At 68.9% G+C, this 90,986-nt stretch carries 90 protein-coding genes, 1 tRNA gene and 2 riboswitches; of the genes, 61 read left to right on the top strand and 30 right to left on the bottom strand.

Annotated elements, in window-relative coordinates; translation table 11 throughout:
- The 7 genes from U9J39_RS28320 to U9J39_RS28290 form a co-directional block, all read left to right on the top strand.
- The coding region (locus U9J39_RS28320; protein WP_326348695.1) for an acetyl-CoA carboxylase biotin carboxyl carrier protein subunit at window positions 1-670 on the top strand (670 nt) is incomplete at its 5' end.
- A gap of 193 nt (window positions 671-863) precedes the next feature.
- Window positions 864-1,805, top strand: a complete 942-nt coding sequence (locus U9J39_RS28315) for a 2-hydroxyacid dehydrogenase (RefSeq protein WP_326348694.1) — start codon at window positions 864-866, stop codon at window positions 1,803-1,805.
- Between the two features lie 49 nt (window positions 1,806-1,854).
- Window positions 1,855-2,790 carry a hydroxymethylglutaryl-CoA lyase gene (locus U9J39_RS28310; RefSeq protein ID WP_326348693.1) on the top strand — a complete coding sequence of 312 codons (936 nt, stop codon included), beginning with the start codon at window positions 1,855-1,857 and terminating at the stop codon, window positions 2,788-2,790.
- Window positions 2,791-2,815: 25 nt separating this feature from the next.
- Window positions 2,816-3,328, top strand: a complete 513-nt coding sequence (locus U9J39_RS28305; RefSeq protein ID WP_326348692.1) for a YbaK/EbsC family protein — start codon at window positions 2,816-2,818, stop codon at window positions 3,326-3,328.
- Window positions 3,325-3,753, top strand: coding sequence for a thioesterase family protein (locus U9J39_RS28300; RefSeq protein ID WP_115705466.1), 429 nt, complete (start codon window positions 3,325-3,327; stop codon window positions 3,751-3,753). The genes U9J39_RS28305 and U9J39_RS28300 overlap by 4 nt, the downstream gene beginning before the upstream one ends.
- 21 nt (window positions 3,754-3,774) lie before the next feature.
- Window positions 3,775-4,038 (top strand): DUF1289 domain-containing protein, encoded by a 264-nt coding sequence (locus U9J39_RS28295; protein WP_115681362.1) that lies wholly within the window; start codon window positions 3,775-3,777, stop codon window positions 4,036-4,038.
- Window positions 4,008-4,964: an MBL fold metallo-hydrolase gene (locus U9J39_RS28290; protein WP_326348691.1), complete on the top strand. Its 957-nt coding sequence runs from the start codon at window positions 4,008-4,010 to the stop codon at window positions 4,962-4,964. The genes U9J39_RS28295 and U9J39_RS28290 overlap by 31 nt, the downstream gene beginning before the upstream one ends.
- Before the next feature lie 118 nt (window positions 4,965-5,082).
- Here the strand turns inward: U9J39_RS28290 and U9J39_RS28285 are convergent, their stop codons facing one another.
- From U9J39_RS28285 to U9J39_RS28260, 6 genes are all read right to left on the bottom strand, one after another.
- Complete coding sequence (locus U9J39_RS28285; RefSeq protein WP_326348690.1) at window positions 5,083-7,278, bottom strand: TonB-dependent receptor; 2,196 nt, start codon at window positions 7,276-7,278, stop codon at window positions 5,083-5,085.
- 159 nt (window positions 7,279-7,437) lie between these two features.
- Window positions 7,438-7,839, bottom strand: a complete 402-nt coding sequence (locus U9J39_RS28280; protein WP_326348689.1) for a hypothetical protein — start codon at window positions 7,837-7,839, stop codon at window positions 7,438-7,440.
- Window positions 7,829-9,112 (bottom strand): GTP-binding protein, encoded by a 1,284-nt coding sequence (locus tag U9J39_RS28275; protein WP_326348688.1) that lies wholly within the window; start codon window positions 9,110-9,112, stop codon window positions 7,829-7,831. Before U9J39_RS28275 ends, U9J39_RS28280 begins: the two co-directional genes overlap by 11 nt.
- Window positions 9,113-9,346: 234 nt before the next feature.
- Window positions 9,347-9,766: an RNA polymerase-binding protein DksA gene (gene dksA, locus U9J39_RS28270; protein ID WP_010813282.1), complete on the bottom strand. Its 420-nt coding sequence runs from the start codon at window positions 9,764-9,766 to the stop codon at window positions 9,347-9,349.
- A gap of 610 nt (window positions 9,767-10,376) precedes the next feature.
- Window positions 10,377-11,474 carry a CobW family GTP-binding protein gene (locus tag U9J39_RS28265; protein WP_115707800.1) on the bottom strand — a complete coding sequence of 366 codons (1,098 nt, stop codon included), beginning with the start codon at window positions 11,472-11,474 and terminating at the stop codon, window positions 10,377-10,379.
- A gap of 28 nt (window positions 11,475-11,502) precedes the next feature.
- Window positions 11,503-12,024, bottom strand: coding sequence for a Fur family transcriptional regulator (locus tag U9J39_RS28260; protein ID WP_115707802.1), 522 nt, complete (start codon window positions 12,022-12,024; stop codon window positions 11,503-11,505).
- A 105-nt stretch (window positions 12,025-12,129) separates the two neighbouring features.
- On the opposite strand from U9J39_RS28260, the gene U9J39_RS28255 reads away from it, so the two are divergent.
- The 5 genes from U9J39_RS28255 to U9J39_RS28235 all read left to right on the top strand — a co-directional run bounded on the left by U9J39_RS28255 (window position 12,130) and on the right by U9J39_RS28235 (window position 16,998).
- Window positions 12,130-13,029, top strand: coding sequence for an alpha/beta fold hydrolase (locus U9J39_RS28255; RefSeq protein WP_115707804.1), 900 nt, complete (start codon window positions 12,130-12,132; stop codon window positions 13,027-13,029).
- Window positions 13,030-13,308: 279 nt separating this feature from the next.
- Complete coding sequence (locus tag U9J39_RS28250; protein ID WP_115707806.1) at window positions 13,309-14,295, top strand: tripartite tricarboxylate transporter substrate-binding protein; 987 nt, start codon at window positions 13,309-13,311, stop codon at window positions 14,293-14,295.
- Window positions 14,296-14,531: 236 nt separating this feature from the next.
- Window positions 14,532-15,068 (top strand): ATP-dependent protease subunit HslV, encoded by a 537-nt coding sequence (gene hslV / locus U9J39_RS28245; protein WP_115707807.1) that lies wholly within the window; start codon window positions 14,532-14,534, stop codon window positions 15,066-15,068.
- A gap of 65 nt (window positions 15,069-15,133) precedes the next feature.
- The gene (gene hslU, locus U9J39_RS28240) at window positions 15,134-16,465 is read left to right on the top strand and encodes an ATP-dependent protease ATPase subunit HslU (RefSeq protein ID WP_115707809.1); all 1,332 of its coding nucleotides are present in this window, start codon (window positions 15,134-15,136) and stop codon (window positions 16,463-16,465) included.
- 239 nt (window positions 16,466-16,704) lie between these two features.
- The gene (locus U9J39_RS28235) at window positions 16,705-16,998 is read left to right on the top strand and encodes a hypothetical protein (protein ID WP_115679152.1); all 294 of its coding nucleotides are present in this window, start codon (window positions 16,705-16,707) and stop codon (window positions 16,996-16,998) included.
- 77 nt (window positions 16,999-17,075) lie between these two features.
- Here U9J39_RS28235 and U9J39_RS28230 read toward each other — a convergent pair whose 3' ends face one another.
- Together U9J39_RS28230 and U9J39_RS28225 are read right to left on the bottom strand one after the other, a co-directional pair.
- Window positions 17,076-17,687: a response regulator transcription factor gene (locus U9J39_RS28230; protein WP_115679153.1), complete on the bottom strand. Its 612-nt coding sequence runs from the start codon at window positions 17,685-17,687 to the stop codon at window positions 17,076-17,078.
- Window positions 17,684-19,078, bottom strand: coding sequence for an ATP-binding protein (locus U9J39_RS28225; RefSeq protein WP_115707813.1), 1,395 nt, complete (start codon window positions 19,076-19,078; stop codon window positions 17,684-17,686). The genes U9J39_RS28230 and U9J39_RS28225 overlap by 4 nt, the downstream gene beginning before the upstream one ends.
- A gap of 186 nt (window positions 19,079-19,264) precedes the next feature.
- On the opposite strand from U9J39_RS28225, the gene U9J39_RS28220 reads away from it, so the two are divergent.
- Window positions 19,265-19,747, top strand: coding sequence for a copper chaperone PCu(A)C (locus tag U9J39_RS28220; RefSeq protein WP_115707815.1), 483 nt, complete (start codon window positions 19,265-19,267; stop codon window positions 19,745-19,747).
- Between the two features lie 25 nt (window positions 19,748-19,772).
- On the opposite strand, the gene U9J39_RS28215 is transcribed toward U9J39_RS28220, so the two are convergent.
- Window positions 19,773-20,708 carry a LysR family transcriptional regulator gene (locus tag U9J39_RS28215; protein ID WP_115707817.1) on the bottom strand — a complete coding sequence of 312 codons (936 nt, stop codon included), beginning with the start codon at window positions 20,706-20,708 and terminating at the stop codon, window positions 19,773-19,775.
- A 93-nt stretch (window positions 20,709-20,801) separates the two neighbouring features.
- Here U9J39_RS28215 and U9J39_RS28210 point away from each other — a divergent pair, with 93 nt between their 5' ends.
- The gene (locus U9J39_RS28210; RefSeq protein WP_116313215.1) at window positions 20,802-21,356 is read left to right on the top strand and encodes a DMT family transporter; all 555 of its coding nucleotides are present in this window, start codon (window positions 20,802-20,804) and stop codon (window positions 21,354-21,356) included.
- On the opposite strand, the gene U9J39_RS28205 is transcribed toward U9J39_RS28210, so the two are convergent.
- Window positions 21,305-21,556, bottom strand: coding sequence for a cysteine-rich CWC family protein (locus U9J39_RS28205; RefSeq protein ID WP_116312049.1), 252 nt, complete (start codon window positions 21,554-21,556; stop codon window positions 21,305-21,307). The genes U9J39_RS28210 and U9J39_RS28205 overlap by 52 nt on opposite strands.
- A 381-nt stretch (window positions 21,557-21,937) precedes the next feature.
- Between U9J39_RS28205 and argB the strand changes: the two genes are divergently transcribed.
- The 5 genes from argB to metW all read left to right on the top strand — a co-directional run bounded on the left by argB (window position 21,938) and on the right by metW (window position 26,603).
- Window positions 21,938-22,855, top strand: a complete 918-nt coding sequence (argB, locus tag U9J39_RS28200) for an acetylglutamate kinase (protein WP_039008462.1) — start codon at window positions 21,938-21,940, stop codon at window positions 22,853-22,855.
- 72 nt (window positions 22,856-22,927) lie between these two features.
- Entirely contained in the window at window positions 22,928-23,878 is a 951-nt protein-coding gene (locus U9J39_RS28195) for a pyrimidine 5'-nucleotidase (protein WP_116313216.1), read from the top strand.
- Complete coding sequence (slmA, locus tag U9J39_RS28190) at window positions 23,875-24,537, top strand: nucleoid occlusion factor SlmA (protein WP_115707820.1); 663 nt, start codon at window positions 23,875-23,877, stop codon at window positions 24,535-24,537. The genes U9J39_RS28195 and slmA overlap by 4 nt, the downstream gene beginning before the upstream one ends.
- A gap of 276 nt (window positions 24,538-24,813) precedes the next feature.
- On the top strand, window positions 24,814-25,995 hold the full coding sequence (gene metX, locus U9J39_RS28185; protein WP_326348687.1) for a homoserine O-succinyltransferase MetX: 1,182 nt from the start codon (window positions 24,814-24,816) through the stop codon (window positions 25,993-25,995).
- Window positions 25,992-26,603 carry a methionine biosynthesis protein MetW gene (gene metW, locus U9J39_RS28180; RefSeq protein WP_115707824.1) on the top strand — a complete coding sequence of 204 codons (612 nt, stop codon included), beginning with the start codon at window positions 25,992-25,994 and terminating at the stop codon, window positions 26,601-26,603. The genes metX and metW overlap by 4 nt, the downstream gene beginning before the upstream one ends.
- Window positions 26,604-26,634: 31 nt before the next feature.
- Here the strand turns inward: metW and U9J39_RS28175 are convergent, their stop codons facing one another.
- Complete coding sequence (locus U9J39_RS28175) at window positions 26,635-27,063, bottom strand: VOC family protein (protein ID WP_326348686.1); 429 nt, start codon at window positions 27,061-27,063, stop codon at window positions 26,635-26,637.
- A gap of 87 nt (window positions 27,064-27,150) precedes the next feature.
- On the opposite strand from U9J39_RS28175, the gene U9J39_RS28170 reads away from it, so the two are divergent.
- Window positions 27,151-27,717 carry a TetR/AcrR family transcriptional regulator gene (locus U9J39_RS28170; RefSeq protein WP_326348685.1) on the top strand — a complete coding sequence of 189 codons (567 nt, stop codon included), beginning with the start codon at window positions 27,151-27,153 and terminating at the stop codon, window positions 27,715-27,717.
- Window positions 27,718-27,740: 23 nt separating this feature from the next.
- Here the strand turns inward: U9J39_RS28170 and U9J39_RS28165 are convergent, their stop codons facing one another.
- Complete coding sequence (locus U9J39_RS28165) at window positions 27,741-28,655, bottom strand: LysR family transcriptional regulator (protein ID WP_115707830.1); 915 nt, start codon at window positions 28,653-28,655, stop codon at window positions 27,741-27,743.
- Between the two features lie 111 nt (window positions 28,656-28,766).
- On the opposite strand from U9J39_RS28165, the gene U9J39_RS28160 reads away from it, so the two are divergent.
- Together U9J39_RS28160 and U9J39_RS28155 are read left to right on the top strand one after the other, a co-directional pair.
- Window positions 28,767-29,654 (top strand): DMT family transporter, encoded by an 888-nt coding sequence (locus U9J39_RS28160; protein WP_116312053.1) that lies wholly within the window; start codon window positions 28,767-28,769, stop codon window positions 29,652-29,654.
- A 104-nt stretch (window positions 29,655-29,758) separates the two neighbouring features.
- Complete coding sequence (locus tag U9J39_RS28155) at window positions 29,759-30,607, top strand: acyl-CoA thioesterase (protein WP_115707834.1); 849 nt, start codon at window positions 29,759-29,761, stop codon at window positions 30,605-30,607.
- Window positions 30,608-30,618: 11 nt separating this feature from the next.
- On the opposite strand, the gene U9J39_RS28150 is transcribed toward U9J39_RS28155, so the two are convergent.
- The gene (locus U9J39_RS28150; RefSeq protein ID WP_326348684.1) at window positions 30,619-31,878 is read right to left on the bottom strand and encodes a muropeptide transporter; all 1,260 of its coding nucleotides are present in this window, start codon (window positions 31,876-31,878) and stop codon (window positions 30,619-30,621) included.
- Between the two features lie 99 nt (window positions 31,879-31,977).
- On the opposite strand from U9J39_RS28150, the gene U9J39_RS28145 reads away from it, so the two are divergent.
- Window positions 31,978-32,946: a M48 family metallopeptidase gene (locus tag U9J39_RS28145; protein WP_115707836.1), complete on the top strand. Its 969-nt coding sequence runs from the start codon at window positions 31,978-31,980 to the stop codon at window positions 32,944-32,946.
- A 94-nt stretch (window positions 32,947-33,040) separates the two neighbouring features.
- On the top strand, window positions 33,041-35,110 hold the full coding sequence (locus U9J39_RS28140) for a S8 family peptidase (protein WP_326348683.1): 2,070 nt from the start codon (window positions 33,041-33,043) through the stop codon (window positions 35,108-35,110).
- 68 nt (window positions 35,111-35,178) lie between these two features.
- On the opposite strand, the gene argC is transcribed toward U9J39_RS28140, so the two are convergent.
- The gene (gene argC, locus U9J39_RS28135; RefSeq protein ID WP_115679169.1) at window positions 35,179-36,126 is read right to left on the bottom strand and encodes an N-acetyl-gamma-glutamyl-phosphate reductase; all 948 of its coding nucleotides are present in this window, start codon (window positions 36,124-36,126) and stop codon (window positions 35,179-35,181) included.
- A 184-nt stretch (window positions 36,127-36,310) separates the two neighbouring features.
- On the opposite strand from argC, the gene U9J39_RS28130 reads away from it, so the two are divergent.
- Together U9J39_RS28130 and U9J39_RS28125 are read left to right on the top strand one after the other, a co-directional pair.
- Window positions 36,311-36,607 (top strand): type II toxin-antitoxin system MqsR family toxin, encoded by a 297-nt coding sequence (locus U9J39_RS28130; protein ID WP_326348682.1) that lies wholly within the window; start codon window positions 36,311-36,313, stop codon window positions 36,605-36,607.
- A 26-nt stretch (window positions 36,608-36,633) separates the two neighbouring features.
- Window positions 36,634-37,059 carry a type II toxin-antitoxin system MqsA family antitoxin gene (locus tag U9J39_RS28125; protein WP_326348681.1) on the top strand — a complete coding sequence of 142 codons (426 nt, stop codon included), beginning with the start codon at window positions 36,634-36,636 and terminating at the stop codon, window positions 37,057-37,059.
- Here U9J39_RS28125 and U9J39_RS28120 read toward each other — a convergent pair.
- Complete coding sequence (locus U9J39_RS28120) at window positions 37,041-37,817, bottom strand: exodeoxyribonuclease III (protein WP_025586397.1); 777 nt, start codon at window positions 37,815-37,817, stop codon at window positions 37,041-37,043. The genes U9J39_RS28125 and U9J39_RS28120 overlap by 19 nt on opposite strands.
- A 27-nt stretch (window positions 37,818-37,844) precedes the next feature.
- Between U9J39_RS28120 and pyrE the strand changes: the two genes are divergently transcribed.
- The gene (pyrE, locus tag U9J39_RS28115) at window positions 37,845-38,540 is read left to right on the top strand and encodes an orotate phosphoribosyltransferase (protein WP_172582592.1); all 696 of its coding nucleotides are present in this window, start codon (window positions 37,845-37,847) and stop codon (window positions 38,538-38,540) included.
- A 90-nt stretch (window positions 38,541-38,630) separates the two neighbouring features.
- Window positions 38,631-39,938 (top strand): patatin-like phospholipase family protein, encoded by a 1,308-nt coding sequence (locus U9J39_RS28110; RefSeq protein WP_115707842.1) that lies wholly within the window; start codon window positions 38,631-38,633, stop codon window positions 39,936-39,938.
- 20 nt (window positions 39,939-39,958) lie between these two features.
- On the opposite strand, the gene U9J39_RS28105 is transcribed toward U9J39_RS28110, so the two are convergent.
- The 4 genes from U9J39_RS28105 to U9J39_RS28090 all read right to left on the bottom strand — a co-directional run bounded on the left by U9J39_RS28105 (window position 39,959) and on the right by U9J39_RS28090 (window position 43,588).
- Entirely contained in the window at window positions 39,959-40,768 is an 810-nt protein-coding gene (locus tag U9J39_RS28105) for a polyphosphate kinase 2 family protein (RefSeq protein ID WP_115707843.1), read from the bottom strand.
- Window positions 40,769-40,864: 96 nt separating this feature from the next.
- A complete protein-coding gene (dapF, locus tag U9J39_RS28100) occupies window positions 40,865-41,731 on the bottom strand; it encodes a diaminopimelate epimerase (RefSeq protein WP_326348680.1) in 867 nt (288 codons plus the stop codon).
- Window positions 41,732-41,783: 52 nt separating this feature from the next.
- Window positions 41,784-42,677, bottom strand: a complete 894-nt coding sequence (locus U9J39_RS28095; protein ID WP_326348679.1) for a lipid A biosynthesis lauroyl acyltransferase — start codon at window positions 42,675-42,677, stop codon at window positions 41,784-41,786.
- Window positions 42,674-43,588, bottom strand: coding sequence for a lysophospholipid acyltransferase family protein (locus tag U9J39_RS28090; RefSeq protein WP_326348678.1), 915 nt, complete (start codon window positions 43,586-43,588; stop codon window positions 42,674-42,676). The genes U9J39_RS28095 and U9J39_RS28090 overlap by 4 nt, the downstream gene beginning before the upstream one ends.
- A gap of 277 nt (window positions 43,589-43,865) precedes the next feature.
- Here U9J39_RS28090 and metK point away from each other — a divergent pair, with 277 nt between their 5' ends.
- Window positions 43,866-45,029, top strand: a complete 1,164-nt coding sequence (gene metK, locus U9J39_RS28085; RefSeq protein WP_115679177.1) for a methionine adenosyltransferase — start codon at window positions 43,866-43,868, stop codon at window positions 45,027-45,029.
- A gap of 205 nt (window positions 45,030-45,234) precedes the next feature.
- Window positions 45,235-46,176: a Kdo hydroxylase family protein gene (locus U9J39_RS28080; protein ID WP_326348677.1), complete on the top strand. Its 942-nt coding sequence runs from the start codon at window positions 45,235-45,237 to the stop codon at window positions 46,174-46,176.
- Between the two features lie 19 nt (window positions 46,177-46,195).
- Here the strand turns inward: U9J39_RS28080 and U9J39_RS28075 are convergent, their stop codons facing one another.
- Window positions 46,196-47,599, bottom strand: coding sequence for a coniferyl aldehyde dehydrogenase (locus tag U9J39_RS28075; RefSeq protein ID WP_326348676.1), 1,404 nt, complete (start codon window positions 47,597-47,599; stop codon window positions 46,196-46,198).
- Window positions 47,600-47,877: 278 nt separating this feature from the next.
- Here U9J39_RS28075 and U9J39_RS28070 point away from each other — a divergent pair, with 278 nt between their 5' ends.
- Window positions 47,878-49,557, top strand: coding sequence for a GMC family oxidoreductase (locus tag U9J39_RS28070; RefSeq protein WP_115707853.1), 1,680 nt, complete (start codon window positions 47,878-47,880; stop codon window positions 49,555-49,557).
- On the opposite strand, the gene U9J39_RS28065 is transcribed toward U9J39_RS28070, so the two are convergent.
- Window positions 49,554-51,224, bottom strand: a complete 1,671-nt coding sequence (locus U9J39_RS28065; RefSeq protein WP_326348675.1) for an acyl-CoA dehydrogenase family protein — start codon at window positions 51,222-51,224, stop codon at window positions 49,554-49,556. The two genes, U9J39_RS28070 and U9J39_RS28065, sit on opposite strands and share 4 nt — an antisense overlap.
- Window positions 51,225-51,435: 211 nt before the next feature.
- Window positions 51,436-51,537: riboswitch (TPP riboswitch) on the top strand.
- A gap of 104 nt (window positions 51,538-51,641) precedes the next feature.
- Here U9J39_RS28065 and thiC point away from each other — a divergent pair.
- From thiC to U9J39_RS28030, 7 genes are all read left to right on the top strand, one after another.
- A complete protein-coding gene (gene thiC / locus U9J39_RS28060; protein WP_116312059.1) occupies window positions 51,642-53,522 on the top strand; it encodes a phosphomethylpyrimidine synthase ThiC in 1,881 nt (626 codons plus the stop codon).
- 155 nt (window positions 53,523-53,677) lie between these two features.
- Window positions 53,678-54,868, top strand: a complete 1,191-nt coding sequence (locus tag U9J39_RS28055) for an FAD-dependent oxidoreductase (protein WP_115707859.1) — start codon at window positions 53,678-53,680, stop codon at window positions 54,866-54,868.
- 12 nt (window positions 54,869-54,880) lie between these two features.
- On the top strand, window positions 54,881-55,078 hold the full coding sequence (thiS, locus tag U9J39_RS28050) for a sulfur carrier protein ThiS (protein ID WP_012351522.1): 198 nt from the start codon (window positions 54,881-54,883) through the stop codon (window positions 55,076-55,078).
- 3 nt (window positions 55,079-55,081) lie between these two features.
- A complete protein-coding gene (locus U9J39_RS28045; protein WP_115679184.1) occupies window positions 55,082-55,915 on the top strand; it encodes a thiazole synthase in 834 nt (277 codons plus the stop codon).
- Complete coding sequence (locus U9J39_RS28040) at window positions 55,912-57,045, top strand: thiamine phosphate synthase (protein WP_326348674.1); 1,134 nt, start codon at window positions 55,912-55,914, stop codon at window positions 57,043-57,045. The genes U9J39_RS28045 and U9J39_RS28040 overlap by 4 nt, the downstream gene beginning before the upstream one ends.
- Window positions 57,046-57,052: 7 nt before the next feature.
- The gene (locus tag U9J39_RS28035) at window positions 57,053-57,559 is read left to right on the top strand and encodes a GNAT family N-acetyltransferase (protein ID WP_115707863.1); all 507 of its coding nucleotides are present in this window, start codon (window positions 57,053-57,055) and stop codon (window positions 57,557-57,559) included.
- A 174-nt stretch (window positions 57,560-57,733) separates the two neighbouring features.
- Complete coding sequence (locus U9J39_RS28030; RefSeq protein ID WP_115707864.1) at window positions 57,734-58,183, top strand: PaaI family thioesterase; 450 nt, start codon at window positions 57,734-57,736, stop codon at window positions 58,181-58,183.
- A 19-nt stretch (window positions 58,184-58,202) separates the two neighbouring features.
- Here U9J39_RS28030 and thiD read toward each other — a convergent pair whose 3' ends face one another.
- Complete coding sequence (gene thiD, locus U9J39_RS28025; RefSeq protein WP_172581710.1) at window positions 58,203-59,039, bottom strand: bifunctional hydroxymethylpyrimidine kinase/phosphomethylpyrimidine kinase; 837 nt, start codon at window positions 59,037-59,039, stop codon at window positions 58,203-58,205.
- 58 nt (window positions 59,040-59,097) lie between these two features.
- Window positions 59,098-59,212, top strand: a riboswitch (S-adenosyl-L-homocysteine riboswitch).
- A 120-nt stretch (window positions 59,213-59,332) separates the two neighbouring features.
- Here thiD and ahcY point away from each other — a divergent pair.
- The 4 genes from ahcY (at window position 59,333) to U9J39_RS28005 (ending at window position 63,000) form a co-directional block, all read left to right on the top strand.
- On the top strand, window positions 59,333-60,751 hold the full coding sequence (gene ahcY, locus U9J39_RS28020) for an adenosylhomocysteinase (protein WP_018004682.1): 1,419 nt from the start codon (window positions 59,333-59,335) through the stop codon (window positions 60,749-60,751).
- A gap of 80 nt (window positions 60,752-60,831) precedes the next feature.
- Window positions 60,832-61,182 carry a phage holin family protein gene (locus U9J39_RS28015; protein WP_012351530.1) on the top strand — a complete coding sequence of 117 codons (351 nt, stop codon included), beginning with the start codon at window positions 60,832-60,834 and terminating at the stop codon, window positions 61,180-61,182.
- 39 nt (window positions 61,183-61,221) lie between these two features.
- The gene (gene metF / locus U9J39_RS28010) at window positions 61,222-62,052 is read left to right on the top strand and encodes a methylenetetrahydrofolate reductase [NAD(P)H] (protein ID WP_115711511.1); all 831 of its coding nucleotides are present in this window, start codon (window positions 61,222-61,224) and stop codon (window positions 62,050-62,052) included.
- 189 nt (window positions 62,053-62,241) lie between these two features.
- Window positions 62,242-63,000, top strand: coding sequence for a Mut7-C RNAse domain-containing protein (locus tag U9J39_RS28005; RefSeq protein ID WP_115707868.1), 759 nt, complete (start codon window positions 62,242-62,244; stop codon window positions 62,998-63,000).
- Here U9J39_RS28005 and U9J39_RS28000 read toward each other — a convergent pair.
- A complete protein-coding gene (locus tag U9J39_RS28000; RefSeq protein ID WP_115707870.1) occupies window positions 62,997-63,575 on the bottom strand; it encodes a 5-formyltetrahydrofolate cyclo-ligase in 579 nt (192 codons plus the stop codon). The two genes, U9J39_RS28005 and U9J39_RS28000, sit on opposite strands and share 4 nt — an antisense overlap.
- Window positions 63,576-63,678: 103 nt before the next feature.
- On the opposite strand from U9J39_RS28000, the gene U9J39_RS27995 reads away from it, so the two are divergent.
- From U9J39_RS27995 to U9J39_RS27980, 4 genes are all read left to right on the top strand, one after another.
- Window positions 63,679-65,631 carry a lytic transglycosylase domain-containing protein gene (locus tag U9J39_RS27995; RefSeq protein WP_115707872.1) on the top strand — a complete coding sequence of 651 codons (1,953 nt, stop codon included), beginning with the start codon at window positions 63,679-63,681 and terminating at the stop codon, window positions 65,629-65,631.
- 133 nt (window positions 65,632-65,764) lie between these two features.
- Window positions 65,765-66,787 carry a complex I NDUFA9 subunit family protein gene (locus U9J39_RS27990; RefSeq protein ID WP_115707874.1) on the top strand — a complete coding sequence of 341 codons (1,023 nt, stop codon included), beginning with the start codon at window positions 65,765-65,767 and terminating at the stop codon, window positions 66,785-66,787.
- 186 nt (window positions 66,788-66,973) lie between these two features.
- Window positions 66,974-67,672 (top strand): glutathione S-transferase family protein, encoded by a 699-nt coding sequence (locus tag U9J39_RS27985; protein ID WP_115707876.1) that lies wholly within the window; start codon window positions 66,974-66,976, stop codon window positions 67,670-67,672.
- Window positions 67,673-67,734: 62 nt separating this feature from the next.
- Window positions 67,735-68,985 (top strand): multifunctional CCA addition/repair protein, encoded by a 1,251-nt coding sequence (locus U9J39_RS27980; protein WP_115707877.1) that lies wholly within the window; start codon window positions 67,735-67,737, stop codon window positions 68,983-68,985.
- Window positions 68,986-69,012: 27 nt separating this feature from the next.
- Here U9J39_RS27980 and U9J39_RS27975 read toward each other — a convergent pair whose 3' ends face one another.
- Both U9J39_RS27975 and U9J39_RS27970 read right to left on the bottom strand, forming a co-directional pair.
- Window positions 69,013-69,207, bottom strand: a complete 195-nt coding sequence (locus U9J39_RS27975; protein ID WP_012351539.1) for a DUF2905 domain-containing protein — start codon at window positions 69,205-69,207, stop codon at window positions 69,013-69,015.
- Window positions 69,208-69,223: 16 nt separating this feature from the next.
- Window positions 69,224-70,435 carry a class I SAM-dependent methyltransferase gene (locus U9J39_RS27970; RefSeq protein ID WP_326348673.1) on the bottom strand — a complete coding sequence of 404 codons (1,212 nt, stop codon included), beginning with the start codon at window positions 70,433-70,435 and terminating at the stop codon, window positions 69,224-69,226.
- Between the two features lie 15 nt (window positions 70,436-70,450).
- Between U9J39_RS27970 and U9J39_RS27965 the strand changes: the two genes are divergently transcribed.
- From U9J39_RS27965 to ttcA, 3 genes are all read left to right on the top strand, one after another.
- On the top strand, window positions 70,451-71,296 hold the full coding sequence (locus tag U9J39_RS27965) for an SDR family oxidoreductase (protein WP_116312065.1): 846 nt from the start codon (window positions 70,451-70,453) through the stop codon (window positions 71,294-71,296).
- A 69-nt stretch (window positions 71,297-71,365) separates the two neighbouring features.
- Entirely contained in the window at window positions 71,366-71,767 is a 402-nt protein-coding gene (locus U9J39_RS27960) for a dihydroneopterin aldolase (RefSeq protein ID WP_115707883.1), read from the top strand.
- Between the two features lie 109 nt (window positions 71,768-71,876).
- Window positions 71,877-72,815, top strand: a complete 939-nt coding sequence (gene ttcA, locus U9J39_RS27955; protein WP_116312066.1) for a tRNA 2-thiocytidine(32) synthetase TtcA — start codon at window positions 71,877-71,879, stop codon at window positions 72,813-72,815.
- A gap of 69 nt (window positions 72,816-72,884) precedes the next feature.
- Here the strand turns inward: ttcA and U9J39_RS27950 are convergent, their stop codons facing one another.
- Window positions 72,885-73,712 (bottom strand): DUF6279 family lipoprotein, encoded by an 828-nt coding sequence (locus U9J39_RS27950; protein ID WP_172581711.1) that lies wholly within the window; start codon window positions 73,710-73,712, stop codon window positions 72,885-72,887.
- 302 nt (window positions 73,713-74,014) lie between these two features.
- Here U9J39_RS27950 and glmU point away from each other — a divergent pair, with 302 nt between their 5' ends.
- Both glmU and glmS read left to right on the top strand, forming a co-directional pair.
- Window positions 74,015-75,379 (top strand): bifunctional UDP-N-acetylglucosamine diphosphorylase/glucosamine-1-phosphate N-acetyltransferase GlmU, encoded by a 1,365-nt coding sequence (gene glmU / locus U9J39_RS27945; protein ID WP_326348671.1) that lies wholly within the window; start codon window positions 74,015-74,017, stop codon window positions 75,377-75,379.
- 89 nt (window positions 75,380-75,468) lie between these two features.
- Complete coding sequence (gene glmS, locus U9J39_RS27940) at window positions 75,469-77,307, top strand: glutamine--fructose-6-phosphate transaminase (isomerizing) (RefSeq protein WP_115705562.1); 1,839 nt, start codon at window positions 75,469-75,471, stop codon at window positions 77,305-77,307.
- Window positions 77,308-77,392: 85 nt separating this feature from the next.
- Here the strand turns inward: glmS and U9J39_RS27935 are convergent, their stop codons facing one another.
- Window positions 77,393-78,028: a TetR/AcrR family transcriptional regulator gene (locus tag U9J39_RS27935; RefSeq protein WP_115679206.1), complete on the bottom strand. Its 636-nt coding sequence runs from the start codon at window positions 78,026-78,028 to the stop codon at window positions 77,393-77,395.
- A gap of 158 nt (window positions 78,029-78,186) precedes the next feature.
- Between U9J39_RS27935 and U9J39_RS27930 the strand changes: the two genes are divergently transcribed.
- The 4 genes from U9J39_RS27930 to U9J39_RS27915 are packed head-to-tail and all read left to right on the top strand — an operon-like array spanning window position 78,187 to window position 82,292.
- A complete protein-coding gene (locus U9J39_RS27930) occupies window positions 78,187-79,251 on the top strand; it encodes a phosphotransferase family protein (RefSeq protein ID WP_326348669.1) in 1,065 nt (354 codons plus the stop codon).
- A 2-nt stretch (window positions 79,252-79,253) separates the two neighbouring features.
- Window positions 79,254-79,640, top strand: coding sequence for a DUF6285 domain-containing protein (locus U9J39_RS27925; RefSeq protein WP_116312070.1), 387 nt, complete (start codon window positions 79,254-79,256; stop codon window positions 79,638-79,640).
- Window positions 79,637-80,929, top strand: coding sequence for an acyl-CoA dehydrogenase family protein (locus U9J39_RS27920; protein ID WP_115707895.1), 1,293 nt, complete (start codon window positions 79,637-79,639; stop codon window positions 80,927-80,929). The genes U9J39_RS27925 and U9J39_RS27920 overlap by 4 nt, the downstream gene beginning before the upstream one ends.
- Window positions 80,930-80,981: 52 nt before the next feature.
- Window positions 80,982-82,292, top strand: coding sequence for an MFS transporter (locus tag U9J39_RS27915; RefSeq protein WP_116312071.1), 1,311 nt, complete (start codon window positions 80,982-80,984; stop codon window positions 82,290-82,292).
- Window positions 82,293-82,313: 21 nt separating this feature from the next.
- Here U9J39_RS27915 and U9J39_RS27910 read toward each other — a convergent pair whose 3' ends face one another.
- Entirely contained in the window at window positions 82,314-83,261 is a 948-nt protein-coding gene (locus U9J39_RS27910) for a LysR family transcriptional regulator (protein ID WP_115707899.1), read from the bottom strand.
- A gap of 104 nt (window positions 83,262-83,365) precedes the next feature.
- Here U9J39_RS27910 and U9J39_RS27905 point away from each other — a divergent pair, with 104 nt between their 5' ends.
- The 4 genes from U9J39_RS27905 (at window position 83,366) to U9J39_RS27890 (ending at window position 86,074) form a co-directional block, all read left to right on the top strand.
- A complete protein-coding gene (locus U9J39_RS27905; protein WP_115707901.1) occupies window positions 83,366-84,358 on the top strand; it encodes a Bug family tripartite tricarboxylate transporter substrate binding protein in 993 nt (330 codons plus the stop codon).
- 305 nt (window positions 84,359-84,663) lie between these two features.
- Complete coding sequence (bfr, locus tag U9J39_RS27900; RefSeq protein ID WP_115707903.1) at window positions 84,664-85,143, top strand: bacterioferritin; 480 nt, start codon at window positions 84,664-84,666, stop codon at window positions 85,141-85,143.
- Between the two features lie 96 nt (window positions 85,144-85,239).
- A tRNA-Cys gene (locus U9J39_RS27895) sits at window positions 85,240-85,314 on the top strand.
- A gap of 316 nt (window positions 85,315-85,630) precedes the next feature.
- Window positions 85,631-86,074, top strand: coding sequence for a GNAT family N-acetyltransferase (locus U9J39_RS27890; protein WP_115707905.1), 444 nt, complete (start codon window positions 85,631-85,633; stop codon window positions 86,072-86,074).
- Window positions 86,075-86,122: 48 nt separating this feature from the next.
- On the opposite strand, the gene dmeF is transcribed toward U9J39_RS27890, so the two are convergent.
- Together dmeF and U9J39_RS27880 are read right to left on the bottom strand one after the other, a co-directional pair.
- Entirely contained in the window at window positions 86,123-87,082 is a 960-nt protein-coding gene (gene dmeF, locus U9J39_RS27885) for a CDF family Co(II)/Ni(II) efflux transporter DmeF (RefSeq protein ID WP_326348666.1), read from the bottom strand.
- 406 nt (window positions 87,083-87,488) lie between these two features.
- Window positions 87,489-88,949 (bottom strand): aminotransferase-like domain-containing protein, encoded by a 1,461-nt coding sequence (locus U9J39_RS27880; protein ID WP_115707909.1) that lies wholly within the window; start codon window positions 88,947-88,949, stop codon window positions 87,489-87,491.
- Between the two features lie 325 nt (window positions 88,950-89,274).
- Here U9J39_RS27880 and U9J39_RS27875 point away from each other — a divergent pair, with 325 nt between their 5' ends.
- Window positions 89,275-90,606 carry an aspartate aminotransferase family protein gene (locus U9J39_RS27875; protein WP_115707911.1) on the top strand — a complete coding sequence of 444 codons (1,332 nt, stop codon included), beginning with the start codon at window positions 89,275-89,277 and terminating at the stop codon, window positions 90,604-90,606.
- Between the two features lie 120 nt (window positions 90,607-90,726).
- A partial coding sequence (locus U9J39_RS27870) for an aldehyde dehydrogenase family protein (protein ID WP_326348663.1) occupies window positions 90,727-90,986 on the top strand: 260 nt, incomplete at its 3' end.

Genomic DNA, 90,986 nt, shown 5'->3' with positions numbered 1-90,986 from the left:
CGGGCTGATCGCGCGCAACGAGGCGGTCCTGTTCCCGCCGCCCGCGCCGGTCGGCATGGAGCTGATCGCGCTGGCGGTGGCGGCGCTGCTGCATCGCGAGGCGCGCGAATTGCGCATCGATGCCGCCGATCCGCACTCGCCGTGGACCCACGCCGGCGCGTGGCGGCTGAACGGCGGCGTGTCGCGCACGCTGCGTTTCGGCTATGGCGAGCAGGTGCTCGACGTGAAGCTGGACAGCAATGCGCGTGGCAGCACCCTGATCTACGCCGACCAGGCCGCGCCTTTTGCCTATACCTGCCAGGCCGACGATCTTCGCGTCAACCTCGGCACGCGGCGCACGCACGGGCAGGTGCATGCCGATGGCGATACCTTCCACGTCTTCTACGCCGGGCGGCATGTGAGCCTGGCGTGGCTCGACCCGCTCGCCCACGCGGGGGAAGCCGAGAGCGAGGGCGGCAAGCTGACCGCGCCGATGCCGGGCAAGGTCATCGCCGTGCTGGTCGAGGCCGGCAGCATGGTTACGCGCGGCGCGCCGCTGCTGGTGATGGAGGCGATGAAGATGGAGCACACCATCAGCGCGCCGGCCGACGGGGTGGTCAGCGAAATCCTCTACGACGTGGGCGAACAGGTGGCGGAAGGGGCCCAGTTGCTGGCGTTCGAACGGAACTAGGCAGGCAGCCAACGGCATCCGGCGGCGCGCGCCGCGTCACGGCGCGGCACCGCTCATGACTTTGGGTGGTGCGCAGGCAAGGCATCCGCCGGTGCGGTCACGCTCGCGCGAACGCCGTGCTCCGCCATGCGCCCCCGCAGCGCATTCCTCTGCCAAAATAGCCCTTTGCACCACCAGAGTCGCTGGAGACATCATGAAGTTGCAGTTGTACGTTCCCGATGGCCGTTACGATCCCTGGATCGAAGGTTTCGCCGAGGCGCTGCCCGAAGCCACCTGCGTGACCTGGGACGACAGCCGCGGCGAATCCGCCGATTACGCCGTGGTCTGGCGCCCGCCGGTCGAGATGCTGCGCGGCCGCACCGACCTGAAGGCGGTGTTCAACCTGGGTGCCGGGGTCGATGGCATCCTGCGCCTGCGCGACGAAGATCCGCAGGCGCTGCCGGCCGGCGTGCCGATCGTGCGGCTGGACGACGCCGGCATGGCGGCGCAGATGGCCGAATACGTCACCTCGGCCGTGCTGCGCTATTTCCGCCGGCTGGACGACTACGCCGCCCAGGCGCAGGCCGGCAAGTGGAAATTCCTCAAGCCGCACCGCCGCGCGGACTTCACCATCGGCGTGATGGGGGTCGGCACGCTCGGCACGCATATCGCCCGCACGCTGGCCGGCTTCGGCTTCCCGGTGCGCGGCTGGAGCCGCACCGCGCGCGCTATCGAGGGCGTGGTGGGCTTCCACGGCGATGCCGGCCGCGCGCCGTTCCTGGACGGCCTGCGCGTGCTGGTCAATGTGCTGCCGCTGACGCCGCAGACCGAAAACATCCTGAACGGCGAACTGTTCGGCAAGCTGGCGCAGGGCGCCTACGTGATCAACGTCGCGCGCGGCCAGCACCTGGTCGAAGCCGACCTGCTCGCGGCGGTGCAGGCCGGCCAGGTCGCGGGTGCCACGCTGGACGTGTTCCGCACCGAGCCGCTGCCATCCGACCACCCGTTCTGGCAGGAGCCGCGCATCACCATTACGCCACATATCTCGGCGCTGACGCTGCGCGAGGACAGCATCGCGCAGATTGCCGGCAAGATCCGCGCGCTGCGCGCCGGCCAGCCGATCGCGGGCGTGGTCGACCTGCAGCGCGGCTACTGACCCGCCATACCCGCCCCATACCCCACCGGATAAACGACAGGAGACAGCCATGACCATGCCCAACTACGTGAAGATCGTTGAAGTGGGCCCGCGCGACGGCCTGCAGAACGAGAAGGCAATGGTGCCGACGGACGTGAAGGTCGCGCTGATCAACCAGCTGACCGACGCCGGCTTCGTCAATATCGAGGCCGCCTCGTTCGTGTCGCCCAAATGGGTGCCGCAGATGGCCGACGGCGCCGATGTGATGGCGCGCATCCAGCGCCGCGCCGGCACGCTGTATTCGGCGCTGACGCCCAACATGAAGGGCTTCGAGGGCGCGATCGCGGCCGGCGCCGACGAGGTGGTGATCTTCGGCGCGGCCAGCGAGGCGTTCTCGCAGAAGAACATCAATTGCTCCATCGCCGAGTCGATCGCGCGCTTCGCGCCGGTGGCGGCGGCGGCCAAGGAGCAGGGCGTGCGCCTGCGCGGCAGCATCTCGTGCGCGCTCGGCTGCCCCTACCAGGGCGAGGTGCCGGTCAGCTCGGTGGTCGACGTGGTGCGGCGCATGCGCGAACTGGGCTGCGACGAGATCGACATCGCCGACACCATCGGCGTGGGTACGCCGGTGCGCGTGCAGGAAGTGATGCGCGCCGCGGCGGCGGAGTTTGCGCTGGACCGGATCTCCGGCCATTTCCACGACACCTACGGCCAGGCCCTGCCCAACATCCTGGCCAGCCTGGAAGTGGGCGTCGCGATCTTCCATGCCTCGGTGGCGGGCCTGGGCGGCTGCCCCTATGCCAAGGGCGCCACCGGCAATGTCGCCACCGAAGACGTGCTCTACATGCTGCATGGCATGGGCATCCACACCGGCATCGACCTGGAAGCGGTGGTGCGCGCCGGCGACTACATCTCGCAGGCGATCGGCCGCGCCAACAGTTCGCGCGTGGGCCGCGCCCTGCTGACCAAATGGGCCGCCGCCAGCGACGCCGCGCCGGCCTGCGTGTAAAGCGCGGCGGCAAACAGGAGAACGCATGACCATGCCTGATGAAGCGCTGCCCGAGTCCGCGCAGCGCGTGGCCGGGCTGCTGGCCGGACTCGGCCACGACCGGCCCGTGGTGATGCTGCCCGCGACCGGCAAGACCTCGGCCGAGGCTGCCGCCGGGCTGGGCTGCAGCGTGGCCGAAATCGCCAAGTCCATCATCTTCCGCCGCGTTGCCGACGATGCGCCGGTGCTGGTGATCGCCAGCGGCAGCAACCGCGTCGACGAGGCCAAGGTGGCCGCGCGCGTGGGCGCGCTGGGCAAGGCCGACGCGCGCTTCGTGCGCGAGAAGACCGGCTATGCCATCGGCGGCGTCTGCCCGATCGGCCATGCGGTGGCGCCGGTGATGCTGCTGGACCAGGACCTGTTCCGCTATGACAGCCTGTGGGCCGCGGCCGGCCATCCGCACGCGGTGTTCAACCTGACCCCGCACCAGCTGCAACAGATGACCGGGGCCGAAGTGGCCGATGTCGCGCTCGCGGCCATGCCCGGAGCCGCGGCATGAGCCCGGACCTGCGCCCCGGCCTGGCCTTCACCTGGCAATACACGGTGCCGCCCAAGGCCACGGTGCCGCGCCTGTATGACGATATCCCGGGCTGCGCCGAGATGCCCGACGTGCTGGCCACCGGCTACCTGGTCGGCATCATGGAGTGCGCCTGTCTGCAGATGCTGCGCGAGCACCTGGACTGGCCGCGCGAGCAGTCGCTCGGCACGCTGGTCAGTTTCTCGCACCTGGCGCCGACGCCGCCGGGCATGACGGTAACGGTCAGGGGCGAGCTGGTCGAGGTGGACGGGCGCCGCCTGCGTTTCCAGCTGAGCGCGTGGGACGGCGAGGACAAGATCTCCGAGGGCGTGCACGAGCGCCACCTGATCGACGCCGGCCGCTTCAACCAGAAGGTCGCGGCCAAGGCCGCGCGCGCGGCGGCCTGAGTGGCGAGCGCGCGCAACGCCATGGCTACGATGCCCCGCTCGCCCGGTGCGCTCGCCGCGGAATTGGCCAGGCAGGCCGACGCCGCGATGCAAGCCACCCCGGTGCCGTCGCCGTGCCGCAACGTCTGCCGCATGGACCCGTCGAGCGGCTATTGCGAGGGCTGCCTGCGCACCATCGAAGAGATTGCCGGCTGGTCGTCGGCCGGCGACGAGGACAAGCGCCGCATCTGGGCGCAGCTGCCGCGGCGCGCCGCATGGCTGGCGGGCGAGGAGGCATCGTCGTGAGCGAAAGCACCGTGCCGCGCTTGCCGGCCACCATGCGCGTGTTCGAGCGTGGCTGGCTGTCGGCCAACAACATCCTGTTTGCGGACGGCGACGATACCGCGCTGGTCGACACCGGCTACGTCACCCACGCGCCGCAGACGGTGGCGCTGGTGGCCTCGGCGCTGCAGGGCCGGCCGCTGGCGCGCGTGATCAATACCCATCTGCACTCGGACCACTGCGGCGGCAATGCCGCGCTGCAGGCACGCTGGCAGCCGCGCACCGCGATCCCCGCGGCCGAGGCCGGGGCCGTGGCGGCGTGGGATACCGATGCGCTCAGCTACAAGGCCACCGGCCAGCAGTGCGACCGCTTTACCTTCGACAGCGTGCTCAACGACGGCGATACGCTGCGCCTGGGCGGCATCGACTGGCAGGTGGTGGCGGCCCCCGGCCATGACCCGCACGCGGTGATGCTGTTCGCGCCCGCCGAGCGCATCCTGATTTCTGGCGATGCGCTGTGGCAGAACGGTTTCGGCGTGATCTTTCCGGAACTGGAGGGCGAGAGCGGCTTCGCCGAACAGGCGGCCGTGCTGGCGCGCATCGCGCAGCTCGACGTGCGCGTGGTGATTCCCGGCCACGGCAGCGTGTTCACCGACGTCGCCGCGGCGGTCGAACGCGCGCAGGGGCGCCTGGCGTACCTGAGCGCCGACCCTGCGCGCAATGCCGCGCATGCGGTCAAGGTGCTGGTGAAATTCAAGCTGCTCGAGGCGCAGCGGATGACGCTGGCGGCATTGGCCGCGTGGATGGAGGCGGCGCCGCTGATGGCGCACATGCGCGAGCGCTTTATGCCGGGGCAGCAGATGGCGGAGATCTGCGCGCAGACGGTGGGAGCGCTGGCGCGGGTGGGGGCGGCGCAGGTCGAGGGGGAGTGGGTGGTGAATCGGGATTGATTGCCCCCGACGCCGCGCCTAATGGCGAGGAAGCCGTCGCCCATGGTGGTTTGCTCCCCGCTCCCGCAAGCGGGAGAGGGAGCACGCAATCGGGATGCGTCGCCCGGCGGCAGGCCGGTCAGAAGGACGTCCTGAACCCCACCTTCACACTTCTTCCCGCCAGCGGCGCGATATCCCGCAGGATTGACGCCGAGTTGCGCGCGTCCTGGTTGGTCAGGTTGTCGCCGCGCAGGTACACCAGCGTCTGCGTGCCCGCCACCTTGAACTTGTAGGTCAGCGCCAGGCTCAGCAGCGTGTAGGCATCGGTCGGCGTGTCGTTGGACGGCACGCGCGTCTGCTTGGCCGCGTAGGTGACATCGACGCGCGCGCCCCAGGGCCCGGCGCCATACACCAGCGCGCCGCCCAGGCGCAGCGGTGCCAGCCGCGGCAGCGGCTCGCCGGTGTCGCGGTTTTCCCCGCGCACGTAGTCGGCGCGTGCCTCGAAGTCCAGCGTGTCGCTGCTGGTCAGCATCTTCTGCAGCAGGCGCGTCTTGCCTTCGGCCTCGAAGCCGTACAGCGTGGCGGGCACGCCCAGGTACTGGAATTCGGGCAGCGCATCCGGGCTGCCGACCGCGACCACGTCGCCGGCCTCGTCGCGCGCGCGGCCGGTGGCGCTGAGCGCGAGGTAGTTGGCAAAGCGGCTGTAGTAGCCCGACACGCCGGCGCTGTGCGCGCCTGACTTGAAGCGCACGCCCAGGTCGATCGAGGTCGCGCGCTCCTTGTTGGCATTGGGATCGCCCACTTCCCAGGCGCCGGTGGCGACGTGGGGGCCGTTGGCGTACAGCTCGTAGAAGGTCGGCGCGCGTTCTGTGTAGGACAGGTTGCTGGTCAGCGACCACGCCGGGTTCATCTTGTACAGCAGGCCGGCCGAGGCGCTGGTGGCGTTGAAGCTGCGGCTGGCGTCGGCGAAGCGGTCGTTGCCGTTGGCGCTGGCCTTGACGCTGCTGTGGTCGAGCCGGCCGCCGAAGTTCAGCTTCAGGTCGCCGCCGGCGGTCAGGGGCAGTTCCTCGAATACGAACAGCGCCGCATTGTCGGTGTTGGTGCTGGGCACGAAGGCCTCCTCGCCCAGCGCCGAGAAGTTGGTGTGGCCAAACTGCGTGCCGACCACGCCGGTCAGGTTGCCGATCTTGGCGTGCCGGGCCTCGAAGCGCGCATCCCAGCCGCGGTTCTTGAAGATCGTGCCGGTTTCGCCGTCCTCGATTTCGCGGTGCTCGTAGTCGGTGAAGCTGACCTTGCCCTTGACCGACTCGAGCCAGCCGCCGGTGTTGCCGGCCAGGTTGCGTGCCTCGCCTTCCAGCGCGAAGCGGTCCTGCTTCATCTTCAGCCGCACCGCGTCCTCGGCGGGCGTGCCGTAGTCGTTGCGGTAGGCGCTGTAGTTGGCGCCGAGGAAGCCATCGGCCCAGGTGTAGGAGCCGCCCAGCGAGCCGCCCTGCTGGTCGGCGCTGGTGTTGGGGAGGCGGCCGTAGGGCTCAGCCTCGCCTTCGGGCAGCGGCTCGGTGTTGCGCAGCCGTTCGCTGCGCGCGTAACCGGGGATGCGCAGGTCGCTGGTCTTGCGCGCGAAGGCGTCGGCGTGGACGGCAAACTTGCCGTTACCGGCCTCGATCAACGCGCTGGCGTTGCGGGCCTGGTCGCCGCCGGCGGTGGCGCTGGCATCGACCGCGCCACCTACGCCTTCGATGGGCTCCTTGGGGATGCGGTTGTCGATCACGTTGACCACGCCGCCGATGGCATTGCCGCCGTACATCAGCGCCGCCGGGCCGCGCACGACTTCGATGCGCTCGGCCACCAGCGGATCCACCGGCACGGCGTGGTCGTAAGACAGCGTGGACGCGTCGACCGTGGTGCCGCCGTTCTGCAGCACCTTGATGCGGTCGCCGTCGAGGCCACGGATGACCGGCCGGCTGGCGTTGGGGCCGAAGTAGGTCGACGATACCCCGGGCAGCTTGTCGAGGGTCTCGCCCAGCGTGCTGGCCTGGCGCACCGCCAGCGCGTCGCCGCCCAGTGTGGAGACCGGCGCCACCATGTCGTTCAGGTCGCTGCCCAGCGGGTTGGCGGTGACCACGACTTCGCGCAGCGTGGCCCCGGCCGGGGTGGCTGGAGCGCCGGCGGGAGCGGCATCGGCGGCCGGCGCCGCGGCGGTTTGCGCGAGCGCGGCGGGGGCTGCGAAAGCGGCGGCCAGCGTGGCGGTCAGGGAGGCGGCAAGCGCCGCCAGCGGGGTCAGGCGCGGGGCGGCAGGCTGGGTGTAACGGCGGGCGGTGTAACGGTTCTTCGACATGGCGCGCGGAGCAATGCAGTGGCGATCGGCCCGGCTGGCACGGCGGCGTCCGGCCAGGCGCGGCGCGCCCGCGAGGGGCGTGGCGGCGCGGCCGGAAGGGCGCATGTTCAGCTCGGAATGCGTAAGTCGGCGGGTGCGCGGCGCTGGCCGCGTCCCGGATCAGGCGAGGGCGATGGCCGGCGCCGGCGGGGCGCGCGATTGGAACGGATGGGACGAGGGCAGGTCGGGCCAGCGCCAGGCCAGGCTGGCCGGCTTGACCGGCTTGCCGAAGGCAAGCTGCAATGGCGGCAGCTTGCCGCAATGCGTGTCGGCGACGGTGGCGCCATCGAACAGCACGCACGAGTGCCCGCTGAAGGCCTGCGCCAGCGTGTGCGGGTCAGTGTCGGACGCGGCGGTGGTGTCGGCAACCGCCGGGGCGCCAGCCGGTGCCAGCAGGCCGCCGTGGACGATGCGGTGGGTCAGTCCGGCATGCTGCGCCAGCAGCAGGCACAGCGCCAGCCACAGCGCGGACCAGAGGCCTGGGCCGTGCGCGCGCAGGCGGGCGAACCAGTCAGTGCGCATGGGGGTGGCCGCCCGGGTGGCCGTGATCGTCGGCGGGATCGCCGCAACCGCAGTCATCGCCATGGCTGTGATCGTGGCCGTGATCGTGGTCGTCGTCGAAATCATCGACCCAGGCCGGGAACGGATCCGGATAGGCGGCCCAGGCCTCCACCCCTGCGGCGATCTCGGCATCGCTCAGCAGGCAGGCATCGAGACGCGCCTGCAGCGCGGCGTGGTCCAGGTCCAGGCCGATCAGCACCAGTTCCTGGCGGCGGTCGCCGAACGGCGCCGGGGCGCCGCCGTCGTGCATGTCGGCTTCGACTTCCGCGCGCTCGTCGGCGTCGGCCGGCCATTCGGCCGGATCCAGCGCGGCCCACCAGGCGCCGGCGCCGCCATGGCGGCAGACGCCGCCGGACTGGTTCCAGTCGCCCGCGGTCTCCATGCGGCTGGCCAGCCAGAACAGTCCTTTGGAGCGCAGCACGCTGCCGTGCTCGCGCAGCCATTCGGTATGGATCAGGTCGGCGAAACGTTGCGGGTGGAACGGGCGGCGGCGGCGGTAGACCAGCGTGGAAACCCCGCTGGCCGCGTCCGCCGCGGATACTTCGCCACGCAGCGCGGCGAGCCAGCCGGCGCCATCGGCGGTGGCTTCGAAATCAAAGCGGCCGGTGCCCTGCACGCGCCCGGGCGGCACCTTGCCGAAGCTGGCTTCGACGATGTCGGCGCGCGGGTTCAGCGCCTGCAGCGCCGCGCGCAGCCGCGCCAGGTCCGCGGCGCCGACGAGGTCGGCCTTGTTCAGCACGATCACGTCGCAGCCTTCGATCTGCGCCACCAGCACTTCGGCCACGGTGCGGTCGTCGTCCTGGCCCTGCGCCAGGCCACGGTCGGCGAGGAATTCGGCTTCGTTGAGGTCGCGCAGCACGGTGGCGGCATCGACCACGGTCACCAGCGTGTCGGGCTGCACGGCCGCGTCGGGCCCCGCGCCATGCTCGGCCTCGAACAGGAAGCCTTCGGCGATCGCCAGCGGCTCGTCCAGGCCGTCGGCCTCGACCAGCAGCGCGTCGAAACGGCCCGTGGCGGCCAGCCTTGCGGCTTCGGCGAGCAGCGGCTCGCCCGACGGCAGCAGCGTGGCCTCGCAACCGGGCGGCACGGGCGCCAGTGCTTGCCCGTCCTGCGCGCCGCAGACCAGCACGCCGACACGCCCGCCGGCGCCATGCGCGAGCAGGTGGTTCAGCAGTGAGGTCTTGCCGGCGCCGGCAAAACCGGACAGCACGGTGACGGGCAGGCGATCAGCCATGGCAGCAGCAGGGAATGTGGAGGAGGCAACGCAGCGCGCAAAGGTCGCGGGCGCGTTGTTGCAACAAGGTTGCGAATTTACCAGAAAGGCCGCGGCGGCAACAGCCGGATGATTCTCAATGTCAGGCCGTGGCCCTGGCGCGACAAGGGCTGGTGCGCGGCCCAAAGACAAACGGCCCGGATACCCGGGCCGTCATGTTGCGCAGGCTGCGCCGGCTGGCCGGCGCGCCGTGCTTCAGTCGCCGAACAGCTTCTGGCGCAGTTCGCGGCGTTGCTGCGCTTCCAGCGACAGCGTCGCGGTGGGGCGCGCCAGCAGGCGCGGCACGCCGATCGGCTCGCCGGTTTCCTCGCACCAGCCGTAGTCGCCGGACTCGATGCGCTGCAGCGACTGTTCGACCTTCTTCAGCAGCTTGCGCTCGCGGTCGCGCGTGCGCAGTTCCAGCGCGTGTTCTTCCTCGATGGTGGCGCGGTCGGCCGGATCCGGCACGATCACGGTTTCGCGCAGGTGCTCCGTGGTCTGGTCAGCGTTCTTCAGGATTTCGTCGCGCAGCTGTTCAAGGCGGTGCTTGAAGAAGGCGAGCTGCGCTTCGTTCATGTAATCCTTGTCGCTCATCTTCAGGATTTCAGCTTCAGTCAGAAGTTTGTTGCTGCTCATGGTTGCTGCTGATTCTCTTGTTGATGCGGCCGGCGGCGTCTCAGTCCGCGCGGGTGCGCTGTCCGCGCGCTTGCGCGCCACGGTTGTTTCACTCTGGCTGGCTGCAGTCTTGCTGCTTCGCGGGCCTCCCTTCCTTGCGCCCGCTTCGGCGTTCGCCGTACTGCCGCGGGGAGCGGGCGCGGCCTTCACAGGCTGCGCCTTGAGCGTCTCTGCCGCTGCACTACCAGTCTTGCTGCGGCTTTCTTTGGTCTTCGTTGCGGCTGTCATGGGGACACCTCTCTCTCGCGTCAGTCAGTGACGGCGCGCGTCGGGGCACCCCAAGCGGAACAGGCGGTCTCCGCACGAAGCACTGCGACCGCACCTGCTGGCGGCCTGCCTCATGCTGACGACAACCGCCGCCCTGCAAGTCCACCGGCAAGCGGTGGACCGGACACCGGCGGCGGGAAAAAGGTGCGCCACCGGTATCAAATCCGGCCTATTGTACTTGAACAAATTTTTCGGAGATATGGGGAAAACCGGCTGGCGCTTCGGTATTTCCCCGGTACCCCGAACGGGGGGCAGCCGCGCGGCGGTGTCGGAAGGGATGCCGCCCATGGGACGGCAGGCGCACTCAGGCCAGGCAGTTCTCCAGGCCCTTGAGGATGGCGTCGCGGGGCAGGTCCACGCCGATGAACACCATGCGCGTGCCCGGGGTTTCGTCTTCCCACTTGGCACCGATGTCGCTGCCCATCAGCTGGTGAACGCCCTGGAACACCACTTTGCGGTCCACCCCCTCCATATATAGTACGCCCTTGTAGCGCAACAGTTTTTCCCCGTAGACCGCGAGGATTCCGGACAGGAATTCTTCCAGCTTGCCGTAGTGGAACGGCTTGTCGCTGCGGAACACGAACGAGGCGATGCGGTCGGTGTGATGATGGTGGTGATGGTGGTCGTGCGCATGGCCGTGGGCGTGCCCATGGTCGTGGCCGTGATCATGGCCGCAGTCGGCGCCGCAATGCTCGCCGTGTTCGTGGTCATGGTCATGGTCGTGGTCGTGGTCGTGGTCCTCGGCGCGCAGGAATTCGGGGTCGATCTCGAGCTTGGCGTTCAGGTTGAAGCCGCGCAGGTCGAAGATGGTGTCGATCGGGGCCTCGCCGAAATTGACCAGGCGGATCGGCGCGCGCGGGTTCATGTGCAGCAGGCGGTGGCGCAGCTCGGCCACGTCGCCTTCGCTGACCAGGTCGGACTTGGTGATGAAGATGGCGTCGGCAAAGCCGACCTGGCGCTGCGCCTCTTCCTGCTGGTCCAGCTGCAGGTGGGCGTGCTTGGCGTCGACCAGCGTGATCACTGCGTCGAGCAGGTAGCGCGAGGCGATTTCCTCGTCCATGAAAAAGGTCTGCGCCACCGGGCCGGGGTTGGCCACGCCGGTGGTCTCGATCACCACGCGGTCGAAGGCGATCTCGCCGGCGTCGCGGCGCGTCAGCAGCGTCGACAGCGCCTGTACCAGGTCACCGCGGATGGTGCAGCAGATGCAACCGTTGCTCATTTGCACGATCTGCTCGCGGCCGTCCTGCACCAGGATCTCGTTGTCGATGTTCTCTTCGCCGAATTCGTTCTCGATCACGGCGATCTTCATGCCGTGCTGCTCGTTCAGGATGCGCTTGAGCAGGGTGGTCTTGCCGCTGCCGAGGAAGCCGGTCAGGATCGTGACCGGAATCAGTTTGGACATTGTTGTTTCTCCGGGAAATGAGTGCCGGTCAGTGGGCGGTGCGCGAACGCTTGCCGCACTCGGCGCAGACGCCGTTCACGGTCAGCTCGACATGTTCGATGGCAAAGCCGCTGGGCACGCGCGGCGCGGCCGGCTGCGCCGGGGCGGCGGCATCGTCCAGGCAGAAGGTGCGGTCGCAGCGGGTGCAGTGGAAATGGCTGTGCTGGCGATGCTCCTGGGCGCGCGCGGCTTCGTGCTCGACCAGGCTGAAGCGGAACACGCGGTCGTTGCCGGCGCGCTTCTGCGCCACGCCCTGGTCCACCAGCCAGTCCAGCACGCGGTAGACGGTGACGCGGTCGATGGTTTCGCCGGCCTCGGGCAGCCGGTCGATCACGGCCTGGTGGGTCAGCGCCTCGTCGCTGCCGATCAGGCACGCCAGGATGCACAGCCGCGGCTGGGTCACGCGCGCGCCGAGCCGGCGCAGGCGCTCATGGGCGGCCTCCAGGGCCGCCGGGGTCGGGATTGCCGGTTCCGGCGCCAGGGCCGGCCGGTCCGGACTGGGACGGGTCATGGCCGGATTTAACCATAGCCCCACGGTTGTTGCAATTCAGTTGCGTCAGCCGCGACGGCGGATTGCGCCTATGATCGGCACAGGACCACCTGAGCGGAGACCCTCATGCTGAATGACGCGAGCGCGCTGCTGTTCCCGAATTTCGAACCGTTCCGGCAACAGGTCGGCGAGGTCGAGATCGCCGGGGTGCGGGGCGGCTCGGGGCCGCCGCTGCTGCTGTTGCACGGCCACCCGCAAAGCCACCTGATCTGGCACCGGGTGGCGCCCGCACTGGCCGACCACTTTACCGTGATCGCCACCGACCTGCGCGGCTATGGCAGCAGTGCGGCGCCGCCCGGCAATGCCGGCCACGAGCGCTACAGCAAGCGCACCATGGCGCAGGACCAGGTAGCGCTGATGGCGGCCCTCGGATTCCATCGCTTTGCGCTGTGCGGCCATGACCGCGGCGCGCGCGTCTCGCACCGGCTGTGCCTGGACCATCCCGACGCGGTCAGCCGCGCCATGCTGCTCGACATCGCGCCCACGCTGGCCATGTACGAGCGCACCAGCATGGCATTTGCCGCGGCCTACTGGCACTGGTTCTTCCTGATCCAGCCGGCGCCGTTCCCCGAGACCCTGATCAATGCCGAGCCCGATTTCTATATCCAGAAGCTGATGGGCCTGCGCCACGCCGGCCTGGCCGCGTTCGCGCCCGATGCGATGGCCGCCTACACCGCGGCAATGCGCGACCCGGCGCGCGTGCACGCCATGTGCGAGGACTACCGCGCCGCCGCCACCATCGACCTCGAGCACGACCGCGCCGACCGCGAGGCCGGGCGCCGCCTGGCGCTGCCGCTGCGCGTGCTGTGGGGCGAGCACGGCGTGGTGGCGCGCTGCTTCGAGCCGCTGGCATTGTGGCAGGAGGTGGCCGCCGACGTGAGCGGGCGCGCGCTGCCCTGCGGCCATTACATTCCCGAGGAAGCCCCCGAGCCGCTGCTGGAGGAAATGCTCGGTTTCTTCCGCTAGCCGGCGGCGGCTGTCGCGAAACGCGGAGTTTGTGGGCGATTGCTGCCCTATCTTGCGCCATATGCCGTGGATTGCAGGCGGGTTAGCCCCTATACCTGTGCATTGTCTGGTGTTGCTAACATCATCCCCGCCCTTGCGGTTTACGGCAGGGGCAGCGGCGCCAGCCGGCCTTGGTCCAAACGCGGCTAGTGAGACCGCGCCAGAGCGCCCCGCGCGAGCAGGGGCCCTGCCGGCGGCAAGGCATTGCATGACGGGTATCGAAGGAATCAGGAGAAGAGCATGAAACGAGTGGCAAAGACGATCGCGGCCGCGCTGGCAGTCGGCGTGATGGGCGTTGCGGCGGGCGCGTACGCGCAGGAATTCCCGGGCGGCAAGCCCATTTCGGCCGTGGTGCCGTTCTCGGCCGGCGGCCCGACCGACAAGGTGTCGCGCGAGCTGACCGCGATCATGTCCAAGCACCTGGGCTCGACCATCGTGATCGAAAACCTGGGCGGCGCCGGTGGCACCATCGGCGCCAAGAAGGTGGCCCAGGCCAAGAACGACGGCCACACCGTGCTGATCCACCATATCGGCATGGCCACGGCCCCGGCGCTGTACCGCAACCTGGGCTTCGATCCGCTGAAGGACTTCGAGATGGTCGGCGAGATCGCCGACGTGCCGATGATCCTGGTTGGCAACAAGCAGCTGCCTCCGAACACGTTCAAGGAACTGCTGCCGTACATCAAGGCCAACGCCGCCAAGCTGTCGCTGGCCAACGCCGGCATCGGCTCGGCCTCGCACCTGTGCGGCCTGCTGTTCCAGAGCGCGATCCAGACCGAGCTGACCACCGTGCCGTACAAGGGCGCGGCGCCGGCGCTGACGGATATCCTGGGCGGCCAGGTCAACCTGCTGTGCGACCAGACCACCAACCTGGCGGGCCACCTGAAGGCCCACTCGGTCAAGCCGTACGCAGCCATGCAGGCGCGCCGCGTGGAAGCGTTCAAGGACGTCCCGACGGCAGCCGAGCAGGGCATGCCGAACGTGGAAGTGAAGGTCTGGCACGCCATGTACGCGCCCAAGGGCACGCCCAAGCCGGTGATCGACAAGCTGTCGGCCGCCCTGCAGAAGGCCGTGGCCGACCCGGCGTTCCGCGCCAAGATGGCCGAGCTCGGCGCCGAAGCGGTGACGGCACAGCGCGCCACGCCTGAATCGCTGCGCACCTACCTTAGCGCCGAAATCAACAAGTGGACCCCGGTGATCAAGAAGGCCGGCGTCTATGCGGATTGATCGATCGGACTAAGCCGATGGAGTGATTCATGCGGCGCGCTGGCCTGCCGGCCGGTGCGTTGTGCCGAAGGGCCATGCCTTGCGCATGGCCCTTTTTGTTTGCGGGGCGGCGCAACCAGCGGTGGCGGGCATCCTATATTGGTCAGACCTGCCGCCGCCGGCGAGGTGCGCGACAGGCCTTGAAACCGTGCCGGGGCGTCGCCAACTACGGTCCTGACATATTCACGGAAGCCACCATGGAACAGTATCACGGCACTACCATCGTCAGCGTCCGCCGCGGCAATCAGGTCGCGCTGGGCGGTGATGGTCAGGTCACGCTCGGCAATATCGTGATGAAGGGCACCGCGCGCAAGGTGCGCCGCATCTACAACGGCAAGGTGCTGGTCGGGTTTGCCGGCAGCACCGCCGACGCCTTCTCGCTGCTGGACCGCTTCGAGGCCAAGCTGGAGAAATACCAGGGCAACCTGACGCGCGCCGCGGTCGACCTCGCCAAGGACTGGCGCTCGGACCGCGCGCTGCGCCGGCTCGAGGCCATGCTGATCACCGCCGACCGCGATACCACGCTGGTCATCACCGGCAACGGCGACGTGCTGGATCCCGAAGGCGGCATCGCCGCGATCGGCTCGGGCGGCGCGTATGCGCAGTCGGCGGCCAAGGCGCTGATCGAGAACACCGAGATGGCGCCGAAGGACGTGGTCGAGAAGGCGCTGACCATCGCCGGCGAGCTCTGCATCTATACCAACACCAATTTCGTCATCGAGACGCTGGAATAAGCCGCTGGCACCAGCGGGGGCCGGCGTACGCCCCCCGCGCACCGCGCCCCAACTGAACGGATACCATGTCGCACACCATGACCCCGTCGGAAATCGTTTCCGAACTCGACAAGCACATCATCGGCCAGAACAAGGCCAAGAAGGCCGTGGCGGTGGCGCTGCGCAACCGCTGGCGCCGCCAGCAGGTGGCCGAGCCGCTGCGCCAGGAAATCACCCCCAAGAACATCCTGATGATCGGCCCGACCGGCGTCGGCAAGACCGAGATCGCGCGGCGCCTGGCCAAGCTGGCCGATGCGCCGTTCATCAAGATCGAAGCCACCAAGTTCACCGAGGTGGGCTATGTCGGCCGCGACGTCGACACCATCGTGCGCGACCTCGCCGAGATGGCGATCAAGCAGACGCGCGAATCCGAGATGAAGAAGGTGCGCACCAAGGCCGAGGACGCCGCCGAGGACCGCCTGCTCGACGTGCTGCTGCCGCCGCCGCGCGATATCGGCTTCTCGCAGCCGGAAGAGAAGGATTCCAACACGCGCCAGGTGTTCCGCAAGAAGCTGCGCGAAGGCCAGCTCGACGACAAGGACATCGAGCTCGAGGTCTCCGCCGGCATGCCGAGCATGGACATCATGGGCCCGCCGGGCATGGAAGACATGACCGAGCAGATCCGCACCATGTTCGCCGGCCTGGGCCAGGGCAAGAAGGCGCGCCGCAAGATGAAGGTCAAGGAAGCCTTCAAGCTGCTGATCGACGAAGAGGCCGCCAAGCTGGTCAATGACGAGGAACTGAAGCACAAGGCCATCGCCAACGTCGAGCAGAACGGCATCGTGTTCCTGGACGAGATCGACAAGATCGCCAGCCGCAGCGATATCGGCGGCGGCGAGGTGTCGCGCCAGGGCGTGCAGCGCGACCTGCTGCCGCTGGTCGAAGGCACCACGGTGAACACCAAGTACGGCATGATCAAGACCGACCACATCCTGTTCATCGCCTCGGGCGCGTTCCACCTGTCCAAGCCGAGCGACCTGATCCCCGAACTGCAGGGCCGCTTCCCGATCCGCGTGGAACTGGAGTCGTTGTCGGTGCAGGACTTCGAGGCCATCCTGACGCAGACCGATGCCAGCCTGACCAAGCAGTACCAGGCGCTGCTGAACACCGAAGAGGTCAATCTGGTGTTCGCGCCGGACGGCATCCGCCGTCTTGCCGAGATCGCGTTCTCGGTCAACGAGAAGGTCGAGAACATCGGCGCGCGCCGGCTCTATACGGTGATGGAGCGGCTGCTGGAGGACCTGTCGTTCCATGCCAGCAAGTCGTCCGGCGAGACCGTGACCATCGACGCCGCGTACGTCGACCAGCGCCTGGGCGACCTCGCCGGCAACGAGGACCTGTCGCGCTACGTGCTGTAAAGTGCGCGGCATGGCAAAACGAAAGGCGCACTGCGGTGCGCCTTTTTGAAGGGCGCACCGCAGTGCGCCTTTTTTCATGTCCGTGCGTTTCCACCTGCCACATCGCGGTAAGGCTCGTAAGCAATGGTAAGCCCGCTGGCCGGCGTGGCCGGGCGATGCGACCCTTGCGCACCTTGACGGTCGATTGACCGGTGCGGGAGCCACCGCATCCCCCTCAACCCACTGGCAGGAGAAATCACATGGTCCATTACAAGACCCGCCGGGTGGTGCTCGCCACGGGCGGCCTGCTGGCCGCGCTGGCCGCCGCCACGGCCTTCCTTTGCATCCGTCCGGCGATGCCGGCGGCCGAGGCCGCGCAATCGGGCACCCTCGGCGCGGCCGCCGCCGCGGCGGCAACGCTGGCGCTGGATTCGGGCGCGCTGTTCACGCTGGCGGACCGCCATGCCGGCGATGCCATGCGCATCGCCGACAGCGGTGCGCCGCCGGACGGTGCCGACGGCCTGGACTGGGACTACGTCCAGTTGCGCCTGTAACGCGGCGCCATGCCACGCCATGCAAAAGGCCGCGCACGTGCGCGGCCTTTTGCATTGGGGAACCCCGTTCAGCGCCTTCAGCGTGATACCGGCCGCTTGCCCAGCTTGCGCTGCAAGGTGCGCCGGTGCATGTTCAGCGCGCGCGCGGTGGCGGAGATATTGCCGCCATGCTCGGCCAGCACGCGCTGGATATGCTCCCACTCCAGCCGTGCCACCGACAGCGGCACCGGTTCTTCCAGCGCGGCCTGCGCCGCGTCTTCCGACACGCCCGCCATCAGCGCGGTCAGGATCGAATCGACATTGGCCGGCTTGGCCAGGTATTCATCGGCGCCCTGCTTGACCGCCGCCACCGCGGTGGCGATGCTGGCGTAGCCGGTCAGGATCAGGATGCGCGCATCGGGCAGGGCCTGGCGCAGCGGCGCCACCAGCTGCAGCCCGGACTCGGCGGGCGCGGTGCTGCCGGCTTCGGGCGGCGGCTCCAGGTGCAGGTCCAGCGTGACGTAGGCAAAGTCGGTGCGCGCCGCCAGCGCCAGCGCGGTGCGGCCGTCGTGCGCCACCGCCACGGCATAGCCGCGGCGCGTCAGCGCGCGCGCCAGCGTGCCGGCAAAGACTTCGTCGTCGTCGATCACCAGGAAGGGCGTGCCGGCCGGTGCGGTAGCTTCGGGTACCGGGGTAAGGGGTTCGGTCATAACGCAGAAGGCATGGTGGCGGTGGCGGCCGCCGACGTGGAAAGCGTGGAGAGCGCGGGCAGGCGGAGTTCGGCGACGGTGCCGCCGCCAGGGCGGTCATGCCAGGCGAGTTCGCCGCCCATCTGGCGGGCGGCGCTTTGCGCCAGGTACAGGCCGATGCCCTGGCCGCCGTGCTGGCTGGCCACAGGGGTTTCGCCGAGCTGGCCGCGCAGCGCTTCGGGGATGCCGTCGCCGTGGTCGGCAACGCGGAACGACAGCCACGGCGCGGTATTGCCGGGGGCCATGGCGATCTGCAGCTGCAACGGCTGCGCGCCGCGGCTGGCGGCCTGCTGGCTGCGCGCGGCGTTGTCCAGCAGGATGGTCAGGATCTGGCCCACGCGCGCGGCTTCCACTGCCTGCGCGCCGGCGCCCGGCGTGGCCACGGCCTGCAGGCTGGCATTGGGATGGCGCAGCTGCCAGCGCTCGGCAAACGCCGGCAGCCAGCCGTCGATGCGCTGCGGCGCCAGCGTGGCCGGATCTTCGCGCAGCCGCGCCAGGGTGGAGCGGCACAGCGCCAGCTGCTGCTCCATGGTCTGCAGGTCGGGCAGATAGCCGCTGATGGCGGCGGCGCCGCGGCCGGCGTCGGAGGCATCGGCGCGCAGCTCGCCGGCAATCACCGCCAGCGTCGCCAGCGGCGTGCCGATTTCATGCGCCACCGCGGCGGCCTGGCCGTTCAGGTCCTCGACGCGCGCTTCGCGCAGCAGCTGCTCGCGCGCCAGGTTCAGCTGCGCCTCGCGCTGGCGCAGCACGCCCGACAGGCGCGCCACGAACAGCGCGATCATCACCGCGCTGGCGACGAAGTTCAGCCACATGCCGGCCAGGTGGTAGGTCACCGCGTTGTCCGGGTTGTGCAGGTCCAGCGGCACGTATTCGATCAGCAGCACCGTGTAGCAGGCCAGCGCGTACAGCGCCAGCGCAATCACCTGGCGCCACGGCAGGATGGCCGCGGCGATGGCCAGCCCCGGCAGGTAGAACGAGACGAACGGGTTGGTGGCGCCGCCGGTGTAGAACAGGATCGCCGACAGCGCGGTCAGGTCGACCAGCAGCTGGCCCATCAGCTCAGCCTCGCCGGGCGCGCTGTTGCGCCGCGTGTGCTGGCGCAGGCGCAGGCCGGTGAGCAGGTTGAACAGCGCCTGCAGCCCCAGCACCACCAGCAGCGGCGTGTAGGGCAGGCGGATGCCGGCAATCGGCTCGCACACCAGCACGGTCAGCGCCTGTCCGCCCAGCAGCGCCCAGCGCAGCCAGAACAGCCGGCGCAGCGTCACCTGGCCATGGCGTGCCGAACTGCCAGCCGGCAGGGGCGACAGGAACGGGAAGTCAGGCAGGCGGGTCACGGCTGGGGCGGGGCGCATGGCGCGAGTGTATCAATGCCGCCGCGGGGCGCCGGCGCGTGCGACACCTTGCCGCATTGGCGCGTTGCCGCGCCGGCTGCCAGACTGGCTGGTTGCGTTGTCGATCGCGCGTGCCGGGCGGCTACGGCGGGCTCGGGCATGGGCGGTCCCCGCATGGTCTAATGTCTGCTTTCAGGAGAGCCTTTGATGCAAGCCAAATTCCGCCCGGCCACGCTGGCCGCTTCCTTTGCCCTGGCCGCCACGCTGGCATCGGGCGCCGCGCTGGCGCAGGTCGATGTCAGCAGCGCCTGGGTGCGCGGCACGGTGCCGACCCAGACCGCTTCGGGCGCCTTCATGGTGCTGCACGCGCACCAGGACGCAAAGCTGGTCGGCGTCTCGTCGCCGGTGGCGTCGGCCGAGCTGCACGAGATGAAGATGGAAGGCAACGTGATGCGCATGCGCCAGATCAAGTCGCTGGACCTGCCCAGGATGCAGAACGTCGAACTGAAGCCGGGCGGCTACCACGTGATGCTGATGGACCTGAAGGCCCAGCTCAAGCCCGGCGATACCGTGCCCATCACGCTGAAGATCGAGCAGGGCGGCAAGGTGATCGAGCAGAAGGTCACGGCCGAGGTGCGCAGCATGGTGCCGGGCGCCGCCAGCGGCGGCCACGGCGAGCACAAGCACTGACCGGCGGCCGGCCCGCGCCGGGGCGTCAGCCGCGCAGGCTGATCGGCTCGTCCGCTTCCGGGCTCGACGCCGCCGCCAGCACGCGCTCGCGCAGCCAGGCGTGGGCGGGATCGGCCTCGGTGCGCTGGTGCCAGATCATGCTGAAGGTGAAGTCGTCCAGCGCGAACGGCGGCGCAAACACGGCGTAGCGCGGATCGTCTTCCAGGGCGGCCAGGCTGCGCCGCGCGGTGGTCAGCACCAGGTTGGTCCCGGCGATCAGCGCCGGCGCCACGCTCCAGTGCGGCACCACGCAGGCGATCTTGCGCCGTCCCCCCAGTTTGGCCACGGCCGTGTCGATCGCATCCATGCGTTCGCTGTGCGTGGCGACCAGCACGTGCGAGCGCGCCAGGTAGGCCACCTGGTCGAGCCGGCCGGTATCGCGCACGGTGGCGGCATCGACCGCGCAGGCATAGCTTTCGCGGAACAGCTCGGCGGACTGCACGCCTTCGGGCTGGTGGCTGAACACCCCCAGCGCCATGTCGATCTCGCCATCGGCCACCTGCGCGGTCATGCCCTCGCGGCTGGCCTGCGACACCACCAGGTCGATATTGGGCGCGGCCCTGCGCACCGCGCGCAGCAGCCGCGGCAGCACCACCAGCGCGCCGTAGTCGGACATCGCCAGCCGGAAGCTGCGCCGCGCGGTGGCCGGCTGGAAGCCGCTCGGCCCCAGCAGGATGCGCACCTGCGCCAGCGCCTCGGCCAGCGGCCCCGACAGCTCGTGCGCGCGCGCGCTCAGCACCAGCCCGCCCTTGCCGCGCACCAGGATGGGATCGTCGAGCAGCTGCCGCAGCCGCCCGAGCGCATGGCTGACCGCCGGCTGGCTCAAGTGCAGCCGCAGCGCGGCGCGGGAGATATGGCGCTCCGCCAGCAGCGCTTCCAGCACCACCAGCAGGTTGAGGTCGATTCCGCGTAGGCTATTCATTCGGCGAATATTAAACGTACGAAAGCAGAATTGGAAATTCGCAAAGCGATATTTCAAACTGCTGGCATCGCATCTTGCCCTATGGAGCGCGCCATGTCAGGCACCCAGCTGTCGTTTTCGATCCCGTCATCGCTGTGGCTGCCGCTTGGCACCGCCGTGCTGGCCGGTGCCGCGATCCCGTTCCAGGCCGGGGCCAACGCCACGCTCGGGCGCATGCTTGGGCATCCGCTGTCGGCCACGCTGGTGTCGCTGCTGGTCAGCCTGGTGGCGCTGCTGCCGGTGCTGTGGCTGATGCGGGTGCCGCTGCCGTCGCCGGCGGCGCTGGCGCAGGCGCCGGCCTGGTTGTGGAGCGGCGGGGTGCTGGGGGTGTTCTATATCTCGGCCGCGCTGATCATGGCGCCCAGGCTGGGCGCCGCCGGCTTCATTGCCGCGGTGGTGGCCGGGCAGGTGCTGGCCGCGCTGCTGGTCGACCAGTTCGGCCTGGCCGGGTTTGCGGTGCGCGCGCTGACGCCGGCGCGGGTGGCCGGCGCTGCGCTGATCGTGGCCGGGATGCTGGCGATGCAGTGGGACAGCGGTGCGGCCGTTGCGCCGGCGCGTCAGCCGGCCGCTGGACCGGGTACGGAAGCGGGTGCGGATTCCGCCGTCTGACCAGCCCGCCGCGCCGCCAGGCACGCCGGACACAGGCAGTGCTGGCCCGGCACGATGTGCCGTGCCGGCAGCAGCGGCTGGCTGGCGCACCAGCACTCGGGCAACCCCGCCACGTAGCCGCAGACGAAGCCGGCGCCGCAGCGGCTGCAGGATTCGACCGGGCGCAGCTGGCCTGTCAGCACCGCGGCGGGGTTGCTCATCGCTGCCTCCGCGGGGCTGGCGGCATGGACGGGATTCGGTCGGGCGAGCGGCAGATGGCTGCGGACATGAGGGTCAGGATTCGGGAACACTGCGGGGAACACTGCGCCGCGGTGCAGGCCAAATGGCTGAGAAGGCCGGCCGGCAAGGCCGCGCTTGTTGCATCGACGGAACGCGCCGGTGCCCCGCAGGCCGCTTGCAGCCGCTTCGCCGTGCCCGGTTGGGCCGGCGCGCTTTCGCCCCGCGCGGTTTCTTGTAAAATCGGCGCCTGCCGTGGCCGGATGGCGCACTTTCGGGCGATCCCCGGGGGCGATCCGTCGGGCTTCCCCCCGGGGACGCGGCGGCTTAGCCATCATACCTGTTGATTCTCACGGATGTCCCCCATGAACGCCGACAACCCTGGGCCTGCCGCGACCGCGGTGGCCGCCATCGCTCCCGCACTGAAGGCCGAGATCCTCGCCGAGGCCCTGCCGTATATCCGCAAGTTCCACGGCAAGACCATCGTGGTCAAGTACGGCGGCAATGCCATGACCGAAGAGAAGCTCAAGCACGGCTTCGCGCGCGACGTGATCCTGCTCAAGCTGGTCGGCATGAACCCGGTGGTGGTGCACGGCGGCGGCCCGCAGATCGACGAGGCGCTGAAGAAGGTCGGCAAGGTCGGCACCTTCGTGCAGGGCATGCGTGTCACCGACGAAGAGACCATGGAAGTGGTCGAGTGGGTGCTGGGCGGTGAAGTCCAGCAGGACATCGTGATGCTGATCAACCAGTACGGCGGCCAGGCCGTCGGCCTGACCGGCAAGGACGGCGGCCTGATCCGCGCCAAGCGCCTGCAGATGCCCGACCGCGAGAACCCGGGCGCGTTCATCGACATCGGCTACGTCGGCGACATCGAGGCGATCAACCCGGCGGTGGTCAAGGCGCTGCAGGATGACGCCTTCATCCCGGTGATCTCGCCGATCGGCTTCTCCGACGACGGCCAGGCCTACAACATCAACGCCGACGTGGTCGCCGGCAAGATGGCCGAGATCCTCAAGGCCGAGAAGCTGGTGATGATGACCAACATCCCGGGCGTGATGGACAAGAAGGGCAACCTGCTGACCGACCTGTCCGCGCGCGAGATCGAAGAACTGTTCGCCGACGGCACCATCTCGGGCGGCATGCTGCCGAAGATTTCGTCGGCGCTGGACGCGGCCAAGAGCGGCGTGCATTCGGTACACATCATCGACGGCCGCATCGAGCATTCGCTGCTGCTGGAAATCCTGACCGAGCAGGCCTTCGGCACCATGATCCGCTCGCACTGAGCGGAGCCCCGGAGCGGCGCCGGCCACGGCCGGCCGCTCCGGCATATCCCACCACCTTCCGAGTTGCCCGGCGTGCCTTCCAGTCTTTCCTCACCGCGCCGTGTCCGCGCTCGCCTCCGCCGCCGTCCCGCGGGCGATACCTCGGGCGGCACGGTCTGGCTGTTCGATCTCGACAACACGCTGCACGATGCCTCGCACGCGATCTTCCCGGCGATCAACCGACTGATGACCGCGTACGTGGCGCGCGTGCTCGGCTGCGACGAAGCCACCGCCAGCCGCGTGCGCGTGGACTACTGGCAGCGCTACGGCGCCACGCTGCTCGGCATGATCCGCCACCACGGCGTCGACCCGGCGGACTTCCTGCGCGCCGCGCATGAGTTCCCCGCGCTGGCCGAGATGGTACGGGTCCGGCGCGGCCTGGCCGCGCACCTGCGGCGCCTGCCCGGGCGCAAGATCCTGGTCACCAACGCGCCGCAGGACTATGCGCGCGCGGTGCTGGACATCGCCGGCATTCGGCACTGCTTCGAGCGCGTGGTGGCGATCGAGCAGATGTGGGTGCACGGGCATCTGCGGCCCAAGCCGGACCGCCGCATGCTGCGCCGGCTGCTGGCGCAGGCCCGCATCGCGCCGCATCGCGCGGTGCTGGTCGAGGACACGGTGTCGCATCTCAAGCGCTACGCCGGCACCGGCATCCGCACCGCGTGGGTGACGGGCTACCTGCGCACGGTCGCGCCTTCACGACCGCACATGGTGCCCGCCGCGCCCGCCGCCGCGCATGACGACGGCAGCCGCCGCGACGCCGCGGTGCGCTCGACGCTGCAGGCCGAGGACCGCCGCCATGCCGGCCACGCCGTGCAGGAGCGCTCGGTGACGCTGGTGGCCGCCGAGACCCAGGCGCCGCAGGCGCAGCCCGGCAACGTGCCGCGCGTGCGCGCGCGCGTGCCGAACCGGCCGGCCTATGTGGACATAAAAGTACAATCGATGCATCAACTCCAACGACGAATGCGGAGAACCGGGTCATGACGCAAAGCAACGGGCGCGAACCAGAGGCGGTCATCACGGGCAGCGAGCCGGACGCCGACCAGCAGCCGGCGCTGCCGGCGCGCAAGCGTCCGCGCCCCGGCGAGCGCCGCGTGCAGATCCTGCAGACGCTGGCGACCATGCTGGAGCACCCGCGCGGGGAGAAGATCACCACCGCGGCGCTGGCCGCGCGCCTGAGCGTGTCCGAGGCGGCGCTGTACCGGCATTTCGCCAGCAAGGCGCAGATGTACGAGGGGCTGATCGGCTTTATCGAGCAGACCGTGTTCGGCCTGATCAACCAGATCACCGACAAGGAAGAGCACGGCCTGCGCCAGGCGCATGCGATCGTGCGCATGCTGCTGTCGTTCGCGGAAAAGAACCCGGGCATGACGCGCGTGCTGACCGGCGAGGCCTTGGTGGGCGAGCACGAACGGCTGCAGGAGCGCATCAACCAGGTGGTGGACCGCATCGAGGCGTCGCTGCGCCAGTGCCTGAAGGTCGCGGTGACCCAGGCCGCGTTTCCGGCGGATGCCGATATTCCCGCGCGCGCCGCGCTGATCATGGCGGCGGTGCAGGGCCAGTGGCACCGCTATGCCAAGAGCGGTTTCCGCAAGTCGCCGTCCGACCATGCCGAGGCGCATCTGCGCGTGCTGCTGGGCTGAATGCAACCAGCCGGGCCGATTGCTCTATAATTGCCCGGTCGCGCCGATTTGATGACTGGCTTGCGGGCGCGCGGCAGCCACGGACAGGGTCCCGATGGCTCGCCACTATAAATGCGGCTAAAGAGGTTGGGTCGGCGCCCCATGCCACCACGGCAGTGGATGGCGCCGGCACGCGGAATCCCGCAAGGAATCCAGCGAATCCCGACTTGGCTGCGACGCTTGATACGCAAATGCCGGTCGGGTTTTTTTATGCCCGTTCGCCACGGGCCGGATTCCATGACTGATGTCGCCCTGCCGACCGCCGCGCCCGCCGCGTTCGACCTGCCGCCCGATTCGGTCGGCGTGGTTGCGCCGCAGCGCATGCACTTTGCCGAGCCGCTGAAGCTGCGCAACGGCTCGTCCATCGCCGGCTACGACCTGATGGTCGAGACCTACGGCACGCTCAATGCGGACCGCTCCAACGCGGTGCTGGTCTGCCACGCACTGAACGCCTCGCACCATGTCGCGGGCGTCTATGCCGAAGACCGGCGCAACGTGGGCTGGTGGGACAACATGGTCGGTCCCGGCAAGCCGCTCGATACCAACCGCTTCTTCGTCATCGGCGTCAACAACCTGGGCTCGTGCTTCGGCTCGACCGGGCCGATGAGCCTGAACCCGGCCACCGGCGCCCCCTATGGCGCGTCGTTCCCCGTGGTCACGGTGGAAGACTGGGTCAATGCGCAGGCGCGCGTGGCCGACGCGTTCGGCATCACGCAGTTTGCCGCGGTGATGGGCGGCAGCCTGGGCGGCATGCAGGCGGTGGCCTGGAGCCTGATGTACCCGGAGCGCCTGCGCCATTGCATCGTGATCGCGTCCACGCCCAAGCTGTCGGCGCAGAATATCGCCTTCAACGAAGTGGCGCGCAGCGCGATCCTGTCGGACCCCGATTTCCACGGCGGCAACTACTACGCGCATGGCGTCAAGCCCAAGCGCGGGCTGCGCGTGGCGCGCATGATCGGCCATATCACCTACCTGTCGGACGAGGACATGGCCGAGAAATTCGGCCGCGAACTCAAGAGCGAGGACATCCGCTTTTCGTTCGACGTCGAGTTCCAGGTGGAAAGCTATTTGCGCTACCAGGGCGACAAGTTCGCCGAGTACTTCGACGCCAACACCTACCTGCTGATCACGCGCGCGCTCGACTATTTCGACCCGGCGCTGGCTTACGGCGGCGACCTGACACGCGCGATGGCGCAGACCCAGGCCAGCTTCCTGGTGGCCAGCTTCGGCACCGACTGGCGCTTCGCGCCCAGCCGCAGCCGCGAGCTGGTCAAGGCGCTGCTGGACAACAAGCGCCCGGTCTCGTACGCCGAGATCGACGCGCCGCACGGCCACGATGCCTTCCTGCTCGACGACCCGCGCTATCACAACCTGATGCGCGCCTACTACGACCGCATCGCGGAGGAGATCGGCGCATGAACGCCCTGGCCAATCCCAATATCCTGGCCCTGCGCCCCGACTTCCGCGCGATCGCGCGCTGGATCGAACCCAATTCCACCGTGCTCGACCTGGGCTGCGGCGATGGCAGCCTGCTGCGCGTGCTGCAGGACGAGCTCGAGGTGCAGGCCTACGGCATCGAGATCCGCGACGAAGGCGTGCTGGCGTGCGCGCAGAAGGGCGTGCATGTCATCCAGCAGAACCTGGAGGGCGGCCTGGCGCTGTTCGAGGACAAGAGCTTCGACACGGTGATCCTGTCGCAGACGCTGCAGACCATCCACAACACCGCGCAGGTGCTGCGCGACACGCTGCGGGTTGGGCGCGAGTGCATCGTCTCGTTCCCGAACTTCGGCTACTGGCCGCACCGGCTGTCGGTGTTCCGTGGGCGCATGCCGGTGTCGGAATCGCTGCCCTACCAGTGGTACAACACGCCCAACGTGCGCGTGCTGACCATCAGCGACTTCGAGGCGCTGGCGCCCAAGGTCGGCCTGCGCGTGATCGACCGCGTGGTGATGCACGAGGGCGTGACCGTCAACTGGGGCGGCAACTGGCGCGGCAGCCTGGCGGTGTACCGGGTCTGCGCGGCCTGAGCCGGTCGAGCGGGGTGCGCGGGGTGAGCGCCTAGCCCGGCAGCGCGCCGGCCTGGTACTGCGCCGCGAATTCCGCCGACGGCGGGATCGGCTTGATGATGTCGATCAGCACGCCGTTGGGATCGGCGGTAATGAAGTGCCGTTGGCCGAAGGCTTCGTCGCGCAGTGGCTGCAGGATCGGCAGGCCCGCCGCGCGCAGCCGGTCATGGACCGCATCCGCGTCTTCCACCTCGAAGTTCAGCAGCAAGCCCTGCGCGCGCTGGCCGCGAGCCGGCACGGGGATGGTGTCGTGGCTGCCGTCGAGCACGGCGAGGTTGACCGATGGCTCGTCCGCCAGCTGCAAGTGCACGTACCAGTCGCTGGCGAACAACGCCGTGAAGCCGAAATGATCCTGGTAGAACGCGGCCGTCCCGGCCACGTCGGCGGTCATGAGGACCGGGTAATAACTGGTGACTTTCATGATGGCTTCCCCTTGGCTGAAATACATGCAGTCTGTATGTAAATGGATATTAAGATACAGGCTGCATGTTTGCAAGGAAACCGAAGCGTGTCCCGAACCAACCGCGAGCGTACCGAAGCCACCCGCCAGGCGCTGACGGAGGCCGCGCGTGCCCTGTTCGTCAGCCGTGGCTACGGCGACACGTCGACGCCTGACGTCTGTGCCGCCGCCGGCATCACGCGCGGCGCGCTGTACCACCACTTTGCCGACAAGCGCGACCTGTTCCGCCATGTGCTGGCCGAAGAAGCCGCGGCCGTCGCCGCCGACATCGAAGCCGCCACGCCGGCGGGGCAAGACGCGGCCGAGGCCCTGCTCGATGGTGCTCAAGCTTACCTGCAGGCGATGACGGTACCCGGACGCACCCGCCTGCTGCTGGTGGAGGGGCCGGCAGTGCTGGGATTGCGCGAGATGCTGGCCCTCGACGAAGCCAACGCCGCCCGCACCCTGCGCGAGGGGCTGGAGGCAGCGGGCGTCGATGCAGGCGGCGTGGCGCCGCTGCTGTCGGCGGCGTTCGACCGTGCCGCGCTGGAGATCGAAGCCGGCGCCGATGCCGGCCGCGTGCGCGACGCGATGCTGTGGCTGCTGCGCCGGGTGCTGGGGCAGACCGGGGGCTAGCACCCCCGTGCCCCAGCGGAGCGTCAACGCGGCGCGTCGCCGGCGCTGCCTGCCAGGTGGTCGACGAAGGCCCGCACCTTGGGCGGGACATGCCGCGTCGGCGTGTACACCGCGTACGCCGTGCCGATGTAGGGCTCCAGGATGTCCCAGTCGCCCAGCACGGTGACCACGCGCCCCCGCTCCAGCGCATCGCCCAGCGAGAAATCCGGCACCAGACCGATGCCGGCATCGCGCTCCACCATGCTCATGATCGCCAGGCTGTTGTTGAGCGTCAGCCGCGGCGGGATGCGGACCTCCACCTTGTCGCCGCCGGACTGGGGACGCAGGGTCCAGCGCTCGCCGAAATTGCCGTAGCCCAGGTACAGGCAGCGGGCGGCCGGCAGCTCGGCCGGCGTGGCCGGCGCGCCGTGGCGTTCCAGATAAGCGGGGGAGGCCACCAGCCGGTAGCGTACCTCGCGCAGCGGCCGCGCCGCCAGGCCCGGGGCCAGTTCGCGCGCGATGCGCACGGCCACGTCCAGGCCCTCTTCCACCAGATCGACCATGCGGTCGGCCAGGGTCAGTTGCAGGTCCAGTCCCGGATACTTCGCCAGCAACGGCGGCAGCCGCGGCGCCAGCCAGGCTTGCCCGAACGACACCGGCGCGCTCACGCGCAGCACGCCGTGCGGCGCGCCGCCGTGCTCGCCGGCCAGCGCGGTGACCTCGCGCGCGGCCGCGGTCATGCGCGCGCAGGCGGCGTAGACCGACTGGCCCAGCTCGGTCAGCGCGAACGCGCGCGTGGTCCGCTGCAGCAGGCTTGCACCGAGCCTGGCTTCGAGCCGGGAGACATGGCGGCTGACCGCCGACGGCGTCATGCCAAGGTCCTGTGCGGCGGCCGAGAAGCTGCCGCACTCGACCACGCGCGCGAACACCGCCATCGCATTGAGTGGCGCATCAAGCATGCTGAATCCCCTGTCTTTGACCTGTAGTCAAATACTAATTGAGGTCTGGCTGCATTGTTGACTTTGGCGACGAGTGAAACAATGCTGGCATTAGCTAGACCGGAGTTCCTCATGCCTTCGCAACAACCCCAGCCCGGCGGCGCCTGGCGCATGGTGGCAGCCATGATGCTGTCGGGCACCATCGGCTGGTTCGTGGTAACCAGCGGCCAGCCGCCGCTGGATGTGGTGTTCTTCCGCTGCCTGTTCGGTGGCGCCGCGCTGTTGGGCGTGCTGACCTTGCAGCGCGGCTGGGTGCGCATGACCCGCGCCCAGGCCGGCTGGCTGGTGCTGGGCGGGATCACGCTGGTGCTCAACTGGCTGGCGCTGTTCTCGGCGTACGCGTACAGCGGCATCGCCATCGCCACGGTGGTCTACCACACCCAGCCGTTCTTCCTGCTGCTGCTGACGTCGGTGCTGCAGCGCGAGCCGTTCCCGTTCGCGCGGCTGCCATGGCTGCTGCTGGCCTTTGCCGGCGTCATGCTGATCACCGGGCTGGAGCACGGCGCGGGCGGCGCGTCGATGCTGGCCGGCATCGGCCTGGGCCTGCTCGCGGCGCTGCTGTACGCCGTGACCACGCTGGCCACGCGGCGGCTGCAGGCGATCCCGCCGGGCCAGATCGCCGGCCTGCAGATGGTGCTGGGCGTGCTGATGCTGGCACCGCTGGCGCACCCGGCGGCGGGCAGCTATGGCGGCGGCACCTGGGCGGCGCTGCTGGCGCTGGGGCTGGTGCACACCGGCGTGATGTACACGCTGCTGTATGGCGCCTTCCAGCGGCTGTCGGTGGTGTCCATTGCCACGCTGTCGTTCATCTATCCGCTGGTCGCGATCGTCATCGACGTAATGGTGTTCGGCGTGGTGCTGGGGCCGTTGCAGGTGGCCGGCATGGCGCTGGTGCTGCTCGGGGTGGTTGCCAACCAGCTCGGCTGGGCGCTGCCGTTGCGGCGGCGGGCGCAGGGATGAGGCTCAGGACACGGCCAGCGGAAGGCCGCGCTTGACCGTAGCGCTGACTACGGTTAGTGTAGGCAGCTAAGCGAACGATCGTTCTATTCCAACCTGCTTCCGCCATGTCCACTGCGCCCCAGATCCACGCCGACGCTGCCGCCAGCCAGCTCCATCCCTTCGACGACGCGCTGGCGCTGGCGCCGGCCGGCGAACACCGCTTCCAGGGCCGCACCACGCCGGCGTACTGGAACATGATCGGGCCGTTCGGCGGCATCACGGCCGCCACGCTGCTGCAGGCGGCGCTGGACCATCCGCAGCGCCTGGGCGAGCCAGTTTCACTGACCGTCAACTTTGCCGGCCCGATCGCCGAGGGCCCGTTCGAGATCGAGGCGCGCCCGGTCCGCACCAATCGCTCGACCCAGCACTGGACCCTGGAACTGCGCCAGGGCGATGCCGTGGCCACCACCGCCACCGCGATGTTCGCGGTGCGGCGCGACACCTGGGCCTGCGGCGAAGCGGTGATGCCGGACGTGCCGGCCGCCGACGTGCTGCCGACCATGGGCGGGTTTGCGCCGGTGCGCTGGCTCAAGGCTTACGACATGCGGCCGGTGCGCGGCGCCAAGCCAACCGCGGAGGCCGGGACCGAGCACCCGGACAGCCTGACCCAGTTCTGGCTGCGCGACGCGCCGGCGCGCACGCCGGATTTCGCCGCGGTGGCGGCCTGGGCCGACAGCTTCTACCCGCGCATCTTCCTCAAGCGCGCGGGCTTCGTGCCGGCCGGCACGGTGTCGATGACCACGTATTTCCATGCCGACGCGGCCACGCTGGCCGCGCTGGGCGACAGCCATGTGCTCGCCAGCGCGCAGGCGCAGGTGTTCCGGCAAGGCTTCTTCGACCAGCGCGCGCAGCTGTGGAGCGCCGCGGGCGAGCTGATCGCCACGTCGCACCAGATCGTCTACTACAAGGAATAGGCCCGGCCCGCTCAGGCCACCGCTTCGCGCGCCTGAGCCTCGTAGCGGTGCACGGTGTGGCGCATCGCCCAGAGCAGCATCACGCCGGGCAGCGCCACCGCCACGGTGCCCAGATAGAACGGCGCCCAGCCCCAGGCCTCGACCAAATAGCCCGACGTCGGCCCCACGTAGACCCGGCCCACCGACGCCAGCGCCGACAGCAGCGCATACTGCGTGGCCGAGAACGAGCGGTTGCACAGCGTCATCAGCAGCGCGACGAAGGCCGCCGTGCCCATGCCGCCGCACAGGTTCTCGACCGCGATGGTGGCGCCCATGGTCCACAGGTGCGGCGGGGTCACCGCCAGGATCCAGTAACCGAGGTTCGACACCGCCTGCAGCACGCCGAACAGCATCAGCGAGCGGTACAGGCCCAGGCGCACCATCAGCGTGCCGCCGAACAGCGCGCCGAGGATGGTCGCGGCCAGCCCCAGGGTCTTGTTGACGATGCCGACCTCACCGGCGGAGAAGCCCGCGCCGCGGATCAGGAAGGTGGTCGACAGGCTGCCGGCGAAGGCGTCGCCCAGCTTGTACAGCACGATCAGCAGCAGCAGCCACCAGGCCCCGGGGCGCGCGAAGAAGTCGCGCAGCGGGCCCACCACCGCCTCTTCCAGCGAGCGCGGCGCGCGCGCGGGCACGTCGGGCTCCGGCGCCCACAGCAAGGTCAGGATGCCCACGCCCATCAGCGCCGCCATCAGCAGGTAGGTCTGCTGCCAGCCCAGCACGCGGTCGGCCAGCCATAGCGCGAGACCACCCGAGACCAGCATCGCCAGCCGGTAGCCCAGCACCTTGACTGCCGCGCCGGCGCCGCGCTCCGCCGGGCGCAGCACGTCGGTGCTGTAGGCGTCGAAGACGATGTCCTGCGAGGCCGACAGGAACGCCACCAGCGTGGCCAGTGCCGCCAGCATCCACAGCGCCTGCTGCGGCGGGCAGAACGCCATGCCGGCGATGCCCAGCACCAGCCCGACCTGGGTCAGCAGCAGCCAGCCGCGCCGGCGCCCCATCAGCGGCGGGGTGTAGCGGTCCATCAGCGGCGCCCACAGGAACTTGAAGATATAGGCCTGGCCCACCAGCGAGAAAAAGCCGATGGTCTTGATGTCCAGCCCTTCGACCGTCATCCACGCCTGCAGGGTGCCGGAGGTCAGCGCCAGCGGCAGGCCGGAGGCGAAGCCCAGCATCAGCATGGCGCCGATGCGGCGGTTGCGGAAGATGTCGAGATAGGTCTGGAAATTCATGGGTGGGGCAGCCGTGTGCCGCCCGTGCGGCTGCGCGGGCGCCGTGTATTATTGCACCACCTGTTTGCCCACTCTCCGATTGCGCCCAAGGAATCGCCCATGCATCGCCGCCTGCAAGGTGTTCAGCGTCCCTTCCGACTGCGGCTGGCCCGTGCGCTGGCGCTGGCCGCGGCCGTGCTGCCGCTCGGCTGGAGCGTGCCGGCGCCGGCGCAGCCGCAGGACGGCAGTGCCGGCGGCATCCGGCTCAACCCGGGCGGCTCCGCGGTGCGCAACATCGTGCCGGCCGAGGTGATCGAGCAGCAGGCCGTGCAGGAGTACGAGCAGCTCAAGCAGGAGGCCATCGCCAAGCGCGCCCTGGCGCCCGACAACCATCCGCAGCTGGTGCGCCTGCGCGCCATCGGCAAGCGGCTGCTGCCGCAGACCGCGCGCTGGAACGAGCGCGCGCGGCAATGGCAGTGGGAGATCAACCTGATCGGCTCGAAGCAGGTCAATGCGTTCTGCATGCCGGGCGGCAAGATCGCGGTCTATACCGGGCTGCTCGACCAGCTCAAGCTGACCGATGACGAAGTCGCCATGGTGATGGGGCACGAGATCGCGCACGCGCTGCAGGAGCATGCGCGCGAGCGCGCCGCCAAGTCCGAGATCACCAACCTCGGCGCCAACGTGATCTCGCAGCTGTTCGGCTTCGGCAACCTCGGCAATATGGCGCTGGGCACGGGCGCGCACCTGCTGACGCTGCGCTTTTCCCGCTCCGACGAGTCCGAGGCCGACCTGATCGGCATGGATGTGGCCGCGCGCGCCGGCTACGATCCGCGCGCGGCGGTGTCGCTGTGGCAGAAGATGGGCAAGGTCTCGCAGTCCGGCGCCGAATTCCTGTCGACCCATCCGTCCGGGCGCAGCCGCATCGCCGACCTGGAAAAGCACTTGCCCGAGGTGCTGCCGCTGTACGCGCGCGCGATCCACACCACGGTGGACAAGCTGCCGCCCTACCGCCCCAATATGACGGGGCTGGGCGATGCGCCGGTGGATGCCGGCGACGAGGACCGGCAAAAGCCGCTGAAGCGCTGAACGGCGCCGCGGCCCGCCGCGCCACATTCCGCACAGCGCCTTGATGGCCTGAAGCCGGCGCCGGGAACAATGCGTCAACCGCAGGGGGACCCGCATGAGCCTGAACCGCATGAGCCCGTCGGAACGGCGGGCCGCGTATCTGCTGATCTTCGCCGGCTGCGAGGCCGAGCCCGACCGCTTCACCAGCGACCTGCCGGTCAGCTCCGAAGTCTGGTTGCTGTATGCGTCCGGCGAATCGTTCGAGGTGCCGCGCGGCCTGCTGCTGACCCCGCACCACGGCGCCGGCATCGCCGCGCTGCGTGCCGCGGTGCTGCGGCGCCTGCCCGCGCTGGCCGGGCCGGCAGCGGACCAAGCCGGCCCGCGCTTCCTTGCCGCCAATGAATCCCATCTGCTGGCGCAGATCGATTTCTTCGACATGCTGCGCCTGCTGCCGCTCACCGCCTGGTGGCAGCGCGAAGTGCGCGCGCCGATGGCCGGCATCAGGTGGACGCCCGCCGCGCGCCGCGCGCTGGCGCTGAGCCTGACCGGCGATGCGCTGGTGCGCTGGCTGGGCGAATCGGTGCTGGCCCATGTCGGCAGCGAGGCGGCGCTGGCGCGCTTCAAGGACATCGGCTACACCGCGGCGCGTACCCGCTTCGGCGGTCTCGCCGCGCCGGCCGGGCAAGCGCTGGGGCGGCTGGTCAATGTGGCCGCGCAGTACGTCGCGCTGACGCTGCTGGGGCTGCGCGACGACAGCTTCCCGCCCGGGGGCCTGACGCGGCGAGTCACGCAGGCCAGCCGACAGGTGCTGGAGACGCTGTGGGAGTGCCTGCGTGAGGACCATGTGGAGGGGCCAGCCACGCCGACAGCCGGCATGGCCGCCGGAGACGTCGCCGCTGCCGCCGCCATCTCGCCGCTATGGCGCATCTCGGTCAACCGGCCGGCCGAGCACGCCGTGTTCGCCTCGCGCAAGACCGTCAAGGCCGATGCGGCCATCCGCGTGTTCGATACCGGCGGGCAGGGCGTGCGCTGGGCCGTAATCGATTCCGGCATCGACGCGCGCCATCCGGCCTTCTTCGATCCGCTCAAGCTCGACGGGCCGCTGTCGGTGCGCGACGGGCTGATCGCGCCGCGCCTGTCGCGCGTGGTCAGGACGCTGGATTTCACGCGCCTGTCGGCCATCACCAGCGGCCGCCTGCCGCCCATGCCCAAGGGCAAGCGCGGACCCGGCGAGGCGGAACTGCGGCAGCGCATCGCCGCGATTGCCGAGGACCTGGCGCATGGCCGCATCATCGACTGGTCGGTGATCGAGCCCCTGCTTGAAATCAGCCACGATGACCCGGCGCAGTACGTGGCGCCGGGCGGCAGCCACGGCACGCATGTGGCGGGCATCATCGGCGCCGGCTGGCCGTCGTCGGCCTACCTGGCGCGGCCAGACCCCATGCCGCTGCCGCCCGAGCTGATGGAGGCCGGCGATGTCAGCGGCATCTGCCCGCGCATCGAACTGCTCGACCTGCGCATTTTCGATGCGCAGGGCAGGGGCGACGAGTTCGGCATCCTGGGCGCGCTGCAGTATGTGCGCTGGCTCAACCAGAGCCGCGACCGGCAGTCTGTGCATGGCATCAACCTGAGCGTGGCGTTGCGCCACGACGTGCGCAGCTACGCCTGCGGCAGCACCCCGGTGTGCGTCGAGTGCGACCGCCTGGTGGCCAGTGGCGTGATCGTGGTGGCCGCGGCCGGCAACTATGGCTACGACGAGGCCTTCGCCGCCGAGCACATGGGCGCCGGCTTCCGCGGCCAGACCATTACCGATCCCGGCAACGCACGGGCCGTGATCACGGTGGGCGCGACCCACCGCACCGATCCTTACCGCTTCGGCATCTCCTACTTTTCCAGCCATGGCCCCACCGGCGATGGCCGCATCAAGCCCGACCTGGTCGCGCCGGGGGAAAAGATCACCTCGACCGTGCCCGGCGGCACGCTGGCGTCGATGGATGGCACCAGCATGGCGGCACCCCATGTGTCCGGGGTCGCGGCGCTGCTGCTGTCGCGCAACAATGAACTGATGGGCCAGCCCGAGACCGTCAAGAGCATCCTGTGCGCCGCCGCCACGGACCTGGGGCGCGAGCGCGCCTTCCAGGGCGCCGGGCTGGTCGACGCGCTGCGCGCGCTGCAGCGGGTGTAGCCCGACGCCGCAGCGAGCAACAAAAAAGCCGGCAGTGCCGGCTTTTTGATGTGCGGGAGCGGCTGGCCTCAGGCGCGCAGTCCGCTGGCCTCGTCGGCGCCCACATGCACGTTCATGCATTGCACCGCGGCGCCGGCCGCGCCCTTGCCCAGGTTGTCCAGGCGCGCCACCAGGTTCAGGCGCTCGGCATTGCCGAACACGAACAGGTCGACGCGGTTGGTGTCGTTGTTGGCCTGCACGTCGAAGAAACCGCCGTCGAGGTTGTCGGCGCTGTTGTACGGCATCACGCGCACGAACTGCTCGCCTTCATAGTGCTGGCGATAGATCTCGACGATCTGCTCGGGGCTGACCTTGCGCGCCAGCCGCTCGGCAAACACCGGCACCGTCACCGCCAGGCCCTTCAGGAAGTTGCCGACGATGGGGTTGAAGATCGGCGCCTGGGCCAGGCCGGCCTGCACGCGCATTTCCGGCAGGTGCTTGTGCTCCAGGCCGAGCGCGTAGGGACGCGGGCTGTTCAGCTTCGGGTTACCGCCGGCTTCGAACTCGGCAATCATCGACTTGCCGCCGCCGCTGTAGCCGGTCAGCGAGAACGCCGACAGCGGGTAGTCGGCCGGCAGCACGCCGGCATCCACCAGCGGGCGCACCGCCAGCACGAAGGCGCTGGCGTGGCAGCCCGGCACCGCGATGCGCTTGCTCGCGCGGATCTTGTCGCGCTGGCCGCGCGCCAGTTCGGGCAGGCCGTAGGCCCAGTTGTCGGCGGTGCGGAACGCGGTGCTGGCGTCGATCACGCAGGTGTTGGGGTTGGTCACCAGCGACACTGCCTCGCGCGAGGCCACGTCGGGCAGGCACAGGAAGGCGACGTCGGCGGCGTTCAGGAAGCGTGCTCGTTCGGCCGGGTCCTTGCGCTTGTCTTCGGCAATGCGCAGCAGTTCCACGTCGGCACGACCGGAAAGATAGTCAAGCAGCCGGAGACCGGTGGTGCCTTCCTGACCATCGACGAACACTTTGAAAACCATGGCTGACTCACTCAATGAAGTGCGGGGGAATGCTTTGGATATGAGAAATCTCCCCTGCCGGGCGCTGTGGGGAACCTGCATTGTAGCGGGGATGGGGGCCGGTCGCAGGGGTTTGTACGGATTGGATTATTGCGATTTGGCACAGTTCAGAACTTGCGGGCATTAACCAAATGGGTTAATTTGCATGGAGAAGGGAACAGCGCATTACAGCCTGGCGGAAGTGCGTGCACTTCTCGAGGCGGGACGAATGAGGCTGACTCGTACTGCTTACGACGGAGCGAACCAGATGGGGCTGAATAAGCGAAGTGTGCGTGACATACTTCTGCAACTTGCCCCCCGGGACTTTTACAAGAGCATGACAGCCTATGAGGATCACACGGTGTGGCAGGATGTCTATCGGCCTATCACACCGAATAGCGCCTTGTATGTGAAGCTCATAGTCACCGATGGCGTGTTGGTCGTTTCATTCAAATTCAGGTAGTTCGCAGAGCAAGGAGGAGCGGTCAGATGAAGTGCCCGGAATGTGGCGGCGCCGAACTCGTGGATGGACTCCGAGACGTGCCCTATACATATCGTGGCGAGACCACGGTAATTCGCGATGTCAGGGGGGATTGGTGCCCGAGGTGCGGAGAAGGAGTCATGCCCATGCATGACGATTCACTGGGCGAAGCGATGCTCGCCTTTAACAAGCAAGTCAACGCCAAATACCTGGACCCCACCTTCATCACTGAGGTTCGCAAAAAGCTCCGCCTTGATCAGCGCGAAGCAGCCGAAATATTTGGCGGGGGCGTCAATGCATTTTCTCGGTATGAGACGGGGCGAACCATGCCGCCGCTGGCGCTGATCAAGCTGCTGAAAGTGCTGGACCGCCACCCCGAACTACTAGCGGAAGTCCGGGCGGCCTGGAGCTATGGTCATAGCGGAAAGTTATAGTCGATCGACAGCGGCGCGTGGTCGCTGAACTTCTCGTCCTTGTAGATCGAGCACAGCTGCGCGGTGTCGGCGATCTTCGGCGTGGCGAGGTGGTAGTCGATGCGCCAACCGACGTTCTTGGCATAGGCCTGGCCACGGTTGCTCCACCAGGTGTACTGGTCCGGGCGCGGGTCCAGCTTGCGGAACACGTCGACATAGCCGTGCACGTCGAACAGCTCGCCGATCCAGGCTCGTTCCTCCGGCAGGAACCCTGAATTCTTCAGGTTGCCCTTCCAGTTCTTGATGTCGATTTCCTTGTGCGCGATGTTGACGTCGCCGCACAGCACGATTTCGCGGCCGCTCGCCTTCAGTTGCAGCAGGTGCGGCAGGAACGCTTCCATGAAGCGGAACTTGGCCAGCTGGCGTTCCTCGCCGCTCGAGCCGGACGGCACGTACACCGAAATCACCGCCAGATGCGGATACTGCACTTCCACATAGCGGCCCTCGCTGTCGAACTCGGTGTTGCCGAAGCCGGTGATGACCCGCTCGGGCTTGTGGCGCGTATAGAGGCCGACGCCGCTATAGCCCTTCTTCTCGGCGTAATGGAAAAAGCCGTGGTAACCGTGTGGCGCCAGGAACGCTTCCGTCATGTCGGCGGCCTGCGCCTTCAGTTCCTGCACACAGACCATGTCTGCGTCCTGCTTGCCCATCCAGTCGAAAAAGCCCTTCTTCGACGCGGAGCGGATGCCGTTGAGGTTGGCGCTGATAATCCGTAACATTCGGGGAAATTTTGAATTCAGAGAGAAATGATGACGCAGCAGAATCCGCCCGCGGCGACAGCCGGTACTGACCTCAGCCAGACCTTTATCCGCTTTGCGCTCGACGCGGGCGTGCTGTCGTTCGGCGAGTTCGTCACCAAGGCCGGCCGCAAGTCGCCTTACTTCTTCAATGCCGGCCTGTTCAACCAGGGCGGCATGCTGGGCCAGGTGGCGCAATTCTATGCGAAAACCCTGCTGGCCTCGGGCGTGCAGTTCGACGTGCTGTTCGGGCCGGCGTACAAGGGCATCACCCTGGCGTCGGCGACGGCGGTGGCGCTGGCCGGCATGGGACGTGATGTCGGCTTCGCCTACAACCGCAAGGAAGCCAAGGACCACGGCGAAGGCGGCACGCTGGTCGGAGCCAAGCTGCAGGGCAAGGTGGTGATCGTCGACGACGTGATTTCCGCCGGCACCTCGGTGCGCGAATCGGTCAACCTGATCCGCGCGGCCGGCGCCGAGCCCGCCGCGGTGCTGATCGCGCTGGACCGCATGGAAAAAAGCGGCACCGCCGAGCAGGTTGGCACGCATTCGGCGGTGCAGGACGTGCAGCGCGAATTCGGCATCCCGGTGATCGCCATCGCCAGCCTGAAGGACCTGCTGGCCTATCTCGATGCCTCGCAGGATCCCGCGCTGGGCGCCTCGCGCGAGGCCGTGGCGGCCTATCGTCAGCGCTACGGCGTCTGACACCGTTGGAGCGGACGGGCGCTGCCAGGCAACGCCCAACGCGTGGCCGGTAGGCACACGGCTGACTTGCAGACTGGGAGGGAGCGCGGCGTGGCGGCAAAGGAGCGGCAGGAACGGGCAGTGCGGCAGGCGGCAAGGCCGTCCCCGACGGCGGAGTCCGCCGGCAACGGCGAGTCGCTGGCCGAGCGCGGCGCCCAGGTGCGGCCGCGCAAGCCGGTGCGCCAGGCGGCCAAGGCGCCCGACCGGCCCGCGCACGAGTCCTACGCCGTGCGCGCATTGGTGCTGCAGGGCGGCGGCGCGCTGGGTGCCTACCAGGCCGGCGTGTACCAGGGCCTGGCCGACGGAGGCATCTTTCCCAACTGGGTCGCCGGCATTTCGATCGGTGCCTTGAACGCGGCCATCATCGCCGGCAATCCGCCGCAGCGCCGGGTCGAGCAGCTGCGTGCGTTCTGGGAGCACATCTGCGCGCAGCCGTGGCTGCCCAGCCTGTCGTACACCTGGTTTGCCGATGAAGCGGCAAGCTGGCCCGAGCCCATGCGGATCTGGTTCGACGGCCTGCATGCGGCGCGCGCCATGCTGGAGGGCCAGCGCGGCTTCTTCCAGCCGCGCAGCTGGGCGGCGCTGATGTCGCGCTACTCGGACCCGACCCATGCCAGCTTCTACGACACCAAGCCGCTGAAGGCCACGCTGGAGCGCTTTGCCGACTTCGACCTGATCAACCATCGCCCCGACCTGATGCGGGTCTCGGTGGGCGCGGTCAATGTGCGCACCGGCAACTTCGCCTACTTCGACAATACCCGCGACAAGCTCTGCGCCGAGCATTTCATGGCCTCGGGCGCGCTGCCGCCGGGGTTCCCGGCGGTGGAGATCGATGGCGAATACTACTGGGACGGCGGGCTGGTCTCGAACACGCCGCTGGCCGAGGTGCTGACCGCGCAGCCGCGGCGCGATGCGCTGATCTTCCAGGTCGACCTGTGGAGCGCGCGCGGCAAGCTGCCGCACGACCTGATCGACGTGGCCGAGCGCCAGAAGGACATCCAGTATTCCAGCCGCACCCGGGCCATCACCGACTATATGCGCGAGCAGCAGAACCTGCGCCGCATGCTCAACGAGGTGATGGCGCTGGTGCCGCAGTCAAAGCGCGACAACGACTGGTACCGCCGTGCCGCGGAGCAGTCGTGCGATGCGCGCCGCAACGTGATCCAGCTGATCTACCGCGACAAGTCGTTCGAGAACCTGGCCAAGGACTACCAGTTCGGCCCGCTGACCATGCATGAGCACTGGACCAGCGGGTTGGAGGATATCCGCCAGACGCTGCGCCATCCGCAATGGCTGGCCATGCCCAGCCGCGAGCAGCCCTTCGTCACGCACGACGTGCATCGCGGCAACGGCGGCTGAGCACGCCGGCGCGCGCCGGCTCAGTCGACCTTGATCTTGGCCAGTTCCGGACGCGCCGGCGGATAAGCCGGCTTCAGGTCCTCGAAGACCTTGGTGATGATCTCGGCCACCATCAGGTTGCGGTGCGTCTTGGAATCGGCCGGCACCACGTACCAGGGGCAGTCGGGCGTGCTGGTCGCCATGATGGCCGCCTCGTAGGCATCCATGTAGGCCTTCCAGTGCTTGCGCTCGACAAGGTCCTGGGTGTCGAACTTCCAGTGCTTCTCGGGATCCGCCAGGCGCGCCTCGAGCCGCGACTTCTGCTCGTCGCGCGAAATATGCAGGAAGCACTTGACGATGGTGGTGCCGGTTTCGGTCAGCATCGACTCGAATTCGCGGATCTGGCGGTAGCGCCGTTCGCATTCGGCGGCGTCGATCCAGTCGTGCACGCGCGTGATCAGCACGTCTTCGTAGTGGCTGCGATTGAACACCACGATCTCGCCCGACTTCGGCACCTGCAGGTGGATGCGCCACAGGAAATCGCGCGCCAGCTCCTCGGGCGATGGCGCCTTGAAGCCCACCACGCGGATGCCCAGCGGATCGAAGCTGCGGAACACGCCGCGCACGGTGCCGTCCTTGCCGCTGGTATCCATGCCCTGGAGCACCACCAGCAGCTTGCGGCGGTGCTCGGCATAGAAGATGTCCTGCTGCGCGTCGAGGGCGTTGCTCAACTCGATGATGCGGGCCAGGTCTTCCTCTTTCTTGCCGCATGACAGCGGCTTGCTGCCCGGGTCGAAGTCGGCAAGGCGGAATCGCTTGCCCGAGGTGATGCGGAAATCGTCCAGCGGCATGGGCGCTCCATTCGCGATGATCTGCGGGATCAGGGAATCGGGCGCCCCGGGGACTGCGCTGCAGGGGAGGGAAAAAGGGGCGCGCAGCCCCTATGGTCAGGCCGGCAGGGCCGCCAGGTCAATGCTGCCTTCGAACACAGTGGTGGCCGGGCCGGTCATGCGCACCGGTTCGGCGTCGCCGTCCCAGGCAATGGTCAGCTCGCCGCCATGGGTGTGGACCCGCACCGGCGAATCCAGCAGGCCGCGCCGGATGCCGGCCACCGCCGCCGCGCAGGCGCCGGTGCCGCAGGCCAGGGTTTCGCCGGCACCGCGCTCGAAGACGCGCAGGCGGATGGCGTGGCGGTCCTCGACCTGCATGAAGCCGGCGTTGACGCGGTTGGGGAAGGCCGGGTGGTGCTCGATCACCGGGCCGTCCTGCAGCACCGGAAAGTTCTCGACATCGTCCACCACCTGCACCGCGTGCGGGTTGCCCATCGACACCGCCGAGATCCATTCGGTGCGGCCGTTGACCTCGAGGCCGTACAGCGTGTCGACGCCCTCGGCACGCGTCGGCAGGCCCTGGGCGAGGAACGGCACGCGCGCCGGTTCCAGCTCGGGCGCGCCCATGTCGACCGTGACCTGGCCATCGTCCTGCAGCGTCAGCGTGATCACGCCGTTCATCACCTCGACGCGCACCGAACGCTTGTCGGTCATGCCCTGCTCGGTGACAAAGCGCACGAAGCAGCGCGCGCCATTGCCGCAGTGCTCGACCTCGCTGCCATCGGCATTGACGATGCGGTAGCGGAAATCGACGTCCGGGCGCGTCGGCTTCTCGACGATCAGGATCTGGTCCGCGCCCACGCCGAAATGCCGGCTGGCCAGCGCGCGCCACTGGGCCGGGGTCAGGTCGATCTGCTGGTGGATGCCATCGAGCACGACAAAGTCGTTGCCCGCGCCATGCATCTTGGTGAACTTGAGTTTCATGGTGGGGATTGTAGCGGCGCGGCGCCGGACGTGCCGGCGCGCTCAGTAGCGCTCAGTAAATCTCGGGCTCGCCCGGCAGGCGGTGCTTGAAGCGCTTGTGGACCCAATAGTACTCAGGCACGCGCGGGCGGATGCAGTCCTCGAAGAAGGCATTCATGCGACGCGTGTCGTCGGTCACGCTGGCGCCCGGGTAGTGCCCCCACGCCGGCAGCACGCGCAGCACATAGCCCTGGTAGTCGGGCAGCATCTCGGTGTAGATCGGCACCACGCTGGCGCCGGTCAGGCGCGCCAGCCGCGAGACCGAGGTCAGCGTCAGCGCCTGCACGCCGAAGAACGGCACGAATTCCGAGTCGCGCTCGCCGAAGTCCATGTCGGCGATCAGCTGCAGTGCCTCGCCCTTCTTCAGGCAGCGCAGGATGTCGCGCGCGCTGTCGTTGCGCGAGATCATGTTGGCGCCGAAGCGCCCGCGCGCCTGCTTGAGAAAGCCGTCGAACAGCGCGTTCTTCTGCTTCGTGTAGAGCGATGCGCCGGAGCGGCCGACATGCTCGCGCAGGTGGATGGTGAGCCGGATCGCGCCGGCTTCGACGCCCGCCAGGTGCAGCGTCACCAGGATGTGCGGCGTGCCGTCGAGTGCGACCAGGCCGGCCTGATCGTCGATCTGCACCCAGCGGCGCATCTGCGCCTCGCTGCCGGTCCAGAAGATGCCGCGCTCGGCAAAGCTGCGGAACAGCAGGCGGAAGCTCTGGCGCGACAGCGCGTCGATCTCGGCCTCGGTGCGGTCCGGGAAGCACAGGCGAAGGTTGGCCTGCACCACCTTGCGCCGCTCGCTGGGGATCCGGTACAGCAGGCTGCCCAGCGCCTCGCCGAAGCGCGCGACGAAGGGGTAGGGCAGTTTGCCCAGCACGGTCAGCAGGCCAATGCCGAGCCACGTGAACACACGGCTCATGAAATCGATCGATCCGTCGCCGGCTCGGAATCCGTGCCCTCGGTAGCCGGCGTGTCCGGGGTGCCGGGAGTGCCCGCGCCGGCGGGTTGCTTGTAGCGGTTGTAGCCCCACAGGTATTGCGTCGGGCACAGGCGCACCAGTTCCTCGATGGTGCGGTTGATGACCGCGGCGGCGTCGGCCGGATCGTCCGGCAGCATGCCGCCTTCCTCGATCACGCGCAGATGGCCGCGGTAGCCGGCGCCGCGCGGCAGCCGCTCGGCGAAGATCGCCACCACCGGCGCGCCGGTCAGCTGCTGCAGCCGGTGCACCAGCGCCATGGTGTAGGCGGGCTTGCCGAAGAACGGCGCCCAGTTGCCTTCGCCGCCGCTGGGCACCTGGTCGGGCAGGATGCCCACCGCCTGGCCGCGCTTGAGCGCCTTCACCAGCATGCGCACGCCGCGCGGCGTGGCTGGCGCCATGTGCATGTTGGGCCGGGTGCGCATCTTCTCGATCCAGTCGCGCAGCCACGGCTGGTGCGGCGGCTTGAACAGCGCGGTCACCGGGCGGTGCAGGGCGTGGGATTGCGGCAGCACCTCGAAGCAGCCCAGGTGCGGGGTCAGGATGATGATGCCCTTGCCGCGTGCCTGCAGGGCAGCCAGCTCAGGCCACAGGTGGTCGTCGAAGCCGAACAGCTTCGCGCCGATCCTGCGGCGGCTCCAGAAGTAGGGCATCTCGATGATCATGCGCCCGGCCGAGCGGGCGGCCTCGTCGATCATCGCCTCGGTGGCGTCGGGGAAGGCGAGCCTGAAGTTTTCCCGCAGGCGCTGGCCATAGCGGCCCGGCAGACGGGCGATCAGCAGGCCCAGCGCGCCGCCGGCGGCCTGCAGCAGCCGCAGCGGAAAACGGGAGATCAGCCAGAATAAAAAAGTCATCAGGCGTGGAAGAAGGGTCCAGGCAAGTCCGCCGCCGGGTCTGTGCCGGGATAGACGGGCAGGCAGGCGTTGGTCCGGCATGCCGGCAAGGTGTCGTACCGCACGCCTGTGGCGCTGCAACGACGCCTGCAGGCGCGTATAATAGCGTGTATCGCCGAGTTAACTGACAACTTGCGGGGCGATGCGGCTCTAACCGGGCTGCCTGAAATACCGCTAAAGCGTCGCCGCCATGAACCGAACAGGCTGGCACGCAATAGCCAACCTGGAGAATAAGTTCGTGGCAAACGACTTCCTTTTTACTTCGGAATCCGTCTCCGAAGGCCATCCCGACAAGGTCGCCGACCAGATTTCCGACGCCGTCCTGGACGCCATCCTGGCGCAGGACAAGTATGCGCGTGTGGCAGCTGAGACGCTTTGCAACACCGGTCTGGTGGTGCTCGCCGGGGAAATCACCACGACCGCCAACGTCGACTATATCCAGATCGCGCGCGACACCATCAAGCGCATCGGGTACGACAACACCGATTACGGCATCGACTACAAGGGCTGCGCCGTGCTGGTGGCCTATGACAAGCAGTCGCCGGATATCGCCCAGGGCGTCGACCGGGCCTCGGACGATTACCTGAACCAGGGTGCCGGCGACCAGGGCCTGATGTTCGGCTACGCCTGCGACGAAACCCCGGAACTGATGCCGTTCCCGATCTACTACGCGCACCGCCTGGTCGAGCGCCAGTCGCTGCTGCGCCGCGACGGCCGCCTGCCCTGGCTGCGCCCGGACGCCAAGTCGCAGGTCACGGTGCGCTATGTCGACGGCAAGCCGCACAGCGTGGACACCGTGGTGCTGTCGACCCAGCATTCGCCCGACATCACCCAGGCGCAGATCCGCGAGGCCGTGATCGAGGAGATCATCAAGCCGGTGCTGCCGGCCGAGATGCTCAAGGAAACCAAGTACCTGGTGAACCCGACCGGGCGCTTCGTGATCGGCGGGCCGCAGGGCGACTGCGGCCTGACCGGGCGCAAGATCATCGTCGACACCTACGGCGGCGCCTCGCCGCACGGCGGCGGCGCGTTCTCGGGCAAGGACCCGTCCAAGGTCGACCGCTCGGCCGCCTACGCGGCGCGCTACGTGGCCAAGAACGTGGTGGCCGCGGGCCTGGCGCGGCAGTGCCAGGTGCAGGTCAGCTACGCCATCGGCGTGGCGCGGCCGATCAACGTGACGGTCTACACCGAAGGCACCGGCAAGATTCCGGACGCCAAGATCGCGGAGCTGGTGCAGGAGCATTTCGACCTGCGCCCGAAGGGCATCGTGCAGATGCTGGACCTGCTGCGTCCGATCTACGAGAAGACTGCGGCCTATGGCCACTTCGGCCGCGAAGAGCCGGAATTCTCGTGGGAAGCCACCGACAAGGCGGCTGCGCTGCGCGCCGCGGCCGGCCTGTAAGCGCCGCCGCCCGCGTCAGCCGTCCTGACGGCAAGCCCCGCCGGTCCGCAAGGGCCCGCGGGGTTTTTTTAACGCGGGTTTGATGCTGGTCCGGCTGCCGCGTGCCGCCGGCGCCACGCCCGGCGCACGGAGTAAAATCCCGCCATCCCCAGCCGCCGTCGCGGCGGCCACCCCCGAACAAGGGTAACCGTTCCCAGAGGATGCCATGTCCGAAGCGCCTGTCCTTGCCCCGTCGCCCGCCGCCCGGCCGTCTGCCGCCGGCCAGCTCGACCTGATCCGTCCGCAGCCCTATACGGAGTGGGCGCCCGAGGTCAGCACCGAAGATCGCGCCACGCTGCGCCGCGAACTGGAGCAGGGCGCGGTGCTCTACTTCCCCAACCTGAAGTTCCAGTTCCAGCCGGGCGAAGAGCGCTTCCTCGACGCCCGCTATTCCGACGGCAAGTCCAAGAACATCAACCTGCGCGCCGGCGACACCGCGGTGCGCGGCGCGCAGGGCACCGAGCAGGACCTGGCCGACCTCTACACGCTGATCCGCCGCTACGCCGACAGCAGCGAGTCGCTGATCCGCACGCTGTTCCCGGAATACAGCCCCCACATGACGCGCGCCGGCACCTCGCTGCGGCCCAGCGAGATCGCCGGGCGCCCGGTCAGCTGGCGCAAGGACGACACCCGCCTGCACGTCGATTCGTTCCCGTCCAACCCGATGCTGGGCAAGCGCCTGTTGCGCGTGTTCCACAACATCGACCCGGCCGCGCCGCGCGTGTGGCGCGTGGGCGAGCCGTTCGGCGACTTTGCGCAGAAGTTCGTGCCCAGGACCCACGGCATGTGGCCGGGGCAGGCGGCACTGATGAAGCTGCTGCATATCACCAAGCGCCGCCGCTCCGAATACGACCACCGCATGCTGCAGCTGCATGACCTGGCCAAGGCCGACCTGGACTACCAGGCCAACGTGCCCCAGCAGGAATTCCACTTCCCGCCGGGTGCCACCTGGATCGTCTTCAGCGACCAGCTGCTGCACGCCGCCATGCGCGGGCGCGCGATGATGGAGCAGACCATCTACCTGGCGCCGCAGGCGATTTCGGACCACACCCATTCGCCGGAGGCAGTGCTGTCGCGCATGCTCGGACGGCCGATGCTGGTGTCGTGAGCGCGGCGCCGGCCAAAGCCTAACGCAGCAGCAGGCGCAGCATGGTGTCGAAGGTCTTGCCGTAAGGCGGCTTGAGCAGGCCGGCGCCATTCAGGCTGGCCTGGTGGAACACCGGCTTCACCTTCGAGAAGGTGTCGAAGCCCGCCTGCCCGTGATACGCGCCCATGCCGCTGGCGCCGACGCCGCCGAACGGCAGGCCGTCCTGGGCGATATGGAACAGGGTGTCGTTCACGGTAACGCCGCCGGCGACGGTCTGCTTCATCACATGGCCGATGGCGCCGCGGTCGCGCTCGAACACGTATAGCGCCAGCGGGCGCGGACGCGCGTTGATATAGTCCACCGCCTCGTCGAGGGTGCGGTAGGTGACCACCGGCAGCACCGGCCCGAAGATCTCCTCGCGCAGGGCGGTCACGCCCTCGGGCACGTCCAGCAGCAGCACCGGCGGCAAGCGCCGCCCCTGCGCATCCGGCTGCGCGTCGGACAGCGGCACCACGGTTGCGCCCTGGGCCGCGGCCTCGTCGACCAGCCCTGCCAGCCGCGCGAAATGCCGCGGGCTGATGATGCTGGTGTAGTCGGGGTTGCGCGCGAGGTCGGGATAGAGCCGGCCGACGCAGCGGCGCGCCGCCTCCACCAGTGGCCCGCGCAGGTCTTCCGGCACCAGCACGTAATCCGGCGCGATGCAGGTCTGCCCCGCGTTCATCAGCTTGCCCACCAGGATGCGCTCCACCGCGCGCTCCAGGTCTGCCCCGGCGCCGATGATGGCGGGGGACTTGCCACCCAGCTCCAGCGTCACCGGCGTCAGGTTCGCGGCCGCCGCGCGCATCACATGGTGGCCCACCGCGGTCGAGCCCGTGAACAGCAGATGGTCGAACGGCAGCGCGGTGAAGGCGCTGGCCACTTCGGCATCGCCGTTGATCACCACGATCTCGTCCGGTGCGAAGTGCTGCGGCACCAGTTGCGCGAACAGCGCCGCGAAACGCGGCGTGTATTCCGACAGCTTGACCATGGCGCGATTGCCTGCCGCCAGTGCGCCGGCGAGCGGGCCTACGGTCAGGTACAGCGGATAGTTCCAGGGCACCACGATGCCCACCACGCCGAGCGGCTGCGGCACCAGGCGTGAGCGTCCGGGACGGAACCAGAACCCGGTGGGCGCGCGCCGCACGCGCATCCAGCGCTTGCCGTGGCGCAGGGCATCGTCGATGCCGGCCAAGCTGGGGAAAACCTCCAGCAGCGCGGTTTCCTGGCGGGGACGATTGGTGAAGTCGGCGTGGATTGCCGCGGCAATTTCGGCCTGGTTTTCGGTCACCAGGCGCCGCAGGCGCTGCAGGCGATCGGCGCGCACGGTCCAGGCGGGCAGCTGGTCGCGCCGCGAGGCGGCATGCATCGCGCCGAAGACGGACGACAGGTCGGGGATTTCTCGCATGGCTGCGCTCCTGGATTTGCGCACATTGGCGCACCATCGCGCAAGATAAGGCAGCGCGCCGGCCAAGACAATGGAAGCGTGCCACCAGAATGCCGATTCAAACGCCCGTCCGTCGCGCCCGTGCCTTTGGTTGCCGCAGCCCCGCTCCGGCCTTGAGCCAGCGCAGCCAGCGCCTACACTGAATCTCACGGCTTGCCATCCGCTGGACGGACAGGGCGCGCGCGCCGGCGCAGCCCGGCTCATGCATGCGCGCCGCCTGCGGACTCGCGGGGAGACAGATGGAAACCACCTATGACTACGTCATCGTCGGCGCGGGCTCGGCGGGCTGTGCGCTGGCGGGGCGCCTGGCCGACAGCGGCGACGACACCATCGCGCTGGTCGAGGCCGGGCACCACGACCACCATGTGCTGGTGCGCACACCCGCGGGCCTGGCGGCGCTGCTGCCGCGCGCGGGGTCGCGCAACTACGGCTTCCACACCGTGCCGCAGCCGGGCCTGAACGGCCGCCGCGGCTACCAGCCGCGCGGGCGCGGGCTGGGCGGCTGCTCGTCGGTCAACGCCATGATCTACACGCGCGGCCGGCCCGCGGACTACGATGCCTGGGCCGACGCCGGCTGCGATGGCTGGTCCTGGGACGATGTGCTGCCATACTTCCGCCGCGCCGAATGCAACGAGCGTCTGGCGGGCAGCGACGACGATCCGCTGCACGGCGGCAACGGCCCGCTGCATGTCAGCGACCTGCGCACGCCCAACCCGTTCGCGGAGCGCTTCATCGAGGCCGCGCAGCAGGCCGGCTATCCGCGCAACGACGATTTCAATGGCGAAGAGCAGGAGGGCATCGGCTGGTACCAGGTCACGCAGCACGCGGGCGAACGCTGGAATGCCGCGCGTGCGTACCTGCATGGCGGCAACCCGCGCGACCGCGCCTGCAATGGCGGCCGTTCGCGGCTGCACGTGCTGACCGACACGCAGGCCCTGCGCATCGTGTTCGAAGGCCGTCACGCCGCCGGGGTGCTGGTACAGCGTGACGGCCGCCAGCAGCTGCTGCGCGCGCGTCGCGACGTGATCGTGTGCGCGGGCACGTTCGGCTCGCCGCAGCTGCTGATGGTCTCGGGGGTCGGGCCCGCCGCGCACCTGCGCGAGCACGGCATCGGCGTGGTCCATGACCTCCCCGGCGTGGGCGCCAACCTGCAAGACCATCTGGACGTGGTGCTGCACAAGCGCACCGCGGTGCCCGAGCTGTTCGGCGTGTCGTTCGGTGGCGTCGCCAGGCTACTGTCCGAAATGCTGCGCTACCGGCGCGAGCGCGCCGGCATGATGTCGAGCAACTTCGCCGAGGCCGGCGGCTTCGTGCGCAGCCACCCGGCGCTGCCCGAGCCCGACCTGCAGCTGCATTTCGTGGTCGGCCTGGCTGACGACCATATGCGCAAGCTGAATCTCGGCCATGGCTATTCCTGCCATGTCTGCCTGCTGCGCCCGCGCAGCCGCGGCGAGGTCCGCCTGGCCTCGGCCGATATCCGGCGCGCGCCGCTGATCGATCCGAACTACCTCAGCGACGCGCGCGACCTCGACGACCTGGTGGCCGGCGTGCGCATCGTGCGCAGCATCCTGGCGCAGCCGCAGCTGGCTTGCTTCGGCGGGCGCGAGCTCTATACAGCCGGACTGCGCGCGGATGGCAGCGACGATGCCGCCGTGCGCGAGCTGATCCGCGAGCGTGCCGACACCATCTACCACCCGGTCGGCACCTGCCGCATGGGCATGGATGCGATGGCGGTGGTCGACCCGCAGCTGCGCGTGCGCGGCGTCGAAGGCCTGCGCGTGGTCGATGCCTCGGTGATGCCCACGCTGATCGGCGGCAACACCAATGCGCCCGCAATCATGATCGGCGAGCGCGCGCACGACCTGATCCGCTATGCGCCGCGGGTGATGCTGCGGGTGCTGGAGTCGATGGAGGCCTAGCCCTCGAAGCCGCGCGACGCCACCCGCCCGAGCGCGCCGGCATCCGCATCCAGCGTGCCGAACACGCGCCCGTGCTGGCGCCCGAGTCGGCTGGCGACGAACAGCTCCGCGTTCTCGGGGTCGGCATGCGCCAGCATCAGCGCCGCCTGCGCGGTCAGCACCAGGCCCTGGGCAAAGCGGCGCGCATTGGCTTCGAGCTGGTCGGGGTTCTCGCGCAGCATCGCCTGCAGCGAGGCCAGTTCGGCGCGCACCGCGGGGTGGCCGCCGGCGCGGCGCGACAGTTCCTGCAGCAGGCGCGCGCCGTCGTCGGGATTGCGCTGGAGCGCGCGCAGCACGTCCAGGCACATGATGTTGCCCGAGCCTTCCCAGATCGAATTGACCGGCGCCTCGCGGTACAGCCGCGCCATCGGCCCCTCTTCGACATAGCCGTTGCCGCCCCAGACTTCCATCGCTTCGCCGGTGGCCTCGAGCGTGCGCTTGCACACCCAGAACTTGGCCGCGGGCGTGACCACGCGTTTCCATGCAGTGGCGAGCGGGTCGGGGTTGTCGCCCTCGGCCTGCGCGAAGGCGTGGCCCAGCTCCATCATCAGCAGCGTGGCGGCTTCGGATTCCAGCGCCAGGTCCGCCAGCACGTTGCGCATCAGCGGCTGGTCGCACAGCAGGCGGCCGAAGGCGCTGCGGTGGCGCGTGTGATGCTGGGCCTGCACGTAGGCCGCGCGCAGGATCGCGGCGCTGCCGATCACGCAGTCCAGGCGCGTGCTGGTCGCCATCTCGATGATGGTCGGGATGCCGCGGCCTTCCTCGCCGATCAGGATGCCGGTGGCGTCGCGGAACTCGACTTCGCTGCTGGCGTTGGAGCGGTTGCCGAGCTTGTCCTTGAGCCGCTGGATCTGCACCGCGTTGCGGCTGCCATCGTCGCGAAAGCGCGGCACGAAGAAGCACGACAGCGGACCGTCTTCTGCCCCCATGCGCGCGACCACCAGGTGCGCGTCGCACATCGGCGCGGAGAAGAACCACTTGTGCCCGGTCAGCGCGTATTCGGCGCCACGGCCTTCGCCACGCACAGCGCGCGCCACGGTGGTGTTGGCGCGCACGTCGGAGCCGCCTTGCTTCTCGGTCATGCCCATGCCGATCATGATCGCGGTTTTGTCGCGCCAGGGCAGGTCGCGCGCATCATGTTCGCTCGCATACAGGCGCGGCTCCAGCTCGGCGAACAGTGCGGCTTCCTTGCGCAGCACCGGAATGCTGGCGAAGGTCATGGTGGTCGGGCACAGCGAGCCCGACTCAACCTGCGCCTGCAGGAAGTAGCCCGCGGTGCGCGCGCTCCACGCGCCCGCGCGCGGCTGCGCGAAGGGCAGGGCCTGCAATTGCTGGCTGCGCAGCAGCGACAGCAGGGCGTGCCAGCTCGGGTGGAATTCCACGGCATCGATGCGCTCGCCGGTGCGGCTGTGCGTATGCAGCTCGGGCGTATGGCGGTTGGCGTCGGCGGCCCATTGCTGCACTTCAGGCTCGCCCAGCCGCGCGCCGAACTGCCCCAGCGCCTCGGCATGCCAGCCACCGCCAAACCGCTCCAGCGCGGCGCGGACGATGGGATCGCAGCCGAAGAGGTTGTAGTGCGCAAGCTCCGGCACCTGGTTGAAGACACGGTGCGTGGCGGCGTCGGTCATTTCGGGTGGTCTCCTGGATCGGTTCGATGCTTGTCCTGTGCTTTGCATGGTAGAGCACCTGACACGCGTTTGAGTGCATGGTTGGCCGCTTAAGGGCGGTTTTGCGGTGCACCATGCGCGATTCGATACCTCTGCGCACAGGTGTGGCACCACAAACGACAGGGAACTGGCACTGGCGCCCACCGGGGCTCTGTGCTTAAATTCACCCCGTTGGATGAAACAGGGGTGCCGTACGGATGGGCCGTGCGGCTGAGAGAGTCCCTTCGAACCCGATCCGGTTAGTACCGGCGTGGGAAGTTTCAGCAAGACCAAGCCTCTGGTCCCTCCGGGACTCGCCGCCCAGGCCACCACGCCGCCGGGCAGCGCTCACAGGGCTCCTGGTTTCGTCCACCCCGCAAGAGAGAGAGGACGACACCCATGGCCCGTACTGCCCCCGCTGCTTCCTTCGAATCGCTCGAGAGCGATCTCGACCAGAAATTCGCCTACCCGGCTTCCAGCAAGACCTACCTGACCGGCAGCCGCCCGGATATCCGCGTGCCGCTGCGCACGATCCTGCAGACTTCCACGCGCACGGAAAAGGGCGACATGCCCAACCCGCCGATCCCGGTGTACGACACCTCGGGCCCGTACAGCGACCCGGACGTGCATATCGACCTGAAGGCCGGCCTGCCGGCGCTGCGCGCCAAGTGGATCGACGAGCGCGGCGACACCGAAGTGCTGTCCGGTCTGTCGTCGGAATACGGCCGCGACCGTGCCAACGACCCGGCCACCGCGCACCTGCGCTTTGCCCAGCTGACCAACCCGCGTCGTGCCAAGGCCGGTGCCAACGTGTCGCAGATGCACTATGCGCGCAAGGGCATCATCACGCCGGAAATGGAATACGTGGCGCTGCGCGAGTCGCTCAACCTGCAGGCGCTGTACGACAAGCCCGAATACAAGGCGCTGCTGCGCCAGCACCCCGGCAACGCGCTGGGCGCCGGCCTGCCGCTGCGTCCGGAAGACATCACGCCGGAATTCGTGCGCCAGGAAATCGCCTCGGGCCGCGCAATCATCCCCGCCAACATCAACCACACCGAACTGGAGCCGATGGCGATCGGGCGCAATTTCCGCGTCAAGATCAACGGCAACCTCGGCAACTCCGCCGTGACCTCGTCGCTGGCCGAGGAAGTGGAAAAGATGGTGTGGTCGATCCGCTGGGGCGCCGACACCATCATGGACCTGTCGACCGGCAAGCACATCCATGAAACCCGTGAATGGATCCTGCGCAACTCGCCGGTACCCATCGGCACGGTGCCGATCTACCAGGCGCTGGACAAGACCGGCGGCATCGCCGAGGACCTGACCTGGGAGATGTTCCGCGACACGCTGATCGAGCAGGCCGAGCAGGGCGTGGACTACTTCACCATCCACGCCGGCGTGCTGCTGCGCTACGTGCCGCTGACCGCCGACCGCGTCACCGGCATCGTCTCGCGCGGCGGTTCGATCATGGCCAAGTGGTGCCTGGCGCACCACAAGGAAAACTTCCTGTACACGCACTTCGACGAGATCTGCGAGATCATGAAGGCCTACGACGTGTCGTTCAGCCTCGGCGACGGCCTGCGTCCGGGCTGCATCGCCGACTCCAACGACGAGGCCCAGTTCGGCGAGCTGCGCACGCTGGGCGAGCTCACCGCCAAGGCGTGGAAGCACGACGTGCAGGTGATGATCGAAGGCCCGGGCCATGTGCCGCTGCAGCGCATCCAGGCCAACATGGACGAAGAACTCAAGCATTGCTACGAGGCGCCGTTCTACACCCTGGGACCGCTGGTGACCGACATCGCCCCCGGCTACGACCACATCACCAGCGGCATCGGTGCGGCCAATATCGGCTGGATGGGCACGGCCATGCTGTGCTACGTCACGCCCAAGGAGCACCTGGGCCTGCCGGACAAGGAAGACGTGCGCGAAGGCATCATCACCTACAAGATCGCCGCGCACGCCGCGGATCTTGCCAAGGGCTGGCCGGGCGCGCAGCTGCGCGACAACGCGCTGTCCAAGGCACGCTTCGAGTTCCGCTGGGAAGACCAGTTCAACCTCGGCCTGGACCCGGAGCGCGCGCGTTCGTACCACGATGCCACGCTGCCGGCCGAAGGCGCCAAGATCGCCCACTTCTGCTCGATGTGCGGGCCGAAGTTCTGCTCGATGAAGATCACGCAGGAAGTGCGCGACTACGCCGCATCGCTGCCCAAGGAAGCGCAGCAGGGCATGGAAGAAAAGTCGATCGAGTTCCTGAAGAAGGGCAGCAAGATCTACTCGTAACGCAGTGGCCGAAATCTGCTGAAGTCACGGCAGGACGGGCATGGCCTCGCAAGCCATGCCCGCGCAAGATCCGCCGCCGCGCAGCGCCCCGCGCGGCGGCACCGATAACAAGGAGGCCGGACGCGGCCGCATGGCGCGCCCGGCACAACACCCTCATGACAGCAGTGCAGTCGTTTGACGTCGCCATCCTCGGGGCCGGCCTTGCCGGTCGCCTGGCCGCCTGGTTGCTGGTCCGCGGCGGCGCCCGCGTGGCGCTGGTGGAGCGGGCCGGCCCGGACGGCGCGGGCTCGGCCGCCTACGTGGCCGCGGCCATGCTGGCGCCGCTGGCCGAGTCGGCCATCGCCGAGCGCCGCATCGTCGACCTCGGCATCGCCAGTGTCGACCTGTGGCGCGCCTGGCTGGCCGAGTTGCCGGAGCCGGTTTTCTTCCAGGAAGACGGCACGCTGGTGGTCTGGCATGCGCGCGACCGCGCCGAGATGTCGCTGTTCACCAGCCGCATGCGCGCGGTGGCGCCGCCGGAGCTGGTGGCGCAACGGCTGCGCGCGCTCGACGGCAAGGGCGTGGGCGAGGTCGAGCCGGCGCTGGCGGGCCGCTTTCCGCAAGGACTGCTGCTGGCCGGCGAAGGCCAGCTCGACAACCGCGGCGCGTTGCGCGCGCTGCTGTCGTGCGCGGTCAGCGAAGGCGTGCATTGCGTCTGGGAGGCGGGCGAGGTCGATGCCGGCTCGCTGTCGCAGCTTGGCATCCACGCCGACGTGGTGCTGGACTGCCGCGGCCTGGGCGCACGCAGCGCGTGGCCGGCGCAGCCGGGCGGCAGTCAGCCCGGCCTGCGTGGCCTGCGCGGCGAAGTGGTGCGCGTGCATGCGCCCGACGTCAAGCTGCACCGCCCGGTGCGCCTGCTGCATCCGCGCTATCCGATCTATATCGCGCCCAAGCCCAACGACCTGTATGTGATCGGCGCGACCGAGCTGGAAAGCGAGGACGATTCGCCGATGAGCGTGCGCTCCGCGCTGGAGCTGCTGTCGGCGGCCCATTCGCTGCATCCGGCCTTCGGCGAGGCGCGCGTGCTGGAACTGAACGTGCAGCGCCGCCCTACGCGGCCTGACCACCTGCCGGCGATCCGCGTGGACCAGCGCGCGCGCGTGGTGCGCGTGAACGGCCTGTACCGCCACGGCTTCCTGATCGCCCCGGCGGTGACCGAGGCGGCGTGCGCGGTGGTGGGCGCGCTGCTCAAGGGCGATCCCGCCGCGCATGCCGTGCCCGCCGCGCTGCGCTGGCCCGGTATGATCGAAGCGGTGACCGAAGCGCCCGCGCCCACCATTGGCGCGCGCTCCGGCACGCTGCATTAATGCAAGACTGACATGGATATCCTGCTCAACGGCCGACCGCTCGCCCTTGCCGAATCCGCCACGCTGGCGGACGCGGTGAGCGCGGCGCAGATCGCGCCCCCCTTTGCCGCGGCGGTCAACGGCCAGTTCGTGCCGCGCGCCGCGCACGCCAACACCCCTCTTGCGGCCGGCGACCGCATCGACCTCGTGCAACCCGTGACGGGAGGCTGACCCATGACCTTCGAACCTTCCGCAACCCTGCGCGACCCGTTCGTGCTGTATGGCGAGTCGTTCGGCTCGCGCCTGCTGCTGGGCACCGCGCGCTATCCGTCGCCGGCCACGCTGGAAGCGGCCGTGCAGGCGTCCACCCCGGCCATGATCACGGTCGCGCTGCGCCGCCAGGGCGCGGTGGGCGATGGCGAGGGCGGCCAGGCGTTCTGGCAGATGCTCAAGGCGCTGAACGTGCCGGTGCTGCCCAACACCGCCGGCTGCTTCACCGCGCAGGAAGTCATCACCACCGCGATGATGGCGCGCGAGGTGTTCGAGACGCCGTGGATCAAGCTCGAGCTGATTGGCGACGACTACACCCTGCAGCCCGATACGCTCAACCTGCCGGCCGTGGCGGATACCCTGATCAAGGAGGGCTTCAAGGTGCTGCCGTACTGCACCGAGGACCTGGTGCTGTGCCGCCGCCTGCTCGACGTCGGCTGCCAGGCGCTGATGCCGTGGGCCGCGCCGATCGGCACCGGCCGCGGCGCGGTCAATCCGCACGCGATGCGCGTGCTGCGCGAGCGCCTGCCCGATACGCCGCTGATCGTCGATGCCGGCCTGGGCCTGCCGTCGCATGCGGCGCAGGTGCTGGAGTGGGGCTATGACGGCGTGCTGCTCAATACCGCGGTGGCGCAGGCTGCCTACCCGGTCGACATGGCGCGCGCCTTCGCGCAGGCCGTGGCCGCGGGCCGCACCGCCTACCTGGCCGGGCCGATGCCCGAGCGCGAAGTCGCGCAGGCCAGCACCCCGGTGGTCGGCATGCCGTTCTGGCACGCCGACACGGAGCAGCGCGCATGACCCGCCGCCCCGTGCACGCCCCCAGCGACGGCCCGCTGCGCCAGGCGGTGCTGGAACACTATGGCGATACCTTCGGCGTCGACGACAAGCCGTGGCAGGCCTGGCGCCTGCAAGACGCGCCGGCGCAGCCCGGTGCCCACGACGTGCTGCTGTCCGACGGCGAAGCCACCGAAGAAGTCATCGCGCGCGTCGCCGCCAGCGGCGCCACGCTGATCGAGACCGACCGCGAAGGCGGCCAGTGGATCGACACGGTGCGCTCGCCAATGGGCACCTGGGTGTTCTCGGTTGCCGCGGACAATGACCAGCCGCATTCGCCCGCCTTTGTGGCGGTGCTGCTGGCGAGCTTGTCGCTGCATTTCCCCGCGCATGACGCATTGGCCCTGGCGCGAGCCTGGGAGCCAGGTTCGGCCGATTGGCCATCCGATTTCGCGCGCTTCCCGCGCGTGCGCCATGCCGCGCTGGTGGCGCCGGAGCAGGCCGTCGAGCCATTCGCGCCGTGCCCCGCGCTGGGCCTGTACGTGGTCGTGCCGAACGCCGAATGGATCGAGCGCCTGGCGCCGCTGAACGTGCCGACGGTGCAACTGCGCTTCAAGTCCGACGATCCCGCCGCGGTGTGCGCGGGGATCGCGCGCGCGGCGAAAGCCATGCAAGGTTCATCGTCGCGCCTGTTCATCAATGACCACTGGCAGGCGGCGCTCGACTACCACGCCGCCAATGGCCCGCAAAGCGGCATCTACGGCATCCACCTTGGCCAGGAAGACCTCGACGACGCCGACCTCGACGCGATCCGGGCGTCCGGCCTGCGCCTGGGCGTTTCCACGCACGGTTACGCCGAGATGCTGCGCGTGGCCGCGATCCGCCCGAGCTACCTGGCGCTGGGCGCGATCTTCCCGACCACGACCAAGGTGATGCCGACCCAGCCGCAAGGCATGGGCCGCTTCCGCGCGTATGCGAAGCTGATGCAGCCGGTGATCCCGTCGCTGGTCGGCATTGGCGGCGTCAACGCCACCAATATGCGCGAAGTGCTGGCCGTTGGCGTAGGCAGCGCCGCCGTGGTGCGTGCCGTTACCGAGGCTGATGACGTGCCGGCTGCGGTGGCACATCTCGTCAGCCTGTTCCCGCCCGCCTGAGCGCGCCATGGCGGCCCCGCGCATCCGCCTGGCGGCGGTGCATGACCTGCCGCGGCTGCCCGATATCGAATTGGCCGCGGCGGCGCTGTTTCCGGAGAACGACCTGCCCGCGCTGCTGCGCCTGGTCAGCACGCCGCATTCGGCGCTGGCCGCGGCGCAGCGCGATAGGCGCCTGTGGGTGGCCGAGCATGGCGGCGAAGTCGCCGGCTTTGCACTGGCCAGCCGCAATGGCGCATGCGGCTATCTCGATGAAATGGACGTGCATCCGGACCATGGGCGGCGCGGCATCGGCCGGGCGCTGGTCGGGACCGTGCAGGGTTGGGCGCGCGCGAGCGGCCTGCGAACGCTGAACCTGACCACGTTCGCGCATTTGCCGTGGAATGCGCCGTTCTATGCCTCGATGGGGTTTCGGCGGCTGGAGGACAGTGAGCTGTGCCCGTTGCTGTCGGAGGCGCTGGCGGCACAGCGGGCCGCGGGATTGCGACAGCGGATCGCGATGCAGCAGGCCTTCTGAGCCGGTGGTTTGCTCCCCTATCCCGCAAGCGGGAGAGGGGAGCGAGCCGTACCTGGCGACGCGCATCGCGTCGCCAAGATTTGTGCGACATTCGCCCAGCCGCGGGAATCGAAGCGGACCCCGCCGCTATGATGATGGGCAGCATTCCCCGCCATCCATCCAGCATCGCGCACCATGTCGACCCAGCTCCCTGAAATCATTCCCGCCGCCCCCGGCACGCCTGAAAAGCCCTATTTCGGCATCGACGTGCCGCTGATGCGGTATTTCGGCCTGCAGCCGGAGCTGATCGAAGAGGGCTACTGCCGCACGCGCCTGCCGGCGCACCCGCAGCTGGTGAACAGCCGCGGCGACGTGCACGGCGGCACGCTGATGGCGACGCTGGATTTCACCCTGAGCGGCGCCGCGCGCTCGCATGCGCCGACGGAAACCGGCGTGATCACCATCGACATGTCGACCCATTTCCTGGCCGCCGCACGTGGCGAGCTGACGCTGGAAGCGCGCTGCCTGCGCCGCGGCGCGCGCATTGCGTTCTGCGAAGGGGAAGTGAAGGATGCCGACGGCAACGTCGTGTGCGTGGCGCGCGCCGCATTCAAGCTGGTGCCGTTGTCCAGCGGCGGCAACTGAGCGCTGCCTGAGCCGCCGCTCAGCCCAGTGGGCGCGGCGCAAAGGCGTGATTCAGCGGGCCGTTGCCGCCGCCCAGCCGCAAGCCTGCGCCGGCCGCGATGGCCTGCGCCACGTAGTCCAGCGCGGCGCCGACGGCCGCTTCCAGCGCATCGCCGCGCGCCAGCTGCGAGGCGATCGCCGCCGCCAGCGTGCAGCCGGTGCCGTGCAGGTTGCGGGTCTCGACGCGCGGGTGCGTAAATACGCGCACGGTGCCGTCCCTCAGCATCAGCATGTCGTCCAGCCCGCCGGCGATGCCGGCCGCGCCATCGTCTTCCAGGTGGCCGCCCTTGAGCAGCACGGCCGGGCAGCCCATTGCGATCAGGTCGGCGGCGGCCTGTTCCATGTCGGCGCGGCGCGCGATCCTGCGGCCCAGCAGGTATGAGGCCTCGGGCAGGTTGGGCGTGACCAGCAGCGCGCGCGGGAACAGCAGCCGCACCATGGCCTGCGTGGTGGCGTCGTCGGACAGCGTCGCGCCCGAGGTCGAGATCATCACCGGGTCCACCACCAGCTTGCGGATGCCATGCCGGTCCGCCGCAGCGGCCACGGCCTCGACGATGGCGGCGGTGCCCAGCATGCCGGTCTTGGCCGCGTCCACGCCGATATCGACGGCCACCGCGTCGATCTGCGCGGCCACCATGTCGGCCGGGATCGCATGCACGCCGGTTACGCCCAGCGTGTTCTGCGCGGTGATCGCGGTGATGGCGCTCATGCCGAAGCAGCCCAGCGCGGAAAAGGTCTTCAGGTCGGCCTGGATGCCGGCGCCGCCGCCGGAATCGGAGCCGGCGATGGTCAGGGTGCGGGGTGGCGTTGGAATCATCTGAGCGGAAATCAAGGAGGGCCGGTGCGCAAGGCGGCCGGGCACGCTACAATACCGCCACTCCGAGGAGCGTTGCAACGGATGGAGGCCCGCGAAGCACATCGCGCGGCCGGCGGCACAGCCGCCCCAGCTATCCGCCAGGCTCGGACTGTCTTCAACGGCGCTCGCTGATCCGTGGTCCGCACGGAAGCGAGTCGACCTATCCGCGTGCTTCGCATGTGCCCGAGCGCCATGCCCGGCCGCCAGATCCCCGTACTCGTCAACTGCGTGCCACTCTTCACCGGGAGTGAAACATGAACGCCGTGACCGACCTGAAGCAAGACTACCTCGTCGCCGACATCAACCTGGCCGGCTGGGGCCGCAAGGAAATCGCCATTGCCGAGACCGAGATGCCCGGCCTGATGGCGATCCGCGACGAGTTCGCCGCCGCGCAGCCGCTCAAGGGCGCGCGCATCGCCGGCTCGCTGCACATGACGATCCAGACCGCCGTGCTGATCGAGACGCTCAAGGCACTGGGCGCCGACGTGCGCTGGGCCTCGTGCAACATCTTCTCGACGCAGGACCACGCCGCCGCCGCCATCGCCGCGGGCGGCACGCCGGTGTTCGCCTTCAAGGGCGAATCGCTGAAGGAATACTGGGACTTCACCCACCGCATCTTCGACTGGGCCGACGGCGGCACCCCGAACATGATCCTCGACGACGGCGGCGACGCCACGCTGCTGCTGCACCTGGGCGCGCGCGCCGAGAAGGATGCTGCGGTCATCGCCAACCCGGGCAGCGAGGAAGAAACCTACCTGTTCGCCGCGATCAAGGAAAAGCTGGCCCGGGACCCGAGCTGGTACAGCCGCAACCTGGCAGCCATCCGCGGCGTGACCGAGGAAACCACCACCGGCGTGCACCGCCTGTACCAGATGGCGCAAAAGGGCGAGCTGCGCTTCCCGGCGATCAACGTCAACGACTCGGTCACCAAGAGCAAGTTCGACAACCTGTACGGCTGCCGCGAGTCGCTGGTGGATGGCATCAAGCGCGCCACGGACGTGATGATCGCCGGCAAGATCGCCGTGGTCGCCGGCTATGGCGACGTGGGCAAGGGCAGCGCGCAGGCGCTGCGCGCGCTGTCGGCGCAGGTGTGGGTCACCGAGATCGACCCGATCTGCGCGCTGCAGGCCGCGATGGAAGGCTATCGCGTGGTCACCATGGACTACGCCGCCGAGCATGGCGACATCTTCGTCACCTGCACCGGCAACTACCACGTCATCACCCATGAGCACATGGCCAAGATGAAGGACCAGGCCATCGTCTGCAATATCGGCCACTTCGACAACGAGATCGACATCGCCTCGATCGAGAAGTACGAGTGGGACGAGATCAAGCCGCAGGTCGACCATGTCAAGTTCCCCGACGGCAAGAAGCTGATCATCCTGGCCAAGGGCCGCCTGGTGAACCTGGGTTGCGCCACCGGCCACCCGTCGTACGTGATGAGCAGCTCGTTCGCCAACCAGACCATCGCCCAGATCGAGCTCTGGCAGGAGCGCGACAGCGGCAAGTACCCGGTCGGCGTCTACACGCTGCCCAAGCACCTGGACGAGAAGGTCGCGCGCCTGCAGCTGCGCAAGCTGAACGCGCAACTGACCGAGCTGACCGAGCAGCAGGCCGCTTACATCGGCGTGAAGAAGGAGGGCCCGTACAAGGCGGATCACTACCGTTATTGATGCGGTTCGCCCTGTGCGCTTGCCGTGCTCCCCTCTCCCATAAATGGGAGAGGGGAGAAAACACCAACCAAGGAACCGTCATGAGACTACTGGTCGTCTGGATCATCAACGCCGTCGCGCTGTTCGTGTTGCCGTACATCATCCCGTCGATCCACATCAAGAGCTTCGGCTCGGCGATGCTGGCGGCGCTGGTGCTGGGCCTGGTCAATACGCTGATCCGTCCGATCCTGGTGATCCTGACGCTGCCGGTCACGCTGCTGACGCTGGGGCTGTTTATCTTCGTCATCAACGCGCTGCTGTTTCTGTTCGTCGGCAACCTGCTGTCCGGCTTTACCGTCGGCGGCTTCTGGGCGGCCTTGCTGGGCTCCATCCTTTACAGCGTGATCTCGTGGCTGCTGGCCAGCCTGCTGCTGGGCAACCGCGACGACTGACCCCATTTGCGCGCCGCGCCAACGCGGCGCGCCACCATCATGCAAGACCGCTACTTCAGCTTTGAATTCTTCCCGCCCAAGACGGCGGAGGGCACGGAGAAGCTGCGCAACACGCGCGCGCAGCTGGCCCCGCTCAAGCCCAAATACATCTCGGTGACGTTCGGCGCCGGCGGCACCACGCAGCAGGGCACGCTCGACGCCGTGCTGGAAATCCAGCGCGAAGGCATCGAGGCCGCGCCGCACCTGTCGTGCGTGGGCTCGTCGCGCGAGAGCATCCGCGCGATCCTGCAGCAATACCGCGAAGGCGGCATCCGCCATATCGTCGCGCTGCGCGGCGACATGCCTTCGGGCATGGGCGAGATCGGCGAGTTCCGCTACGCCAACGAGCTGGTGGAGTTCATCCGCGCCGAGACCGGCGACTGGTTCAATATCGAAGTCGCGGCGTACCCGGAGTACCACCCGCAGGCGAAGTCGCCGCGCCATGACCTCGACAACTTCGTGCGCAAGGTCAAGGCCGGTGCCGACTCTGCGATCACGCAGTACTTCTACAACGCCGACGCCTACTTCCGCTTCGTCGACGACGTGCGCGCGCAGGGCGTGGAGGTGCCGATCGTGCCGGGCATCATGCCGATCACCAACTACTCGCAGCTGATGCGCTTCTCCGAGATGTGCGGCGCCGAAGTGCCGCGCTGGGTGGCCAAGCGGCTGGAGAGCTTCGGCGACGACCGCGAATCGATCCGCGCCTTCGGGCTGGACGTGGTCACCGCGCTGTGCGAGCGCCTGCTCGCCGCGGGCGTGCCGGGGCTGCATTTCTACACGCTCAACGCGGCCGGCGCGACCAAGGCGATCTGGCAGCGGCTGAAGCTGTAAGGAACGCCAGCGAAGAAGTGAGCGGTTTTGGGGTGCTCCAAAGCAGCCCGAACTAGCCCAAGCAAGGTGTTCTCCCTCTCCCCTCACGGGGAGAGGGTTGGGGTGAGGGGCGGTTTAACCAGGAACTCATCAAGCGGGGCCAACGGTGTTAGCGTACTAACACGGCCGATCGGTGCCATACTCGCCTCCATGGTCACCGCCACCTTCCGCTTCTACGAGGAACTGAACGACTTCCTCGCGCCGGACCAGCGCCGGCGCGACCTGCCGTGCGTGTGCGCGCGCGCCGCCACGGTCAAGCATATGATCGAGGCGCTGGGCGTGCCGCATACCGAGGTCGAGCTGATCCTGGTCAACGGCGAGTCTTGCGGGTTCGAGCGGCAGCTGTGCGATGGCGACCGGGTCTCGGTCTATCCCAAGTTTGAGCGGATCGACGTGTCGCCGCTGCTGCGGGTACGCGAGCAGCCGCTGCGGGTGATGCGCTTCGTCGCCGATGCCCACCTGGGCGGGCTGGCCCATCTGCTGCGCATGACCGGCTTCGACACGCTCTACGACAACCATTTCGAAGACAGCGAGATCGAGCGCATCGCGGTCGACGAGGGCCGCATCGTGCTGACGCGCGACCGCGAGCTGCTCAAGCGCCGCGGCATCACGCACGGCTGCTATGTGCGCGCGCTCAAGTCGCGCCAGCAGGTGCGCGAGATCTTCGCGCGGCTGGACCTGGCGCGCAGCGCCCGGCCATTTTCGCTGTGCCTGGACTGCAATGCGCCGCTGCGCGCGCTGGATCCGGCCGGTGCGGCCGGACGCGTGCCGGACGGCGTGCTGGCGCGCCATCGCAGCTTCGTCACCTGCGACCGCTGCCTGCGGGTGTTCTGGGAAGGCTCGCACTGGCGCTGCATGCGCGCGCTGGTCGACGAGCTGGTGCAGGGCGCCGGGACCGATCCGGGCTAGAACGCGCCTGACTCCGTCACGATCCAGTCCATGGCGATGTCGTGCGGCTGCGCCGCCAGCGCAATGCGGCAGGCGTCGTAGCCGATGCCGACGGCGACCGGCCGCTGCGCCATCGCCGCCAGGGTGCGGTCGTAGAAGCCGCCGCCGTAGCCCAGGCGGAACTTGTCAGGGCTGAAACCGACACAGGGAATGAGCAGCGCATCCGGCATCGCGGCCTCGGTGCCGTCGGGCACCGGGATGCCGTAGTGGCCGGTGGCCATGGGCGTATCCGGCGTCCACAGGTGGAAGTCCAGCGGCGTGCCGGGGCGGCTGACCGAGGGCAGCGCGGCATGGCGGCCGGGCACGGCGGCGAGCCACTGCGCCACCGCGACGCGCGCGTCGAACTCCTGCTGGATCGGCCAGTAGAAGCCCAGGCAGCGCACCGCCAGGCCCGCCAGCAGTTCGGACAGCGCGGCGGCGATGCGTGCATCGGCTACGGTGCGCGCGGGCAGGTCCGCGCGCTGTGCCAGCAGCTGCGCGCGCAGCGCGCGGCGGTCGTCGGCAGGGATGGAGCTAGTCGCAGGAGTGGAAGACATGGCGTGGGATAATGCCCTCGTCCGAACCAACACGGATGGCGGCGCCGCGGTTTTCGGCACACGGTGCAGGCGCGGGCGCCGCCGTCATCGACAAGGAAGAAGAATGCTGAAGGGAGTATATCTGCAGCGTGCAGGGCGGGCCGCCTGGATCGCGCTTGCATGTGCATTGCTTGTCACGCCCGTCCACGCGCAAAAGCGCCCGCAGGCGGTCACGCGCGCGCCCTCGACGGTGATCCCCAGCGATCCCGACGAGGCCTTCGCCGCGCTGCGCGAAGCCGCGCGCAAGAACGACGTCGAACGCGCCTACGCGATCTCGGCCACGCTGGTCGATTACCCGGTGCCGTCCTATGTCGAGTACTTCCGCATCAAGCCGCAGTTGTTCGACGCCAGCGGCCTGGCCCGCATCGATGCGCCTGACGACCAGGTGCGCGTGTTCCTGCAGCGCTACAAGGGCGACGCGATTGCCGACCGCATGCGCAATGACTGGCTGCTGGTGCTGGGCAAGAAGCGCGACTGGGCCAATTTCGATGTCGAATACCCGCAGTTCGCGCTCAAGGACGATACCCAGGTCGAGTGCTATGCGCTGCTGTCGCGTGCGCTCAAGGGTCAGAACGTGGCCGCCGATGCGCGCAACGTGCTGAGCGACCCCAGGTACTACGGCGAAGGCTGCGTCGACCTGATCGGCTATCTGGTCCAGAGCCAGCAGATCCAGCGCAGCGACGTGGCCTTCCAGGCGCGCCTGGCGCTGGAGCAGAACTACCTCACGCTGGCCGGCAAGATCGCAGCGCTGCTGCCCGACGCACGCGTGGACGGCGATACCCTTGCCACCATCGTCAAGATGGCGCGCTCCGACCCGTCGCAGGCGGCGGCCTACCTGGCCACGGCCCAGGGCGCGCTGTCGCGCGACGAGCAGGGTGCGGCCTGGGGCGTGATCGGCCAGTTCGCGGCCAAGAAGCTGCTGCCCGAGGCGGCCGGCTACTACCGCCGCCAGATGGACCTGGGCGGCAACCAGTGGCTGTCCGACGACACCCAGGAATGGCGCGTGCGCGCCGCGCTGCGCCAGGGCGACTGGAAGCAGGTGCGCCAGGCGGTCGAGCTGATGCGTCCGGAGCTGCGCGCCAAGGACCCCGCCTGGATCTACTGGTACGGCCGCGCGCTCAAGGCCGACGGCCGCGACACCGAGGCCCAGCAGAACTTCCAGCAGATTGCCGGGCAGTTCAACTTCTACGGCCAGCTGGCCAGCGAGGAACTGGGCAACCGCATTACGCTGCCGCCGCGCACCACCGTCAGCGACGCCGAGGCCATGGCGATGCGCTCGCGCCCCGGTTTTCAGCGCGCGCAGAAGTTCTACGCCATGAACCTGCGTTTCGAGGGCAACCGCGAATGGAACTGGGAACTGCGCAACATGAGCGACCGCGAGCTGCTGGCCGCGGCCGAATATGCGCGCCGCCTGGAGCTGCTCGACCGCACCGTCAACTCGGCCGACCGCACCCGCAACGAGCATGATTTCGCGCTGCGCTTCCTGATGCCGTACCGCGACATCATGCAGCGCGCCACCGACGAGGTTGGCCTCGACATGGCATGGGTGTACGGCCTGATCCGCCAGGAATCGCGCTTCATCATGAATGCGCGCTCGTCGGCGGGGGCGCATGGCCTGATGCAGGTGATGCCCGCGACGGCGAAATACGTGGCGCGCAAGATCGGCATGAGCGACTTTTCGCCGTCGATGATGGCCGACCCCACCGTCAACATCCAGCTTGGCACCAACTACCTGAACATGGTGCTGACCGACCTGGACAGCTCCTGGACGCTGGCCTCGGCCGCTTACAACGCCGGCCCGGGCCGCCCCAAGGCCTGGCGCAGCACGCTGGTGCGGCCGGTGGAAGGCGCGATCTTTGCAGAGACCATCCCGTTCAATGAAACGCGCGGCTATGTGAAGAATGTGCTTTCCAACGCTACGTACTATGCTGCATTGATGAGTGGCCGGCCGCAGTCGCTGAAGTCGCGCCTGGGCACGGTCGCGCCGTCGGCGGTGACCACCACCAGCCTGCCCTGAAGTCGTTGGTTCTGGTCCGCCTGCCCCGGCATGGGGCGGGTCGGACTGGCACGACGGGCCTGCCGGCGTAGCGCCGCAGGCCCGGGCTGGGCGCGGGTGCCGCGGCGTGCTTCTTTCCTGGCACGGAGGCAACATGCAGACCAGCAACGTCCTCGTCATCGGTGGCGCCGGCTTCATCGGCAGCCATCTCGTCTCGCGCCTGGCCGGCGCCGCCTCGGCCTCGGGCGCGCCGCTGGAGCCCGGCGCCAATCCCGATTCCCCCATTGCCCCGGATCGCATCGTGGTCGGCACCCGCAATGTCGAGCATGCGCAGCACCTGCTGCTGCTGCCGCGCGTCGAGGTGGTCGAGCTCGGGCTGGCCGACAATGCCGCGCTGGACGATGCGATCGGCTCGCTTGGCGTCGACGGCATTGTCGTGAACCTGGTGGGCGTGCTGCACGGCGAGCGTGCCGATCCCTACGGCGACGCCTTTGCCAGCGCGCATGTGGAACTGGTGCGGCAGATCGTGGCATCCTGCCTGTCCACCGGCGTGCGCCGGCTGTTGCATATGAGCGCGCTCGGCGCCGACAGCAACGGACCGTCGATGTACCTGCGCAGCAAAGGCGACGGCGAGCGCATCGTGCGCGCCAGCGGGCTCGACTGGACCATCTTCCGGCCCTCGGTGGTGTTCGGCCCCGACGACCATTTCCTCAACCTGTTCGCCCACATGCAGCAGCTGGCGCCGGTGGTGCCGCTGGCGTGCGCGCATGCGCGCTTCCAGCCGGTGTTCGTGCAGGACGTGGTGCAGGCCTACCTGAACGCCATGGTGAATCCGGCCACCATCGGCCATGGTTATGAGCTGGGCGGGCCGCAGGTCTATACGCTGGAGGAACTGGTGCGCTTTGCCGGGCGCGCCTCGGGCCATCCGCGCCCGGTGATCGCGCTGCCCGATGCGCTGGCGCGGGTGCAGGCCGCGGTCATGGAGCATATGCCGGGCGAGCCGCTGCTGTCGCGCGACAACCTGGATTCGATGCAGCTCGACAATGTGCTGCAGCGCCCGCTGGCGCCGGAGCTGAACCTGAACCCCGTGCATCTCGAGGCGGTGATGACCGACGCGCTGTCCGGGCGCAACCGCGATGCCGCGCTGACCCACATGCGCGCCAGCGTGCACCGCTGAGGCCGTGGCCTATGTGACCGGATTTCATATCGGTTGCGAGCGCAATTCACTTTGACGCGGGCGGCCGCGCTGGCAAAATGACCGGTCCGGCGCGCGGCTGCCACGCCGTCCCGCGGGCTGCGGGGCGTGGCTTGCGGCCCGCTCCGTGCCGTCTCTCCCTCCGTTTCCTCCCCCAAGGACCTCACGATGAAGCTCGTCATCGGCAACAAGAACTATTCCTCCTGGTCGCTGCGCCCGTGGCTGCTGCTGCGCCAGGCCGGCATTGAATTCGAGGAAGTGCAGGTGCGCCTGTTCACCGGCAGCTTCGCCGCCGAGATCGCCCGCTACTCGCCCGCGGGCAAGGTGCCGGTGCTGGTCGATGGCGATGTCACCGTGTGGGATTCGCTGGCGATCTCAGAATACGTGGCCGAGCGCTTCCCCGACCAGCAGCTGTGGCCGGCCGACCCGGCCGAGCGCGCGGTCGCGCGCGCGATCTGCGCCGAGATGCATTCTGGCTTCACCAACGTGCGCAACCAGTTGCCGATGAACGTGACCGCGGTGCTGCCCGGACGCGGCTGGAACGTGGCGGTGCAGCGCGAGGTGGAGCGGATCGCCGCGATCTGGGACGGGCTGCGCAAGCAGCATGGCGCGCGCGGGCCGTTCCTGTTCGGCACCTTCACCGTGGCCGACGCGTTCTATGCGCCGGTGGTGAGCCGCTTCGCCACCTACGGCATCCACCTGCCGGACGATCGCGAAGACGCCAAGGCCTATGCCGATTTCATGCTGGCGCTGCCGGCGATGCAGCAATGGATTGCCGGCGCGCGCGAGGAACGCGACTTCCTGGCCGACGACGAACCGTACCGCCTGGCGCCGGACCGTGCCGATGCGATAATCGTCAGCCACTAGCAATAGCGCCGGCGCCGGGCCACTACCGGATGACCCGTGCCTGCGCATGAAAAGGCCAAAACATGCAGGTGTATGCGGTGGGCGGCGCGATCCGCGACGAACTGCTGGGCAAGCCCAGCCAGGACCGCGACTACGTGGTCGTCGGCGCGACCCCGGCCGAAATGGAAGCCGCCGGCTATCGCCCGGTGGGCAAGGATTTTCCGGTGTTCCTGCATCCGCGCACCCAGGAGGAGTACGCGCTGGCCCGCACCGAGCGCAAGACCGCGATGGGCTACAAGGGCTTTGCCTTCTACTGCGAGCCCGACGTCACGCTCGAGGACGACCTGGTCCGGCGCGACCTGACCATCAACGCGATGGCGCGCGCGGTAGACGCCGACGGCAACCTGACCGGCCCCGTGATCGACCCGCACGGCGGCCAGCGCGACCTGTCCGCGCGCCTGTTCCGCCATGTCTCCGACGCCTTTGCCGAAGACCCGGTGCGCATCCTGCGGCTGGCGCGCTTCGCCGCGCGCTTCCACGACTTCAGCGTCGCCGCCGAGACCATGCGCCTGATGCGCGAGATGGTCGCCGCGGGCGAGGTCGATGCGCTGGTGCCCGAGCGCGTGTGGCAGGAGCTGGCGCGCGGGTTGATGGAGGCGCGGCCGGCGCGCATGTTCGAGGTGCTGCGCGAATGCGGCGCGCTGGCGCGGCTGCTGCCCGAGCTGGAGCGGCTGTGGGGCGTGCCGCAGCGCGCCGACTTCCACCCCGAGGTCGATACCGGCGTGCACGTGATGATGGTGATCGACTGCGCCGCCGCGCTCGATGCGCCGCTGCCGGTGCGCTTTGCCGCGCTGGTGCATGACCTGGGCAAGGGCACCACGCCCGAAGACGTGCTGCCGCGCCATATCGGCCACGAGCTGCGCAGCGTCAAGCTGCTGGAACAGGTCTGCGCGCGCCTGCGCGTGCCCAACGAATGCCGCGACCTGGCGCTGGTGGTGGCGCGCGAGCATGGCAACATCCACCGCTCGCTGGAGTTCGGCGCCGCCGCCGTGGTGCGGCTGCTGGAACGCTGCGATGCGCTGCGCAAGCCCGCGCGCTTCGCGCAGGCGCTGCAGGCCTGCGAGGCGGACAAGCGCGGGCGCAAGGGCTTCGAGCACAGCGAATACCCGCAGGCGGCGCGCCTGCTGGCGGCGCGCGAGGCCGCGGCGTCCGTCGATGCGGGCGCCATCGCGCGTGCCTGCGCCGACAACGTGGCGCAGATCAAGGACCGGGTCCATGCCGCACGGGTGGCGGCGGTGGCGCAGCGGCTCGGGGTGCAGCCGGACGGCGCCTGAGCCGGTCCGGACAGGCGGCCGCAGGCCCTACAGCAGCTTGCCGATCACCAGCGCAATCAGCGAAATCAGGATCGTCGACGCGAACGGCAGCACGAATTCGCGCCCGAACACGCGGAAGCGCACATCGCCGGGCAGCCGGCCCAGCCCCACCTTCTGCAGCCATGGCAGCGCCGCGGACAGGATGATCACGCTCAGGAAGATGGTCAGGGTCCAGCGCAGCATGGCGGCTCCGGTGCCGTTACAGGGCGTGGCAGCGGTCGCCGCGGGCAAAGCCGGCCAGCGGCTCGCTGTGTTCCAGTCCGCGGTCGAGCCCGCGCGTGAGCGCGATCACCTTGAACAGTTCGCCCATCTCGGCCTCGGACAGCAGCTTTTGCACCGCATTGGCCTGCGGCAGGAAGGCGCGCGCGTCGGACGGGTCCAGCGTCATCAGCAGCTCGGTGATGCCGGCGTTCATCAGGAAGCGCGCCTGCGAGGCAAAGCCAGCCACGGTCAGCCCTGACTCGACCGCCGCGTGCGCGATGCCGCTGAAGTTGACGTGCGCGGTGATGTCCTGCAAGCCGGGGTACAGGAACGGGTCGGGGTGCGCATGATGGCGGTAGTGGCACATCAGCGTGCCGCCGGCGCGCTGCGGGTGGTAGTACTCGCCGCCGGGGAAGCCGTAGTCGATGAAGAAGGCCGCGCCGCGCGCCAGCATGGCGCCGACCGCGCGCGTGAAGCCCTCGGCCTCGGCATGGGTCTCGGTGACCAGGTCGTGGTCGCCGGGGATGGCGCGCAGCGCCGCGGGCACGTCGGCGGCGGCCAGCGCGCGGTCTTCGAAGCGGAAGGCGGGCGCGCCGCCTTCGGCCTGCAGCGCGTCACGCACCACGCCGCGCTCATGCCAGCTGCCGTCGCGGCGCGCATACAACTGTACCGGCATCGCATCCAGCACTTCATTGCCGACGATCACGCCTTCGAAAGCGGCAGGCAAGGTATCGAGCCAGGTGACGCGTTCGGCCAGGTGCGGTGCGCGCCGGGCCAGCGTGTCCTGCTGGCGCGCGCGCAGCTCGCCCGACAGCTCGACGATGGCGTAGGTGTCGGGCAAGCGGCCTTCCTGTTCCAGCCCCAGCAGCAGGTCCGCGGCGAGCCGGCCGGTGCCGGCGCCGAACTCCAGCAGGCGCGGCAGCCCCTGCGCCAGCAACGGCGCGAACTGGCGTGCCAGGGTGCGGGCAAAGAAGGGGCTCAGTTCCGGGGCGGTGATGAAATCGCTGCCGTCGCGGGCATCGCGGCCGAACTTGGCCGAGCCACCGCTGTAATAGCCCAGGCCGGGCGCGTACAGCGCCAGCGCCATGTAGCGGTCAAAGCCGATCCAGCCGCCGGCTGCATCGATCGATTCGCCAATACGGGCCGTAAGGGTATCGGAGGCGGCCTGCGCGTCGGCGGGGGGAAGGGGTAAACTAGCGGCTTTCTGCATCCTGCGATTGTAGCAATGCCCGCATCCGATACTTCCGCCAGCCAGGCTGGCGACAAGGCTGGCCAGCCCGCCGCCCGCGGCGTGGCCCTCGTGACCGGCGGCGCGCGCCGCCTGGGCCGCGCCATCGCGCTGGAACTGGCGGCCCAGGGCTGGGACGTGGCCGTGCACTGCCATCGCTCGGTCGACGAGGCCGAAGCCCTCGCCACGCAGATCCGCGCGCTCGGCCGCCGCGCCGCGGTGCTGCGCGCCGACCTCGCCGACGAGGCCGCCACCAGCCGGTTGGTGGCCGACTGCACCGCCGCGCTGGGCGTGCCGACCTGCCTGGTCAACAATGCCTCGCTGTTCCAGTACGACGTGGCAACGAGTTTTTCGTATGCGTCGCTCGATACGCATATGCGCACCAACGTGGCCGCGCCGCTGCTGCTGGCGCGCGAACTGCACAAGGCGCTGGCCGCGGCCGCGGGCCCGGAGGGCGCCGGCAAGGCCGCCGAGCCGCGCGGCGTGGTGATCAACCTGCTCGACCAGAAGCTCGACAACCTGAACCCGGACTTCCTCTCGTACACGCTCTCCAAGGCCGCGCTGCAGACCGCCACCGTGCAGCTGGCGCAGGCGCTGGCGCCGCGCCTGCGCGTGGTGGGCGTGGCCCCCGGCATCACGCTGGTGTCGGGCGAGCAGTCGGAGCAGAGCTTCCGCCGCGCGCATCGCGTGACGCCGCTGGGCCAGTCGTCCACGCCCGAGGACATCGCCCAGGCGGTGGCCTACCTGGCGCAGGCGCGCGCCGTGACCGGCACCACGCTGTACGTCGACGGCGGCCAGCACCTGATGCCGCTGGCGCGCGACGTGATGTTCCTGACCGAATGACCTGCATCATCGGCCGCGCCTGACCGGCGCGGCACCCCCGCCTTACACTTCCCCTTTTCGTTTGCCGCCATGACCATGCTCGCCGCCCTTTCCCACCCCAGCCTGCAAGACTGCCGACGCATGTTCCTGCGCAACTACGAAGTGCAGATCAATATCGGCGTGCACGAATTCGAGAAGAAGGGCGAGCAGCGCGTGCTGATCAATATCGACCTGTTCGTGCCGCTGGAGGAATGCACGCCGCAGTCCGACAAGCTCGACGAAGTGGTCGACTACGACTTCATGCGCAACACCGTCGCGGCGCGCATGGCGCAGGGCCATGTGCACCTGCAGGAAACGCTGTGCGACGACGTCGCGCGCGCCATGCTGAAGCATCCCAAGGTGCGCGCGGTGCGCGTGTCGACCGAAAAGCCCGACGTGTACCCGGATTGCGATTCGGTCGGGGTCGAGGTCTTCCATATCAAGCAGGCCTGAGCGGTCCTGCCGGCGCCCGCTGCAGCGCGCGGGCGCCTAAAGTAAAATGTTGCCCCTTCGCGCCGCGCCGGCCATTCCATCCGGCGGGCGCCACGCAACAGGATGCTCCATGAGCCACTCGAACAATTTCTATCGCCTCGAGACGAGGCTGCAATCGCAAACCGGCAAGGCCATCGGCGACTTCGGCATGATCGAGGACGGCGACACCGTGCTGGTCTGCATGAGTGGCGGCAAGGACTCGTACACCATGCTGTCGGTCCTGATGGCGCTGCAGAAGCGCGCGCCGATCAAGTTCAAGCTGATCGCGATGAACCTGGACCAGAAGCAGCCCGGCTTCCCGGAACACGTCCTGCCGGAATACCTGAAGTCGGTCGGCGTGGAATATGTGATCGTCGAGGCGGACACCTATTCGATCGTCAAGGAAAAGGTGCCCGAGGGCAAGACCACCTGCTCGCTGTGCTCGCGCCTGCGCCGCGGCGTGATCTACCGCACCGCCAAGGAGCTGGGCGCCAACAAGATCGCGCTGGGCCACCACCGCGACGACATCGTCAACACTTTCTTCCTGAACATGTTCTTCGGCGGCAAGATGAAGGCGATGCCGCCCAAGCTGGCCACCGACGACGGCGCCCACATCGTGATCCGCCCGCTCGCGTACTGCTCGGAGAAGGACATTGCGTCGTACGCACGCGCGATGGAATTCCCGATCATCCCGTGCAACCTGTGCGGCTCGCAGGAAAACCTGCAGCGCAAGAAGGTCAGCGAGATGCTGCAGGAGTGGGAGCGGCAGAACCCGGGCCGCATCGACAATATCTTTTCGGCGCTGCGCAACGTGGTGCCGTCGCACCTGGCGGATACCGAACTGTTCCCGTTCACCGGGCTGGCGACGGGCCTGGCCAAGGTGGACGAGGCCTCGCTGTTCGGCGAGACCACGTTCCAGCAGCAGCCGCTGACCTTTGCCGGCAGCCTCGACGAAAACCGCATGGAGTTCGTGCGCTTCGAGCGCACCCCGGCGGCGGCCCCGGCGGGGGAGCCGGCCGGCACGCAGTAAGCCGTTGCGGCGGCCAAATGACAGAACGCCCGCTTGCGCGGGCGTTTTTCATCGCGGCGGGATGCGGGTTCAGTTTGCCGCCGCCGACTGCACCGGCGGCTGCGACTTCTCGCGCATCAGAGCATGCGTGTCATCGATCCACTTCTGGAAGCGATCCTGCGCGTGCGCCTTCTGCTGGGGCGTGGTCAGGTTGGCGATCGCCACGGTGAGCGCGATGCCGGCGTGGTTGCCGGCTTCGTGGCTGGCGGCGTGCCGGGCCGGCGGATTCTGCCAGTACTCGCGGAAGCGCCGCAGCAGGTCGATCACCTGTGCCTTGGGCGGCTGCGTGGCCTGCACGAAGCGCACCATCTTGATCCATTCCTGCTGGCGCGCGACGCGCTCGGCATAGCGCGCCTCGGCGTTCTGCACCACCGGCCCGACCTTGACGCGGATCGCCTTCTCCTGCTCGGGAGAGAAGCCGCCGTAGACCAGGCGCGCGTACTCCATCACCTTGTCGAAGCGCGCTTCCTCGCGCTCGGCCGGGTCCGCGTTGAGGAATTTCTTGCGGTACTTGGCGTTGCCCTCGGCAAACTTCTTTTCCATGCGGGTGATCTGCTCGGGCGTCAGCGTCAGCAGGAAGTCGGCCATGTCGGGCATGGCCTGCTCGAACGATCGGCGCGCCAGTTGCTGTGAGGCGTCCTGGAAGTGCGCGACCTTCGCCGGCGTGACCGGCTGGCCCACGTCGGCCTTGGCCTCCTGCAGCAGGCTGGCGATTTCCGGCAGCTGCGCCTTGCGGTGCCAGGCAAAGAAGCGCGCGATCGCCTCGCGCGTCAGCGGCTCCTGGGCCGAGGTGACATCGACATAATTGTCGATCCACCAGTACGCCAGCCGGTCGCCCTGCTGGTAACCGAGCTTCATGGCGCTGCACGCGCACAAGGCCGCGGCGCCGAGAATCACCAAAATACGCCGCGCCCAACAATTGTGAAATTCGGAAACCACGGTCCTTTGCGCAGAAAGCGCCATGTTAAAATCGGCGCGCATCGGAACCGGGCTCCCCTGATGCCGGCCAGCCAAGTCCTGGCAAGGGTTTGCGGGAACAAGCGCAGGCCCGGCGGCAAGCTTTCGCGAGTCCCGGCGGCGCAGTTTGCCGAGCACCGGGCCAAATACCCGTCCGGCGTTTTCCAGAAGATTTTCGGACACACTCACTTAGGGGTCTCCTTGTGAATATCGTCATTCTCGCCGCGGGCATGGGCAAGCGGATGTATTCCGATTTGCCCAAGGTGCTGCACCCGGTAGCCGGGCGGCCCATGCTCGCGCATGTCCTGGATACGGCCCGTGCGCTGTCGCCGTCGCGGCTGGTGGTCGTGGTCGGCCACGGCGCCGCGCGCGTGCGCGAGGCGGTGGCCGCCGACGATGTCGCCTTCGCCGAGCAGGCCCAGCAACTGGGCACGGGCCATGCGGTGATGCAGGCACTTCCCTTGTTGGACGACAACCAGCCTACGTTGGTTCTCTACGGTGACGTGCCGCTCACCAGCGCGGCGACGCTGCAGGCGCTGGTGGCCGAGGCCGGCGCCCAGCGCTTTGGCGTGCTCACCGTGGAAATGCCCGATCCGACCGGCTATGGCCGCATCGTGCGCGACGCGGCGGGCAGCATCGTCCGCATCGTCGAGCAAAAGGACGCGAGCGAAGCCGAGAAGGCCATCCGCGAAATCAACACCGGCATCATCGTGTGCCCGACCGGCCACCTGCGCAAGTGGCTGTCGACGCTGCGCAACGACAATGCCCAGGGCGAGTACTACCTGACCGACACCGTCGAGCGCGCCGTCGCCGATGGCGTCGAGACGGTTTCGGCCCAGCCCGCGGCGGTGTGGGAGACGCTGGGTGTCAACAGCAAGCTGCAGCTGGCCGAGGTCGAGCGCATCCACCAGGGCAACCAGGCCCGGCGCCTGCTCGAGGCCGGCGTGACGCTGCTGGACCCGGCCCGCATCGATGTGCGCGGCGAGCTCACCTGCGGGCGCGATGTCACCATCGACGTCGGCTGCGTGTTCGAGGGCCGCGTGCACCTGGAAGACGGCGTGCGCATCGGCGCCCATTGCGTGGTCCGCAACAGCACCGTCGGCGCCGGCGCGCAGGTGCACCCGTTCTGCCATGTCGACGAGGCCCGGATCGGGCCCGCCGGCCGCATCGGGCCGTACGCGCGCCTGCGCCCCGGCACCGAGCTGGGCGAGGACGTGCATATCGGCAACTTCGTCGAGGTCAAGAATGCACAGGTGGCGGCACACAGCAAGGCCAACCACCTGGCTTATGTGGGCGACGCCACGGTGGGGTCGCGTGTCAATATTGGCGCGGGTACCATCACCTGCAACTATGACGGGGTGAACAAGCACCGCACCGTGATCGAGGACGATGTCTTCATCGGCTCCGACACGCAGTTGGTGGCGCCGGTGACGGTGCGCCGCGGCGCCACGCTGGGCGCCGGCACCACGCTCACCAAGGAGGCCCCGGCCGACAAGCTGACGCTGTCGCGGGCCAAGCAGCTGACCATCGACGCCTGGCAGCGTCCGGTCAAGCAGCCGAAGCAGTAAGCACCAGCGCCGCCGGCACCAGGCGGCGCCACAGGATTCATACCGGCGCCAGTGGCCAGAGGGCAGGCGCCAGCAAACGGGGGTTCAGCATGTGTGGCATCGTCGGCGCGGTTTCCACGCGCAACATCGTTCCGGTCCTGATCGAAGGGCTGCGCCGCCTGGAGTATCGCGGCTATGACTCGTGCGGCGTCGCCGTCGTGCGCGACGATGCGGTCGAGCGCGCGCGCACCGTGTCGCGCGTCGCCGACCTCGACGCGCAGACGCAGGCGTCCGGCCTGTCCGGCTTCACTGGCGTGGCGCATACGCGCTGGGCCACGCACGGCAAGCCCGACACCGTCAACGCCCACCCGCACCTGTCGGGCGAGACCATCGCGCTGGTGCACAACGGCATCATCGAGAACTACGAGCCGCTGCGCGAAGAGCTGCGCGCGGTCGGCTACGGCTTCGAGTCGCAGACCGATACCGAGGTGGTCGCCCACCTGATCCACCAGGCCTACAGCTATCCCAGCAGCGCCACGCGTGGCGACCTGTTCGCCTCGGTGCGCGCGGTCACCAAGCGCCTGCACGGCGCCTATGCCATCGCGGTGTTCGCCAAGGACCAGCCCGGCCGTGTGGTCGGCGCGCGCGCCGGCTCGCCGCTGGTGGTGGCGCTGGGCGAGAACGAGTCCTTCCTGGCGTCCGACGCGCTCGCCGTGGCCGGCACCGCCAACCGCATCATCTACCTGGAAGAGGGCGATGTGGTCGAGATCACGCTGGACGGCGTGACCATCCATGACGTCAACGACCACGCGGTCGAGCGCGAAGCGCGCGTGGTCGAAGCCCATGCCGCCTCGGTGGACCTGGGCCCGTACCGCCACTTCATGCAGAAGGAAATCTTCGAGCAGCCGCGCGCGCTGGGCGACACGCTCGAGGGCGTCGAAGGCCTGTCGCCGGACCTGTTCGGCGACAACGCCGCCGAGGTCTTCGCCGGCATCGACAGCGTGCTGATCCTGGCCTGCGGCACCAGCTACTATTCCGGCTGCACCGCCAAGTACTGGCTCGAAAGCATCGCCAGGATCCCGACCCAGGTCGAGGTTGCCAGCGAATACCGCTACCGCGACACCGTGCCCAACCCGCGCGCGCTGGTGGTGGTGATCTCGCAATCGGGCGAAACCGCCGACACCATGGCCGCGCTGCGCCATGCGCGCGCGCTCGGCCACGTCCATACGCTGGCGGTCTGCAACGTCGCCACCAGCGCCATGGTGCGCGAGACCGAACTGCGCTTCCTGACCCGCGCCGGCACCGAGATCGGCGTGGCCTCGACCAAGGCCTTCACCACGCAGCTGGCGGCGCTCTACATGCTGACGCTGTCGCTGGCCAAGACCCGCGGCCTGCTGACCGAAGAGGCCGAGGCCCAGGCGCTGACCAACCTGCGCCACCTGCCGGCCGCGCTGCACGGCGTGCTGGCGCTGGAGCCGCAGATCATCGCCTGGTCCGAAGACTTCGCCCGCCGCGAGAACGCACTGTTCCTCGGCCGCGGCCTGCACTACCCGATCGCGATGGAGGGGGCGCTGAAGCTCAAGGAAATCTCGTATATCCACGCCGAGGCCTACCCGGCCGGCGAACTCAAGCACGGCCCGCTGGCGCTGGTCACCGAAGCCATGCCGGTGGTCACGGTCGCCCCCAATGACGCGCTGCTGGAGAAGCTCAAGTCCAACATCCAGGAGGTGCGCGCCCGTGGCGGCCGCCTGTACGTGTTTGCCGACAGCGACACCCAGATCCAGTCGTCCGACGGCATCCAGGTGATCCGCATGCCCGAGCACTACGGCGACCTCTCGCCGATCCTGCACGTGGTGCCGCTGCAGCTGCTGGCGTACCACACGGCCTGCGCGCGCGGCACCGACGTCGACAAGCCGCGCAACCTGGCGAAGTCGGTGACGGTGGAGTAAGGCGGGCGATGCCGGCGCGACGCCGGCCGCAAGCTGCAAAGAGGCCCTGCGGGGCCTCTTTTTCATTGGGCTGCCCGCGCTGCTGTTAGGCCACGGACAGCAGGAACGCCCGCGCCATTTCCTGGTCCAGCCGCCGGTCTGACAGCGCGTAGATGCTTTCGCGGTTGATCAGCGCATACAGCAGCGTGCCGGCCAGCGCCTGGTGGGCGAAGCGGATGCGCAGCTCCAGCTCGGGCGACGGGCCGGCCGGATGCAGCCGCGCCAGGCGCGATGCCAGGTCGACGATGTACTGGCGGTTGAGCTGCCGGATCGGGTCTTCGCCGGTGGTGGCACGCACCACCAGCGAGGCGCGCAGCACGCCTTCATTGCGGCAGGCCCAGATGCGGCTGTCGCGCGCCATGGTACGCACCGCGTCTTCAAGCGTCGTCGGCGCATTGTCCAGCTGTGCCAGGCGCGCCGCCATGGCCTCGCGCAGCGTGGCCAGCGCCAGCGCCTGCAGCGCCCTGAAATAGCTGTCCTTGCCGTCGAAGCGGCTGTAGAACGCGCCGGTGGTGACGCCGGCGCGGGCACAGATCTCCTGGATGGACACCTGTTCCAGCGTGCGCTCGCGCAGCAGCCGCCGGCCGGCCTCGAACAGCCGGTGGGTGGTGCGCAGCCCGCTCGCATAACGCGGCGCGGCATAGCCGGCGTGGCCTTCCAGCGCAATCAGCTTTTCTTTCATGACGACCCCGATCGGTTGCGGCAGTGCTTCCGCGTGCCCCTGCTTGTCCGTGTTTTTACTGATGTCATGAACTGTATCAGGCCACCATACTCGCCAAAAACATAATCCATATTATTAATTCAGCCGTGCCGCCACCATGCGGGACTGCCCGGAGACCGATGCACACATCCCCGCCCCCCGACGCGGAAGCCAGCCTGCTGGCCGGCCTGCGCCGCGTCGTATGCCGCGAGTTGCCCGGCTTCGATGCCGAGGCCGGCATCACCGGCCTGCGCCGCCTGTCCGGCGGCGCCAGCCAGGAGACCTGGTCGTTCACGGTGGCCGGGCCGCACGGGCCGGCGCCGATGATCCTGAGGCGCGATCCCGGCGCAGCGGCGCGCCCCGCGGCAACGGTGTCGGCGCTACAGGCGGGCATGGCGGCCGAGGCCGCGCTGCTGCGGCTGGCCGGCGCGGCCGGGGTGCCGGTGCCGGTGGTGCGGGCGATGCTGGCGCCGCAGGACGGCATCGGCGCCGGCTTCGTGATGGACCGTATCGAAGGCGAGACGCTGGGCGGCCGCATCGTGCGCGAGCCGCGGTTGGCGCGGGCGCGCGAACGGCTGGCCTACCAGTGCGGGCAGGCGCTGGCCGCGATCCATGGCATCGACCGCGCCGCGCTGCCGCCGCTGCGCGAGAGCAATGCCGCCGAGGAGGTCGAGGGTTACCTGCGGCGCTATCGGGCGGCGGGCGAGCAGCGCCCGGTGTTCGAGCTGGCCTTCCGCTGGCTGCAGCGCCATGCGCCGGCAACGGGGCGCGCCACGCTGGTCCATGGTGATTTCCGCAACGGCAACCTGATGGTCGACGAGGCGGGCCTGCGCGCGGTGCTGGACTGGGAGCTGGCGCATGTGGGCGATCCGATGACGGACCTGGGCTGGCTGTGCGTGAACTCCTGGCGCTTCGGCTGCACGGGATTGCCGGTGGGTGGCTTCGGCACGCGCGCGCAGCTGTTTGCCGGCTATGCCGACGCGGGCGGCACGGTCGACGCGGGGCGCGTGCGCTTCTGGGAAATCTTCGGCGTGCTCAAGTGGGGCGTGGCCTGCCAGACCATGTCGCGCGCGCCGCAGGGCGGCGGGCCGCGCAGCGTCGAGCGCGCCGCGATCGGCCGGCGCAGTTCCGAAACCGAGATCGACCTGCTCAACCTGCTGCTGCCGCGTGACCATGCGCCGGCCGGCACGGATTACCGAACCTGACCATGCAAGACACCCCCGATGCCGCAGGCCTGATCGACGCGGTGACCGCCTTCCTGCGTGACACCGCGATCCCCAACCTGGGCGGGCGCGCGGCCTTCGACGCGCGCGTGGCCGCCAATGTGCTCGACATCGTCGCGCGCGAACTGCGCCTCGCGCCCGCGGCGCTGGCCGCCGAGCAGGAACGCCTGCGCGCGCTGCTGGGCACCGACGGCACGCTTGCCGAACTGAACCAGCGCCTGTGCGAGGCCATCGCCAGCGGGCGCTTCGAAGCCGCCACGCCCGGACTTGCCGGCCACCTGTGGGCAGTCACGCTGGCCAAGCTTGCCGTCGACCAGCCCGGGTACAGCAGCTATCGCCAGATTGTCGATCGTGAGGAGACGCTTCCGTGAATTTCCATTTGCCGGCCGAGCTGACGGCCTACCTGGACGAGCTCGATGCCTTTATCGAGGCCGAGATCGCACCGCTGCAGGACGAGCACGACAACCAGCGCTTCTTCGACCACCGCCGCGAATGGGCCCGCACCGACTTCGACAACCAGGGCCTGCCGCGCCCCGAGTGGGAGGCGCTGCTGGCCGAGGCCCGCCGCCGCGCCGATCGCGCCGGCCACCTGCGCTTCGCGCTGCCGGCGGAGTACGGCGGCCGGGATGGCGGCAACCTGTGGATGGCCGTGATCCGCGAGCACCTGGCGGCCAAGGGCCTGGGTTTGCACAATGACCTGCAGAACGAGCACTCGATCGTCGGCAACAAGCCGTTCGTGCTGGTGCTGCGCGATTTCGGCAGCGATGCGCAACGCGCCACGCTGATCCCGGGCATGCTGGACGAGACCGTGAAGCTGAGCTTCGGCCTGACCGAGCCAGAGCACGGGTCCGACGCCACCCACATGGCCACGCGCGCGCGGCCCGAGCCGCGCGGCGGGCGCGGCGGCTGGCGCATCGACGGCGAGAAGATGTGGACCACCGGCCTGCACACCGCCACGCATGTGGTGCTGTTCGCGCGCACCAGCGGCGAGGACGGCGATGCCCGCGGCATCACCGCGTTCCTGGTCCCGGCGCACAGCGAAGGCGTGCGCGTGGAAGAGTATCTGTGGACCTTCAACATGCCCACCGACCATCCGCGCGTGAGCTTCAGCGGGGTCTGGGTGCCGGATGACGCGGTGCTCGGGCAACCGGGCGCGGGCCTCGCCATCGCCCAGCATTTCGTGCATGAGAACCGCATTCGCCAGGCCGCCGCGAGCCTGGGCGCGGCCGAGTACTGCATCCGCGAGAGCGTGAAGTACGCGCGCCGGCGCAAGCCCTTCGGGCAGGAGCTGGCGCGCAACCAGGGCATCCAGTTCCCGCTGGTAGACCTGGCCACGCGTGCCGAGATGCTGCGCGCGTTCATCCGCCAGACCGCCTGGGAAATGGACCGGATGCCCAAGCGCGAGGTGGAGAAGCGCCTGTCGGACAAGGTCTCGATGTGTAATTACACCGCCAACCGCCTGTGCTGCGAGGCCGCCGACACGGCGATGCAGGTGCACGGCGGGCTGGGCTATTCGCGCCACAAGCCGTTCGAGCACATCTACCGCCACCATCGCCGCTACCGCATCACCGAGGGCTCGGACGAGATCCAGATGCGCAAGGTCGGCGCCTACCTGTTCGGCTATATCGGCCGCGACGGCGGCGGGCCGGCGCATCAGTAAGGGGCCCCTGATGCCGGCCGCGGCTGGCATCCCATTGTTCCGGGAGACACGCATGAATCCATCCTACCAGCCGCGCCGCGCGTGGCTGACCGCAGTGCTGTTGTTCTTCTTCCTGGTGGTCAACGCCATGGACAAGATGGTGGTGGGCCTGCTGGCCGCGCCGATGATGGCCGAGCTGGGGCTGACGCCGGCGCAGTTCGGCCTGGTCGGCAGCAGCTTCTTCTGGCTGTTCGCGGTGTCCGGCGTGCTGGGCGGCTTCCTGGCCAATCGCACGCCGACGTCGCGGCTGCTGATCCTGATGGCGCTGGCGTGGTCGCTGTGCCAGATCCCGATCGCGCTGTCGTCCAGCCTGGCGGTGCTGATCGTCTCGCGCGTGCTGCTCGGTTTCATGGAAGGGCCGGCCGCGCCGGTGGCGATCCATGCCTGCTACAAATGGTTTCCGAACAACCGGCGCAACCTGCCGGTGGCGGTGCTGACGCAGGGGGCGGGCATCGGCATCGTGCTGGCGGGCCTGCTGATTCCGGCGGTGGCCGCGCACTGGGGCTGGCGCACCAACTTCTACCTGCTGGCAGTGCTGGGCGTGGTGTGGGCGGTGGCCTGGATCGCGCTGGGGCGCGAAGGCTCGCTGGACGAACGTCCGATCGCGCACGGCAACGCTGGCATCGCCGCGCCGCAGCGGCTGCCGTATCGCGTGCTGCTGAGCGATCCCACGGTGCTGGGCTGCTTTGCCCTGCGGCTGGCGGCGTACTGGGGCCTGGCGCTGTGCCTGACCTGGATCCCGGCCTACCTGCAAAGCGGGCTGGGCTTCGACCATGCCGTCAGCGGCAAGCTGTTTGCGCTGATCGTCGGCACCAACCTGCCGCTGACCATCGCTATCGCATGGTGCTCGGAACGGCTGCTGGCACGCGGGGTGTCGTCGCGGCTGGCGCGCGGCCGGGTCTCGGCGGGCATGCTGCTGCTGGCGGGCGGCTTCTTCCTGTTGCTGCTGTGGCCAGGCACCACGCCTGCCATGCGCGTGGGGCTGCTGGTGCTGGGCTGCGTGTGCGCGCCGGCGATCTATTCGCTCGGCCCGGCGATGCTGGCCGAGGTGGTGCCGGCCGGGCAGCGCGGCGCGGTGCTGGCGATCGATGCCTCGGTATCGTCGGTGGCCGGCGTGCTGGCGCCGCTGGTGACGGGCGTGCTGGTGCAGAACGCGCCCGGCGCGCGCGGCTTTGAACTGGGGCTGGCGCTGTGCGGCGCGCTGATGGTGGTGGCGGCGCTGGCCGGGCTGTGCGTGGTCAACCCCGAGCGCTCGCGCCAGCGCATGGCCGCGCGGCTGCCGGCGGGCGGCCAGGCCGGACAACCCGCGGTGGCTGCGGGCTGACCGCCTCGCATCACGCCACGCCTATGGCGCCGGCCCGGAGCCGGCGCCGGTCTGCGCCACCGCTTCATGCACCAGCGCCGCGAACACACGCATGGCCGGCGACGGGGTGCGCCCGGCCAGCGTGACGATGCCGTACTGCGCCTTCAGCGCGGTGGGCGGGTGCATCGGCAGGGCCACGGCCAGGCGCTGTGCGCACGCCTCGGCCATCATCGCCACCGGCACCAGCGCCACGGCATCGACCGCCAGCAGCAGCGCGCGCAGCGCATGCATGTCGTTGCAGGTGACGGTCATCAGCCCGGGCTCGTCCTCGGGCAGCGGGCCGCTGCCGCCGCTGGCCTCGTGCAGGGCCTGGCGGAAGAAGCGCACGATATGCGGCGGCAGCCGGGTCCCGGCCACCGGGTAGGCGCGCAGGTCGGCCAGGGTGACCTGGCGCTGCCGGGTCAGCGGATGGCCGCTGCGCACGAAGAAAGCCGTTTCCAGTGCCGGCAGCCGGTCGATCTGCAAGTGCGCCAGTTCCGCCAGGCTGCGGCTTTCGCCGACAAAGATGTCGAGCTGCTCGGCTTCGAGCGAACGTCGCATCGCGGCAGTGTCGGCGGTCTCGAGGTCGATGCGCAGCCGCGGATAGCGGCGCACCAGCGCCTCCAGCACCGGGTCCAGCAGGAACGAGGCCGCGAACGGTCCGAAGCCGGCGCGGATCGTGCCGATTTCCACCTCTTCCAGCAGTTGCAGGTCGCGCCGCAGCTCGCGCTGCTCGCGCAGCATGCGGCGCGCGCGCGCCAGGGCCAGCATGCCGGCGGCGGTGGGGCGCACCTTGCCGTAGCTGCGGTCGACCAGCATGCCCAGCTCGGCTTCCAGCGCCTGGATGCTGCGTGTCAGTGCCGGCTGCGACAGGTGCAGCGCGGCCGCGGCGCGCGCGAAGCTGCCTTGTTCCACCAGCGTGACGAAGTGATGCAGCTGCCTCAAGCCCATGAAATAACCATTTATGCATCAAAAACTGAAAAATATTGCATTGGACGTAAGTTCTCAAGCCCACTAAGGTTGTCCTCCAAAACCAAAACCGATCTGGAGACAACATGAACCGACGCGCATGGCTGACGCTGGCCACTGGCGGCCTGGTCGCCGGGCTTTCGCTCGGCGCGGCCCTGCCGGCCGCGGCCCAGGCCTACCCCGCCAAGCCCATCCGCATCGTCGTGCCCTATGTGGCCGGCGGCGGCACCGACACCATCGCCCGCGCCATGGGCGAAAAGCTGAGCAAGCGGCTGGGCCAGCCGGTGGTGGTCGACAACAAGGCCGGCGCCTCCGGCATCATCGGCACCGATGCCGTGGCCAAGGCCGCGCCGGATGGCTACACGCTGCTGATGACGCTGACGCAGTCGGTGCTGACCAACCAGTTCCTGTTCCAGAAGCTGCCTTACGACCCGCGCAAGGACCTGAGCATGATCAGCGTGCTGGCCGACGCGCAGCTGGTGCTGGTGACCCACCCGTCGGTGCCGGCGCGCACGGTGCGCGAACTGGGCGATTACGCACGCGGCCGGCCGGGCAAGCTGAGCTATGCCTCGTGGGGCGTGGGGTCGCTGTCGCACCTGAGCGGCGCCTACTACAGCAAGCTGGTGCACGGCCAGGCCACGCACGTGCCGTACAAGGGCGAGGCGCCGATGCTGCAGGACCTGCTCGGCGGCCAGGTGCAGTTTGGCTTCGCCAGCATCCTCACCGCCAGGCCCTACATCCAGAGCGGCAAGCTCAAGGCGCTGGCGGTGACCGGCACGCAGCGCAGCAGCGCGCTTCCCGACATGCCCACCTTTGCCGAGGCCGGCATGCAGGACAGCGCCTTCAAGACCGTCGGCTGGATCGGCCTGGTGGCGCCCGTGGGCGTGCCCGCACCGATCCTGGCCCGGCTCGAGAGCGAGGTGCGCGCCATCCTGCAGAGCCCCGAGATGCAGGAGCGCATGGTCGCGCTGGGGCTGCGCACGGTGGGCAGTTCGCCGGCCGAGGCGCAGGCGCTCTACGCGCGCGACTGGCCGGTGCTGAAGACGCTGGTGGCGGATTCGGGCGCGAAGCTGGACTGAACTGCAACGATGGCAACGCCCATGGCGGGCGCCGCGGCAAATACCGCGGCGCCCGCTTTTTTGTTTTCATGATGCCGTGCAGGGCGCTTACGAAAACCGAATAGAAACCATTGGCATTCGCATCCGCAAGCAAGTCAGAAAATAGAGAATCCATGCGGCAAGAACGCCGCGGCGCGGGCCCGGATTGCTTGATGTCCGCTTACGCGGGACTACCATGAAGTCACGCGGCGCATTCGCCGTGGCGTCGCTGTGGTCGTGCCATGGCGACATCGCATGTCCCTGTCACAGGGGCATTGGGGGCTGCCATGAAGACTGACAAGAAGGTGATCCAGTTGCTGAACGGGCAGCTGCGGCATGAGCTCACTGCCATCAACCAGTATTTCCTGCATGCCCGCATGTATCGGCACTGGGGACTGCGCGCGCTGGGCAAGCACGAGTATGACGAATCGATCGAGGAAATGAAGCACGCCGACAAGCTGATCGAGCGCATCCTGCTGCTCGATGGCTTGCCCAACCTGCAGGACCTCGACAAGTTGCTGGTCGGCGAGAACACCGAAGAAATGCTCGGCTGCGACCTGAAGCTCGAACTGGTGTCGCAGGCCAGCTGCAAGGATGCGATCAAGTATTTCGAGTCGGTCGGCGATTATGTCTCGCGCCAGCTGGTGGTCGATATCCTCGAGGACACCGAGGAACATATCGACTGGCTCGAAGCGCAGCTGGAGCTGGTGCGCAAGGTCGGCTTGCAGAACTACATCCAGTCCGCCATGGGCGGAATCGAGGACTGAGCCGGCGCGGCGCGCCGCGCGCTCTCCTGCAAAGATTTCCATTTCCCGCTACACTGCGGCCCGCAGCACGTCGCGCCGCTCCGGCGCGATGTCAGCGGCGGGGTGGCAGAGTGGTTATGCAACGGCCTGCAAAGCCGTGTACGACGGTTCGATTCCGGATCCCCGCCTCCATCTTCCTGCCCGGGCGCATTGCGCCCGGCGCACCTGCGCAGTCGCGCGCGATCGCTACGCTTTCCTTTTTTTCACGCGCCTGTCATCGGCCTGCGCCATGAATGCGGCGGGCTGTGCCGCACGCGCCCTGACCGGTATGCCGCAACGGTTCCGGACACGCGTTTATCCCCAATGGATCAACCGCAGCGAATCGGGTAATGTTGCCCGACAGGCCGCTGGCCTGCGTGCAACCCGTGCCGCCAGTCGGCGGCACCGCCATGTCCGGGCTTCCATGGCGTTTCCCCTCGCGAGGCAGTGTGAAAAAGAGAGGCTCCAGATGATGAAAGACCTGCGCATCCGCGTAGCCGTGCCGACGGATGCTCCCGCCGTGGGCGAGGTGCTGGATCGATGCGGGCTGCCGGTGGACGGTGTACCGCGCTTGCTCGAGCATTTCCACGTTGCCGTCCTTGGCACGCAGATCATCGGCTGCGCCGCCGGCGAGCGCTGCGGCGAGACCGTGGTGATCCGTTCCGTGGGCGTGCTGCCCGAACACCGCGACCAGGGCGTGGCCACCCACGTGGTGCGTGCCGCGCTGATGCGCGCCCGCGCCAACGGCGCACGGCGCGCCGTGCTGCTGGCGTCCAGCTGCCCCAGCTATTTCGCGCGCTACGGCTTTACGCTGGTGCCGGCCGCGAAGCTGCCGCCCGAGGTCATGTCGTCGAGCGAATTCCACCGCGCGGCGGACACGCCGCCGTTGTGCATGTGGTGCGAGCTGAGCTGATCCTCCGCAAGCCGATGGCGAGCCGCTGCGCTCGCCTCAGTGGTCCTATCAGTGATCGCCGTCGCAGCGGCTGATCTCCACCGTTACGTGCACCAGTTCCTCGTGCACCGACAGCGCCTCGCGCACGCGCTGCGGAGTCAGCGCGGCATCATGCGTGACCAGGCAGACGATGCAGGCAAAGTGCTGACGGCCCACGCGCCACACATGCAGGTCGGACACGCGGGTACTGTCGTCGCCGTGATCGAGGCCGGCCAGCACCTCGCGCACCTCGTCCACCACCGGGTGGTCCATCTCGCGGTCCAGCAGCACCGTGCCGCTCTGGCGCATCAGGCCGATGGCCCAGCGGCCGACCAGTACCGCGCCCACCAGCCCCATCACCGGATCGAGCCAGTTCCAGCCCAGCCACCAGCCGCCTGCGAGCGCGACGATCGCCAGCACTGAGGTCGCGGCATCGGCCAGCACGTGCACATAGGCAGCGCGCAGGTTGAGGTCATGATGGTGATGGTCGTGGCTGTGATGGTGACCGTGGTCATGGCCGTGGTCGTGGCCATGCGCATGGCCGCCGAGGATCAGCGCGCAGCCGAGGTTGACCAGCAGCCCGAGCGCGGTCACGGCCATCGCTTCGCGATAGTGGATCGCCTGCGGCACGAACAGGCGCTCGACCGAGCCCGCCGCCATCAGCGCGGCAATGCCCAGCAAAAACACCGCGCTGGCGAAGCCCGCCAGCACTTCTATCTTCCAGGTGCCGAAGGCAAAGCGCCAGTCGCCGGCGTAGCGGCGCGCGGCGGCGTAGGCGAAAGCTGACAGCCCGATGGCCAGCGCGTGCGAGCTCATGTGCCAGCCATCGGCCAGCAGCGCCATCGAGTTGAACCAGAGCCCGGCGGCGATTTCCGCCACCATGGTGATGGCGGTGATCACCATCACCAGGCGCGTGCCGCGTTCGGCGGCGCGGTTGCCCGCGTCGAAGGCGTGGCTGTGGGTCCAGGCGGACAGGTCTTGGGTATGCATGGGGAACGTGCTTTGCGCTTGAAAACTCGGCGAATTGTCTGGCGCAGGGCCAGGCAGGCCCAAGGGTAGCAGAGACCAGTGCGCATGCCGTGGCATCCCCGACGGCCTCAGGGGTGGGTTTGGGTTGCGTCAGGAAACGGGGGGCGGTATCGCTGCGTGTGCCTTATATGCAACAGATTCCCGCGAGAGACGTAAGGAATCTTTTCTTTCGCTTACATACATTCATGAATGGATGTATGATCCAGCGAAAAATTCACGTCCCCGTCATATCTTTGTTGACCGTACCGAGATGAGCTATCGCTTTATTGCCACCTGTCTTGCCGCCTGGGTAGGCGTTTGCGCCACCGCCGGCTGGCTGGTCGAGCGTCTCTGGAGCTGAGCGCCGGCCAGGCCGCCTGCCTCGGCCTCAAGCCGCCTGCCGCGCCTGCGCCAGGCTGTCAAAGAACTGCCACAACTGCGGCGCGTCGCCGGTGGCCACGTTGAAGCGGATCCACGGCGAGTCGGTTTCGTCCGGCTCGAAATACGATCCGGGCGCCAGCCAGATGCCATGCTCCAGTGCCAGCGTGGCAAGGCGGTTGCCGAGCAGCGGACCGCCGCGGCGACTGGCCAGCCACCGCGCCTGCACCGCCTCGTTCAGGCGCGCCCACGCGAACATCCCGCCTTCCGGGCGCAGCAGCACCTCCAGCCCGTGGGCCTCCATCTTTTCCGTGACGCGGTCCTGCTGCGCCCGCAGCCGTTCGGACAATGCCGCCACATGGCGGCCATAGTGGCCGCTGGTCAGCACCGAATACACCAGCCGCTCCGTCACCTCCGATGAGGTCAGGCCGACGGCCATCTTGGTGCGCGCAAAGGCCTTGGCCAGGTCCGGGCTGGCGGCCAGGTAGCCGACCCGCAGCGACGGTGTGATGGTCTTGGAAAAACCGTTGACATAGACCACCTGCGACAGACCGTCCATGGCCGCCAGCATCGGCGAGCCCGCCGGCGCCAGTTCGCGGTAGATGTCGTCCTCGACCACCAGCAGCCGGTGCTGCTCGGCCAGTTGCAGCACGCGGAAGGCGTTCATGCTGGTGAGGCTGGCGCCGGTCGGGTTCTGCAGCACGGTGTTGATGAACAGCGCGCGCGGGGCGTGGGCGCGCAGCGCGTCCTCCAGCGCGTCGGTGTCCAGCCCCGCCGCCGTGCGCGGCACGCCGACCACGCGCAGCCCGGCCAGCCGCAGGATCTGCAGCAGGTTGCAGTAGCAGGGCGATTCCACCAGCACGGTATCGCCGGCACGCAGCAGCGTGCGCACCACCAGGTCCAGCGCCTGCGTCGCGCCCTGGGTCAGCACCACCTGCTGCGCCTGCAGCGGGATGCCGTACTGGCCCAGCCCCGCGGCAATGTGCTCGCGCAGCGGCGCAAAGCCATACGGATGACCGTAGCCCGACAGCTGCGCCGCCGGCACGCGGGCCGACGCGCGCATGGCCTGGTGCAGGCCTTCCTCGTTGAGCCAGTCGCCTGGCAGCCAGCCCGCGCCGGCCTTGATCGGAACCGAATGGTCGGCAAACACGTCCGATAGCAGCCATGCGGCATTCAGCCCCGGCGCTTCCCAATGCGGCGCGCGCGCATGGCCGGCCGGCGCATGGCGGTGCGCCACGGTGTAGCCGGAGCCAGGGCGCGCGGCGAGGTAGCCGAGCGCGGTCAGCCGTCCGTAGGCCTCGGCCACGGTAAAGGTGCTGACGTGGTGGTGCTGGGCAAAGCGCCGCACCGACGGCAGCGCCGTGCCGGGACGCAGCGCGCGCTGCTCCACCAGCGCGGCGATGCCGGCGACGATCTGCTCGGTCAGGGTGTCGCCGTCGCGGCGGCTGCGGGTCAGGTTCAGGGTCAGCATCAGGCACTCGGGCAGGCGTGGACCTGTACAGTTTAGCGGCTGCCGGCCGACGCGCGGACCCAGGCATTCCGTCACGTGAAAATTGCCGCGCTGCAGCGTGCGATGCCCGCGCCGCGGCATGGGCGGCGCGCGGCGAGATCGTCCGGGTGCGGTGCCGGCGTGCTACTTGCCTGTACGGTCGGGCGTGATCAAACTGTACGGTAAGGCGTGGTTGTCCGGACTGTATATTTTGTCGGCCAGTCGCCGCCGGTAGAGTGGCCCTCATTGCCGCGCCGCCAGCCGGCGCGCCGCCCCCAACCGACCCGATTTCCCCCTAGGAGGACGTATGGACGCCGCCAAGACCGTGATTCCCGATCTCGATGCGCTGTGGATGCCCTTCACCGCCAACCGCCAGTACAAGGCGGCGCCGCGCCTGCTGGCGTCGGCCAGCGGCATGTACTACACCACCCACGACGGCCGCCAGATCCTGGACGGTTGCGCCGGCCTGTGGTGCGTCGCGGCCGGCCACTGCCGCAAGGAAATCGCCGAGGCGGTGGCACGCCAGGCGGCCACGCTGGACTATGCGCCGCCATTCCAGATGGGCCATCCGCTGTCGTTCGAGGCCGCCACCAAGTTGGCGGCGATTATGCCGCAGGGCCTGGACCGCATCTTCTTCACCAACTCGGGCTCGGAGGCGGTCGACACCGCGCTGAAGATCGCCCTGGCGTATCACCGCGCGCGCGGCGAAGGCCAGCGCACGCGCTTTATCGGCCGCGAGCGCGGCTACCACGGCGTCGGCTTCGGCGGCATGGCAGTGGGCGGCATCGGGCCGAACCGCAAGGCCTTCTCGGCCAACCTGATGCCGGGCACCGACCACCTGCCGGCCACCTTCAACCTGGCCGAGGCCGCCTTTTCCAAGGGCCAGCCGCAATGGGGCGCGCATCTGGCCGACGACCTCGAGCGCATCCTCGCGCTGCATGACCCGGCCAACGTCGCCGCGGTGATCGTCGAACCGCTGGCGGGCTCCGCCGGCGTGCTGGTGCCGCCGGTCGGCTACCTGGAAAAGCTGCGCGAGATCACCAGCCGCCACGGCATCCTGCTGATCTTCGACGAGGTCATCACCGCCTTCGGCCGCCTCGGCGCGGCCACCGCGGCCGAGCGCTTCAACGTGACGCCGGACCTGATCACCATGGCCAAGGCGATCAACAACGCCGCGGTGCCGATGGGCGCCGTCGCCGTGCGCCGCGAGGTGCATGACGCGGTGGTCAACTCGGCCGCGCCGGGCACGATCGAACTGCTGCACGGCTATACCTATTCCGGCCACCCGGTGGCCGCGGCGGCGGCGATCGCCACGCTGGACCTGTACCAGCGCGAAAACCTGTTCGGCCGCGCCGCCGAGCTGGCGCCGGTATTCGAGGCCGCGGCGCACGGCGTGCGCGGCGCGCCGCACGTGAAGGACATCCGCAACTACGGGCTGGTAGCCGGCATCGAGCTGGAGTCGCGTCCGGGCCAGCCGGGCGCGCGTGCCTACGAGGCCTTCCTCAAGTGCCTGGAGCTGGGCGTGCTGGTGCGCTACACCGGCGACATCCTGGCGTTCTCGCCGCCGCTGATCATCTCGGAAGCGCAGATCGGCGAGATGTTCGATACCGTGAAGCAGGCGCTGCAGGACATCAAGTAAGCGACATCGAGCCAGCGGCCCGCGCCGCCTCCCATTGCCGCCGGGCCCGCGGGCCCGGCCTCCCCGATTGCACGCCGGGGCACGCCATGCGCGCGCCGCGGCCCTCGAAGGAAATCCCAAGTGAGCATCGCAGAAAACCGGCAACTGGCCGAAGTCCATCATTTCATCGGCGGCACCGTGCGCCGCGCCGGCGGTCAGCGCCAGGCGGATGTATTCAACCCCGCCACCGGCGAAGTGTCCGCACGCGTCGCGCTGGGCACCGCCCAGGACGTGGCCGATGCCGTCGCCGCCGCCAAGGCCGCCTTCCCGGCGTGGGCCGACACTCCGCCGCTGCGCCGCGCGCGCATCCTGTTCAAGTTCAAGGAACTGCTGGACCAGCA

Source organism: Cupriavidus sp. SS-3, assembly GCF_035818815.1.
In the GTDB taxonomy this organism is placed as follows: Bacteria; Pseudomonadota; Gammaproteobacteria; order Burkholderiales; family Burkholderiaceae; genus Cupriavidus; species Cupriavidus taiwanensis_C.
The sequence above is the reverse complement of the archived record's forward strand: the minus strand, read 5'-3'. Positions and strand labels throughout refer to the sequence as shown.

Excerpts from the sequence above, each read along its gene's own strand:
- U9J39_RS28315 (WP_326348694.1), top strand. The coding sequence starts at position 864 with ATGAAGTTGCAGTTGTACGTTCCCGATGGCCGTTACGATCCCTGGATC.
- U9J39_RS28310 (WP_326348693.1), top strand. The coding sequence starts at position 1,855 with ATGACCATGCCCAACTACGTGAAGATCGTTGAAGTGGGCCCGCGCGAC.
- U9J39_RS28305 (WP_326348692.1), top strand. The coding sequence starts at position 2,816 with ATGACCATGCCTGATGAAGCGCTGCCCGAGTCCGCGCAGCGCGTGGCC.
- U9J39_RS28300 (WP_115705466.1), top strand. The coding sequence starts at position 3,325 with ATGAGCCCGGACCTGCGCCCCGGCCTGGCCTTCACCTGGCAATACACG.
- U9J39_RS28295 (WP_115681362.1), top strand. The coding sequence starts at position 3,775 with ATGGCTACGATGCCCCGCTCGCCCGGTGCGCTCGCCGCGGAATTGGCC.
- U9J39_RS28290 (WP_326348691.1), top strand. The coding sequence starts at position 4,008 with ATGGCTGGCGGGCGAGGAGGCATCGTCGTGAGCGAAAGCACCGTGCCG.
- U9J39_RS28285 (WP_326348690.1), bottom strand. The coding sequence starts at position 7,278 with ATGTCGAAGAACCGTTACACCGCCCGCCGTTACACCCAGCCTGCCGCC.
- U9J39_RS28280 (WP_326348689.1), bottom strand. The coding sequence starts at position 7,839 with ATGCGCACTGACTGGTTCGCCCGCCTGCGCGCGCACGGCCCAGGCCTC.
- U9J39_RS28275 (WP_326348688.1), bottom strand. The coding sequence starts at position 9,112 with ATGGCTGATCGCCTGCCCGTCACCGTGCTGTCCGGTTTTGCCGGCGCC.
- dksA (WP_010813282.1), bottom strand. The coding sequence starts at position 9,766 with ATGAGCAGCAACAAACTTCTGACTGAAGCTGAAATCCTGAAGATGAGC.
- U9J39_RS28265 (WP_115707800.1), bottom strand. The coding sequence starts at position 11,474 with ATGTCCAAACTGATTCCGGTCACGATCCTGACCGGCTTCCTCGGCAGC.
- U9J39_RS28260 (WP_115707802.1), bottom strand. The coding sequence starts at position 12,024 with ATGACCCGTCCCAGTCCGGACCGGCCGGCCCTGGCGCCGGAACCGGCA.
- U9J39_RS28255 (WP_115707804.1), top strand. The coding sequence starts at position 12,130 with ATGCTGAATGACGCGAGCGCGCTGCTGTTCCCGAATTTCGAACCGTTC.
- U9J39_RS28250 (WP_115707806.1), top strand. The coding sequence starts at position 13,309 with ATGAAACGAGTGGCAAAGACGATCGCGGCCGCGCTGGCAGTCGGCGTG.
- hslV (WP_115707807.1), top strand. The coding sequence starts at position 14,532 with ATGGAACAGTATCACGGCACTACCATCGTCAGCGTCCGCCGCGGCAAT.
- hslU (WP_115707809.1), top strand. The coding sequence starts at position 15,134 with ATGTCGCACACCATGACCCCGTCGGAAATCGTTTCCGAACTCGACAAG.
- U9J39_RS28235 (WP_115679152.1), top strand. The coding sequence starts at position 16,705 with ATGGTCCATTACAAGACCCGCCGGGTGGTGCTCGCCACGGGCGGCCTG.
- U9J39_RS28230 (WP_115679153.1), bottom strand. The coding sequence starts at position 17,687 with ATGACCGAACCCCTTACCCCGGTACCCGAAGCTACCGCACCGGCCGGC.
- U9J39_RS28225 (WP_115707813.1), bottom strand. The coding sequence starts at position 19,078 with ATGCGCCCCGCCCCAGCCGTGACCCGCCTGCCTGACTTCCCGTTCCTG.
- U9J39_RS28220 (WP_115707815.1), top strand. The coding sequence starts at position 19,265 with ATGCAAGCCAAATTCCGCCCGGCCACGCTGGCCGCTTCCTTTGCCCTG.
- U9J39_RS28215 (WP_115707817.1), bottom strand. The coding sequence starts at position 20,708 with ATGAATAGCCTACGCGGAATCGACCTCAACCTGCTGGTGGTGCTGGAA.
- U9J39_RS28210 (WP_116313215.1), top strand. The coding sequence starts at position 20,802 with ATGTCAGGCACCCAGCTGTCGTTTTCGATCCCGTCATCGCTGTGGCTG.
- U9J39_RS28205 (WP_116312049.1), bottom strand. The coding sequence starts at position 21,556 with ATGAGCAACCCCGCCGCGGTGCTGACAGGCCAGCTGCGCCCGGTCGAA.
- argB (WP_039008462.1), top strand. The coding sequence starts at position 21,938 with ATGAACGCCGACAACCCTGGGCCTGCCGCGACCGCGGTGGCCGCCATC.
- slmA (WP_115707820.1), top strand. The coding sequence starts at position 23,875 with ATGACGCAAAGCAACGGGCGCGAACCAGAGGCGGTCATCACGGGCAGC.
- metX (WP_326348687.1), top strand. The coding sequence starts at position 24,814 with ATGACTGATGTCGCCCTGCCGACCGCCGCGCCCGCCGCGTTCGACCTG.
- metW (WP_115707824.1), top strand. The coding sequence starts at position 25,992 with ATGAACGCCCTGGCCAATCCCAATATCCTGGCCCTGCGCCCCGACTTC.
- U9J39_RS28175 (WP_326348686.1), bottom strand. The coding sequence starts at position 27,063 with ATGAAAGTCACCAGTTATTACCCGGTCCTCATGACCGCCGACGTGGCC.
- U9J39_RS28165 (WP_115707830.1), bottom strand. The coding sequence starts at position 28,655 with ATGCTTGATGCGCCACTCAATGCGATGGCGGTGTTCGCGCGCGTGGTC.
- U9J39_RS28160 (WP_116312053.1), top strand. The coding sequence starts at position 28,767 with ATGCCTTCGCAACAACCCCAGCCCGGCGGCGCCTGGCGCATGGTGGCA.
- U9J39_RS28155 (WP_115707834.1), top strand. The coding sequence starts at position 29,759 with ATGTCCACTGCGCCCCAGATCCACGCCGACGCTGCCGCCAGCCAGCTC.
- U9J39_RS28150 (WP_326348684.1), bottom strand. The coding sequence starts at position 31,878 with ATGAATTTCCAGACCTATCTCGACATCTTCCGCAACCGCCGCATCGGC.
- U9J39_RS28145 (WP_115707836.1), top strand. The coding sequence starts at position 31,978 with ATGCATCGCCGCCTGCAAGGTGTTCAGCGTCCCTTCCGACTGCGGCTG.
- U9J39_RS28140 (WP_326348683.1), top strand. The coding sequence starts at position 33,041 with ATGAGCCTGAACCGCATGAGCCCGTCGGAACGGCGGGCCGCGTATCTG.
- argC (WP_115679169.1), bottom strand. The coding sequence starts at position 36,126 with ATGGTTTTCAAAGTGTTCGTCGATGGTCAGGAAGGCACCACCGGTCTC.
- U9J39_RS28130 (WP_326348682.1), top strand. The coding sequence starts at position 36,311 with ATGGAGAAGGGAACAGCGCATTACAGCCTGGCGGAAGTGCGTGCACTT.
- U9J39_RS28125 (WP_326348681.1), top strand. The coding sequence starts at position 36,634 with ATGAAGTGCCCGGAATGTGGCGGCGCCGAACTCGTGGATGGACTCCGA.
- U9J39_RS28120 (WP_025586397.1), bottom strand. The coding sequence starts at position 37,817 with ATGTTACGGATTATCAGCGCCAACCTCAACGGCATCCGCTCCGCGTCG.
- pyrE (WP_172582592.1), top strand. The coding sequence starts at position 37,845 with ATGATGACGCAGCAGAATCCGCCCGCGGCGACAGCCGGTACTGACCTC.
- U9J39_RS28105 (WP_115707843.1), bottom strand. The coding sequence starts at position 40,768 with ATGCCGCTGGACGATTTCCGCATCACCTCGGGCAAGCGATTCCGCCTT.
- dapF (WP_326348680.1), bottom strand. The coding sequence starts at position 41,731 with ATGAAACTCAAGTTCACCAAGATGCATGGCGCGGGCAACGACTTTGTC.
- U9J39_RS28095 (WP_326348679.1), bottom strand. The coding sequence starts at position 42,677 with ATGAGCCGTGTGTTCACGTGGCTCGGCATTGGCCTGCTGACCGTGCTG.
- U9J39_RS28090 (WP_326348678.1), bottom strand. The coding sequence starts at position 43,588 with ATGACTTTTTTATTCTGGCTGATCTCCCGTTTTCCGCTGCGGCTGCTG.
- U9J39_RS28080 (WP_326348677.1), top strand. The coding sequence starts at position 45,235 with ATGTCCGAAGCGCCTGTCCTTGCCCCGTCGCCCGCCGCCCGGCCGTCT.
- U9J39_RS28075 (WP_326348676.1), bottom strand. The coding sequence starts at position 47,599 with ATGCGAGAAATCCCCGACCTGTCGTCCGTCTTCGGCGCGATGCATGCC.
- U9J39_RS28070 (WP_115707853.1), top strand. The coding sequence starts at position 47,878 with ATGGAAACCACCTATGACTACGTCATCGTCGGCGCGGGCTCGGCGGGC.
- U9J39_RS28065 (WP_326348675.1), bottom strand. The coding sequence starts at position 51,224 with ATGACCGACGCCGCCACGCACCGTGTCTTCAACCAGGTGCCGGAGCTT.
- thiC (WP_116312059.1), top strand. The coding sequence starts at position 51,642 with ATGGCCCGTACTGCCCCCGCTGCTTCCTTCGAATCGCTCGAGAGCGAT.
- U9J39_RS28055 (WP_115707859.1), top strand. The coding sequence starts at position 53,678 with ATGACAGCAGTGCAGTCGTTTGACGTCGCCATCCTCGGGGCCGGCCTT.
- thiS (WP_012351522.1), top strand. The coding sequence starts at position 54,881 with ATGGATATCCTGCTCAACGGCCGACCGCTCGCCCTTGCCGAATCCGCC.
- U9J39_RS28045 (WP_115679184.1), top strand. The coding sequence starts at position 55,082 with ATGACCTTCGAACCTTCCGCAACCCTGCGCGACCCGTTCGTGCTGTAT.
- U9J39_RS28040 (WP_326348674.1), top strand. The coding sequence starts at position 55,912 with ATGACCCGCCGCCCCGTGCACGCCCCCAGCGACGGCCCGCTGCGCCAG.
- U9J39_RS28035 (WP_115707863.1), top strand. The coding sequence starts at position 57,053 with ATGGCGGCCCCGCGCATCCGCCTGGCGGCGGTGCATGACCTGCCGCGG.
- U9J39_RS28030 (WP_115707864.1), top strand. The coding sequence starts at position 57,734 with ATGTCGACCCAGCTCCCTGAAATCATTCCCGCCGCCCCCGGCACGCCT.
- thiD (WP_172581710.1), bottom strand. The coding sequence starts at position 59,039 with ATGATTCCAACGCCACCCCGCACCCTGACCATCGCCGGCTCCGATTCC.
- ahcY (WP_018004682.1), top strand. The coding sequence starts at position 59,333 with ATGAACGCCGTGACCGACCTGAAGCAAGACTACCTCGTCGCCGACATC.
- U9J39_RS28015 (WP_012351530.1), top strand. The coding sequence starts at position 60,832 with ATGAGACTACTGGTCGTCTGGATCATCAACGCCGTCGCGCTGTTCGTG.
- metF (WP_115711511.1), top strand. The coding sequence starts at position 61,222 with ATGCAAGACCGCTACTTCAGCTTTGAATTCTTCCCGCCCAAGACGGCG.
- U9J39_RS28005 (WP_115707868.1), top strand. The coding sequence starts at position 62,242 with ATGGTCACCGCCACCTTCCGCTTCTACGAGGAACTGAACGACTTCCTC.
- U9J39_RS28000 (WP_115707870.1), bottom strand. The coding sequence starts at position 63,575 with ATGTCTTCCACTCCTGCGACTAGCTCCATCCCTGCCGACGACCGCCGC.
- U9J39_RS27995 (WP_115707872.1), top strand. The coding sequence starts at position 63,679 with ATGCTGAAGGGAGTATATCTGCAGCGTGCAGGGCGGGCCGCCTGGATC.
- U9J39_RS27990 (WP_115707874.1), top strand. The coding sequence starts at position 65,765 with ATGCAGACCAGCAACGTCCTCGTCATCGGTGGCGCCGGCTTCATCGGC.
- U9J39_RS27985 (WP_115707876.1), top strand. The coding sequence starts at position 66,974 with ATGAAGCTCGTCATCGGCAACAAGAACTATTCCTCCTGGTCGCTGCGC.
- U9J39_RS27980 (WP_115707877.1), top strand. The coding sequence starts at position 67,735 with ATGCAGGTGTATGCGGTGGGCGGCGCGATCCGCGACGAACTGCTGGGC.
- U9J39_RS27975 (WP_012351539.1), bottom strand. The coding sequence starts at position 69,207 with ATGCTGCGCTGGACCCTGACCATCTTCCTGAGCGTGATCATCCTGTCC.
- U9J39_RS27970 (WP_326348673.1), bottom strand. The coding sequence starts at position 70,435 with ATGCAGAAAGCCGCTAGTTTACCCCTTCCCCCCGCCGACGCGCAGGCC.
- U9J39_RS27965 (WP_116312065.1), top strand. The coding sequence starts at position 70,451 with ATGCCCGCATCCGATACTTCCGCCAGCCAGGCTGGCGACAAGGCTGGC.
- U9J39_RS27960 (WP_115707883.1), top strand. The coding sequence starts at position 71,366 with ATGACCATGCTCGCCGCCCTTTCCCACCCCAGCCTGCAAGACTGCCGA.
- ttcA (WP_116312066.1), top strand. The coding sequence starts at position 71,877 with ATGAGCCACTCGAACAATTTCTATCGCCTCGAGACGAGGCTGCAATCG.
- U9J39_RS27950 (WP_172581711.1), bottom strand. The coding sequence starts at position 73,712 with ATGAAGCTCGGTTACCAGCAGGGCGACCGGCTGGCGTACTGGTGGATC.
- glmS (WP_115705562.1), top strand. The coding sequence starts at position 75,469 with ATGTGTGGCATCGTCGGCGCGGTTTCCACGCGCAACATCGTTCCGGTC.
- U9J39_RS27935 (WP_115679206.1), bottom strand. The coding sequence starts at position 78,028 with ATGAAAGAAAAGCTGATTGCGCTGGAAGGCCACGCCGGCTATGCCGCG.
- U9J39_RS27930 (WP_326348669.1), top strand. The coding sequence starts at position 78,187 with ATGCACACATCCCCGCCCCCCGACGCGGAAGCCAGCCTGCTGGCCGGC.
- U9J39_RS27925 (WP_116312070.1), top strand. The coding sequence starts at position 79,254 with ATGCAAGACACCCCCGATGCCGCAGGCCTGATCGACGCGGTGACCGCC.
- U9J39_RS27915 (WP_116312071.1), top strand. The coding sequence starts at position 80,982 with ATGAATCCATCCTACCAGCCGCGCCGCGCGTGGCTGACCGCAGTGCTG.
- U9J39_RS27910 (WP_115707899.1), bottom strand. The coding sequence starts at position 83,261 with ATGGGCTTGAGGCAGCTGCATCACTTCGTCACGCTGGTGGAACAAGGC.
- U9J39_RS27905 (WP_115707901.1), top strand. The coding sequence starts at position 83,366 with ATGAACCGACGCGCATGGCTGACGCTGGCCACTGGCGGCCTGGTCGCC.
- bfr (WP_115707903.1), top strand. The coding sequence starts at position 84,664 with ATGAAGACTGACAAGAAGGTGATCCAGTTGCTGAACGGGCAGCTGCGG.
- U9J39_RS27890 (WP_115707905.1), top strand. The coding sequence starts at position 85,631 with ATGATGAAAGACCTGCGCATCCGCGTAGCCGTGCCGACGGATGCTCCC.
- dmeF (WP_326348666.1), bottom strand. The coding sequence starts at position 87,082 with ATGCATACCCAAGACCTGTCCGCCTGGACCCACAGCCACGCCTTCGAC.
- U9J39_RS27880 (WP_115707909.1), bottom strand. The coding sequence starts at position 88,949 with ATGCTGACCCTGAACCTGACCCGCAGCCGCCGCGACGGCGACACCCTG.
- U9J39_RS27875 (WP_115707911.1), top strand. The coding sequence starts at position 89,275 with ATGGACGCCGCCAAGACCGTGATTCCCGATCTCGATGCGCTGTGGATG.